The sequence below is a fragment of the Leptospira kirschneri serovar Cynopteri str. 3522 CT genome (assembly GCF_000243695.2).
Lineage (GTDB): Bacteria > Spirochaetota > Leptospiria > Leptospirales > Leptospiraceae > Leptospira > Leptospira kirschneri.
In genome coordinates this window covers 1-93,723 of sequence record NZ_AHMN02000017.1, presented here as the reverse complement: position 1 = coordinate 93,723, position 93,723 = coordinate 1, and the positions used below count along the sequence as shown (strand labels likewise).

General features: G+C 36.8%; 71 protein-coding genes, 1 tRNA gene and 6 pseudogenes. 25 read left to right on the top strand and 53 right to left on the bottom strand.

What is annotated here, in order from left to right:
• Nucleotides 1–292 precede the first annotated feature (292 nt).
• Nucleotides 293–737 (top strand): annotated as a pseudogene (locus tag LEP1GSC049_RS2000000229310) (transposase); the annotation flags it as partial.
• Nucleotides 738–742: 5 nt separating this feature from the next.
• Here the strand turns inward: LEP1GSC049_RS2000000229310 and LEP1GSC049_RS209445 are convergent.
• Nucleotides 743–1,759, bottom strand: coding sequence for a CapA family protein (locus LEP1GSC049_RS209445; RefSeq protein WP_004768393.1), 1,017 nt, complete (start codon nucleotides 1,757–1,759; stop codon nucleotides 743–745).
• Nucleotides 1,760–1,845: 86 nt separating this feature from the next.
• Between LEP1GSC049_RS209445 and LEP1GSC049_RS209450 the strand changes: the two genes are divergently transcribed.
• The 4 genes and pseudogenes from LEP1GSC049_RS209450 to LEP1GSC049_RS209460 all read left to right on the top strand — a co-directional run bounded on the left by LEP1GSC049_RS209450 (nucleotide 1,846) and on the right by LEP1GSC049_RS209460 (nucleotide 7,638).
• The gene (locus tag LEP1GSC049_RS209450; protein WP_016561133.1) at nucleotides 1,846–2,703 is read left to right on the top strand and encodes a class I SAM-dependent methyltransferase; all 858 of its coding nucleotides are present in this window, start codon (nucleotides 1,846–1,848) and stop codon (nucleotides 2,701–2,703) included.
• Between the two features lie 999 nt (nucleotides 2,704–3,702).
• Nucleotides 3,703–5,091, top strand: a pseudogene (locus LEP1GSC049_RS02000000224895) (sensor histidine kinase).
• Complete coding sequence (locus tag LEP1GSC049_RS209455; protein ID WP_004750597.1) at nucleotides 5,084–5,539, top strand: response regulator; 456 nt, start codon at nucleotides 5,084–5,086, stop codon at nucleotides 5,537–5,539. The pseudogene LEP1GSC049_RS02000000224895 and the gene LEP1GSC049_RS209455 overlap by 8 nt, the downstream one beginning before the upstream one ends.
• 239 nt (nucleotides 5,540–5,778) lie before the next feature.
• On the top strand, nucleotides 5,779–7,638 hold the full coding sequence (locus LEP1GSC049_RS209460) for an esterase/lipase family protein (protein ID WP_004750418.1): 1,860 nt from the start codon (nucleotides 5,779–5,781) through the stop codon (nucleotides 7,636–7,638).
• Between the two features lie 334 nt (nucleotides 7,639–7,972).
• Here LEP1GSC049_RS209460 and LEP1GSC049_RS209465 read toward each other — a convergent pair whose 3' ends face one another.
• Nucleotides 7,973–8,680: a lysophospholipid acyltransferase family protein gene (locus tag LEP1GSC049_RS209465; protein WP_004759237.1), complete on the bottom strand. Its 708-nt coding sequence runs from the start codon at nucleotides 8,678–8,680 to the stop codon at nucleotides 7,973–7,975.
• A 109-nt stretch (nucleotides 8,681–8,789) separates the two neighbouring features.
• Nucleotides 8,790–9,005, bottom strand: a pseudogene (locus LEP1GSC049_RS2000000228370) (hypothetical protein).
• Nucleotides 9,006–9,261: 256 nt separating this feature from the next.
• On the opposite strand from LEP1GSC049_RS2000000228370, the gene LEP1GSC049_RS209470 reads away from it, so the two are divergent.
• The gene (locus LEP1GSC049_RS209470) at nucleotides 9,262–10,128 is read left to right on the top strand and encodes a bile acid:sodium symporter family protein (protein WP_016748060.1); all 867 of its coding nucleotides are present in this window, start codon (nucleotides 9,262–9,264) and stop codon (nucleotides 10,126–10,128) included.
• A 276-nt stretch (nucleotides 10,129–10,404) separates the two neighbouring features.
• Entirely contained in the window at nucleotides 10,405–11,334 is a 930-nt protein-coding gene (locus LEP1GSC049_RS209475) for a DMT family transporter (protein ID WP_004750587.1), read from the top strand.
• Nucleotides 11,335–11,887: 553 nt separating this feature from the next.
• Here the strand turns inward: LEP1GSC049_RS209475 and LEP1GSC049_RS209480 are convergent.
• Genes LEP1GSC049_RS209480 through LEP1GSC049_RS209500 form a run of 5 tightly spaced genes read right to left on the bottom strand, consistent with a single transcriptional unit; the run spans nucleotide 11,888 to nucleotide 17,155 of the window.
• Nucleotides 11,888–12,955 (bottom strand): AI-2E family transporter, encoded by a 1,068-nt coding sequence (locus LEP1GSC049_RS209480; RefSeq protein ID WP_004750791.1) that lies wholly within the window; start codon nucleotides 12,953–12,955, stop codon nucleotides 11,888–11,890.
• Nucleotides 12,948–13,475, bottom strand: coding sequence for a cyclic nucleotide-binding domain-containing protein (locus tag LEP1GSC049_RS209485; protein ID WP_004750390.1), 528 nt, complete (start codon nucleotides 13,473–13,475; stop codon nucleotides 12,948–12,950). Before LEP1GSC049_RS209485 ends, LEP1GSC049_RS209480 begins: the two co-directional genes overlap by 8 nt.
• A 4-nt stretch (nucleotides 13,476–13,479) precedes the next feature.
• Nucleotides 13,480–14,028, bottom strand: a complete 549-nt coding sequence (locus LEP1GSC049_RS209490) for a lipoprotein signal peptidase (RefSeq protein WP_004750393.1) — start codon at nucleotides 14,026–14,028, stop codon at nucleotides 13,480–13,482.
• Complete coding sequence (locus LEP1GSC049_RS209495; protein WP_004750360.1) at nucleotides 14,025–15,737, bottom strand: ABC1 kinase family protein; 1,713 nt, start codon at nucleotides 15,735–15,737, stop codon at nucleotides 14,025–14,027. Before LEP1GSC049_RS209495 ends, LEP1GSC049_RS209490 begins: the two co-directional genes overlap by 4 nt.
• Before the next feature lie 11 nt (nucleotides 15,738–15,748).
• A complete protein-coding gene (locus LEP1GSC049_RS209500; protein ID WP_004760914.1) occupies nucleotides 15,749–17,155 on the bottom strand; it encodes a Gfo/Idh/MocA family protein in 1,407 nt (468 codons plus the stop codon).
• Nucleotides 17,156–17,249: 94 nt separating this feature from the next.
• Between LEP1GSC049_RS209500 and LEP1GSC049_RS2000000229170 the strand changes: the two are divergent.
• A pseudogene (locus tag LEP1GSC049_RS2000000229170) lies at nucleotides 17,250–17,484 on the top strand (hypothetical protein).
• A gap of 488 nt (nucleotides 17,485–17,972) precedes the next feature.
• Here the strand turns inward: LEP1GSC049_RS2000000229170 and LEP1GSC049_RS209505 are convergent.
• The gene (locus LEP1GSC049_RS209505; protein WP_004768499.1) at nucleotides 17,973–19,457 is read right to left on the bottom strand and encodes an amidase; all 1,485 of its coding nucleotides are present in this window, start codon (nucleotides 19,455–19,457) and stop codon (nucleotides 17,973–17,975) included.
• A gap of 153 nt (nucleotides 19,458–19,610) precedes the next feature.
• Between LEP1GSC049_RS209505 and LEP1GSC049_RS209510 the strand changes: the two genes are divergently transcribed.
• Nucleotides 19,611–20,573, top strand: coding sequence for an ankyrin repeat domain-containing protein (locus LEP1GSC049_RS209510; protein ID WP_004750343.1), 963 nt, complete (start codon nucleotides 19,611–19,613; stop codon nucleotides 20,571–20,573).
• Nucleotides 20,574–21,636: 1,063 nt separating this feature from the next.
• Here LEP1GSC049_RS209510 and LEP1GSC049_RS209515 read toward each other — a convergent pair.
• Nucleotides 21,637–22,356 (bottom strand): carbon-nitrogen hydrolase family protein, encoded by a 720-nt coding sequence (locus LEP1GSC049_RS209515; RefSeq protein WP_004760878.1) that lies wholly within the window; start codon nucleotides 22,354–22,356, stop codon nucleotides 21,637–21,639.
• Nucleotides 22,357–22,371: 15 nt separating this feature from the next.
• Nucleotides 22,372–24,210, bottom strand: coding sequence for a hypothetical protein (locus tag LEP1GSC049_RS209520; RefSeq protein ID WP_004750401.1), 1,839 nt, complete (start codon nucleotides 24,208–24,210; stop codon nucleotides 22,372–22,374).
• Nucleotides 24,211–24,322: 112 nt separating this feature from the next.
• Between LEP1GSC049_RS209520 and LEP1GSC049_RS01925 the strand changes: the two genes are divergently transcribed.
• Both LEP1GSC049_RS01925 and LEP1GSC049_RS209525 read left to right on the top strand, forming a co-directional pair.
• Entirely contained in the window at nucleotides 24,323–24,691 is a 369-nt protein-coding gene (locus LEP1GSC049_RS01925) for an STAS domain-containing protein (protein WP_004750765.1), read from the top strand.
• Entirely contained in the window at nucleotides 24,688–25,428 is a 741-nt protein-coding gene (locus LEP1GSC049_RS209525; protein ID WP_004750429.1) for an LA_1326/LA_4305 family lipoprotein, read from the top strand. Before LEP1GSC049_RS01925 ends, LEP1GSC049_RS209525 begins: the two co-directional genes overlap by 4 nt.
• A 657-nt stretch (nucleotides 25,429–26,085) precedes the next feature.
• On the opposite strand, the gene ileS is transcribed toward LEP1GSC049_RS209525, so the two are convergent.
• The 4 genes from ileS to LEP1GSC049_RS209545 form a co-directional block, all read right to left on the bottom strand.
• Nucleotides 26,086–28,830 carry an isoleucine--tRNA ligase gene (gene ileS / locus LEP1GSC049_RS209530; RefSeq protein WP_004750666.1) on the bottom strand — a complete coding sequence of 915 codons (2,745 nt, stop codon included), beginning with the start codon at nucleotides 28,828–28,830 and terminating at the stop codon, nucleotides 26,086–26,088.
• A gap of 7 nt (nucleotides 28,831–28,837) precedes the next feature.
• On the bottom strand, nucleotides 28,838–29,491 hold the full coding sequence (locus LEP1GSC049_RS209535) for a leucine-rich repeat domain-containing protein (RefSeq protein ID WP_004759233.1): 654 nt from the start codon (nucleotides 29,489–29,491) through the stop codon (nucleotides 28,838–28,840).
• A gap of 15 nt (nucleotides 29,492–29,506) precedes the next feature.
• Complete coding sequence (purL, locus tag LEP1GSC049_RS209540; RefSeq protein ID WP_004763472.1) at nucleotides 29,507–31,744, bottom strand: phosphoribosylformylglycinamidine synthase subunit PurL; 2,238 nt, start codon at nucleotides 31,742–31,744, stop codon at nucleotides 29,507–29,509.
• A 776-nt stretch (nucleotides 31,745–32,520) separates the two neighbouring features.
• Entirely contained in the window at nucleotides 32,521–33,897 is a 1,377-nt protein-coding gene (locus tag LEP1GSC049_RS209545) for a protein-disulfide reductase DsbD family protein (protein ID WP_004768437.1), read from the bottom strand.
• A gap of 872 nt (nucleotides 33,898–34,769) precedes the next feature.
• Between LEP1GSC049_RS209545 and LEP1GSC049_RS209550 the strand changes: the two genes are divergently transcribed.
• A complete protein-coding gene (locus tag LEP1GSC049_RS209550; protein WP_004750352.1) occupies nucleotides 34,770–35,489 on the top strand; it encodes a hypothetical protein in 720 nt (239 codons plus the stop codon).
• Between the two features lie 282 nt (nucleotides 35,490–35,771).
• Here LEP1GSC049_RS209550 and glnA read toward each other — a convergent pair whose 3' ends face one another.
• A complete protein-coding gene (glnA, locus tag LEP1GSC049_RS209555) occupies nucleotides 35,772–37,193 on the bottom strand; it encodes a type I glutamate--ammonia ligase (RefSeq protein WP_004760800.1) in 1,422 nt (473 codons plus the stop codon).
• A 325-nt stretch (nucleotides 37,194–37,518) separates the two neighbouring features.
• Here glnA and LEP1GSC049_RS209560 point away from each other — a divergent pair, with 325 nt between their 5' ends.
• The 4 genes from LEP1GSC049_RS209560 (at nucleotide 37,519) to LEP1GSC049_RS209575 (ending at nucleotide 40,242) form a co-directional block, all read left to right on the top strand.
• Nucleotides 37,519–38,811, top strand: a complete 1,293-nt coding sequence (locus LEP1GSC049_RS209560) for a hypothetical protein (protein WP_004759252.1) — start codon at nucleotides 37,519–37,521, stop codon at nucleotides 38,809–38,811.
• Between the two features lie 60 nt (nucleotides 38,812–38,871).
• Nucleotides 38,872–38,945 (top strand) — tRNA-Met (locus tag LEP1GSC049_RS209565).
• 16 nt (nucleotides 38,946–38,961) lie between these two features.
• A complete protein-coding gene (locus tag LEP1GSC049_RS209570; protein WP_016748069.1) occupies nucleotides 38,962–39,255 on the top strand; it encodes a Cys-rich protein in 294 nt (97 codons plus the stop codon).
• A gap of 456 nt (nucleotides 39,256–39,711) precedes the next feature.
• Complete coding sequence (locus LEP1GSC049_RS209575) at nucleotides 39,712–40,242, top strand: DUF1564 domain-containing protein (protein WP_016561136.1); 531 nt, start codon at nucleotides 39,712–39,714, stop codon at nucleotides 40,240–40,242.
• 120 nt (nucleotides 40,243–40,362) lie between these two features.
• On the opposite strand, the gene LEP1GSC049_RS209580 is transcribed toward LEP1GSC049_RS209575, so the two are convergent.
• Nucleotides 40,363–43,137 carry a chromosome segregation SMC family protein gene (locus LEP1GSC049_RS209580; protein ID WP_004750379.1) on the bottom strand — a complete coding sequence of 925 codons (2,775 nt, stop codon included), beginning with the start codon at nucleotides 43,135–43,137 and terminating at the stop codon, nucleotides 40,363–40,365.
• A gap of 90 nt (nucleotides 43,138–43,227) precedes the next feature.
• On the opposite strand from LEP1GSC049_RS209580, the gene LEP1GSC049_RS209585 reads away from it, so the two are divergent.
• Nucleotides 43,228–45,057 carry a motility associated factor glycosyltransferase family protein gene (locus LEP1GSC049_RS209585; RefSeq protein WP_004750276.1) on the top strand — a complete coding sequence of 610 codons (1,830 nt, stop codon included), beginning with the start codon at nucleotides 43,228–43,230 and terminating at the stop codon, nucleotides 45,055–45,057.
• Between the two features lie 40 nt (nucleotides 45,058–45,097).
• Here the strand turns inward: LEP1GSC049_RS209585 and LEP1GSC049_RS209590 are convergent, their stop codons facing one another.
• From LEP1GSC049_RS209590 to LEP1GSC049_RS209620, 7 genes are all read right to left on the bottom strand, one after another.
• A complete protein-coding gene (locus LEP1GSC049_RS209590; protein ID WP_004750351.1) occupies nucleotides 45,098–45,307 on the bottom strand; it encodes a hypothetical protein in 210 nt (69 codons plus the stop codon).
• Nucleotides 45,308–46,013: 706 nt separating this feature from the next.
• Complete coding sequence (locus LEP1GSC049_RS209595) at nucleotides 46,014–46,226, bottom strand: hypothetical protein (RefSeq protein ID WP_004750864.1); 213 nt, start codon at nucleotides 46,224–46,226, stop codon at nucleotides 46,014–46,016.
• Between the two features lie 88 nt (nucleotides 46,227–46,314).
• Complete coding sequence (locus LEP1GSC049_RS209600) at nucleotides 46,315–47,115, bottom strand: hypothetical protein (RefSeq protein ID WP_004750847.1); 801 nt, start codon at nucleotides 47,113–47,115, stop codon at nucleotides 46,315–46,317.
• Nucleotides 47,090–47,740 carry a glycerol-3-phosphate 1-O-acyltransferase PlsY gene (plsY, locus tag LEP1GSC049_RS209605; protein WP_004759316.1) on the bottom strand — a complete coding sequence of 217 codons (651 nt, stop codon included), beginning with the start codon at nucleotides 47,738–47,740 and terminating at the stop codon, nucleotides 47,090–47,092. Before plsY ends, LEP1GSC049_RS209600 begins: the two co-directional genes overlap by 26 nt.
• Nucleotides 47,737–49,200 (bottom strand): ribosome biogenesis GTPase Der, encoded by a 1,464-nt coding sequence (gene der, locus LEP1GSC049_RS209610; RefSeq protein ID WP_004750291.1) that lies wholly within the window; start codon nucleotides 49,198–49,200, stop codon nucleotides 47,737–47,739. Before der ends, plsY begins: the two co-directional genes overlap by 4 nt.
• Before the next feature lie 24 nt (nucleotides 49,201–49,224).
• Nucleotides 49,225–49,707, bottom strand: a complete 483-nt coding sequence (smpB, locus tag LEP1GSC049_RS209615) for an SsrA-binding protein (protein ID WP_004750678.1) — start codon at nucleotides 49,705–49,707, stop codon at nucleotides 49,225–49,227.
• A 529-nt stretch (nucleotides 49,708–50,236) separates the two neighbouring features.
• Nucleotides 50,237–53,269, bottom strand: a complete 3,033-nt coding sequence (locus tag LEP1GSC049_RS209620; protein ID WP_004777409.1) for an AAA family ATPase — start codon at nucleotides 53,267–53,269, stop codon at nucleotides 50,237–50,239.
• Nucleotides 53,270–53,818: 549 nt separating this feature from the next.
• Between LEP1GSC049_RS209620 and LEP1GSC049_RS209625 the strand changes: the two genes are divergently transcribed.
• Both LEP1GSC049_RS209625 and LEP1GSC049_RS209630 read left to right on the top strand, forming a co-directional pair.
• Nucleotides 53,819–54,919, top strand: a complete 1,101-nt coding sequence (locus LEP1GSC049_RS209625; protein ID WP_004750451.1) for a pyridoxal phosphate-dependent aminotransferase — start codon at nucleotides 53,819–53,821, stop codon at nucleotides 54,917–54,919.
• Entirely contained in the window at nucleotides 54,903–55,754 is an 852-nt protein-coding gene (locus tag LEP1GSC049_RS209630; protein ID WP_004782920.1) for an A24 family peptidase, read from the top strand. The genes LEP1GSC049_RS209625 and LEP1GSC049_RS209630 overlap by 17 nt, the downstream gene beginning before the upstream one ends.
• A gap of 288 nt (nucleotides 55,755–56,042) precedes the next feature.
• Here the strand turns inward: LEP1GSC049_RS209630 and LEP1GSC049_RS209635 are convergent, their stop codons facing one another.
• The 5 genes from LEP1GSC049_RS209635 to LEP1GSC049_RS209655 form a co-directional block, all read right to left on the bottom strand.
• A complete protein-coding gene (locus LEP1GSC049_RS209635) occupies nucleotides 56,043–57,260 on the bottom strand; it encodes a hypothetical protein (RefSeq protein WP_004759223.1) in 1,218 nt (405 codons plus the stop codon).
• Nucleotides 57,261–57,322: 62 nt separating this feature from the next.
• A complete protein-coding gene (locus LEP1GSC049_RS209640) occupies nucleotides 57,323–58,039 on the bottom strand; it encodes an ABC transporter ATP-binding protein (protein WP_004759288.1) in 717 nt (238 codons plus the stop codon).
• Between the two features lies 1 nt (nucleotide 58,040).
• Nucleotides 58,041–59,279 carry an FtsX-like permease family protein gene (locus tag LEP1GSC049_RS209645; protein WP_004750773.1) on the bottom strand — a complete coding sequence of 413 codons (1,239 nt, stop codon included), beginning with the start codon at nucleotides 59,277–59,279 and terminating at the stop codon, nucleotides 58,041–58,043.
• Nucleotides 59,279–60,094, bottom strand: a complete 816-nt coding sequence (locus LEP1GSC049_RS209650; protein WP_016561127.1) for an RND family efflux transporter — start codon at nucleotides 60,092–60,094, stop codon at nucleotides 59,279–59,281. Before LEP1GSC049_RS209650 ends, LEP1GSC049_RS209645 begins: the two co-directional genes overlap by 1 nt.
• A 30-nt stretch (nucleotides 60,095–60,124) precedes the next feature.
• Nucleotides 60,125–60,880, bottom strand: a complete 756-nt coding sequence (locus tag LEP1GSC049_RS209655) for a TetR/AcrR family transcriptional regulator (protein WP_004771083.1) — start codon at nucleotides 60,878–60,880, stop codon at nucleotides 60,125–60,127.
• Between the two features lie 885 nt (nucleotides 60,881–61,765).
• Here LEP1GSC049_RS209655 and LEP1GSC049_RS209660 point away from each other — a divergent pair.
• The gene (locus tag LEP1GSC049_RS209660) at nucleotides 61,766–63,754 is read left to right on the top strand and encodes an LTA synthase family protein (RefSeq protein ID WP_004750296.1); all 1,989 of its coding nucleotides are present in this window, start codon (nucleotides 61,766–61,768) and stop codon (nucleotides 63,752–63,754) included.
• A 286-nt stretch (nucleotides 63,755–64,040) separates the two neighbouring features.
• Entirely contained in the window at nucleotides 64,041–64,169 is a 129-nt protein-coding gene (locus tag LEP1GSC049_RS2000000228970; protein WP_016748073.1) for a hypothetical protein, read from the top strand.
• 419 nt (nucleotides 64,170–64,588) lie between these two features.
• Here LEP1GSC049_RS2000000228970 and LEP1GSC049_RS02070 read toward each other — a convergent pair.
• Nucleotides 64,589–66,503 (bottom strand): annotated as a pseudogene (locus LEP1GSC049_RS02070) (phosphoethanolamine transferase family protein).
• Between the two features lie 591 nt (nucleotides 66,504–67,094).
• Here LEP1GSC049_RS02070 and LEP1GSC049_RS209665 point away from each other — a divergent pair.
• Both LEP1GSC049_RS209665 and LEP1GSC049_RS209670 read left to right on the top strand, forming a co-directional pair.
• Nucleotides 67,095–67,595 carry a hypothetical protein gene (locus tag LEP1GSC049_RS209665; protein WP_001007332.1) on the top strand — a complete coding sequence of 167 codons (501 nt, stop codon included), beginning with the start codon at nucleotides 67,095–67,097 and terminating at the stop codon, nucleotides 67,593–67,595.
• A 1,523-nt stretch (nucleotides 67,596–69,118) separates the two neighbouring features.
• Complete coding sequence (locus tag LEP1GSC049_RS209670) at nucleotides 69,119–69,565, top strand: transcriptional regulator (RefSeq protein ID WP_001284494.1); 447 nt, start codon at nucleotides 69,119–69,121, stop codon at nucleotides 69,563–69,565.
• Between the two features lie 1,020 nt (nucleotides 69,566–70,585).
• On the opposite strand, the pseudogene plsX reads toward LEP1GSC049_RS209670, so the two are convergent.
• The 22 genes and pseudogenes from plsX to thrS form a co-directional block, all read right to left on the bottom strand.
• A pseudogene (gene plsX, locus LEP1GSC049_RS02000000224890) lies at nucleotides 70,586–71,591 on the bottom strand (phosphate acyltransferase PlsX).
• A gap of 5 nt (nucleotides 71,592–71,596) precedes the next feature.
• Nucleotides 71,597–71,797 carry a 50S ribosomal protein L32 gene (rpmF, locus tag LEP1GSC049_RS209675; RefSeq protein ID WP_000290471.1) on the bottom strand — a complete coding sequence of 67 codons (201 nt, stop codon included), beginning with the start codon at nucleotides 71,795–71,797 and terminating at the stop codon, nucleotides 71,597–71,599.
• 315 nt (nucleotides 71,798–72,112) lie between these two features.
• Complete coding sequence (gene hisG, locus LEP1GSC049_RS209680; protein ID WP_004750672.1) at nucleotides 72,113–72,730, bottom strand: ATP phosphoribosyltransferase; 618 nt, start codon at nucleotides 72,728–72,730, stop codon at nucleotides 72,113–72,115.
• Nucleotides 72,730–73,473, bottom strand: a complete 744-nt coding sequence (locus LEP1GSC049_RS209685) for a tetratricopeptide repeat protein (RefSeq protein WP_004750312.1) — start codon at nucleotides 73,471–73,473, stop codon at nucleotides 72,730–72,732. Before LEP1GSC049_RS209685 ends, hisG begins: the two co-directional genes overlap by 1 nt.
• A 24-nt stretch (nucleotides 73,474–73,497) precedes the next feature.
• Nucleotides 73,498–75,180 carry a 30S ribosomal protein S1 gene (locus LEP1GSC049_RS209690; protein ID WP_004750419.1) on the bottom strand — a complete coding sequence of 561 codons (1,683 nt, stop codon included), beginning with the start codon at nucleotides 75,178–75,180 and terminating at the stop codon, nucleotides 73,498–73,500.
• A 52-nt stretch (nucleotides 75,181–75,232) separates the two neighbouring features.
• Nucleotides 75,233–75,922, bottom strand: coding sequence for a (d)CMP kinase (gene cmk / locus LEP1GSC049_RS209695; protein WP_016561129.1), 690 nt, complete (start codon nucleotides 75,920–75,922; stop codon nucleotides 75,233–75,235).
• A complete protein-coding gene (gene aroA, locus LEP1GSC049_RS209700; protein WP_004750859.1) occupies nucleotides 75,915–77,237 on the bottom strand; it encodes a 3-phosphoshikimate 1-carboxyvinyltransferase in 1,323 nt (440 codons plus the stop codon). The genes cmk and aroA overlap by 8 nt, the downstream gene beginning before the upstream one ends.
• Complete coding sequence (locus LEP1GSC049_RS209705) at nucleotides 77,218–78,135, bottom strand: prephenate dehydrogenase (RefSeq protein WP_004759301.1); 918 nt, start codon at nucleotides 78,133–78,135, stop codon at nucleotides 77,218–77,220. The genes aroA and LEP1GSC049_RS209705 overlap by 20 nt, the downstream gene beginning before the upstream one ends.
• Nucleotides 78,132–79,223 (bottom strand): prephenate dehydratase, encoded by a 1,092-nt coding sequence (gene pheA, locus LEP1GSC049_RS209710; RefSeq protein ID WP_004750488.1) that lies wholly within the window; start codon nucleotides 79,221–79,223, stop codon nucleotides 78,132–78,134. Before pheA ends, LEP1GSC049_RS209705 begins: the two co-directional genes overlap by 4 nt.
• Nucleotides 79,216–79,779 (bottom strand): SMC-Scp complex subunit ScpB, encoded by a 564-nt coding sequence (gene scpB, locus LEP1GSC049_RS209715; protein WP_000439025.1) that lies wholly within the window; start codon nucleotides 79,777–79,779, stop codon nucleotides 79,216–79,218. Before scpB ends, pheA begins: the two co-directional genes overlap by 8 nt.
• Nucleotides 79,746–80,531 carry a segregation and condensation protein A gene (locus LEP1GSC049_RS209720; protein WP_004750746.1) on the bottom strand — a complete coding sequence of 262 codons (786 nt, stop codon included), beginning with the start codon at nucleotides 80,529–80,531 and terminating at the stop codon, nucleotides 79,746–79,748. Before LEP1GSC049_RS209720 ends, scpB begins: the two co-directional genes overlap by 34 nt.
• Before the next feature lie 17 nt (nucleotides 80,532–80,548).
• Entirely contained in the window at nucleotides 80,549–80,911 is a 363-nt protein-coding gene (locus LEP1GSC049_RS209725) for a response regulator (RefSeq protein WP_000101123.1), read from the bottom strand.
• A 1-nt stretch (nucleotide 80,912) separates the two neighbouring features.
• Entirely contained in the window at nucleotides 80,913–81,986 is a 1,074-nt protein-coding gene (locus LEP1GSC049_RS209730; RefSeq protein WP_004750354.1) for a protein-glutamate methylesterase/protein-glutamine glutaminase, read from the bottom strand.
• A 5-nt stretch (nucleotides 81,987–81,991) separates the two neighbouring features.
• A complete protein-coding gene (locus LEP1GSC049_RS209735; protein WP_004750384.1) occupies nucleotides 81,992–85,198 on the bottom strand; it encodes a chemotaxis protein CheW in 3,207 nt (1,068 codons plus the stop codon).
• On the bottom strand, nucleotides 85,198–85,692 hold the full coding sequence (locus LEP1GSC049_RS209740; RefSeq protein ID WP_004750640.1) for a chemotaxis protein CheW: 495 nt from the start codon (nucleotides 85,690–85,692) through the stop codon (nucleotides 85,198–85,200). Before LEP1GSC049_RS209740 ends, LEP1GSC049_RS209735 begins: the two co-directional genes overlap by 1 nt.
• A 582-nt stretch (nucleotides 85,693–86,274) precedes the next feature.
• Nucleotides 86,275–86,805 (bottom strand): 5-formyltetrahydrofolate cyclo-ligase, encoded by a 531-nt coding sequence (locus tag LEP1GSC049_RS209745; protein ID WP_004750777.1) that lies wholly within the window; start codon nucleotides 86,803–86,805, stop codon nucleotides 86,275–86,277.
• A 29-nt stretch (nucleotides 86,806–86,834) separates the two neighbouring features.
• Nucleotides 86,835–87,152 carry a cell division protein ZapA gene (locus LEP1GSC049_RS209750; RefSeq protein ID WP_004759274.1) on the bottom strand — a complete coding sequence of 106 codons (318 nt, stop codon included), beginning with the start codon at nucleotides 87,150–87,152 and terminating at the stop codon, nucleotides 86,835–86,837.
• A gap of 7 nt (nucleotides 87,153–87,159) precedes the next feature.
• The gene (locus tag LEP1GSC049_RS209755) at nucleotides 87,160–87,798 is read right to left on the bottom strand and encodes a hypothetical protein (protein ID WP_016561126.1); all 639 of its coding nucleotides are present in this window, start codon (nucleotides 87,796–87,798) and stop codon (nucleotides 87,160–87,162) included.
• Between the two features lie 87 nt (nucleotides 87,799–87,885).
• Nucleotides 87,886–88,239, bottom strand: coding sequence for a 50S ribosomal protein L20 (gene rplT, locus LEP1GSC049_RS209760; protein WP_001136836.1), 354 nt, complete (start codon nucleotides 88,237–88,239; stop codon nucleotides 87,886–87,888).
• Entirely contained in the window at nucleotides 88,239–88,442 is a 204-nt protein-coding gene (gene rpmI / locus LEP1GSC049_RS209765) for a 50S ribosomal protein L35 (protein ID WP_001125262.1), read from the bottom strand. The genes rplT and rpmI overlap by 1 nt, the downstream gene beginning before the upstream one ends.
• A 23-nt stretch (nucleotides 88,443–88,465) precedes the next feature.
• Entirely contained in the window at nucleotides 88,466–89,005 is a 540-nt protein-coding gene (gene infC / locus LEP1GSC049_RS209770) for a translation initiation factor IF-3 (RefSeq protein ID WP_004750325.1), read from the bottom strand.
• Between the two features lie 846 nt (nucleotides 89,006–89,851).
• A complete protein-coding gene (gene thrS, locus LEP1GSC049_RS209775) occupies nucleotides 89,852–91,768 on the bottom strand; it encodes a threonine--tRNA ligase (protein WP_004750284.1) in 1,917 nt (638 codons plus the stop codon).
• 251 nt (nucleotides 91,769–92,019) lie between these two features.
• Here thrS and carA point away from each other — a divergent pair, with 251 nt between their 5' ends.
• Both carA and LEP1GSC049_RS209785 read left to right on the top strand, forming a co-directional pair.
• On the top strand, nucleotides 92,020–93,108 hold the full coding sequence (gene carA / locus LEP1GSC049_RS209780) for a glutamine-hydrolyzing carbamoyl-phosphate synthase small subunit (protein WP_004763416.1): 1,089 nt from the start codon (nucleotides 92,020–92,022) through the stop codon (nucleotides 93,106–93,108).
• Between the two features lie 5 nt (nucleotides 93,109–93,113).
• The gene (locus LEP1GSC049_RS209785) at nucleotides 93,114–93,302 is read left to right on the top strand and encodes a hypothetical protein (RefSeq protein WP_004750330.1); all 189 of its coding nucleotides are present in this window, start codon (nucleotides 93,114–93,116) and stop codon (nucleotides 93,300–93,302) included.
• Between the two features lie 270 nt (nucleotides 93,303–93,572).
• On the opposite strand, the gene LEP1GSC049_RS209790 is transcribed toward LEP1GSC049_RS209785, so the two are convergent.
• Nucleotides 93,573–93,723: transposase (locus LEP1GSC049_RS209790; protein WP_016561130.1), on the bottom strand; the 151-nt coding region annotated here is incomplete at its 5' end.

Below are 93,723 nucleotides of genomic sequence, written 5' to 3'. Positions count from 1 at the left end.
AAAATCGAATATGTTTTTTCACGTCTTTGATTCTTATTTAAATTCATGTTATAACTAAGAATGCGTTTATTTATGCTTCGTTTGGTCTTTGTCTATTTTTTTGGTTTTGTATTCTTTAGTGTTAATCTAATATTTTAAGGATGGGTTATACTGAGGGTTATGTTTTGCAAAACCAGGACTATTGAATGAAGAAATTTTATCACATTCAATGTTCCCATGACCTAACCCCAAAAATTAGAACCAGTTAGAATGTTTGAAATCCTCTTTGATGTATAATAAATTTGGAGGAAGCATGAAGAAACGATTTAGTGAAGAACAGATTCACAAGGTATTGAAGGAATCGGAGTCAGGGGAATCGACTACAGAAGTTTGTCGTAAGTATGGAATTAGCGGAAATACGATTTACCGATGACGTATGAAATACGGCGGAATGGAACTGAGCGATTTAAAACGAATGAAGGCCTTGGAAGAAGAGAACAGTAGTTGAAAAAGACTCTATGCAGAGTTGGCTTTGGAAAACGAAGCGATCAAGATGTTACTTGAAAAAAGTGGTAAGCCGGGAACAGAAACAGGAAGCGATAGTGCTCAGCAAGCCAACACTTGGAGAACGAAAATTCTGTCGCATCCTGAAAGTATCTCGAACCGGCTTTCGAAACAGATTAGAATACGTTGATAAAGATAAGGATCTTAAAGAGCGCATTCGAGAATTGGCATATAAGCATAAAAGAGCAGGTTTCTGTTCTCAAAAAGTTCCGTCATCTGCAATCTTTGGTCCCTTGCCCGGAAAATCTTCTTTAGTGAGTTTTCTCATCAAATCGATCGTTTTCTTTTCCGGATCGTATTCTGGAATCGAAGCAGAATCCAGTTGTAAAGGTATGATCTTTCCTTTTACGAACTTTCCTTGGGAATCTACTTCCACTTCAAGAACCAAAGAATAACCCACGATCCCTCTCGAAGACAAGGCTCTATAACCCATAAAGTTTCCAAGTGAATAAGCGATCAATCTTCCCTTATATAATTCCATCGCACGCACTAAATGAGGACCGTGACCAATCACTAAGTCGGCTCCTGCGTCTATCAGTGAATGGCTGAATTCAACTAAGTTTCCTCTATATTCTCCGTAAAAACGTTCCATCTGATTTTTTACGTGAAGAGCCGGTCCACCTTCCGCACCTCCATGAAAGGATATAAAAACGAGTTGCGCCTTTTTCTTCGCTTCTTTTACCAGCGCCACTCCTTCTCCGATCTCATTTACGTTGTTATGCGATTTTAAATGCGAAAACCCAATCCAGGCCACGGAAATATCTTTCACGTTCATATACGTGATCATTCCCTTCTTTCCGGTATAACGAATTCCTACATCCGAAAGATTTTTCTGAGTGTCTAAAAACCCTTGTTCGTGAAAATCCAAAGAATGATTATTAGCAATACTTAAAATATCAAATCCTACTTCCTTTAAAATCTTAGCGTAGGCGGGAGGTGTCCTAAATGCAAAAATCATTTTTCTAGAAGTGTCTTTAGAAGTGTTCGGATAATTGGTAAGGGTACTTTCAAAATTTCCGAAAAGTAGATCCGCACCCTTTAAATAACTCTCTACCTTTCCGAATAAAAACGTTCTAGGATCTTGTATATTCAAAGGTTGTGGAAAATTCGTTCCGGGAACCATGTCGCCCACTGCTTTGATCTTAATCGTCTTGGAGTCACCTAAAAGCCCAAATGAAAAAAGAAATAAAACGGATAAAATGAATATTTGTCTCATGTCATTTCATGAGTTTCAATCCGAACCCGATCGTAAAGCAGAATTTCTATCAAAAGAATTCTAACCCGACCCGATAGAATAATAGAATGGAAATAATCCCTTGCAACACTTGCGGCTCTTCGGAATTCAAACTTCTCTTTTCCAAATCCAATCATAAAAACGAACTCTTTCATATAGTTCAATGTATACGTTGTTCTCTCGTTCAAGTTAGTCCTCAACCTTCTCCGATAGAAGTGGCTTCTTATTACTCGGAAGAATATTTTTTAAAAAGAAGTGATAGAGGTTACGATAATTATTTTTCGGAAGGAATCAGAGACGAAATTTCCAGAGTGTTCGGACTCAACTTAAAGGATCTGGATTTTCAAACTTGGGAAAAATCCCTACCTTCCGCCAAACGCTGTTTAGACGTAGGTTGTGCCGCCGGTTATTTTGTAGACTATATGCAAAGTAGAGGATGGGATTCCTACGGAATAGACATCGCCCAAGCTCCCGTAAAATTTGCTCAAGATAAACTCAAACTCAAAGTAGAACAAGTAGATTTTTTAGAATGGAAGTCGACGGATCCGTTCGACTTAATTACACTTTGGGCTTCGATCGAACATCTTCACAAACCGAAAGAAACATTAGAAAAAATTTATACACATCTTAAACCGGGAGGTAGAGTAATCCTTTCCACTTGTAGATGGGGAATTTTAGCGAAACAACAAGGACCATCCTGGAGGTATCTAAACGTACCTGAACATCTATACTACTATTCTCTTCCTGGAATTGTAAAACTCTGTCGTTCTCTCGGTTTTGAAAAGAAAAAACACGTCACTTACGGCAGCGGACTTACCGCCAAAAAGAACCCTTCTTTACTTTATAAAACCTTAAAGTATCTTGCAGATCCTACAGTAAAATTTTTGGACCAAGGTGATATGATGGCCCTTTGTTTTGCTAAATAACTTGGGTTCACCGTAAGAAAACCGGGACCAGGCTATTTAGCTCTGGTCAATAAATTACATGCAGAAAATTTTATATAGAATTTAAGTTAAATAACTTGAATATTGAAAAACAAATTAAAAACGTTTTTTGTTTTTAAAGATAGAAAAGACTGCGCCCCAAGTTATATAATGAAATTTTACATTGAAACGACGTTTTTACGATAAAAATCAACAGTACTCAATTTTATAGAGATTACTGATAACTATATAATAAAATACCTAATATTTTATATAGAATCAGCGTTTTATGATAGAATTAACAGTACTCAATTTTATAGAGATTAGTAGAACAAACCCTAACACAAAAAACGAGACGCTTGAATGATCAGCTTGATCTTTCTGATCGAATAGAATTCTAATTTTAAGAAGATTTTGATTTTTTAAAAAAGGCGAAATAATTCAAAGCGAACACAAATCAAATTCACAGATCCGTCTTTAAAAAAGAAAATCAAACCAGCATAACTTCACTTTTTACAAACATTCTATAAATTTTAATGAAGCCATAAAAAATTCTGAATTCAAGCGGATATAAAAGAAATTTTTTCCAGATAAAGTTTCGTCCAATTATTTCAGAAAAATTTAAAGTGTAAACTTTCAAAAACTACAATAGATCAAAAATGACCGCTTTTGATTTTTCCATAGAGGAAAATTTAAATCTTAGAACAAACCGTAAATTTTAGTCTTAACAATTAACAAGTATACAGACGCGGTTTTACGGCTCGTTTATTGAAAAAATTTGGGCTTCAAAATCAATAGAATTTTTTCTTATAATTCCCTATTTTTAAGAAAAAAAGATTCAAAAAAAGGAAAGTAATTTTAAGTATATCAAGAAATTGGAATCCAATTTTTCACACAGAAAAGAATAGATGCGGATCGGCGTGTTTTATAAACTCGTATTACAAGGGTTTAGTTTTCCTTGAATAAAAAGATTTCCAATACTAGACATTTGAGGTATTTCCTTTGAAAAATAAAATTGAAAAGAATATCGTCTATGGATTAATCGTAATTCTTTTTCTAAACCTCATCATGACAGGATCTGCATATTATACTCTACAACAATCCTTGGAACTTAGAAAATGGGAAACGCATACTCAAGAAGTTCTTTTAAACTTGGAAGAAACACTTTCTTCATTCAGAGAAACTCATTCCGTCTTAAGGGCTTATATTTTATATCGAGATAAGGAATTAATAGATTCTTATTTCAAAAACAAAAGGATAGTTTTAGAAAAGATTCAAGAACTGAAGGAAAAAACAACCGATAACCCGGTAGAACAAAAACGACTTTCGAACATAGAATCCAATTTGAAAGAAAAGTTTTCTTATATGGAAGACATACTTTTAATCAAAAAATATAAATCACTTCAGGATTACGTTGAATTATATCGTTCTCCTAATGGATTTACTTTATCGGAAAAAATAAAGTTCCTACTTCAGGAAATCAAAGACGAAGAACTTAGACTTCTAAATATACGAAAACACAATTCTAAAATCAACATGACCATATCCGTTACTCTTCTTTTTTCCGGAATTGTATTAAATCTTTCCTTCATTCTTCTGCAGAACTGGCTCATCTACCAAGAAAGTCAACGTAGGTTAAAAACGGAAAAAATATTAGAAAAATCCAATGAAAACCTCAAACTCTATTCAGAACAATTAGAAAGATCTAATAGAGATTTAGAAGCCTTTTCCTATTCGGTTTCCCATGATCTTCGTTCTCCCATTCGAGGAATATTAGGATTTTATAAAATACTTCTCTAAGATCACGAAACGGAATTAGGAGAAGACAGTCGTAGAATCGTAAACATCATCATTCGAAACTCAGAAAACATGGGGAAACTCATAGACGATCTTTTGGAATATTCAAGACTGGGAAGAAGAGAACCAATTTTCTCCGTCGTAAATATGAAAGTTTTGGTGGAAAAAGTGATCGAAGAAGTCTCGAACTATTATCCGAACATAAATGCAGAAATTTCAGTGGCAGAACTTCCTTACGCAAATGCAGACACAAATCTTCTCAAACAACTTTTATTCAATCTAATTTCCAACGCTTTTAAATATTCACAAAAAAAAGAAATTCCTAAAATTGAAATCGGATCGTATCAAAACGGAGAAGAAACCGTTTTCTTTGTTAAAGACAACGGGGCCGGATTCGATATGAAGTATCAACATAAATTATTCAACATATTTCAAAGGTTACATCACACGGATCAATTCGAAGGAACCGGAGTCGGACTTGCCATCGTCAAAAGGGTGATAGAAAGACACAACGGTAGGGTTTGGGGAAAAGGCAACCTAAACGAAGGCGCTTGTTTTTATTTTACGTTAGGAGTAAATGATAGAAATGTATAATCTTCAGGACGAATTGATAGAAATCCTATATGCAGAAGACAACCCTCAAGATTCCGAATTGACTCTAAGAAGTTTAAAAAAACATAATCTTACAAATCAAGTCAAACACGTCCGGGACGGAGAAGAGGCTTTAGAATATTTATACGCAACTGGACGTTACGCAGATCGGGATAAAACACGAGTTCCCTCCCTCATTCTTTTGGATTTAAAAATGCCTAAAGTGGATGGGATCGAAGTATTAAGAAGAGTAAGAAACGAAGAAAATACCAAGATGCTTCCGGTAGTGATACTCACTTCTTCCGCCGAAGAAAAGGATATTATAGAAAGTTATAAACTAGGGGTAAATAGCTACGTAGTTAAACCGTTTGAATTCGACAAATTCGGAGAAGTAGCCAGTGAAATCGGATTTTACTGGATCTTAATAAACCAAAGTGTAAGCCGCATTTGAATCGTTCGATCCTAAATATCAAAATCAATTAATTGTATATTGAATTAAAGTTTTTGGAAAAGGTTTTATGTACTATATATTATAAAATTTAAATATTCTAAAATACCTTTCTTGTTTTGAGAACTCTGTAAGTCAAAACGTAATTCAAAAATGGACTGTCTAAATTCTCAAAACACTTATTTCCCATCTCTTTTTGCTTGTCAATTCGCACAAATCGATCGAAATCTGTTTTTCAAACGATGAAATTTTATTTTTGGCTTCTCCCCATACTGGTTTCCGTTCTAAGATGCGCCACTTATTCCACGTCTAGTTATTCTCAATTCGAACAAGAAAAACTCGTAAATCTGAGCGGTGTTTCTTCCGATAAACTCAGTCTTTTGACCACACGATATTTAAAAAGTAACGATCTATACGATAAATTCGAAGAATCTCCGTTAGTTGTCATCTACGACTTGGATTATGAATTGATGGCGAACAAATCCAGAAATCTCGCTTACTATCTTTCTGAACTCTGTTATTTTACAGGAAATTCACTGGATATGGAGGACCCGCAGTTCGCAAAGATGTATGCTTCCGCTTTGGTCTATTCATATACCTATCTGTTCGATAAAAAGGCAACTCCCCCACCTGATCCTTTTTCCGCAGAATTTAGATTTGCCTTATTTACATACAACCGTTCTTTAGCTCAACTCGTTCGATTCGCCAAAAGAAATCGTAAACTAACTAACGTCACTGATCTAAGTCTTCCTCTAATTCGAGGGACCTTACAGATGTTAGGTGCAGAAGTGGAAACCGCTTGGAGACCTCAAAATTTTCTGCAAATAGAAGTAGCCTACGACTATCGAGTCAAGGGATTTTCCAATCATATCAGCAAATATGGAATTGGAACTCCCGTAATCCTCAACCGTAAGTTTCCGGAACACGAATCTCAAGAAAGAACCAAATACGAATTTATCAATGGAGTAGGACAGGCTTATCCGGCCACTGCCTTTGTAAGTTTAGAAGAATCGTATCTTGAAAATAAGGATCTCCTAAACTTACCAGCAAAAATTCACGTCTATGATCCAGTTTTTCGAGATCGAATCACGTTAGACGGAATCAGTCTTCCAATGGAAAGTGATACTACAACTCCTCTCGCTTATATGCTGAAGATAGCACAACAAAGAGACAGTTTATTAGCCATTTTTGATGGAGAGACGAGTATGTCCAGAAAGGGACTTTATCTAGTATATCCTTATCACAAGGATAAGATACCGGTTATATTTATTCACGGCCTTGCTTCTTCTCCTTTCATCTGGTTTCCTATGATCAACGAACTTCTTTCCGATCCGGAAATTAAAGCAAAATATCAATTCTGGGTCTATTGGTATCCTACAGTAAATCCGATCCCTCTGAACGCGGCGGACTTTAGAGATACGTTATATGATTTGAGAAAAATCTACGATCCTAAAAACGAACATAAAAGTTTCGATCAGACCGTTTTGATAGGCCATAGTATGGGTGGATTGATCGCAAAACTCGCGGTAACAAGGAGTAATAAAGAACAATGGTTGAGTGCGGCAGAAATTCCGGATTCAATATTCGATACAATGAGCGAAGAAATCAAAAATGAAATTAGAAGACTTTTCGATTTTGAACCGATCCCGTTTGTAAAAAGAGCGATCTTTATAGCGACTCCGCATAAGGGTTCTAACTTAGCAGAAGGAATTTTAGGCTCCATCGCTAGATTTCTTTTTATCATCCCCAAAGAAGTAACTAAAAGATTCGAGGAAGGTTATAAGTATTTAAGCGCAGACTACAAGAAAAAAGATATAGTCCCTAAAGTGTACGGAGTCGACGGACTGGCTCCTAAAAGTCTTTTTATGAAAGTAACCGGCCATTATAAACCGGAAGTAAAATTTCATTCTATCATAGGAAATTCCAAACTAGTAGACTTGGATTGGATCAGCGACACGGTCGTATCGTATGAAAGTTCCCATTTAGAAAATCCAGAATCGGAAATGTTGATTCAATCCGAACATTCCGTCCAGACCCACCTGCCCACTTTTTTAGAAGTAAAAAGGATTCTAAAAGAACACGTTTTAATACCGGAACATTAAAAAAGTAGAATTTATGGGAACTACTATCGACATTAAGAACTACTCGAAAGTTCGCAAATTGCCAAATACAACCTAATTTAGGAACTACTACATTTTATTAAAAATTTCTAAAGAAGTATCGCCTAAAATACTTTGGGTTTTGAGGCAAGCTCTTAATGAAAAAAGGAAGAAAATTAATTTTTCAATAACTCAAATCCATTTATTTGATCTTATGATTTAAAAATGTTATTGTAACTCTTACAATTATTTGTAATGGATTCCAAAATACATTAAAATATAAATCCACAAAAAAACTCAGACAGAATAAAAAATTAAACATTCATTATTTAGAATATTATTTTTTCCTTAATTCTTCCGCCTTGTCTATACTTTTCTGACGGTTTTCCAACATGGCCTTTTCCACCATCAATCTGGCTTCTTCAAAACCTTTTTCGTCTAAATTTCTAGGAATATAAATCGGTTCTCCGTAAGACACAACAAAAGTAGTAAACGGCTTCGGAATCCTATGTTTATCCCAGGATCTTTCGGCAATCCATTGACGAGTACATTCGTAATGAAATGAAACGATAGGGACTTGAGAAACCTGAGCCGCAGCAATCAAACCAGGCTGCACTACAAGCGCGGGGCCTCTAGGGCCATCGGGAGTAATCGCCGCAGGAAATTTTTTTTTAAGATGAACGATCAGTGCCTTTAAAGCCTTAGGACCTCCTTTGGAAGAACTTCCTCGAATACTATAGTTACCAAATCTATGAACGACTTGATTGATGAAGTCTCCGTCTTTGGATTCCGAAATAAGAATCGCCATCCTCTCATTTCGATTTAGATAAGGAGAATATAAAACATTCGTATGCCAACCAGAAAGTATGTAAGGCTTTTTTTCTTTGCGGATTTTACGAATGCTTTCGTCTCCAATATTGATTCTACGAGAAGTCAACCCGATCAATCTTTGTAAATTGACCACAAGAAACGGAATCAACCAAATTAAGAACCTTCTTTTAAAAGATTGTTTTTCGTCTTTATGAGAGTCAGAATTTTCTTCCATGCTAAACACGAGGGTTTTTAAATTCGAAAATTCATCATCTCTTTTTCAAAGTCGAATTCAGGATAAAATTTCAAAAATATACCACACATCTAAAAATAATCACTATCACTCAGAACTGAACTTGAATCGAATCCAATAGATTACACTTCAATAATAGAGTTATTAAAAGTGCGAGGTTTCAATCGAACGTTTCCGAAAAACAAGATGGAAGATTCATTTTTAAACAACTCTAATTCTGTAAATTTAGTGTAGTAAAAATTGGGCGAATCCGGCGATGCCGGACCGCGCTTTTTGCTCCAATTCCTTCGGAATTTTTCAAACTCAATGCTGCTCTCTACGGATCGCAGCATAATAATCGCTTTCGCATTAGATTACTCCGAACTCGTGTTAATCAACTCTTGATCACAATATTTATGAGTACTCAATTTTAAAGAGATCCATAAAACCATAACATCCGTTTTTTAAATCTGGCTTTGAAAAAGACTTTTATAGAATCATAATAATCGAAAGAATTCAAAAATTCTGTAGACTTAACATCAGAATTAGATTACAAAGTTTGAAACAAAAATAGGTCGTAAACAATGGAATCCAATTTGCTAACAACAGTATTTCTTCCTATCGCGTTAGGTATCATCATGCTCGGAATGGGTATGAGTCTTACGGTAGAAGACTTCAAAAGAATTTTTGTACTTCCTAAAGCTGTTATCACCGGGCTCATTTTACAGCTATTCCTTTTGCCATTGACTGGATGGTTGATCGCGAACGTCTTTAAACTTCCGAGTGAACTATCAGTAGGGCTTATGCTACTTGCAATTTGTCCCGGAGGAGCCACTTCCAACCTGATCACCCACTTAGCCAAAGGAGACGTGGCACTTTCTATAACGTTAACCGCGATCACTAGTTGTATCACGGTTCTTTCGATTCCGTTTCTACTCAATCTATCCATGCACCATTTTTTAGGGTCTGGACAAATGATCGAACTAGATATTCCTCAAACTATATTACAAATTTTTATGATTACCGTGTTACCTGTATCAATCGGAATGATTTTAAACTCTAAAAAACCAGAACTCTCCCGTAAGTTCGAAAAGACCGTAAAAGTTCTTTCTGGAATTTTTTTAGTACTGATCATCTTAGGTGCAATCGTTCGTGAAAGACAAAACATAATTCCCTATTTTATCCAAGTTGGTCCGGCTTCTTTAGCTTTGAATCTGATTACAATGTTCTTAGGTTATCTGGGAGCAACACTAATGAAAGTCACTCATCCACAAAGAACTTCGATTACAATAGAAGTGGGAATTCAAAACGGAACCTTAGGAATCACAATCGCAAGTGCAATATTGAACAACCCTACAATGGCGGTTCCGTCCGCGATTTACAGCTTGATCATGTTCGCCACGGGAGCGATTTTTTCCGTTTGGACAAATAAAAGTTCCAATCCAACATAAAACCTCTGTTGGTCTTTAAGGATCTCTATAAAATTCATGGGTTTAATTTTATAGAGATCCACGACACAAGTGATATCATTCATTTTAACTAATCACTATAAACTGAGTACCGTTAATTTTATCGCAAAAAGTGTAAAATATTGGGTATTTTATTATATAACCCCGAATAAGTGACTACCCTTTACGAATACAAAAAGTAAAAAAAGCGGAGACCGATTTTTTCGTTCAATAGACAAATCAATAAAAATCTTTCTAAAAAGTCCTCAAGAACCAGAGATGGATTTTATGGAAGTCTCTGAATCCAAATGGAAGCCATTTTTAGGAACCTGTATTGTACTAACGGGTGCGATTTTTTTTTCCGCAAAAGCGATCTTTGTTAAATTGGTCTATCGATACGATATTGATTCTATTACCGCGCTTACATTGAGAATGTTATTTGCGATTCCTTTTTTTGCCTGGATCGCCTTTCGTTCTAAAAACACAAAAACCTCTGTAGATCTCACAAAAAAAGATTGGGGATTGATTTTCATTTTAGGTTTTTTAGGATTTTATCTAGCGAGTCTATTTGACTTTATAGGTTTGGAATATATCTCCGCTGGTTTGGAAAGACTTACGTTATTTGTATATCCCACGATCGTTTTGATCATCGGTTCTTTTTTATTCAAAAGAAAAATCAAAAAAGCAGAAGTGTTCGCGATCTTTCTCACGTATTCTGGAATCTTAGTCGCATTTATAGGAGACATTCAAACCGAAGGACCAAATGCCACCAAGGGAGTTTTGTTTGTACTTGCATCTGCAATTTCTTATTCTTTATATTTAGTAGGAAGCGAATCTTTGATTCCAAAACTAGGTTCGGTTCGATTTACCTCCTATCTCATGCTTATTTCCGGTTTGATTGTAGTGATCCATTTTTTTATTGTTCGCAATCCAACAAATCTAATTCAACCGCCTAACATCTACTTATATGGATTAGCTCTGGGAATTTTAACTACTGTAATTCCTGCTTATCTGACTACGGAAGGAATTAGAATGATAGGCTCAGGACGAGCGGCGATCATAGGTTCAACAGGACCAATTTCTACAATTTTACTCGCGTGGATTTTTTTAGAAGAACCAATCACTTCTTCCGGAATCGCAGGTACAATTTTAGTTCTAACTGGAGTTCTTTGGATCGGTAGAAAAAAAACGGACTTGAAAAACAGTTAAATTTGTTGATCATCTAAAAATTAAGGCCAACCGCTTAACGCGCGTTAAGTTCAAAAGTTCCATCATTCATTTTTTATGAAGTTGGAATCTGAACGATTCCTAAATTGTGGAAACTACTGCAAGTTACGATTTTACTCAGAACTAGATAATAAAGTATCAATTCAATAGTTTACACATCAATAATATAAATCCAACGTAAGAAAATCGGGGTGAATCCGGCGTCACGACCGCGCTTTCAGCTCCAGTTAATAAATTGTATAAAAGAAACAGAATACAATATCTTGTCTTTAGTTATAATTTATTAGAGTTGTTGAAAAATTAATTTTCTTCCGTTTTTCATTAAGAGCTGGTCCAAAATTCTAAACACCGACCTGCAGAGCGACCATAGAAGCGATGCATTGAGTTTAGGGAGATATTGCTTGAGTTTTTCGAAATGTAGGAACTCATACGAAATTTTGAATATAGGTTGTGATGATTTTTGCGAGAACTCCGACAATTTATCATAAATTTCTAAAGAATGTCAGTTTATATATTTGTAAATTTTGGGACAAACTCAAAGTAAATTATGATCTTTCATAGAGCTGTATAAGGTTTGAATTGTAACTTTTAAAATCGCCGCGATCGGAACCGCAATCAACATTCCTACAAGTCCTAAAGCCGCACCGCCCACTGTAACCGCGCCAACTACCACAATCGGATGTAGAGAAACAGAACCAGAAATTACGATCGGTTGAATCAGAAAATTATCTATCATCTGCGCGATCGCTACCACGATCAAAATCGAAGTCAAAAGTTCCGTAGTTCCGTCCCCACCGATCACAAGAGCAAAAAACAAAGGAGGAATCGCGCCCATAATCGGACCAAGATAGGGAACCGAATTAGCAACTCCTAAAAACAAACCAAATATATAAAAATAAGGAAGTCCTATAAAATAAAATCCAATACCGGAAACCACACAAATGATCGCGCCTTGAATCATTAAACTTTTGAGATAATTTGTAAGTTGTTCGTTGATCTTATACGTAACCATCAAAGTCATTTCAAAATAACGATTCGGAATCAAAGAAATTAAACTTTTATACATTCCGTTTCCGTTGAGTAAAAACAAAAAAGCAAACAAAGGTGTAATGATCAAATAACCGATCAAAGTCGGAATATAAGATACAAATGCCTTCACTTGTTCATGCATCAGTTCCGCGATTTTTTTAATGAGTTCGTCCGGACGAATCGTTTCGTTCCAACTTGATGGAAACTCGTTAAACTGCAAATTGACGGTTACGGTTAAATACTTGAACTTAGCATCGTCCAGATCCTGTTTCCAATTTTTCAAAAGAGGATTTAAAGTAGAAACGATCGGAGGAGCAATCGAATTGATGAAAAAATAAATCGGAACACTAATTGCGAACATTAAAATCGCAATGGAAAGAATCCTAGGAACTCCTAAACTTTCCAAGTTATTGATCGTTCCGTTAAAGGCATAAAAAATAAGAAGGGCCATTACAATCGGAATCGCAAGTAAATGAAGCCCCCAAAGAAAAACAACGATCGTAAAAACAACGATCAGAAAAAAACTAGTTCGAATAAAATATTCGGAAAGTTCCCTTCTTTCCCCTTCACGCATTCTTTTGTTTTCCTCGGAAGTATGCCTTTTCCAAAAGTCCGTTGGTTCTATGTAATCTTTCCACGATCACGGTCGATAAACTCATCAAAATCTCGATTCCGATCCTAGGTTTTGTTTCTATAATTTCTTTAAGATCCGGTTGAAAAAATCCAAGCAGAGTCGTCTTTTCAAGAGCGATCGCACTGGCAGTTCTTCTTTCTTCCGTAAAAAGAGAAAGTTCTCCAAAAAACGCGTGTCTATCTAAATGAGCAAGATCCAATTCGATTCCATCTCGAACGGAACGAATCACTACCGAACCTTCATAAACTAAATAAAAACCGGCTCCTACTTCCCCCTGTCTAAACACGGTTTCTCCTTCTTGATATTCTCGAACGTGAATCATCCTGGCGATTTCGATTAAGGTTCTTTTTTTCATCCTTCCGAAAACGGAAGTTTCCCTTAAAAATCGAATGATCTCCTGATTACTCGCTTCTTTACGAAGGAATAATTTTTTCCAGATGGGAAGATCAAGAGCCTTCAAAAAATTATTTCCCCTCTTCTAGTTTCATCGTAAAAATCAAAATCGTAAGACCAATCGTGACACAAGAATCGGCTACGTTAAACGCAGGCCATCTAGAAAACAAAAGAAAATCCGGCCAATCAAAATCCAAAAAGTCTACGACTCCTATGTATTCTCCCATGTTGGGTTGAAAACCGAAACGAAATCCTGTTCCCGGGATTTTTACGAAAAATTTATCCAGGAAATTTCCAAACGCTCCTGCCATCACTAAGTTCCATCCCCAGGGATTTCCTAAATCGTGATTTTTCCATCTATAACCGATCAGAAACACGATCGCAATTCCGGTAGCGATCAAAGAAGGAATCGCGTTGTCCTGAAACGCACCGAACACAAAACCGGTGTTAAACGTAAGAGTCATTCTAAAAAAACTTCCGAGTATTTCCAGATAACGATGAGGTTGAAAGTAAAGAATGACTAAAAACTTAGTCACAAGATCCAATACGATTCCTAAAAAAATAACTCCCAAGTAGATAGGGCGATAGACGTCTAAAAATCTTTTTTCAAAATATTTCACAAAGAGGTTCCTTTCTTTTTAAGTTTATTTTTCCAAAATGAATAGATAAGTATAAATCCAAAAATCACAGAAGACGTAAAAAATCCCCAACTTTGAATTTCCATTCCTTTTTCGAGATAGTCATTTCCAAAATGAATTCCTGCAATCAAGAATCCGGAATATAAAATCTGATGTCCCAGAATGTACATCTTCCGAGTGTGTCTTTCGACTTCCCGGAGTTGAATCCCCTGTTTTCCTCGATTGATGTTCTGGAGTACTTTATAAAATTCTCCCGGAATGGAAAGTGTATTACCTAAAAGATTTTTATCTTCGTTTAACAAAAGAAACTCCAGTCCGCCTTCTTTTCCGGAGGCGACGGTCCGGAACGGTTTTTCTCCGTAGTCTAAAACGGTTCTATAAGGATCCAAAATCGAAGTAATCCCTACCAATAAACCCAGGACACGTTCTAAGAAAATGAAATTTTCTGGAATCTGAATCATTCTAAAAATTTCTTTCAAACTAGAATTGATCTCTTTTAAAAAAAGTCGATCTTCTCGAGTGTGAATTTGACCCAGAGAAAGATTTCGAAAGTAATCCGTATCCGCTATAAATCTTCCCAATTTCTCCAAAGAATAACGAACCACTTCTTCTAATTTATCTCTATCCGCAGAAGCAGACAAGGCCCCCATTTCTTCCAAACCGTCCACTACCCCCCAGTAATCTTTGGCAATCGCGCATAGAAAGATTTTTTTAAGTGCATACACTCCTCCAGAATTGATCTCGCCCACAGCTCCGAAATCTAAAAAACAAAGTTTCTCTTCCGGTGTGTAGATTAGATTTCCAGGATGAGGATCCGCATGATAAAAACGATATTGAAAGATCATCAAAACATAAGCGCGGACTAAAAGTTCCACTGGTCTAGACTTTGCCTGACCTTTCAATACCGGGATCGCTCTTGTGATCTTGACTCCTTCTATAAATTCAGTCACTAGAACACTTTTTCCAGAAAATTGACGAATGACTTTTGGAAAGATATAATCCGGCTCTTCTACAAAAAATTGTCTCATCCTATCATAAGAATCCGCTTCCAGTTTCAGATCCGTTTCTCTTGTAACCAGACGAGTAATCTCATCGTGAATTTTCTTATATTCGAAATGAAATAGATAACGATTGATTCTTTTTAAAAAAGAACGAATGTTTTTGAGATCGTTTGCGATCAACGTTTCAATTCCTGGATACAAAACTTTAACCGCAACTTTTTGACCTCCGATCGAGGCCACGTGAACCTGAGCCGTGGAAGCGCTTGCTTCCGGAACGTTGGAGATATCCGGAAAAACTTTCATGATTTCTTTTCCAAACTCGGACCGAAACCTTTCTTCTATTTCCGAAAACGGATGAGGTGGAACCCTGTCTTGAAGATCCTGCAAAGATTCCGTAAACGAATCCGGAAAAATATGAGAAAGGTTCCCTAAGTATTGACCGAGTTTGATATAAACCCCGCCCATAGATAAAAAGAAATTACGACAATCTTCGCCTAACGTTCTAAAAAATCTTTCGTGAGCGCCCGTATCTCTATAAGAAGGAAAAAAAAATTTTCCTAATTTAAAAAACCAGAATATACTCCAAATTTTTTTCCAGACAAAAGAATTAGCGTTCCAAAATCTCCAGGAACTACTGTGTAACTTATAGGATAGAGTTTCCTGAGGTTCGCTTGTTCCGGTTACGAGCATGGATGAAACTTCTAAACCTCTAGAATTCTTTTTTCGGCTTTTCTCCGTATCGTATCCAACAGTGTGAGAATTTGAAGATTCTCTTCTATATCTCCTGTAATCGAAGAAGGTTTTCCAGACAAATACCGGAAAATAGAATCGTATAAATTAAGAAACGGATTTGAGCCTGCGGAAGATTTTTCGGAAATTGAAACCGGAGTCAAACTTTTAAATCCTTTGTATTTTCGGGAAGGTTTGGATTTCCAAAAACGAACCTCGTCATTCCCAACTAAAAAACGGGCGTTCTCTGTTTGAATATCCAGCTCGAATTGAAAATAATTTCTCATTCCTCCCGCTTCTAAAAATACGGTCTCTCCCTGGGGATAAGTCATAAACGCTAAAGCTTGCTCTTCTACGGTAGAATGAGGATAAGATCTTAAAACAGAAACAACTCGATCCGGCATTCCCAGATACCAAATCAAAAGATCCACCGCATGAGTTCCGTCATGAAAAAGAGGACCGGTCTTATCTAAAATCGCACGGCCTGGATCTCTAGCGGAAGTAAGAACAGAGGCGCGTATGGTTCTTACCGGACCGAACGTTTTTTCTTGGATCCATTTACGAACCTGGATATAAAGCGGATGATACCTTCTTTCATGATTTACCCATAGACTCGTTTTTGTTTTTTTACAAAGTTTTGCAAGTTTGCGCGCAAGAGGAAGAGAATGACAAACCGGTTTTTCCACCAACAAACGCCTGAATCCAAAATCGATCGCCGTCTTTGTAAGTTCGTAGTGTGTTTCAGAAGGTGTAGCGATGATAACAAGACAGGAAGTAAGTTCGAATGATTTCTTATTCTTGAGAAATAAGTTTTTTATAAATTCATTGTTGTTTTGAAAGTAGTCTTTCGTAATCGGAACTTGTTTTTGTAATCCTTTCTCTTGGAAAGTTTCCATTTTTTTCGGTTCCGATACATCTACGTTCTTTTGGATACGCGCACTATTTTGGTAATTCGGTCGATTTGTTAAATCCCTATCTTTTTTTTTACGAGACGAATGAACAAAGTTTGTATTTTTAAAATCGGCGACTGGAACTTCCCAGTCTGTTTGACTGACAAATTTTATGTTCTTTCGATTCGATTCTAAATTTTTATATCTCTCCTGAGATATAAAAGAAAAATCTTTTCTATTTAGATTAAAAAGAAAACTCTCAGCCCAACTTTTAAAATCGGGAAAACATGCTTCTTTTGGAATATTCCAATCTTTGCAAAAAGTATTTCTTCTTTCTTCCGAAGGATCGATCGCTCCTATCAGAAAGAATTTTTTTCTTCCCCAAGTGGAAAAAATTGCACCCGCGTGTGTGCAGGGATGATTTCTGAAAGAATCCTTTTCTAAAAGAGATGCAATTCTTCCAAGACCTATGAGTAAAACTGGAATCATAAGTTGAACAAAACATTTCGTGGATTCGATCCGGAATCAAGAGTTATTTTGACTTGATCAGACTATATTTTAAAGCGATTTTTTGGATCATGCTTTGAAGACCGGAACACAGAATGATTTTGATCTGACTGAAATCATCAATGGAGAAAGAACACGTAACTACAGTCCTATTGGCACCTTCATCAAAAACTTGTTGCAAAACTTTTTCTCATAATTCAAAAATATTTGGAAAAACATCCGGTCAGAGAAACGATCTGATTTCCCATGGACGTAATTTTAGAAGAAGGATTCAATCGGATCACTCAAAAAAATCAATCGTTCAAGATTAGATCAGTATGTTCCCGGATATAGTGGTTGAAATCGTTTCTAAAAGAACCGTTACATAAGATACTGTAGAAAAAAAGCAATCTATGAAAAATTCCAAATCCCGAACTCTGGCTCGTATTTACAGAATTACAATATATTGAAATATCTTTTTGCGAGAATGAACGCTACTATCTTCATTCTTCTACGGATCTTTCTCCATCCAGAGCAGAATCCAAATTTTTAAAAGATCGATTCCTTATCCTGGATGTTCTATTTCCAAATGAAGCTTTATATAAAATTGAGATCAAAACAAAATGTGGGAACTATTACAAATCGTAATTTTACAGTGAAACTTCTAAAATGTGGGAACTATTACAGCGAACTCACGTTAAAACAATCCCAACTTTTAGAATCCATTCCATTTTTGTAATGATCCTAAAATGGCATTTCCAATAAAACAGGAATATACATTCTTTCTAAAAACGAAAACCTATAATCATTTTCTTATCATTCATTTATGATTCGACCAAGGAACCGCTTTTTCCAATTGAGAACCGAGACGAAATAAAATATCTTCTCTTCTTCTAGCCGCAGTAAATAGAAGACCTAAGGGAAGTCGATCACTCGTCTGACTCAGAGGAATTGAAACAGAAGGTTGACCTGTAAGATTAGCGAGTTGAGTAAATGGAGTTCTAGAAAGACTTTTTTCCACGAGTTCATCCACAAGCCCGGAAATAAGTAAAGTTTTTCCTAAACCAAGATGACCAACTATTTGCATCGCTATCTTTTCGCCTAACTTAGGTTCTAATTCACCTATTTTAGAAGGAGGCATGGCAGTCGTAGGAGTTAAATAAACGTCGTAGGTTTCGTGAAAGGTTTCCATTACAAGAGCGGCCTTATCCCATTCTTGTAAATTAAGAACAAACTCACCCGCAGAAATAGTTCTACCTAAAAGACCTAAAATCCAAGTAACAGGTTCAACGTCTCTCATTCTAACCTTACGTCCGAGTATCGTTTCTAAGTTCTTTAACTGGGCAGCAACTTCACCGAAATACATCATGATAAAAGATCTTCCGATCGCCTTACCGTCGATAGGTGCGTCTTTTTCTTCTACCTTATGACCGAGAGAATGCAGTAGTTTTGCTGTTTGAATGACGGATTCCACACAATCCGGATGTACCTCGGTTCCGATCGGAGATTGAGTGGAAAAAGCGATCCTGAGTTTGCCAGTAGATTTTTTAGTCTCAGAAAGATAATTCGTTCTCGGTTCCTCAAAAGAAAAAGCTCCCGACTTTTCAATTCCGCATAACGCATCTAAAAAAGCCGCGCTATCTCTCACGGATCTAGAAAGGACATGATCCACGGAAGCACCCTGCCAAAATCTACCAAAATTAGGACCTACCGGAGTTCTTCCTCGAGTAGGTTTCAAACCGAACAAACCACAGTAACCAGCGGGAATTCGGATCGATCCCCCACCGTCAGAAGCGGTTGCAACCGGAACCATTCCGGAAGCGACCGCAGCCGCAGATCCGCCGGAAGAACCACCCGGAGTTCTTTCTAGGTTCCAAGGATTTCGGGTCGGACCGTATAACTTAGGTTCTGTGATTCCCATAAGAGCAAATTCGGGAACGTTCGTTTGTCCTAAAAAAATAGTTCCTGTTTTACGAAGCCTTTTTACAAATTCAGAATCATCGGGCGAAATATAATTTCGAAACGCTTTAGAACCGCAGGTCAAAGGAGCGCCTCTAATTGCGTGAACCATATCTTTTACAAGAATCGGAACTCCTTTAAAAAGACCGTCCGGAAGTTTAGACTTTGAAATTTTTTTTGCTTCTTCGTAAAAACGGGTAATTACTGCATTGAGTCCGGGATTTATGGTTTCAATTCTTTGGATGGCAGATTCGACTAGTTCAATGGGATGAACTGATTTTTTTCGGACCAAAGCAGCCAGTCCCATAGCGTCGTAATATGTATATTCCGGAATAGGTTGAGACATAGGAAAACTCCGAATACGATTTAGGAACCTTAAAAAGAAAAGAGGGTCAAGATAAAAAGGAAGTTTTTAAGATTCCTGTAAAAAAGAAGTTCCCAAAATGTGGATATACACGTCGCAAAAAATTCGATTTAATTGTTATACGAGTATCTTACGATGACTTCCAAAATTCATAACATTCCCTACTTTTTTTTAATGGTTCCGTTTTTTCTATTGGCTGATCCAATTTTGGATAACGAATTTCTAAGATCCGTTCAAGAAGGAGATCCTAAAAAAACACAACTTTTAATCCAAGCGGGAGCATCCGTAGACGCAACCGATTCCAGAGGAAAAACGGCTCTGATGCTTGCAGATCACAGACCGGAAGTCGCCGAGGTTCTCATACGCGCCGGAGCAAACGTAAACGCACAGGATAAGGATGGAAATTCCGTATTAATGGAAAGTTTATCCGGGCTTTTGGACGTAAAAGTATTAGATATAGACGATCTCGCCGTTCCCAAACGATTGATCGAATCCGGGGCCAAGTTGGAATACATTTCTAAAATTAGCGAGAACAAGACAGTTTCCGTATCAATTCTAAATGTGGCCATTCGTCGTGGGAATTTAGTATTGGTACAGTTTTTAGTGGATAATCACGCGGACGTAAACTTTGACAAAGGAAATCCGGAAGAATTCCCGCTCTTTCTTGCATGTGGAGCCGGTTCTTCTACTGCTAATTTTGCAATCGTAGAATTTCTTCTGAAAAACAACGCGAAACCAGATTACACAAGTCGTCTTCATGAAAAAAATCAAGACGGTAAACAAGTCCAAGTGGGAGTAGACAACGCTCTTCATTTTCTCTCAGAAGAATCCAATATAGACCCAAGAATTCCGGAACTTCTGATAAAAAGTGGAACAAATTTAAATCATAGAAATGCGGAAGGGATCACTCCTTTATTAAAGTCCATACTAAAAAAGAGAATCTCCCTATCCGAAAAATTACTCGAACTCGGAGCCGATCCGAACATTGCGGACATACAAGGAAGAACTCCATTGGAAGAAGTAAGAAAACAAAAATTGACGGACTTAGAAAGTTTGATTCTGAAAAAAATTGGAATAAACGAGAAAATTTCTCAATAATAGTTTTTAAGAGTGATTTCCATAAAATCCTAATATAATTTAACGTAAGTTCGTCGTAAAAAATGAGAAAGAATTTTCTAAAAGTATGAGTTCCTACATTTTGTGAAATGAAAGTATCTCCCTTTATTGGCATCTAGAAAGTTTTAGGACAGCTCTTGATAAGGATTTTTTAAAACATATTCCAAAATGAAAAACCCACTCTAAAACTCCTAAAATGTAGGAACTATTACATTTTATAAAAAATTTATTCTGACTTTTTAAACAGAACAAATACAGATTATTTTAAAGTTTCAATGCTTAGATTCTTAACGTTCAGTTTCAAAATTTTTGATTTTATATTCATATATTCCCATTGAACCGTAAATCCTTTCTCATAGCTACCTAAGTAACGCGAGTTCGACATAAGAAAACTGTGGCGATCCGGCTTGCCACAGGCAGCCGGTTAGGCTCTTTAGTTCTGGTCAATAAATTGCATGCAGGAAACATAATACAACAATCGTCTTTAGATTCAATTTCAAACGCGACCTGCAGAGCGATGCATTGAGTTTGAGGAGAGCGTTTTGCTTTAGTTCTTTAACGCGATCCATAGAGAGCCGTTCTGCTTTAGTTTTCCCGCATCGATCCCTTTCGCGTTAGGCCAAACTCACGTTAAGTAGTCTGCAACGCCACAATGCCATTGGAATTCATATGATGAACCGTCTCATCATAGTTTATAATTTCTAAACCGTTGTAAAGTTGCATAAGATTGTCTACTTTTCCATTCAAATAAAAATTTACAAACTTAGATCTGTTTACAACGCCCAAGTCAAGAATCGGATTTCTACTTTGATTCGAAATCTTCACTTTAAATTCGATAGAAGTTTGGTTTGAATTAATTTATCCTTAAAAAAAGATACAGAGTTTTCAACGGAAATTGAATTATCCATTGTAGAACAAGATACGTTCAAAATCATAAATAAAACCCAAAGACAATCAATTCGATAAAAGATTCGCATTTAACCTTCTTTATCACTTGTCCAACAACAAAAGAATCTATAATCTTATATTTAGATATTATAAAAATCTAAAATAACCCGTTAACGCCGTTAATCATTACGGTTTTGATAACTTCTTTGTCTTTTTCAGACTCGGCCACCTTCCAATTAATACCGGAAGAAGTGGACAAAAGGCTTCTACCAACACAACTACGACCGAGAGCCGAACCCACTCCGCCAATTCTAGCGATAAAAATATCATATTCGGAAGAAAGTCTAACGTAACGTTCCAAATCCTGAGCGTGAGTAGAATCGGCTTCTAAAGTAAAATCTATGTGAAAAAGTAAATTTACGTTTTGAGATTTTAATTCTTTCAAACGGTCCATATTCTGGATTTCTTTTCCGGCCACGATCCCAAAACGAAAACCTCCCATAATAAAAATCGTTTCTGAGTCTCCGACAGAAGCAGAATTTTCTTCCGGAAAAAATTCCCTTTTATCGTACCAGTCCACGATCATTAAGTCTTGAACAATCGGAATACCGATCCTCAGTATTCCGGAAGAATCCTTCCTAAACATGGAACCGCCGATAATTATACCTTTATAATATTCAGAAATTTGCAATATTTCGTCTGATAGAATCTTGGATTTATCAAAAAGATTTTCGGGAGAAGAATATAAATCGTAAAACGGAAAAAATTCTGGTAAAAGTAAAAAGTCAGACTTTTCCTTAGAAAGTTTCGACTTCTGTTCGTTCGAAACAGGACGGTTGATATGTTTTTGAAAAAGTGTGACCTTTGCGGACGCCAAAATAAAATCTGCCTTTTAATCTTCTAAAATAGAAGGGTCAATACCTAAAGAATCCGAATCTAGTTTTTCGGCAATTCCCATCGACTCGGCCCCATCCCCAGCTGCAGGAACTCCTAAGTCCGATTCTCCAGAAGAAGGTTGCTCCGTTTTAATTCCAAATTCCTTTTCCATCTCTTCCGGAGAAAGCTCAGTCACGCCTCCAAACAAGTCTCCGTTTTCAAGACGACCAGCAAACGCAATTGCAAAACAATACGATTCCATGATACACTGTTTGATCGGTTTTTTATTCAACCTTCTCTTAGCTTCCATCATGTCCAAGGTTATAATATCTTCCATGTTGGTTACGATTTCTTTTTTGGATTTCATATCCGCGATGAGTTTTTCCAAAATTTCCGCTGTCTTTTCCACAAACTCTTTAACGGTAACTCGAACATTTCTAGACTGTTGACTTCTTTTTGTCTCTAAGGCAGTGGTTTTTTTAGAGGCCTCGATATAATTGGCCCCTGGATTCTTAAGGTGATTCTTTAGTTCTTTATAATATTGATCATAAATCCGGAACTGTTCGATAGAAGCTCTTGTAGTTTCGTAGTGATCGATCATTTTCTCTCTATAATCCACCTTGGCTCCGTTTACGATCGTAGGTTTTATATCTATCTTTTTAGTGGTCATCACAAAAGAATATTCTGTGTCGAACTCTTTAAAAAAGAGCCAGGTTAAAAACGCTTTATCTGCGGAAGGAATTACTTCGTATTCCCCTCTTGGATCGTGTTTTTTACGAAGCTGATCTAGGGGAAGCATTCTCATCAGTTTCAAACCATATTTGAGTTCTTTACTGAGAGAATCTTCCGGATTGTTTTCCTCTTTTTTTTCTTCTACGGGAGCATTTTCTTCCGGAGTAGCACCTCCAGAAATTTCATCTAATTCTTCTCCTTGTTGTCTATGACCCGGTTTTTCTTCGGGAAGAATTCCCAAGACCGCTTCCATCGAATTACTTAAGAGAGGAATATTTTTATTTTCGTTTCTAAGAACCACCAGATAAAATTTTTCGAATAGAGTTCCAAATAGATAATCGAACTCTTGAAGAGCACGTTTTTTCTTAGTATTATAAATGGTGGTAGGTTTTCCTTCTAGTTTTTCTAGAGCGGAATATCCTAGATTGATGGCCTTAACATAACTTCCTTGAAACGGATAAACATAGTATAATTTTCTAAAAATGGAATACAATGGATCTCTGACTCTAGAAATCGCAACGGGCAGATCCGGAGCAGCGTTATGCGGTTCTATTATTTGATTTACTTCTTCATTATCGTAAATCTTATGCATTCTTCCTAAAAGTTCGATATAAATCGGATTTTGAGCGTCTAGTTCTTTAGCGATTTTACCAGCATAAGCAGGATTTCCAAGTATATCGTTTCCTACAAAGTTCAATTCTAAAAGGGATTTTTTACCGGAAAGATTAAACTCGGATAAAAAAGAAGGTAATAAATCGGAAGAAGAAAATCCCGTAACTCTACCCATCCAACATTTCAATCGAACAGAAAGACGATTGATAAAATTTCCCATTTCGTCTTCGATCGCCTTTCTGTCTTTAGGATTTGGACCTTTAGAAACCGATCCACCTCTTGCCGAAGAGGCACCGGAACGAGTAGATCCAGAACCTTTTCCACCTGCTTGACTTCTCTGACCTTGTCGAATGTTAGGTTGCCTACCGGACGCAGATTCTTCTTTTTTAGGATCCTTTTCATTGATAACTTTTCCACCGGCAGATTGGAATTTATTAAACATTTCTTTTCTGGCTTTATCATCCAGATTGTTAACACCGATAGAACGTTTTGTTTTATCAAACTCTGCCATATTCAATCCTTGCGTCTTAGTTCAAATTTACAGTTCTAAGAAATAAATCAAGAAAGTTACTACTTCATTTTACTTCTTGACAGACCTTTCTTCCAGGTGTTTTTTCGATCTGATGCTAATCCGAAGCGAGATACGAGAGAATCATATCGTTCTTACGGTTCTTGAAGATATTCTCATGGATAACTCTAGGGATTTTCATTCTGAATTTGAAGAATCTATGAAAACCGGAAATCCCGAAATCATCAGCTTTTTTTTAGGAAAGGTTAAATTCATAGACTCCTCAGGGATTGGTATCATTATTAAAGTAAGAAATCAAGTCCGTGAAAAAAACGGAATCGTTAACATTTTCGGTCTGAATAAGTCCCTAAATTCGGTGTTTCGGTTATCTGGTTTAGATAAAATCGTGAACCTTTATACCAGCGAAGAGTTTCTAAGTAAGTATCCTATTTTTCAAGAGTTTATAGATCAAAATTCCAAATGAAACATACATTCAAATTTTCCTTTTTAATTTTTATCTTTTGGTTCGTTCAGTGTTCTTGGGTTCAGGAAAGGAATTCTTTTTTTTGGCCAACCAATCGAAATTTAATTTATAACTCCGAGGAGGTAGCTTACTTTCACATTTCACCTTCCAAAGTAGAATTGTTCGAAACCCTAATCGCACCTGGGCCTTTCACCCATCCTACTCAACTCACTCCCGAACAATGGAAAGATCTTTTAGGAAATCTAAAGTATATTAAAAAATCCTCACTTGGTTTTTTTACCGATTACACTTTTTCGGACGGAGAATTAGAAGTCATCGCAAAAGATTTACCCTATGTTTTAAAATCTCTACCGGAAAATAAAATACTCGTATTGATTTCAAAATACGACGACGTTCAATCCGTCATATCCTTAGAAGAAAGAACCACCGCTCTCATTTGGGGAGAAAAAGACAAGATCAACCTAGTCTTTGGTAAAATCAAAAGAGAAATCGTAGATAAATCAGTCGGCTTGGACTTTGCACTTTGGACCGATATAAAAGCAATCAGTCTCGCTCACATATCCGATGGTACTGAGATAGCGGACAACGGAACCGTACAATTTCAAACGGTTCGAAATATTCCGAATCGGAAATGGGTAATTTTTAATTCGGAACAACTGGATCAATATAAGTTTAAACCTAGAAAAAGAAACGAAATCCGTAAACTTACGGATGAAAACGACCGCCCAGGTGGTTGATTTTTGTTAAACGACATCGATTTTTAAATTCTTTAGAAAACCATACAATAGAGTTTAGATTTCTTAAAATTTTGTTCTTTTATTGAGATTTATTTCAAAATTCATCATATTCTATTTTATAGAAATCCGTTAGAACAAAGTAGCGTTTAATTTAAATTCAAATGAGAAAGTTTCTTCTACAGAATCTAAAAAAATAGTGATCCAATCAAATTTTTATAGTAAATCTTCGTTTTACGGATGACTTTTACAAAAATGAAATAATTTATTTTTATATAAATTCTGTTTATTATGGCTTTTAACTCTAGGTTTAAGAATCATAATTTAACGTAAGTGATTCGTTTTATAAAAACTTAATTTTCCCATAAAAAATAAATGTTTAAAAATTTGTAATGCAATTTAATCTGTGGGCTCTACCATAAAAAAACATCTAAACTTGTAAGAATTCCCACAGTTTCAAGATCAACCTGTAAAATCGTAATCTGCGGTAGTTTCCACAATTAGAATTATGCCTAGTTTAAAACACTGAAGATAGAATTATAAACCATATCTTACAAAACATAATACAATTTTAATGTATTTCAAAATGTTACCAACGGATATGTCTTTCAAAGAAAAGCAATATCTGTTTCTACCGCCTGTTCCTGAATGTGTAGAGATTTAACCTATAACAGACTTACAACGACCGCAGAGATCCCCTTCTTTAGAAAGTTCCTCCGTGTGTCTCCAACAACGGGGACATTCTACTTGAACCGGCTTTAAAACTTTTACGGAAAATTTTTCGTTTTCATAAAAGGATAAAACATCCAAACCAGGGTTTTTCTCGTGAACTTGAGAAACTACAAAAAGAATTTCTAATGTTTCTTTTGGCAAGATTCTAGTTAAGTTCGTTCCGTTCTTAGAAACGATTTCCAAACCGGCTTCAAGAGACTTACCCAACTTATTTTCTTGTCTTGCAATTTCTAGAGCTTTCTGAACAACTTCTCTCGCTTGTAACACAGATTCGAACTTATCTTCTAAGTTCTGATTCTTCCAAAATTTTAAATCGGGAAAATTCTGTAAAAATACGGAATCTTTTTTTCCATTGGAAGCCCATACTTCTTCGGCGGTAAAACTGAGAATCGGCGCCGTAATAATACATAAGGTTTCTAGAATATACTGAAGTGCCGTTGCAGAAGATCTTCTAGTTTTGGAATTTCTATCGTCGCAGTACATTCTATCTCGGATCATATCAAAATAATCCTGGGATAAAGTTACCGTACAAAATAAAATCAACTTCTGATAAATCTGATGAAATTGATAAACTTCGTAACTCGCAACCGCGTCTTCCACAAATTGAGATAGTTTAGAAAGATAAAATCGATCCAATTCTTCCAATTCTTCAAAAGGAAGATTTTGTTCTGAAGTATGACCGTCCAAATTTCCCAAAAGATAACGAAACGTATTTCGAATCTTACGATACTGCTCGGAGACGATTTTTAAAGATTCTTTACCTACTTTAATATCGTCTCTGAAATCTAAGGAACTGATCCACAAACGAAGAATATCTGCTCCATAAATTTGAATGACGTCCGTAGTAGGATCGATTCCGTTTCCGAGAGACTTAGACATGGGATGACCTTTTTCGTCCAAAACGTAACCGTGAGTCAAAACTGTCTTATACGGAGGAATTCCTCTAAGAGCCATAGAAGGCCAAAGGGAAGACTGAAACCAACCCCTATGTTGATCCGAACCTTCGAAATATAGATCCGCGGGAGGTTCGTTTTTACGTTCACCTAACACCGCAAAGCTGGAAACACCCGAATCGAACCAAACGTCTAAAATATCGTTTCCTTTTTTAAAGGAACCACTTCCACATTTTCCGCATTTGGTTCCAGGAGGAAGAAGATCCGCTGCCTTTTCGGAATACCAGATTTCGATTCCTTTTTCTCGCACCATCTTTGTAAAGAATTGGATCGAGACATCATTGATATGAGTCTGCCCACAAGATTCACAAGTGAACGCCGGAATCGGAACTCCCCAATTTCTTTGACGAGACAAACACCAATCGGGTCTTGTTTCCACCATAGAACGAATCCGAGTGATTCCCCAAGAAGGAATCCATTGAACGCCGTCTATCGCAGATAGTGATTTTTCGCGCAACTCGTTAAAATCTATTTTGAAAAACCATTGAGGGGTAGCACGGAAGATCAGAGGTTTTTTACTTCTCCAACTATGAGGATAAGAATGTTCAAACTCGCTATGATGTAGAAGTAAACCCTTGTCTTTTAAAAGTTGAATGATCTCCGGATTTGCATCGAAAACTTTTTTTCCCTGCATCAAAGGAAATTCGTCTGTATATCTTCCGTAATCGTCCACAGGAGAAAACGGCTCCAGTCCAGCAGCCAAACCTACTTTGTAGTCATCTTGACCATGTCCTGGAGCAGTATGAACACAACCAGTTCCAGCGTCCAGAGTTACGTGATCTCCAAATAAAGAGATGGAAATACGATCCATAAAAGGATGTTGAAATTTAAGAACGGAAAGTTCATCCGAAGAAATCGACTTTACCTTGTTAAGCGAAACTCCGGTTGCGGAGGTTACACTTTCCGCAAGACCATCCGCAAGAATGAGTTCCTCTCCGGACTCCGTTTTAAAAAAAGAATATTCAATTTTTCTGTTAAAGCAAATTCCAAGATTTGCAGGAAGTGTCCAAGGAGTTGTGGTCCAGATCAGACAGAATTTTTTTTGTTCCCCTACAATCGGAAATTTTACGTAGATAGAGGGAGAAACGTGAGGATAATATTCTATTTCCGCCTCCGCGTGAGCGGTAGCTAAATCGATCGACCAATAGACAGGTTTTTTACCTCGATAGACGTAACCTTTCTGAAAAAGTTCTCCAAATACCTCTACGATTTTCGCCTCAAAATCGGGGGACATCGTTTTATAAATTCTATCTTCTTCCCAAAAACATAAAAATCGACTTAGATCCTCTCCTTGTTTTCCTACAAATTCTTCCGCATAATTCCTACAAAGTCGTCTCAATTCTTCGGGTCCGGTTTCACGCGCCTTCTTACCTAAATTTTTTAAAACCTGAACCTCGATCGGAAGACCGTGACAGTCCCAACCAGGAATCATGTCTGCATAAAAACCAGCTAACGATTTGGATTTAACGATAATGTCTTTCACGATCTTATTGAGTGAGTGTCCAAGGTGAAAATTTCCGTTCGCATACGGTGGACCATCGTGAAGAACAAATTCTTTTTTCCCCTTTCTTTGCTCTTTCATTTTACGGAAGATTTGTCCCGACTTCCAAGATTGTATTTGAGCCGGTTCTCTTTTGGCCAGATCTGCTTTCATTGGAAATTCGGTTTTTGGAAGAAGAACTGTGGAAGAATAAGGATTTTCTTTTTGGGTTTCGCTCATAATTGTATCAATAGTCTATCTTTGTATTTGGGAGAATCGCCTGTAGTTTGTCGGCATCCTCTCCCTTTAATGAAGTTTTTTTAATATTCAATCTTTTTAAACGATTCAGATTTTTCAGCTTGTTATAGTTGGAAGGAAGCGTTTTGATCCCGGAGTTCAAATTTAGATCCAATTCCTCCAAACTAGAAAGAGAAGCCAAAATTTCGACATCCGTTTCGGTCAACGTAAGTTTATTCTGATCCAAATATAAGATTTTGATCAAAGGTAGAAACAAAAGTTCCGAAGGCAGAAAAGCAAAATCGTTATTTCCCACAAGCAACACTTTCAAATTCTTTAATTTAGAAAAAGAAGATGGAATCGTAGCCAAATCGTTTCCGAAAAGATTGATTTGTTCCAGATTTTTACAGGTTCCGATCCAATCGGGAAGAGAATTCAAACTGTTCAAACGTAAATCCAGCTGAGTCAAATTCGGGAAGGAGCAAATTCCTTCTGGAATCGAAGTTAACTTTTGCATTCCTAAATCTAAAATTTGAACCGATTCCGATTTTCTTTTTGCTTCTTCTAGAATTTCTACCGCATTTTTTTTACAATCGATCCCAAAAATCGAAATCCAAAAAAAGAAATAGATCCTAAAGATTTTTTTTAAAAATAGGAAATTCATTGGTTTAACCCTTTTTTATAATGCGAAAACCGCCTCTAAACCTTTTTCATAAGATTCGCTCAATTCTTGGATAGAAATTTTAATCTCGGCGTCTTTAATTTCTAAAACTCCGGAAGAATTTGTTTTTCCTATCGGATAAAACTTTAATCCGCAAGCTTCGGTCTGTCTACGAATCTCCTCTTTCGATAGCGATTCAAATCCTATCAAAACCGTCGTCGAACTTTCTCCGAAAAGGGTCAAATCCAATCGATTCCGTCTAAGAGCCGTTAGGTCAGATTCGATTCCTAGGCCCGAAAAAAGGACCGTTTTAGAAAGTGCTACCGCAATTCCTCCCAAAGAAAGATCTCTCGCGGATTTTAAAATTCCATTTTCATTCAAGGAAAGCACTAGTTTACAAAGTTCTAATTCTTCTTTGATATCCAACTCGGGAATACTTCCGTTGACTTGACCGTGGATTTTTTTTAAGTATTCACTTCCTCCTAAAGAAGGGCGAAAATTCCCCAGAACCGCAAGCTCAATCCCGACTTCTTTCGGAAAATTGAATATAACTTTTTTCTTATCTTGTAAAATTCCCACCATACCAATGGTAGGAGTTGGAAAAATCGGACCTTCCGGAGATTCGTTGTAAAAAGATACGTTGCCTCCCGTCACAGGAAGTCCCAGAAAACGGCAAGCGTCCCCCATTCCTCGAATACATTCAGAAAACATATAATAATTTTCTGGAATATAAGGATTTGCGAAATTAAGATTATTGGTCACTCCGTAAGGAGTTGCACCGGTCACATACACGTTTCGAGCCGCCTCACATACCGCAAACTCAGCGCCTTTATAAGGATCCAAATACGTATATCTAGAATTACAATCGGTTGCGGTCGCAAGCGCCTTATTTGTATCCGGAATAGCAGAAAGTCCTCCGTCCAAACCGGGACCGATGAGTTTTACTAAACCGACTTCGCTATCGTATTGTTCCGTGATCGGTTTCCTGGAACACACGTTCCAAGAGGAAAGGATTTTGAGTAATATTTCTTTTGAATTTGCACCCTTGGTCGCGTCGGAAATCCCATCCGGTTTCCAAGTTTTGACCATATCTAAATAAGAAGGACGTTTAGTTTCTCTTTCGTAACGTGGAGCTCCGCCACCTAACACAAGTGATTCGGCGGGAATTTTAGCTTTTAGTTCTCCGCCCATATAAACTTCGATCATTCCGTCCGCTGTAACTTCTCCGATCTTGACCGCGTTTAAATTCCATTTTTCGAATATAGATACGAGTTCCGTTTCTTTTCCTTTTTTTGGTACAACCAACATTCTTTCTTGAGATTCGGATAACATCGCTTCGTATGCATTCATTCCGGTTTCTCTAAAGGGGACTAGATCTAGATCGATCCTCATTCCGGTTTTTCCTTTGGCACTCATTTCGGAAGTGGCACAAGAAATTCCGGCGGCACCCATGTCTTGGATTCCTACAAGAAGTCCTTTTTGAATCGCTTCTAAACTTGCCTCCATCAATAGTTTTTCCATAAATGGATCACCTACTTGCACCGCAGATCGTTTGGATTCGGATTCTTTAGAAAGATCCTTGGATGCAAAAGAAGCTCCGTGAATTCCATCTCTTCCGGTAGTAGCTCCTACGATGTAAACAGAGTTACCAACTTGCCCACCTGTGGTCGCACTCGCCATCTGATCGTGACGCACAATCCCAACGGTCATTGCGTTTACGAGTGGATTTTTGGAAAAACATTCATCTATAAAGAGTTCTCCTCCCGACACTGCGATTCCAAGTGAATTTCCATAGTCTCCGATTCCTTTTACCGCACGGGAAAGTAGATATTTATTTCTAGGTTCATCTGGATTTCCAAAACGAAGTGAATTTAGAGATACAATCGGACGAGCACCCATCGTAAAAATATCCCTCATAATTCCACCTACACCGGTCGCTGCTCCTTGATACGGTTCTACAGCCGTAGGATGATTATGACTTTCTATTTTGAAAACCACTGCTAAACCGTCGCCTATATCCATCGCCCCAGCGTTTTCTTCTCCTGCTTTTGCAAGTAATTTATCCGAGGTTGTCGGAAGAGTTTTTAATTTTAGAATCGAGTTTTTATAAGAGCAATGTTCCGACCACATAGCGGAAAAAATTCCTAGTTCGGTAGAATTTGGAACTCTTTCTAAAATTTCCTGAATCTTTTGAAATTCTTCTTTGGTAAGCCCGTGATCCAGGGCGTCTTCTAAGGAAACGGCATCTTTTTCCATCGTTTGTCAGTATTTTTTCTAAGTCGCACTCTGAAAATCAAATATTCCGTAAAATTCGGGCGTAGTTACGACCAAATTTTAGTTCGTGGTTTTGCGAAGTATCAGAATACTATCGTGAACTTGTTTTAAAAGTTAGAATGTGGGATCTACCACAAAAAGCCCAAAATCTGAGTTAGGCGTAAATTTTTGAGAACTTCTATATCCTTGATAAAATTGCTCGTTCATTTTTGGTATTATTTTCATACGTCCGAGTAGTAAAATGAGAACAAGTCTGTTAAATTCTGAACTTGTAAGAGTTCCCACAGTTTAAAAAACAAAGCGTCTTTTATCAAAAAACGACTGTAAATCTATGTAACGTAAATTAGATCCATTGATTGAAACAAAAATCTTCCAGATTTTTAGAATTTAACTTTTTCAACCAGATCCATTTCGTCGGAACAAGTTAAAAATAAAACACTTTAAAGAATCGTCATAAATCTAAATAACACGAGTTCAGTATAACCAATGCGTAAAACGATTATTATGCGCGATCCATAGAGAGCAGCACCTGAGTTTACTAATCCCCCACTATGGAATTTTCAACAACCCTATTATTTATAGTTTATTCAAAACTATATAAAAAAATACTAATGTTTATACTCAAACAAGCTTTTACGACAAAAATCCGTGGTATTCTATATTACATAAGTTTTAATCAATAAAATCAACTTACTACACAAAATCGCAGTTATACGATCTTCACTAAATTAAAAATTCACTGTTATAAATTTGGACCTTTAAAGTTGTTTTAAGATTTGAATCATAGTAGAAGTGTCTTGATAATCCGTGTTTTTATATAAAAGATTTCCATCGGCGTCTAAGATCACAAAAAACGGGAGGCCTATTTTTAATTCCTCAAAACGAGAATCGTTTGCATACATTTCAAAAATAGGATCTTGGTCTTTGATTTTTAAAAGAACAGCACCTTGCAAAGCATCGTTCAAAGCGGAATCGTTTTGAGTAAGTTCCTCAAACGTTTTACAGTTTGTACACCAATCAGCATAAAAATCAATGAACACTTTTTTTCCAGTCTCTGTTCCTTCCGCATAAGCTTTAGAAGGAATTCGATGCCAAGAAAGATTTCCTTTCGTTTCCATTTCTATCACGGAAGTGGAATTAACTCTTCCCAGACTATATGTCAGTAAAACTACAAGTCCTACAGCGGACAATACGACCCCTCCTAAAAAGAGAGTTTTCTTCATTTTCACATAACGATTCCACTCATTTGGAAGAAGAAAATAGAGACAAAAAAGTAAAAACAAAATTCCAAACGCAGCCAAAGGAATGGAAGAATCCGGAATTCCCCAACCAGAAAGAGATTTTTGAAAATACGTATAAGAAAAGTATAATACGAATATTCCTAAAATCCATTGAACCCAACGCATCCATTTTCCTGATTTTGGCAGACTCAAACCAAAAACGCCTATCATTAAAAAAGGAAAACCTAAGCCGATTCCAAACAAAAACATCTTAAAAGAAGCAAGAAACACGGAACCGATCGATATTATACCAACCCCCGCGGTGATCTGCAAAAGAATCGCTACCACAACCGGTCCCACACAAGGAGAAGAAAGAAGTCCCGCTCCCATCCCTAGTAAAAATGTTCCACCACAACCTTGTCCCGTCTTTACTTCTTTAGATCTAAAAAAAGGAAGATGAATCAGATCCAATGATCCCAGTGCCAATAAAAAAATCAAAATGGAAAGCCCTAGATTCACGATAGGATAACGTAGAATAACGTTAAACGCTCCTCCACTAAAACCTGCAATCAACCCGAAACAAGAATAAGTTGCAACCAAACCAAGATAATAAATCGCAGGGTGAAGAATTTTTGGAGAACCCTCTCCTCTGGCTCTTACGATTCCCACTGTAATCGGATACAAAGGATAAACACAAGGCAATAGGCTTGCCAAAATTCCACCCATCACCAGAATCCATCCGGTTGTTGGGCCTTCGCCGGAAATACCTTCTACAACCGTTTTTCTCAGAGACTCGGAAACGGCCTCTGCAGAAATAGGAAAAATACATCCAAATACACTGATGTTTAAAATCAAAAAACGGATTAGAAAATTCTTATATATTAAAATTTTAGACAACACGAATGAAAAGACCAAAAAGAAATCTGGTTCCGAGAACTATGCTTCAATTAAAAAACCTGAGGTCAACCTCATTCCCATCAAAGTAATTTCCGAACTCGTAGTTTAGACTTGGAGCCATTTCAAAAAATTCTTTTTTTAGTCGGAGAACCCAATGATCTATAACCTCAAGTATCAAAGTACATCTTGGAAAATATTAGGAACAAAATGAAATAAAATCGTAAATTTAGAGTTTTCTAGTAAATATCTTAAGTCGCAGTAGTTCCCACAGATGACCGTCTTATGTCCGATTTTTAGATACGATCCGATGTTACTACGAACGCATAAAAAAACGGCGCTGAAAATGAACGGTGGATGTTTGGAAAAATCTAGAAGTTCTTATAAATTGCATCGATCCTGATATTTACTACAAATTCGGACTAAGAAATCCGTTTTATATTAGGTCAATTTTTTCGTAAAAAAATAGATGTGGGAACTCTCACAAATTGTGGATTTACCAGTTAAACTTTGAAAATTGGGAACTACTACAAAAAGAATCATCGTTCAATCAGATTGTTACACAAAACCGCTGTTTTACGGCCATCATCAAAATTTAAATCCTACTTAACGTGAGTTCGGCCGGAGAAAAAATTTTCCAAAAGTATGAGTTCCTACAATTATTTGTAAAATCGTGGTTTGCAGCAGTTACTACATCATTTTACAAACAAACCTAAGTTTTATGTGAGTTCCCACTCGATGATCGTAAGGTTCAGATTCCAACTTTTTTTCAGAATCATGGTTTTCTTACGCCCTTGTTTACGTTAATTTCAGGAAATTCAACTCAAAAACTCTTTTGTTTTCTAAGATTCCATTCTCACCTAAAAATCGAAATTTGCCGAAAATTATTTTGAATGCGCGTGGGAATAATCAAATCAATCTATTGTATTTTATTTGGAATACTTTTGAGCGCTCCGATTTCGCCAGAAATAGACTTAGATTACAACTACGAGTACGAGAAAAACGGTCCTTATACTAAATTCTCCGATTGGGTACCTTATAAACTTCATAAATGGGAACCAAAATTTTTAGAAGACTATTACCAACTCTATGGTCTCAAACTTCACTACGGTGAAAACGAACTTAGAAGGAACATCTACTTTTTAAAGACAGGACTTAAGAAACGGTTCAGACATCCTAAAAACGCTCTTTGTCCCGTTAAAGACGAAGACGAATATTATAAATATCGCAACCTTCTTTTTATGCACATGAATCTTCAGATTATGCGTTCTTATATGAGGATCGCCTCTCAATTTGATAAGCGACATTTATATTTTTATAATCTAGATTTCGCATACGACTTAAACCGTTCTTTCGAAGTGGCCGACGGTTTTTATAAAGAGGCAATTCCCTATTGGAAAGAAGCTCAAAAATACGCCGATCGTTCTTCTGAAATCGATTCCGATCTGGATTTAGGAACAATAGAAACGGAACGTTATGAAATCATTACAGGCAAATTGGATTTCGGAACGATCATCGAGGACCATCTTTCCCGTTTGGAGAAAAAAAGAAAAACCGTCCAAGAATATTTAGCCCAACACCCAGACGCCAACAAACCTCTTCTAGAACAGTAAGACGAAACCTTGTCGTAACTCCGACGATTTTTTAGTGAAACGCTCGACCCTGACGAGTGAGGCACTGAGTTCGGGCCCTTGTGGGAAGTTTTCGGAAATTTTCACCTAACATAAAATTAACATTTTGTAAAGTAAAATCCCCATAAACAATCTTGTCGTAACTCCGACAAAACCCTAACACATAAAAAAAGCCCGAGAAGACTCGGGCTTTTAAAGTTCCATTTCGATTCGAAAATTTCCAAGAACACTTCCCAAAAAGGAGCGCCTAAAAATTGACTTGAATCAGCAGGAATAAGTAGTCAAAAATTCGAACGGATGAGGTCTACCTTCCCAAGGCCAAATTTCCGTTTCAAACTTATACGCTTTATAAGTCTGAATGAACTCTTCCGTAAACACGTCACCTTTTTTCAGAAACTCTTTATCAAGAAGCATATGTTCCACAGACTCTCTAAGAGTATGAGGCATTTGCTGAATTCCTTTTTCACGGATTTCATCCAGAGAAAGTTCAAAAAGATCTTCCTCACGAGGAGGTCCCGGATCGATTTTCTTTTGAACCCCGTCTATACCCGCCATAAGCATCGCCGCAAAAGCAAGATAAGGATTGGCGGAAGAATCAGGAAAACGGAATTCAACTCTTCTCGCCTTGTCTCCGTTTACGAAAGGAATTCTACAAGAAGCAGAACGGTTCTGAGCCGAATAGGCTAAAATAGAAGGTGCTTCAAAACCAGGAAGAAGTCTCTTATAAGAATTTGTAGAAGCATTTGTAAACGCAGCGCAAGACTTAGCGTGAGAAAGAACCCCACCGATATAATGCATAGCAGTATCGCTTAAATTTTGATAACCTTTACCTGCAAAAAGATTCACACCGTTTTTCCAAATGGATTGGTGACAGTGCATACCGTTACCATTGTCTCCATAAAGAGGCTTTGGCATAAAAGTAGCCGTTTTACCGTATTTATGAGCGACCATCTTTACGACGTATTTTAACTTTTGAACGTTATCCGCCGCTTCAATCAAAGTGCCAAACTTGACACCAATTTCACCCTGACCTTGAGCGACTTCGTGGTGAACTACGAAAGTTTCCATGCCGATCTGGTGAAGAGTTTTCACAATGTCCGCTCTCAAATCCACTTGGGAATCAACTGGAGCTACCGGAAAATAGCCTCCCTTAGTACCAGGGCGGTGACCGGTATTTGTAGAACCAGGAAAATCAGTATGAGAATTCCAAATCCCTTCAGAAGAATCGATCTCATAATATTGAACGTTGATCGCGTCTCTTACTTTGATATTATCAAAGATAAAAAATTCATTTTCAGGTCCGAAATAAGCGGTATCTGCAAGACCAGAAGATTCAAGATATTTGAGGGCTTTTTTTGCGATAGATCTAGGACATTTTTCGTAAAGTGCACCTTTATAAATATCGAATACGTCACAGAAAACTACAAGTGTAGAATCGGCAGTAAAAGGATCTAAAAAGATCGCACTTGTATCCGGAATCAATTGCATATCGGATCTATCGATCGGTTGCCAAGCTGGAATGGAACTTCCGTCAAACGGTAAGCCTTTGAAAGAATCTTCGTTAATGGAACCGGCGTGATATGATACGTGGTGCCAAGCTCCTTTGATATCCGTAAAACGGAAATCATAGAATAGAACGTTATTCGCCTTTGCATAGGCAATAACTTCACTAGGTGTTCTGGACATTCTGTTCTCCTAATTGTTTTCGATTATAATCATGAATCTCTAATTCAAACGTAGAGTCGTTTACATTTTTTGTGCAAATATTGTACCAATGAATTGAAATTCGATGTTTTTCAAGAAAAAGAGAGAAGCTCTCTTTTTACTCTGTTTCAAGATCGAATTCGGAATCAAAGTAAAATTCCTTGAAAGACAGGCAAGCTCTAAAATACACTACGGTTGCAGATTTTATCGTTTTTACAGTTCCATTGGCAACTAGCACAAATTTCGTACAGCACCCGTACCGATAATTTACATTCTGCATAAATATTATTCAGTGTTTGAGAAACTCATGAGACAAATTCATCTTCTAACCGAAACGGAATTCAAACAAAGATTCGATCGAGAAACACTCGAATCTTTGTTTGAAAATTCTCATCCATCCGCTTTGAAAGAATTTTCGATCCAATTAAAAATCTGGGCCCAAGAAAAAAATGCAAAATACTGGATCGAATTCCCGGATTCTATTTTTGATAAGATACAACTTCGGAAGTCCGAAAAGACGTCTTTTCGTTCTATCTCTCGACTTGGAGAAATCACATCCAAGTTTCCATCTAAAATTTTTCCAGCGTATGTTTGGGGGGAATCGTTTCACTTTCCATTTATTTCGAACGAACCCACAGTAGTTTCTAAAATCGCAAAAATAGAAGATACAATAGAACAAATTTGCAAAAGAAAAAATCAAAAAATAAGAAACACTTCCATATTCAAACTTGAATTTCAAATTTTATCCGAGGATATTTTAGATCTGGAAAAGATATTAGAATCTCCGATCCCAGAAAATTTTACGGAAAAGATATTAGAAAAACAAGAAGGACTTTTTTTAATTACTCCTAAATTAAACGGAGTTCAAAGTCTTTTTGCAATTTATCTATTCTCCAACGTTTCCGAAAAAATTAAATTCAATTTTTCTAAACTAATTATCGATCTTTCCGAAAGTAGGGAAATTCTACCGACTTTACTCTACCGTTCCGGCGCGATCATTTCTGCAATAGATTTTGAAAACTCTCCTAGTTTTATCAAAGACGAAAACGGAAATTTTTCCTCTTTAGAAATTTCCGTTCCGCCTTGGTTGAGCCCCTCATTTTTATTTTTGGTTTTAGATTCCATTTTTTTAGATGTCCGTGAAAATTTAGATCTGGATCTAAAAATTCCTACCTCCTTTCCTAGTTTCCAAAGAAACGAATCTTGGAGAGAACTCACCGAACATAGATTCGCCTCTCGAATTTCTAGACACGTAGGAGAAGAAGAATCCTTTTTTCATTCTATTCTTCAAAATGAATATGATATGGCTAAAAACGTTCTTCTTTCTATTTTAGAAAACAAAAAGAAAGAATTAGAAGAGTTAGAAATTCCGGAACTCTTGAATCGTTTGAAGTCAGTTCAAGAGTTACTAACGATTCCTTTAGATGAAAACGTTCAAAAAGACTGGAAGTTGATTCAAACCGAAATTTCAAATTCACTTTTGGAAAAATGGAAAGAAAAGAAAGAATTAGAAAATCAAAAAATAGTAGAGGTTTTTTCGGTCTCCGCTTGGAAAATTCTGTTTGAAATTTGGAAATCTCAGGTCGGAAGGAAACCTTGACAATGCAATTCCCTCGAAAAAAATAGCACTGGAACCGATTGAATCGGGTCCCAACAAAGCGGCGACGTAGCTCAGCTGGTTAGAGCAACGGAATCATAATCCGCAGGTCCGGGGTTCGAATCCCTGCGTCGCTAATCGTTTCAAAGGAGAATGACGTTGAAACATTTCTTTCTATTGATTCTTTCTTTTCTAATTTTAGCAGGTTCTTCTCTATCTGCTCAATCCGCGTCTTGTAATGAAGTTTGCGGTTTTTATTCTGGCTGTGTGGATCAAAACGCGCCTAGAAAACTCAGCGCCGAAGAAAAAAACAAAGTAAAAACCGGTTGCCTCAATTCGTGTAAAAAACACAGCGCCGCCGTTATAGCTTGTTTTGAGAATCATAAGAGTCAGTGTAAACCGTTTAACGAGTGTATCGTAAGCACTTACAACACGAATAAAAAATAAACACTACACAAAACTTCTAGAATATAAGAAGTTTTTAATTTTTCTGAAAAGAGCGGAATTTTCCGCTCTTTTTTTATTCTGGCTCAGAACGATATAATAAAGCATCTAATAGTTTATACTTTAATAATAGAATTGTTGAAAATTCTGTAGTGGGATTAGCAAAACTGCTTCAGTGCAATAGAAAGCAGATGGAGGATTCATTTTTCAACAACTCTAATGTGAATCCGGCTGCCACAGCATTGTCGGACGGGGCTTCTTTAGCTTTTGGTCAATAAATTGCATACCGGAAGTATTATACAATATATCTAAAACGTACTCATAGTGGAGTTGTTGCACCTGAGTTTTTTATTCGCCCAGATTTTCAACCACCAAACTCACGTTAAAATATTTTGTTTTCTTTTAAATTTTTTTTCTATAAATCGCTCCGTTTAGAAAGGTCGAAGAACCGTTTCTGGTATGGATATTCTTTTATTAGATGACGGTCAAAAAATTGAGTCTGCTTTGGTAGAAAATGCTGTTGGTACGGATTCTCTTTTGGTGCCGAATGATTATTGGAATCGTTTGAACTCGCAAGAAAGAAAAGCCCTTCGGGGCAAACTTCCCATTTTATTGAGAAAATATTCTAAACAGATCGCCTCGATGAAACGTCTTCATTACAAGGCGGGTAAAATCAAATACAATCGGGGCGTTGGTAAGATGAAGAAGTTTAGCATTCGGGTTCATACCGGGGTTTGGTCGACCTTGGGTGTGTTGGCTGCGGCTCATGGGGTTTCGAGGTGTTATCTTTTTAATTATATGCTCTGGTTGGAGGAGCTTGGTGGGAAGGAGGATTTTTTTGTGAAAACTTTGAACCAAGGAGTTCCTAGTTTTCACTGGACTTACAAAATGATTTGGAAGATTGACAGGAGACAAAATCTCATTTCGAGAGAACTAAAACTCGAACCAAACCCAATGACAAATAGATACCCATACTATTTAACTTCATAAGTTCCGTATAACAAGTATTACACGCAGAAATCACGTTATCTAAAAATTAGCCTGAATTTTTTTGCGATGTTCTAGCATAAACTTATACAAACAAACGATCCCAAAAAATAAAAACGAACTCTAAACCACCGCTTCCGTTACCTTCTCTGCAATGGAAGAAGCCTCGTCCAACTTTAAAGAAAGAATTCTAGAAATCCCCGGCTCTTCATTTGTAACCCCAAAAAGAGAATTGGCTCTGTTGATCGTAGACTGAGCGTGAGTGATGACTATAAACTGAGACTTGTCTTTGAACTTATCCAAGATCTGACAAAATCTAAGTTTATTCGCTTCGTCTAACGCAGCATCTATCTCATCCAGAAAACAAAATGGAGAAGGTTTGACCATATAAATCGCAAAAAGTAATGCGATCGCTGTCATTGATTTTTCACCACCTGATAAAAGTCTTAGATTTTGAACGTGTTTTCCGGGAGGTTCGGCCATAATTTCAATTCCAGCATTGAGGCTATCTTCGTTTTCAGTCAGTTCTAAGATCGCCCGTCCTCCGTTGAAAAGTGTGGAAAATGTTTCCTGAAAATTTTCCCGGATCTTTTCAAACGTCTCACGGAATAATTTTTCCGATTCTTCGTTAATTCTCCCAAGAACCTCTTCTACGTCTGCTTTGGATTTTTCTATATCTTCTTTTTGCACACGATGGTGTTCGTAGATTTCTTTTACACTTCTATACTCTTCGATAGAAAGAGGATTGATCGAACCAAGCATTTGAATGTCGGATTTTAATTTTTTTAGTTTTACTTCTTCTTTTGTTCTTTCCAAATTTCGATTTTGAAATTCGGAAACGAGTTCCTGTTCAGAAATAGAATAATCGTTATAAAGTTCTTCGGTAAAAGAATCGATCTGTACCTTTAAACCGGAAACGGTTCTTTCTTTTTCTGTTAAGACCGGGATCAGATTTTTAAAATCGTCCTGATTTTTTTGTATGTCGTGTTTCAGATTTTGAATCTCTTTCAAAATATTTCTAAGAGATTCTTTTTCGGACTCCAAAGCACGACTCATATCTAAAAATTCATTGTAGCTAGATTCGATCTGTTGTTCTAATTCGGAAACTTCCTTTTCAAATTCTTGTTTTTTAGAAATCACATTCTGGATAGAATCCTTTGCATTTTGAATTCTTTTTTCGATCTCCTCTTTTCTAAGTTGAATCGATTTACAAATTTCTAATCTAGAATTTTTTTCGGAACTAAGCTCTAAAACTTTTTTTTCTAGAAATACAGTTTGTTCCTTATTGGCTTCTAAACTTTCCCTCAAGGATTCTATTTTTAAACCGGAATCTTTGATACTTCTAGTCAGATTTTCGTTTTCTAAAATCAAATCTTCGATCTGTTGATCTAAAGTTTCCTTTCTGGATAAAAATCCGTCCCGATCAAAAAGAATGTTTCGAATCATATCTTCTAAATGAACAAACTCTTCTAGTTTAGATTGAACTTCACCTAATTGTAAGGTTTCTAGAAAGATGGCTATCTTGGATTTTTCGGAAAATTCTAAATTCCTTTTCAACTCTTCTAGTTGAACGGAATATTCTGATATTTTAGAAAGTAAGAATTCTTTTAATTCTTTTCTTCTATTTTCCGTATCGATGGCTTCTTTCTTTCTAGATTCAAGTTGGCTAATGAGTTCAAAAATGACTTCTTTGAGTTTTTCACGAAGTTCATTGTGAGACTTATCGTTGGTTGCGATCCTAGATTCTTTTTCAAGAACGGAAAGATTTTCGTCCTCGATTTGTTTTTCAAGTCCGGATTTAGAATCTTTTAGTTTTTGAATCTCTTCTTGAAGGAGTTCTATTTCTCCTTCCAATTCGAAACATTCTTTTTGAATTCTTTCCAAATCGATGACGAGTAAACTCAATGAAGATTCTTCTCCGTTCAAGGTCTCCGTCATCTCCGAGATTCTTTCTTCGTATTCTAAAATGATCTGTTTATTTTTTTCTATTTTCTCTTTTTGGATTTTTGTTTGAGACAGATGATCGTATAACTTTTTATCGATTTCGGAAACCCTCTTTTCAATTTCCGATTTATCTTTTTCTAATATTTCAATTCTACCGGTTTCTTCCCCGATTGTATCTAATAAAATTTGATTTTTATCTTTGATCCCCTGAAGTTCCTCTTCAGAAGCTTTTAACTTTTTGGTAAGAGTGGAAAATTTCAGATAACGTATTATTTTATCCGTTTCGTCTAACTCGGATTTCAGTTTAAAATAAGCTTCCGCTTTCTCCGCTTGTTTTTCTTTGATTTCCATTTCTTTTTTCATGGAACCCATGATGTCTTGAATACGGAGTAAATTCTGTTTTGTGTCTTCTAAACGTTTAAGCGCTTCTTGACGTTCTACCTTGAATCTGGAAATTCCAGCGGCTTCTTCAAAAATCAGTCTTCTTTCTTCCGGTTTAGAATGTAAAATCCGATCCACTTTACCTTGTTCCATGATCGAATAAGAAGACTTACCGATCCCGGTATCCATCAGAAGTTTTTCTACGTCCTTTCTTTGAACGCGAGAATCGTTGATACAATATTCGTTGTTTCCATCCATGTAAAGACGACGAGTCATCTTTACCGTCGGATAATCCATTTTGATGAGTTTGGAAGAATTATCGAAGATAACGGATACCTCCGCATAACCCGCCGGTTTACGCGCTTCGGAACCGTGAAAAATCACGTCGTCCATTTTGTCTCCGCGAAGTCCTTTGGCTGACTTTTCTCCAAAGACCCATTTTACAGCGTCTACGATATTCGACTTACCACTTCCGTTCGGACCTACGACCGCCGTAAATCCTGGATCGAGTAAAATTTCGGTTTCGTCCGCGAACGTTTTGAATCCAACAATATTCAGACTTTTTAAATACATAGTTTTTATGTTTTTTCATTTCCGGATGTTCCGGAAAATGTTTCCAATTGACCAGATTTGGGCAGGGAATAGAATGCACCCTGGATTATTATGTCTCACAATCTTTCTGAAAAGACAAGAGAAATATTCGGGAAAAAGCCGTACTTATCCCTCTATTTCCAGAGACCTGTAGATCCGGGTCGTAACTTCGACCTCAAACCAGCTAAAAATCCAGAAGAATGGTTTTTAGAATTCAACGGACGCGCTCTTTCCAGCACGATCGCGCCTCGAACCCAAGCACAAAGAATTCTACAAACCCAGAAAATTTCTTCTACGGATCTAGTCGTGCTAATTGGTCTAGGAAATCCACATCTCATTTTTGAAGTTCATAAAAGTCTGGAACCGGGACAGGTTCTTCTTCTCGTGGACGAATATCCGGAACTTATCTTTCCTCTTTGGGATGGAATTTTAGAACCAGTGATGGATGTTCCAGGCAGACATTTGTTTTTAGGTAACTCTGCTTTAAATCTTCTTTGGAATTATTTAGAATCACTTCCGGTGGAACGAGTTTCCGGAATTCGGGTTTTTAGAAATACGGCAAGCACTGCACTCAACGAAACGTATTACAGCGATTTAGAAATTAAAATTCGTAAAATTCTTTCTTCTAAAATGAGCGACCTTTTGACTAAGTTCGAGTTTGAAAGAATCTGGGTTCGGAATACTTTTGTTAACACCGCAAATTTTCCGGATTCTAAAAATCCAAGAACTAGGATCGAGTCATTAAAAGGAAAATTTTTAAATACTCCTGCGATGTTAGTTTCTGCGGGCCCTTCTCTGAGAAGTCAGTGTGAATGGATTTCTAAAGTGAGAGACAAGGTTTTTTTATTTTCCTGTGACACTTCCTTTAAAGCCCTTCTGAAATTCGGTATTGTTCCAGACGGCGTGATCACTTTGGACGCACAGACCCATTCTTTCTTTCATTTTATGGGAGCGGAATCGTCTAACGTGCCTTTGTTTGCCGACTTGGTAAGTTCCCCTTCCATTTTGAGATCTCAAAAATTTACTAAAATTGTACATTCCTTAACCGCCAAATACGTCGTAGACGCAAGCGGTGAACTAAAACGGGAAGTAACTGCTGGTTCTAAAACTGCGGAAAAACTTTTAGGTCCGATCGGAGACATCCAATCCGGCGGAAGTGTGGCCACCACTGCATTTGATCTTTTACGAAACCTTGGATGTAAACCTATCTTTTTAGTGGGCCAAGACCTCGCTTATTCTGGAAGAGAAATTCATTCTACCGGTACTCATCATAACGAAAAATGGCTCACTTTAATTCGAAGAACACAAAGTTTAGAAAAAATCAACGAAATGATCATTCGAAAAAGAGACACTCGTTTTGTTCGGTCCGCAAATGGTGATTTAGTTTTAACCGATTACGTTTTAGATCTTTATAGACATTGGTTTGAAGAATCGTTTCGATCCTTGGACTTTTCCGTCTACAACGTGAATTCTCGCGGTGCCCAAATTGCAAACTGCGAAAACGTTTCTTTGGAAGAAGCAGATCGGATTCTTTCTTCGTTTCCAAATCATAATTTCTTTTGGAAAGAATGGATTCCCTGGAGCGACTACAATTCTCCCGAAATCAGTTTAAAGACCGCAGAAGACTTTCGTTCTAATCTTTTGATAAAAATCCAAAACATTTTGGAAGAATTTTCCGATCCTTCTATTCGAGAAATTTCCTACGATTCAGTTCTTTCTAAATTTAGAACTGCTATCGACAACTGGGAAGATCTTAATTTTTTAATCCGCAAAACCGAAATCTACATCTTACGCCATAAGAACACATTAGACGAAACTAGAAAGAAAAACTTATTTTTAGGTGCCGTTCTAAAGGAATTCTCCAGCCTAAAACGAAAACTTTTATCCGGAATCCGTTCTTAAAAAATTTATATTAGTAAAATATAATTAACTTAAATCCTTTTTATAGTTTAATTTTTCTGCAAAAAATGAAGCCTATTTCTATACTAACGTGAGCAGGACGTAAGGAACCTATGATTCTGAAAAAAGTTGAAATCTTAATTTTATAGATCGATTCTTTAAATGTGGGAACTACTGCAAAACTTCGTTCGGAAAGATATAATTTAAAATCGCAAAAAAGATAAAAAGAGACGTAATCTGTGGGAACTACCACATTTGATTTAAAAATCTATGATAATTTTTTTCAGGCTTTGGAGCGAATTCTAAAATAAAAGTGAGTTACTACTCATAACTAATAAAAGCTAATATTTTGCATGGAATCAGTGTTTTGTGATAGAATTAACAGTACTCAATTTTATAGAGATGAGTAAAAGCTATCTCAAAAATACTTTATCTTTGTTTAAAATGCCGATAATCCTAAGATATTTTTGAGATGGTTTTAGTACAATTATCAGATATTGTAATTTAAAGATGAGCTGTTAAAGACAATAAATTTTTTGAACTTGTGAGAGTTCCCACATTTTAGAAATAAGTCTGTTAAATCTCGAACTTGTAAGAGTTCCTACAGTTTAAAATCCTGTGTCATTGCTTGGCAAATTCGATAAGGAAAATGACTACTGTCTCTTCCGCTTTATTGTTTTGAATAAAGTCGCGATAAAAATTTAAGATACTCAATTTTATAAGGATCAGTGGTAACAAAAGACTAAGGATGAATTTATAAAAACTATATAAAATAGTTTTTTCATTTTTATGATACGCCAAACAAAAATTTAATGCAAAAATTTAACTGGAAGAAGATTTTTTTGGACAATATTGAGCCACTATTGTCTTTAGAACCTAATCACTATAAATATAAGATTATTTTGTTTTTGTTATAAATCTAGTGGCAAATTTTCTTTAACGATTGGATTTGAAAAAAATCAGGCGTTTAAATCGATCAAATAACCACGGCGAACCGCCTGATCATCCGTATTGACTCCTACCTTCGCAATATTTCTTGCTCCCGAGTTTACGCTTTCCAACTCGGCAAGTGGATGTAAACGATCCGGCATATTTCGAATTGTAAATTCAGACTTTGAAAATTGTCTGGCCCCGGTAGAACTCTGAAGTGCGAAGTTAATTTCTTTGAGCATGACTGCGAATTTCCTTTTTATTCAACTGAATACTAAATTTAAAACCTTGTAAAGCAAAATTGAATATTCTCCGAATTCAAATCCATTTCTAAAGTCCGTCAAAATTGAAATTTTCCGGAATCACCATCTCGCCCATTTCTTCTTCGTCTATTTCCATTCTATCGAAACGACCATGACGCCCTTCTCGAGCGTGTTTTTTCTGAATGATAGGTTCTTCCGATTCAGTTACAAAAGTTTGTTTTTGTTTAGAATCCGATTCGTCGTCTTCTTTTACGTCCGTCAAAAGCGAAAAACCTTTTGGTTCTCTTACAAACTCCGGAAAATATTCGTAAAATAATTTCGCAGATACGACCCTAAAACTTGCAGGATACGCGTTCTTATAAGAACTAGAAAGTTCAACATCGGGCAACTGCTGAAATCCTACCCTATCTTCAAAATCGTTAAATTCTTGTTTGGTGAAGACTGGCATCCTTTCCGTAATTAAATCCTTAAGTATGATCCAATCTAACTTAAATCTCATCCTATATCCTTGAAACGCGGAAGATCTTTGAATCAAATTGACCAATCGTTTAAGAGGATAATCTCTTTGTGCATAGGGCCTAAGATAAACGAGTAAATATCTCTGAGAAAATCCAAGAGGTTCCCAAATTCTATCCGGATAAGGTTTTCCTTCCTCCGATTTTAGATCGTCCAAGATGGATTGTAGTTCCGGGACTACTTCGGCTCGATCGGAATAAAATTCCTGCTTTTCTACCTCTCCAAATTCTCCGTAGTAAAGCCATTTGTATAAATCAGCGATTTCAAATGCGGGATGATATTCAAGATACTGTTCTAAAAATCCTATCTTTTCTTCTCTAGTTTTGTTATCGTCGATTTCTCTCTGAATCACCGTCTTGTTCCTCACCTTTGACCGCGAACAGTTCTGATCTGTTTAAGATCCGAATGATATTTTCTCTATGAGTCAGCATGATCCCTAAAGAGATAAACACCATAGTTCCCAAAACCCAATACGAAACTTCTTCATGTAAGAGTAGGATCGTGTAAAAAGCATAAACAAGTGGAAGAGTAATGGAAGCAAAAATTGATCCTAAGGATACAAATTTAAAAAATTTATATACTACCCAAAAAACCAAAACGGCTCCTAAACAAGCAATTGGAGTCAGGACTAAAAAAACTCCGAACGTAGTTGCAACACCTTTGCCTCCCCTAAATCCTAAAAAAGGAGAAAACATATGTCCTAATACGGCACAAACCCCGCAGAACAATTGAAACGGAATCCCTCCTTCCGGAACGTAAACACCCGAAAGATATACCGGAAGCATTCCTTTTGTTATATCCAAAGCTAAAACTACAAAACCGAACTTCCATCCGATCAGACGACCTACGTTAGTCGCTCCTATATTCTTACTTCCTAATTTGCGAATATCCACTCCGGCAAACCGAAGTGCAATCCAATATCCAAAAGGAATCGAACCAGAAATAAAACTAAACAATGCAAAAATTGGAAAATTCATTTTCGATCCGATCGAAACTCCAATCGAACCGGAATTCCTTGAAGGTCGTAGGTTTCCGTGAGTTTCTTTTTCAGAAAAGTAACTAAATTCGATTTAAAGTATTCTACGTGATTTACAAACAAAATGAGATGAAAGGGAGAAGTGGACACTTGTGTACAATAAAGCATCTTAGGAGGTTGATGTGCAGAAAAAGATCTTCCCGCAAGTCCCATCCAGTTTTTTAGATTTTTATTAAGTTCGGAAGTACTTACTTTTCTGTTCGATCTGGAAGCCAAATCGAACGCAAGATCCAAAAGTTTATGAACCCTGAGCCTTTCGGTCGCGCTGATTGTAAGAATGGGCACTTCGTTTAATAACGGAAAACGACTGTATAGTTTTTCCTTATATTCTTTAAAAGTTTTATCGGTTTTATCTTTGATCGAATCCCATTTGTTGACCGCAAGCAAAAATGGTTTTCCTTTTTCTTGAAGGAGTGAGGTGATCTTTTTATCAAAATCCCCAAACCCTTTTTTTGCGTCCAAAAGATGAATTACCAAATCGCTAGATTCTATCACCTTGATAGTTCTTTGATAGGAATAAAACTCTAGGGCTTCCGCGGTTTTACTTTGTTTTCGAATTCCAGCTGTATCCGTCAGAAGCAAACGTCTATCACCAAATTCTAATAGAGTATCTACGGAATCACGGGTAGTTCCCGCTACGTCACTTACCACAGCACGCTCATAACCACAAATAGCGTTTAAAAGACTGGATTTTCCAGAATTGGGTTTTCCAATAATCGCAAGTCTAAATTCATAATCCTCTTCCGCCAACGGAAGAGGTTGTGCGCCTTTTTTTTTGGAAGATGAAATTTTTTCGATCCATACTTTTCCCGGTTTTTCATTTAAGAAAAACTTAATTTTCTCAAGTAGAAGACCTAAATTTTTTCTTCCAATCGCAGAAATCGGCAATACTTCCGAAAGTCCCATCCTATAAAATTCTTCCAGATCGAACTCATCTAGTTCCTTGTCCGCTTTGTTGACACAATAGATGATCGGTTTGCCAGCCACACTATCTTCTCTTCTTAAATAATTGAGAAGGCCGTGGTCCGCCGTAGTAATCAAATTTTTATCCAGTAAAAATACGATCACATCCGATTCCCTCAATTGTCTATAAGCAGCTTCTAATATAGTTTGAGAAAGCGAATCGGGATTTTCTATGTCAAGCCCGGGAGTATCACAAAGATAAAAATCCAGATCCTTGTCTTCTTGATAAATTCTTGCGGAAAGAACGTCACGTGTCACACCTGGATAGTCTTCCGTAATCGCCAGTTTTTTCTTTAAGAGAGAATTGAATAATGTAGACTTACCTACGTTTTGTCTTCCAACGATCGATACGACCGGTATTTTTTCTCCCGGTTTTTTATAGGGAGCTTTTACAGTTAAAACTTCTTCGGAGATTTCTTTTTTTACGGCTTTAGCCATTTTGATCCTAATTTTTGCGGCCGTTCATTGATAACGATTGGATGATTTTAGCGCTCGCGCGATTTCTTGTTGTGCGTCTTTTTTTTGTAAATCGTCCCGTTTATCATGTAACTTTTTAGGTTTACCTACTGCAATTTCCACTTTGACTCTCAGATTATTTTTAAAATAAACTTTAGTAGCAACTAAAACCAAACCCTTCTCCTTTACTTGACGTTCTAACTTTTCGATTTCCTTCTTATGTAGTAAAAGCTTTCTAGGTCTGATTTCGGGATGATTTGCATATCCTCCGTTTTTATACGGAGCAATGGAAAAATTTTCTAAAAACACTTCCCCATTTTTGACCTTTGCAAATGCGTCCGTTAGATTTCCTTTTTTATCACGTAGACTTTTAACTTCAGATCCGGACAATACGATTCCCGCTTCGATAAATGAAATTAATTCGAAGTTGAATTTCGCCTTTTTATTAACTAGCGGGGAATGCCCAGATTCTTCTTTTTTCTTTGCCATATTTTTTATGAAACCGGCGGTTTAATTTATATCAATTTAGGAAAGAAATTCTTTCCTAAATACCGTTATGCAGCCTTTATAAAAACTCTTAAAAAATTAAAGTCCTTTTTTAGTTCGCCGTTCTTTACCTTGAAACAATTTTGGTTGATTCGATTTCTTTGCTTCCGGTCCTTATTTCAAACCATTTTGACTCTTCGTTAATAAAACCTTATCGTGGGAGTTCCCACAATCGCATCCTTTTTTTACGTCTACAAACGGCAATTTCTGTAGAAAATGTGGGAACTCACATATTTTGGAAAAGATCCAAAATCTTAGGACAAACTTTGAGTTCTTTCTAAATTTATTAAACCCAAAGTAACCAATTTTTACGACTGTGCCCACGATAACTTCCCCATAATCTTCAATACTTTTAAGTTAAATTGAGAATACTCTTTGTCTGAATCTATGTCTCAAATCTTCAAAATATATCCAAGCATCACTCGTTTACAACTGTGTTTTTGTTTCGTCTCTTTACCTTAGAGCTCTTAGCTCAATTCCTCATACTATGATGAGTCAGAATCAATCTGCCTAGCTCCGTTCCAATCAGATTTGGCATATTGTAAAAATTATCCGAAGTAATCTGGACGGAATCCTGAAATAAATGTTCCGCAATGTATCTTCTTCCGAGCCCTACTCCTAAAAATACGTAGTTTCGATTTTGGTTTTTTAGAATTTCTGCATGTAGTTTACGATTGTCCCTGGAATTGATTTCATCGGCAACTTCCGCCTTACCTCTTTGTCCTCTAAAATCGGAAATCATCACCACAATTTTAGTTTGTGCTTCCGGAGAAAAATACGATTCCACTTTTTCAAGAAGTTGATATTCCTCCACCGAATCTCCCTGCCAGTCGGTTCTCAGATAATTGAACATCTCTTCTTCCTTAGTTTCGTCGTAAACTTCGTCTAAACGTTTAATTGGAATTAGATCGATCCTATCTTTTTTATTATTTCGATCCGAATACGCATGGATCGAAAAATCAACTTCATGTTCGGCTAAAATATAAGCCGAAGAAAGCATCGCTGAAATTACCGCGACCGCATATTCAAAGTTAAAGATTCTTCTAGACTTAGAAACAAGAAACGCAACTTCCACACCTTTTAGTTTTTCTTCGTTCTTGTCTATGATCGTACGATCAAATACTTTTGAATCCCCTCTTCCGGATAAAAAGGAAATATATTTCCTAGTATCGATTCGATTTCCTTCGTTTCGATACATTCTAGTAATATCTATTTCCGGATCAAAAAGTCTATCTAAGTTGAGTTCTATTTCTTCGAGACTTTGCCCAAATACTTCTTTAAACTCTTTTAAAGAAACTTGAATTGTGTATTCCCAAAGTATTTTACGTTTGGCAAGAAATTGTTTATAAAGTTCTTCCGTGCGATAACCCCAGGCTCCTCCTCCACCCGCAGGCTCCCCCTGCCCTTGATTACCTCGAGTATCCTGACCATACCAGGCATCGGCTCCTTCCTTAGTTTGTCCCCCAGTTTCAGGAGTATCTATCTCGATTCCTCTTTTAAGAGGATTACCCGAGTTGAGAAGTTTTGCCTTTCCGGTTAAGGCTTCTCTTTTATGAAGTTCCGGATCCCACCAACGTTTTTTTTCAATGTCTGTGGCCGTTGTCAGAGTTTTTTTTTTCTTATCCTCAAGAACCTTGAAGAAATCGGATTCTATTTCGATCCCAGAAATTTGGAAATCCAGAATTTTTTCGAGTTCCATTCTTTCCTTTGGATCTGCGATCTGATTTGTATAAGCGATCTTTCCGCCTCGAACCGCGGTTTCTTTTAGACCAGTCTCTCCGCCTTTCTCTTCCGCATAACGTAGAATATGGTCTTTCCAAAAAAGAAGATTAGAAAGTCCGAATAGATACGGTAATAAATTAGCAGAACCGATCGTTCTTTTTTTAGCGAGATCTCGTATCTTCATGTGAAAATTCACCATCTTCAAGATCAAACTATTACCTGGAAGATAAAATGATAGTATTTCGGTTAACGTATTTTCATCTTCAAGATCCGGAAACAATACGCTCGTAAAACGGTTTCTAAACGCTCTGGAAATGGTAGGGTTGGATTTAGATTTTCGGAAAAGTTTAAGAGCGAAAATTCTGGAACTTTCCGTCAGTTGAACAGGCTCGCTGTTCCCACTTTCCGGAGGAAGAGTAAGAGAACGAGCGTCGTCAGTCAACATATTCAATTTTTCTACTAGTTCCGCGCCGGCCGCTTCTAAATTGGAGATGAGTATATTTCCACCTTCCCGAATTCCACGAGTAAGCGGGCCGTCCACCCAATCCACTTTGGAACCGTCAATAGGTTTCAAGGCTCCTATGATGTCAGAAGTATGAATTCCTTTACAAAGACTTACCGTTTCCAACGGCAATCCAGAAATTTCGGTAAACAGAGGAAGAAGAATCTGTGGATCCTGCTCTTCCGAATATTCGATCAATACGTTTTCTTGAAATTGAACTGCAGTAAAAATTTTCTCGGAAAACTCCCTGAGTTTTAAAGGAAGTGGAACTTCGTTTAACAATTTTTTTGCCTTATTTTCATCGGCGACAGGAATCATTTTATCGTTACAATAGAAAAATCCTTTATGAACTTGAAAACTAGGCTCTGGAAATTCTGGAACCGTTTTTAAACCGGATTCGCCTAACAACAATTCAATTTGAAATTCCCTATCTTCCTTTTTACGAAACGGCTCCACGTAAAAATTCCAGAATTCCCTAAATTGAAGTTCGCTTGTGTCCGCTTTTAAACCGATCAGACGATTACAAAGTTTTTTTAAATTTCGAATATTAAAATGATATTTTTCAAGATCACCTTTTCCGAGTTTGCCGGTCACTACCCTATTTTCCGTTTCCAATGAAATTCTAATACAAGATCGAAGTAAAGATTCACTTAGAGCCGGATACAATTTTTTCAAGATAAATAGAATTTCATCGGGAGTATGAGGATCTATAAAAACAACCGAGAAAAAACGAGTAATGTCAAACGGAAGAGGTTTTCTTCCTTCAAAACCTTCCGATGGATTTTGTGTTCCTATAAAATTAAAACCTTCCCCACAGTGAATTTTAGAACCGTCTCCTTCGATTAACTCTAAATAGGCGGACTCATAAACCGTAGAAAATCGTTTGATGATATGAGGAGGACAAAGATTCATTTCGTCGGCTACAAAACTATAACCAGAACGGATCGCAGAGGTAAGAGGTCCGTCCGACCAGACAAACCCTCTCCCATCCATCAAAATTCGATACGAACCGATCAGATCTTCCGGAAGAGTGTCTTCGTTAAAACTAAATCTTGCAGTCTGATGTTTTCTTTTGTGGTTAATGTAATAGATGAGTGCGTTTTTTCCGACTCCCGCGTCTCCTACGAGTAGGATCGGCTTCCCTTCCAGCAAAGGATAAAGAATATTAGATAGATTACGAACGGTAGAATCGGTCTCGACTAGATCCGATCCGAGACTAGTTACTTTGATTCCGGATTTTGAAACCGGAATATTCAGTCCGGCAATTTTTACGGTTTCCATAACTCAAGTATTCTCCTACAGGAGTCTCTGGCAACCGGAATTCTTAGTAATTAAAAATTCAAATCTAATGAACAGATGAGAAAGTTATGCTCTATTATCATATTCCGTTAAACAATCCAAAGAGGAAATCTAAAATCCATACTCTATAAAAAGACTTTTCTCAAAAATATTTTCAAAAAATACTCTATGATTTTTTAAATAAAAATTTAGTATTTTTAAAACAATTTTTAATTGTCGATCTTTAGAAATCACAAACAATAAAAATACATTCTAATTTTATGATATACTACTCGTTTCTATAAAATCGAGTACCCATGTAATACAATTTGATTATAAAAAACAAAACTAAGTTTTAAATCAAAGTTTTATTTTATGATTTGCGAAAGTGTATCTATAAATATTTTTATAAATTCGAGTTCAATCTAGACTTCTGCAAAAATCCAAAATGGAATCAACTCTCAAAAAGTACATCGTTAAAGTAGAGTTAGATCTCTAATTTTATATAAAACATTGACTACTAAACCTATCTTCTGCTATCAAGTTATTCGTATGTTAGAATATGTTTTAGCCAATCGTATCCAAGGTTTAGATACTTCCGCAATTCGCAAAGCTTTTGAACTTGCTGGAACGCTGAAAAATCCGATCAACCTTTCCATCGGACAACCCCATTTTCCCTGTCCTTCGAATATTATAGAAGCCGGATCTAAAGCTTTGAAAGAAGGTAAAACCGCCTACACTCTTACCGGAGGAATTCCTGAATTAAAAAGTGCACTTTCTGAAAAATACAAAAATGAAAACGGAATTTCCTACGCAAAACCAGAAAGGATTTTAGTCACATCTGGAATCAGTTCTGCATTTCTTCTTTTATTCAACGCTTTGTTAAACGAAGGTGACGAATGTTTGGTAGTAACTCCTCACTTTTTGATGTATCCGGCCTACATTAAAATTTACGGAGGTAAGATGAATTCGATTCACGAGTCCTTCGAACCGGAAGAGTTAAAGGAATTTGTAAATAAAAAACTTAAGATCATTATCTATTCTTCTCCTTCTAATCCTACTGGAAAAATTCTTTCTAAAAAACAACTGGAAGCTCTCGCTGAACTTGCCGAAAAAACGGGAGCTTATCTGATTTCGGATGAGATCTACGAAAAATTCGACTACGATAAAAAATTTATTTCGGTTGGTTCTTTTTATGAAAAGACGATCACACTTTCAGGTTTTTCTAAAACATATAGTATGACCGGACTTCGTCTAGCATCCATACTGGCTCCAGAACCTATTACAAAAACCTTAACTACTTTACAACAATATACTCTTGTATGCGCTCCTTCTGTAACTCAATGGATGGGTATCGAAGCACTTAAAACCGATATGAGTTCTTACATTACAGATTACAAAGAAAAAAGAGACTTTGTTTTTGAATCTTTGAAAGGTCATTACGAAATTACAAAAAGTGAAGGCGCATTCTACTTTTTCATTAAAATCAAAGAAAAGGACGAAGACTTTATCCTAAAAGCGGTTAAAGAGAAAGAATTGATTTTAGTTCCTGGATATATTTTCACCAGTTCTAAAAATTACATCCGAATCAGTTTTGCATCCGAATGGGAAAATCTAAAACGGGGAATCTCGGCGCTTGTTGATCTCGCCTGATTCTTTTTCCTTTTGGGTAATCCTCTGTTTCGGAAGTTTAGGAGCGGCTTCCCTAGGAAGTTTTTATGTTACTTTAGGTTTTAGAATATTAGAAACCTATTATGGAAAAGTAAGGAAGTTATTTTCACCTTTCGAAAAATGGAAGTACATCCTCACCAGACCAAGTTCCTGCGACCACTGTGGTAAAAAAATACGTTATCCGGAGCTGTTTCCAATAATCGGTTTTTTTATCTCCAAAGGTATATGCAAGTATTGTAATAAAAAAATTTACGTTTTGTTTCCTTTGATCGAATTTTTATTCGTTTGTATTTTTGTTTTTTGTTTTATCATAACAAAAAATGTTCCATTTAGTTTTACATTTCTTTTTTTATGTGGGCATCTTCTGATCTCTTGTTTGACGGATGCGTTCCATTTTTCCTTAGATTATGAAAATCTTCCCTGGATTTTATGTTTTGGAGTCATCTCCATTTTTCTTTTGGACGGTAAACTTCCGGGCCTAAACGATTTATTTGTGTTAGGTGGTTTTTTTGTCACGTTTTTGATTTTATTTTTTTTCTTTCCAGGAGGGATTGGATTCGGGGACGTTTTATTTGCACCCGTTTACGCATTTCTTGCAGGCCATCCTTGGTGGATGTTTTTTTTAAACGCTTCTTATATTCCTGCCGTCTTGTTCACAATCATTCTCAGAGAAAGAGGGAAAAGTATCCGTAAAACTCCGATTCCGATGGGATTGTATTTTGGAATAGGATTGTTTTTTACTTTTTTGAGTAGAGTTTTTTTTGAATCTGATCTGGCCCCGTTTACCTTATTTTCAGAATATTCAAATCCTGATTGATCTTTTACTCAAATTTACATTAAAAATACATAATATTTTGTTCCAAAATAAAAATAGGATTTTGTGCCCAATATTTATGGCGCTCAATTTTATAGAGCCCGGTAGTATATAAAATTTTTATTACAAAAACACATTCTGATTTTTTTTGGATAACTTGATAGTATCATCTACGTTAGCAAAACGGAATTATCCGTTCATTTAAAATGGATAAGAAACAAAAGAAAATTGATTTTCAACAACTATAATATTCATTTACTTAGAAATTCTTTTTATAATAAATCAAGGCCTTCAAAAATAAACGACCCTAAGATCCAAACCGCCATGAGTTACATGAATCGTATCCGTCTTAATTCCTATATTGCGAATCAGGACGGACCAACAATCCTCATTCGGACAAAGTATCAAACCGCTCAGTTCACAGGGAAGTTTCCACCAATGTTTGAGCCTTTCTCCCAATTTTTTATAAAATCCAATCGAATAACCTTTTTCTAATCTAAGTCCATACGGAGGATTCAACAACATCCAGACTCGTCTACATCTTCCGGAAGCGTTCCAAATATCTTCGGCAGAAAAGCTAAAAAAGTCACCTTTATCCTGGATAAAACGAAAAGAACCAGAAAATCCTAAGTTATTTAAAAAATCTTGATATAGGTTTATTCTATTTTTAGAATATTCAAAAATTTCATCTTCCAGCTCGTTCCACCAGATTCCGATCGGATTTTCCAAAGAATTCTTTAGAGTTTTCTTTTTTAAAAAATCCCAGGTCGCGCTTGGAAATTCTTCCATATCCTGAAATAAATAACTTCTAACATAATGAGTAAAACTAATTCCTAAAATAGAATCCACAGCCTCACGAACAAAAGTCCCAGTTCCGGCAAACGGAACAAAAATCCCATTCGGATCTGGAAGAATAGAATGCATTTTTTGTATTATAAATCTGGCAAGATCTTCCCGAATCGGAGCCGATTTAGAAAGAGGTATAAAATTTCCCCTTTGATTGAGAGGTTCTCCCGAAAGGCTTAGATTCAAAACGATTTCGTCTTCTACAAGAAGAGCGCTGAGTTCAGTCGTTTTGATTCCGGAAGACAATGGAATACTTGATTCCCAAAACGTCTGTAAATCGCTAGAAGTACATTTGTTTTGCCCTTTGACTTGTGAACGAAATCGAAGCCCCCACTCTTTTGGAAGAATATTCGATTTTCTTAAAGCATCCTCAAACCCTTCAAAGGTAAAAGATCTTTTAAACGGAAACATTCCCAAATTCAATCTAAAATCTCTCACCCAAGGAATTCTCACTAAAAGTTCAAGCGCTTGTCTGAAGTTGGCGTTTTCGAGCAAAATTTTTCCGTGTTGAGTTTTCAAAAACGGAATCTGAGTTTTTGGAAGATAAGAATTGGAAATAATTTTTTTAGAGATTCGATCGGTTTCTTTGAAAGATCCGGTCGGAAGTATATATTCCCACCTTCTGGGCAAACCCGCTTTAAACTTTGGAAAATTCCAACGCATAAAACATAGAATCAAAAGTTAGACTTAGAAAGCCTATCTGAAAATTTTTTCCACTTCAGGATTCAATGCACCGTTTTCGTACTTTTTTTGATCGTTTCAAACTCTTTTAATGAAACAACCCTTCCGTCCACAAGATGAATTTGTCTTTTGGTTTTAGAGGCAAAGTCGGGATCATGAGTTACTACAAGGATGGTGGTTTTGGTTTCCCGATTTACCTTTTCCAGAATATTCATAACTACTTTTGTATTTGCAGAATCCAAGGCGCCGGTTGGTTCATCCGCAAAAATATATTTAGGATTCATCACAAGCGCGCGCGCAATTGCCACTCTCTGCGCCTGACCTCCAGACAGACGATTGATCCTATAATTCATCCGATCTTTTAAATCAAATTCTTCTAAAAGATGTTCCGCATAACTCTGATATTCTTTTAAAAGTCCCGCTTTTCTTGCAGGCATCAATACGTTTTCGATCGCAGTAAATTCAGGTAATAGATAATGAAATTGGAATATAAAACCCATTCTTTTATTTCTAAACTCGTGGATCTCCTCTTCATTCATTCTATAAATATTTTTTCCGTCTATTTTGATCATTCCGGAACTAGGAGGATCTAAAGAACTGATCATATACAATAGAGTACTTTTTCCGGAACCGGATTTTCCAGTAAGAGAAACGTAATCTCCGTCCTCTATATCAAGTGTAACACCTTTGATAATTTCGGAATTACCGAAAGTTTTTCTAAGATCGCTTACAGAAATTCCGGAATCATTTACGGCTTGCATCTTATTCTCCACGTATGATTTCAATTGGAGAAAGTTTTCCGGCGGATCTTGCTGGAATCCAACTCGCAATCAAAGTAGCGGTCATAGATTGTATAAACGCCTGTATATAAATCGCCGGAGCAAAAGAAATCACCATATTTCCGGCACCTGCCGAAAAAAGAGGATTTGTAAAAGGAAGGGATTCGATTCTTAAACAGACTAAAAAACCTAACAACAATCCGATCAAACCGCCTGAAATTCCAAGTATCAATCCCTGTAAAAGAAAAATAGTCAAAACTTCGTTCGGCCTATAACCTATAGAACGGAGGATCGCTATTTCCCTTTTCTTCTGATTGATAATTACATTCAAAATATTATATATTCCAAATCCAGCAACCGTCAAAATCGCTGCGGTCATGGAATAACGGATCGCATCCTGTAGTTTAAAAATCGCAAAAAAATTGGAGTTCGCTTCTTCCCAACTTAGAATTTTATCATCGCTGATACTTTTCCATTCTCCCGCCTTCTGGAGAGAACGGTTTACGTCTTTGAGACGAACGGCTATATCTGTGATCATTCCTGACTGTGCCGTCAAAAGTTGAACTTCGGATAACAGCCCGTAGGCGATTCCATCGTCCAAAGCCTTATTTCCAGAACGAAAAATTCCAGAAATCCGAAACGGAGTTTTTTCCTGCAATCCCGAAGTCAACCAGATTGTTTTATTCAATCCAAGTCCGAGAAGTTTTGCAAGCCCATCTCCTAAAACGATTCTATTTCCCGCCGAAAGAGATTCTACACTTCCCTCGGTGATATAATCTGCAAGAGGAGTAATCAAAGTTTGTCTGGATGGAATGATTCCTATAATTTTTCCCGCTTCTTGATTGGAACCGGAAAAAAGAAAAATTCTTCCGCTCACTTGTGGAGAATACGCCTCCACTTCTTTATCTTGTTCCAATCTTTCATACCAGAGACTTGCGTTGTTTAAATGGTTAGAACCTCGTTTTCCAGAAGGAGGAGAGATCCAAAATACGTTTTCTCCTGGAAATAAATCATCCATAGAGTTGGGTTGAATAATTTCCTGTCTGGAACTGATCCGAATGTGACAGTCTGAATTGATCAACTGATCGACTAGATAACCTCTAAATCCTAAAAGAACTCCGGATATGATGATAAAAGCCGCTGTTCCCAAAACGATTCCGGAGAGTGTTGTCAGAGTTTGTTTTCCTCTGACTAACATTTGTCTGATCGCTATAAACCACATTACGGGACCTCCGAAAGTTTATCCCCAACTTGTATGTCTCCGTCTTTTACCTCTACAAACTGTTCCGATTTTAATCCCGGTTTAAAGGAAACCGAAATGGATTTACCATTTCTGAATATTATAACTTTCTGTTTCTTTTCGTATTTTCTAGGAATCAGAACCACATTTTCTTTTTTGCCGATTTCTATCGCAACGTCTGCGGTCATTCCAGGCAGAACTCCTTCGGGGAAATGAGCCACTTCGATCCTTGCAAAAAATTGTCCCGCGTGGGAAAAAGTTCCTCGAACCCTTCCTTGAATTATCTCGTTCGGCTTTCCTTCAAAACGAATCAACGCGTTTTGATCTTTACGAATCGAAAGAAGAATTTGTTCGTCAAGAGCAACGATTAGATATTTAGAACCAATTCCTAAAACTTCAATCGCTAGAAAATTTTGAAACGCGACTTCTCCTTCGTGATAACCGACCTCGGAAACGATTCCATGAATCGGAGAACGAACGATCGTAGCCCCTTCTAACTGAAGTAACCCCTGGCCCGAAACAACTTCATCTCCTTCTAAAACAAATACCTTTGTAATTTTAGTAGGAACTCCGACTCTAAATCGAAACGTATCCAAAGAATGAGCGGTTCCGAGTCCGTAGGCTTTTTCCGTAATCGGACCGATAACCGCCACATCCTCTACTTTCTTTTTGTCTTTCATGGATAAAAATAAAAACAAAATTAAAAACGGAATTAGAGGCAAAAGAATCCGAAACACAAGACGTAGAGATCTATAGACTGCAAACCAATATTTTACTTTATTGATGAAAACATTCATAAAAACTCCTGATCAAAATCGATTGCGATTTTAAGATCTCTTCTTTTTCTTTTTCACCTTTGTCGCAGTTTTACGAACGGTTTGTTTTTTCTTAGGCTGGGGTTTTAAGACCGGAGCTTCTTGTATTTTAGGGGCCAGTCCTCTTGCAATAAACTCGATCGTTTTTTTTAATTCTGCTTCTTGGTCCCAACCGTCTTCTGGTTTAGGTGGATAAAAAATTTCTGTAAGTAAAACAAATCCCGCAAGATTGACCGCAACCAAACGAAATGCACTATTGATCGGAATTTCTTTGGAGATCATTCCTGCGTCTTGAAATTTTTTTAGATGTTCTTGAATCAAAGGAGCCAATCTTTGTCTAAAGACTCGTTCTAAAAGACTTCGAACTTCCAGAGTGACAAAGGCTTCTTGAAGAATAATTCGCATCAGATTTTTATTACTCCGAACAAAACCGATTCTCTCTTCAAAGACGGCTGTTAAAAATTGTTCGAGAGAAGTGAACTTCTGTGAAAAGACCATTGTCTGTAGTCTTCTGAGAGTAAGAGGTGCAAAAAACTTTTCTAAAATAGGGGAAACCAATCTTAAAAGAAGTTCCTTTTTACTCTTAAAGTGTTTAAAAATCAGTCCTTCCGCGACGCCTGCCTTTTTAGAAATTTCTATCGTGGTCGCTGCGGAAAAACCTTTTTGGGCGAAAATTTCAATCGCCGCCAAAAAGATTTTCTTTTGTCCTTCGGGCCAGTTTGAATCCAGCTCGATACTTTCATGCATTTCTTGATTTGGTGAGTCCATGGTGAGTGATCACTCACTTATAATTTTGCACAAGTAAATTTGTCAAGATTCAAATTTTTTAAATTTTTAGACAACGGGAACCGGTCACGAACAAGAAAGGTATTATTTTTACATTATTGAATTTTTGAAAAACAGATCACTTTTAAACCCAACCAGTTTTACAGCCAACAATAAAATCTCAAATAACAATCGGATCAAAAATCCTCAGAAAACCTTTTAGTTGGATATGACAAACTCATTTAAATCATACGATTCATAATACAATACTCTCAGAATTTAAACTACTGATTGCAAAATCTAAGTTTCGCTTTTACTTTGTATTGAAAATTTTCAATCTTTCTTAAATCTACCTAAACCTTACGTGGTTCCTCATAGTAAGGAACCAATGATTCTGAAAAAAGCTGAAATCTGAACTTTACAGATTGATTCTTTCAATGTGGGAACTAACACAATTTATAAAATAGAAGCTTATAACAATTAAATCTTCGTTATTCAAGTGTGGGAACTCTCACAAACCACGATTTTACGAACCAATTCTAAAATTGTAGGAACTACTACTTTTAGAAAATTCTTTTTTATTTTCTTACGCCCTGCTCACGTTATTGAATAGTTTACACTTTAATCCTGTGAATTTAGAGAAAGAAAACCGGGGCAAATAAAAACTCAAGTGCAACGAACTCCCTGAATCCGATCCTTAGATAAACATTAAGTGCTCAATTTTATAGAGATCAGTAATAGAAACATTCATTTAGATCTTAGAGTTTTGCTTCTGTGATAACCTAATTTTTAATTATTTTTGACTTGAGCCTTCGGCTTTATTTCAGCCTAGTATAGTTTTTGAGAATTTAAATTTTCAATTCCTATCCTATTTAAAAAAGAGTTAGAATGTTTCAACGTTTACCATCCCGCTTTAAACTTATCTTAGGTTATGTTCTCTACTTCGCACTTATACTTCTAGTTTATAAGATCGCGTTTCTTTCGGTCTACTCTTATAGACTTCAAGGAGTTCCTTTCCAAGAATTGACATACGCGTTTCTATTAGGTTTTCGTTTTGATCTAGTAGTAATCGGAATGACACTCGGATTATTTGCATTTCTCTCCGTATTACCTTATTTCAATCGATTTAAGTTGTACCGTTTTTTCTGGGGATACACACCTCTACTTTTAGGGATTTGGATGATAGCGCATCTGATAGCAGACATCATCTATTTTGAAAACGCAAATAAACATATAGGTTATGAAGGATTTGTATTTCTAGGAAAAGATTTAGGTGTGATTCTTAAATCCGCATTAGAACAAAATACGATCACTTTTATAATAGGAGTTATATTTCTACTCATCTTTCTTCCATTATCTACTTGGTTATTTCTCAAATACAATCCGTACCGTTATCAAAAGGAATCCTGGAAATCCACAACCGTTCAAATTGTACTCGTATCAATCATAACGATCATTGCAATTCGAGGAGGAATCCAAGAATCACCCATAAGAGCGACTAACGCTATCGTTTCCGGAAACAATTTTGTGAACAACATCGCATTAAACGGCGTTTTTACTTCCATCATGGATTTAAAAAGCCAGTCCATTCCTAAATTCCTCAAGTTGGAAACGCAAGAGGCGATTGCAATTGTACGAAAAGAAACCGCCTACGCGGGCGCAGAATTCATCAGCGATAAATATCCGATTTTACGAGTTCAAAAAGAAACCAATCCAGGAACACCACCTAACGTAGTATTGATTATGTTGGAAAACTGGACCGGAAAATTCATCAATCCCATTTCGAACGGACTTGTGGAAGGAAAAGAGATCACTCCGTATTTCAACCAACTTTTAAAAAAAGGAAGATTTTATAATCGTTTTATCGCTTCGGGAGGAAGAACGACTAACGGAATGATGTCGATACTCACCGGAATTCCGGATCGACCAGGGTTGACCGTAGTAAGAACACATCAAGTTCTAGGAAATTTTTCCGGAATCGGAAACATATTCAAAAGAATGGGTTACGACACGTATTTTGTGACGGGGGGCGATTTGAGTTTTGATAATAAAAGCACCCTAATGCCTCATTGGGGTTTTGATACAGTACTCGGAGAAAAAGAAATCACAAAATTAGGAAGATTTAAACTAGGAGCGTGGGGATACGACGACGCAGATGTATTACAATTATTGCATGAACGGATTTCCACCTCTAAAAAACCCATCTTAGGTTTGGCTCTAACACTAACCACTCATTATCCTTATAGAACCCCTTCGGAAAAATTCAGAATTTTTGGTCCTTCTACAAGAGACTACGATTTCTTAAACGTCTACAACTACGCAGATTGGGCCGTTCACAACTTTATCACTCAGGCGGAAAAATCCGGATATTTCAAAAACACAATTTTCGTTTTTGTGGCAGATCATACTCATCATAGATATTTAGATTACTATGAAGATAGAAACGTACCTTTTTTAATATACGCTCCCGGAAAAGTGGAACCAGCGTTAGACGAAACTATAGCTTCCCAATTGGATATTATCCCTACAGTTTTAGGACTTGTAGGAAAAAAAGCCTACTTTTCCGCAATGGGTAGAAACCTATTGGCCCCGGAAAGAACTAGGACCGCCTACTTCGCATACGGAAACTTATTTGGGTGGATAGAAAGGGAACTTTTTTACTTAAGATTTTTTGACGGAGAAGAAGACCTTTCCTACAACATCAATCCGCCACGCGAAAAAAATAACTTCTGTGGCAAAGACCCTTTCGTATGCGAAGAAATGAGTAAAAAAGCAAAAGCCTACTTAAACCTGAGCTACGAATTATTAAATCGAAATATAGTTTTCCCTTCGGAAATGGAACTACAAAAAATAATATCTACAAATACGAGACCGTAAGCAAAATCGATCGATTTATAAAATTCATTCTGTATTAACCGACGAAAATAGAGACGTTCTCGTTTTGAAAATACGGATTTGGTTTGATAAATTAACGTGAATTTGAAGTAAAAAAACGAGAAAGAATTTTTTAAAAGTATGAGTTCCCACAATTTTCAAAGTTCAACTGGTAAATCCTTGATTTGTGAGAGTTCCCACAGTTAAAATCGATTCGTTTAGATGTGGAGTAATGTGGGAACTACTATGAAATATCGTCTTCCGTCAGATTCCCGCACAAAATCTGCGTTTGGCAGCCACTACAAAAAAACAGAATATACAAACTACAAAATTCTTTTCTCCGAAAGCCGCCGCACAAAGTTCCGGACAGCCTACTTGGATTTATACAGGTAGATCAAAACCTTTTGCACAAAAATAAATCTATATACATATTTAAAACAAATATAAATACGTATATTCCACGAAATCACTTAGTATATCAAGTTTTTAAAATACAATATTTTTTGAATGTTTCTAAAAGAAAAACAGTCATAAGTTCTCTATATATTTAAAAGCATATTAGAGTTGTTGAAAAATTCTATAGCGAGGTTTAGCAAAACTGTCTCAATTACACATTTCAATACAACGGAAATTCATTTTTCAAAAACTCTATTACTGATCCCTATAAAAATAAGTACCGTTAATTCTATCACAAAACGCTGATTCCATATAAAATATTAGGTACTTTATTATATAGTTATCAGCAATATTGTATTTTATTTTATTTTACAAGATATGAATTTACAATTCCATCTTCCACAAGAATGGGCAGCGCAACCTATGATTCGTTTTCAATTTTTAGAGTTTAATTCCGGAAGCAGAATACAAATCGTGACAAAGACTACACTCGTCCAACTGTTTACGAATTTCTCTCCTTTTTTCTAAATTCAGAACGGGCCAGAGATTTTCTTTCTCATAAGGATCCATTTGAATATCGTAGGCTTCTTCGTCAGGAGGAAACGAATTAAGACGAAGCATATAGTGTAAGTTTCCTTTGATATAACTCATCCCAACCCGATAAAGAGAAGTTTCATTGTTATTTGCGATAAAAATACGACGATCCTCAGTCAGATCGGAAAAAAGAGAACGTCCCTCCAAATTTGGAAAGATACCCCTTTACATCCGGTTGATTGGAAACACCTAACAATTCTGCAACGGTTGGAATTAAATCCGCATTGGAAACGTTCTTATTCATATTCTTTTTTAAACGATCACCGAAGTGGTTCTTTAAAGAGTTAGGCACGAAAAAAAACATAGGAATCGCTAAAGTTTCGATATGATTACTTTCTATATGACCAATATAATCGTGTTCAAAAAGAGCTTCCCCGTGATCCGAAGTAAAAATTACAAGAGTATTTTCCATCAAGTTTTCTTCATTCAAAAAATTGAATATTTCTTTCAAAAGAAAATCTAGATAACGAACAGAATTATCATAGGGAGCCTGTGTATCCTTACCAATCGGAAAATGAACGAACTCTTCCGGAACGATATACGGAAAGTGATTTGTATTTAAATGTAAAACTCCAGCAAATCTGGAATCTTTATTTTTAAGAGACTTAACGTGATTTTGAAATTCGGCGATCGTTTTACGATCATCGATTCCAATATCATTAAAAACTCTAAGCCCGCTGATTTCTTTATTCCATAAAAAATCGATTCCAGCGTTTCTAAAAAAACCTGAAAAATTATTCCAACGAAAACTATGACTCGAAATATAAAACGTAGAAAGACTAGCAGCTTTACCGTATTCCCAAAACAAAGGAAAACTATGAGTCATAGAAATGGGTTGGATCGGAGAAACACCGGACAACAAACTCGGAACGGAAATTAAAGTAGAACTCGAATTCGAAAAAGCTTTTTGAAAAACCACAACAGAACCTTTCGAAACGTTTCGAGTCCAATGATTTAAAAACGGAGTAGTATCTTTATGATAACCGTAAAGAGTCATACTCTTTCTACGAAGACTTTCACTTAAAACGATCAAAACATTTTTCCGAAAAGGAACCGATCCCCTTTTCAAATTAGGTCTATTTCTAGACTGTAGTCCCGCAGAACCGAGTCGATCCCCGGTGATTAAGTTGTATAAATTTCGATTGATAAATGAAATCGAATTCACATCCGAAACATAAATTTGATCATTAAAACGGGTATTGTTATGAAAAAAAGCCGTGAGAACAAGAACCCCAAAAACCAAACTGAAATAAATACTTTTTGCAAATCGAACCGGTTTAAAATTTTGTGAAGCAATTCTTAAACTCACTGACAACAAAATCAAAAGAAAGAAGAAAACGATCCAAACCCAAGCCGTAAGCCCGGCGCTGAGAAGCGTCCAGCTATTAAATGGTTCTTGAAAGATATACGAAAAAACAAAAAAATTCGGCATGATTCCAGTATATATAAAATAACCGTAAGAACCAATCATACAAACCGAATAACATAAAGAAGAGAATATTAAAAGAATCCAATATACCTTTTTGTTCGAAATAGAATCCAGTAGAGAAAGAGAAAAAAGAAGCAGAAAATAGATCAAAATCGAATCAAGAAAAGAAAGAAGATAATAATACAACTGCAAAGTTTCCATGTGACTCAGGATCTTCCAACGCAGTCCTATATCTAAAAATAGAATCAAAGACGGCACAAAAAAAAGAGAGAAAAATCTAAATCCGGAATTGGAAACGAAAGAATTTAAGTTTTGTCGAAAGAAAAAAACCAAAAAAACGCTCCGTTTTTGCTAGAAATAAATAGAATTTTGCCTCGTTGAGAGGATTTAATTTTTCATTCAGATCATAAATCGAAAGGAAAGAAAATCTCCATGGTAAGCAACAACTTACATGTTTATTAAAAAAATGTATTAGAAATCAAGTTTTTTTCGAAAGGAATTTAGAAAAATCCATTTTTGATCCGTAGAAATCGAGTATTTTGAAAACGATTTAAAGAAATCTGATATTCTAAAACCAGATTTAGAATCTCCAACGCTTAAAATTGATTCTATTCAAAACGAATAGAGTTGTTGAAAATTCCATAGTTCAATTAACAAAACTGCTTCAATCGACCATTTCCATGAAATAGAAGCGGATTAAGAATTAATTTTTCAACAACTCTAATATAATAAAGTATCGGAATTCCGCCTCTAAAGCAGGGATTCAATTCAAAATTTATGGTATTCTATTTCTACAAGATTAGTAAGCGGGAAAAATATCCAAAACTACATTCTAATTTTAACTTTGGGTAGGTCTAAAAAACTTATATCATCCAAATAGAAACAAGAATAATCAAGATTCACACGATTCATAGAGAAATAGATTTGGCAATTCAAGCCTTACTTACTGAAATGGGAATTGTAATGAATATTGAACTCACTCGGGACCAATACCAAGCTCTATTAAAATCTCTAGCGATCACAAGATTTTTATATCATTCCATTCTGGATGAAGAGGAACCTGCCGCGGATAGATTAGACTCTTACGATACATTCGAAGATATGGAACAGCAAATTTTATCTTATGCAAAAGCAGTAGAAGCTTCTCATCTAGTAGCATATGATAAGGAAGAAGAGCTTCATTATCTTACCAGAGAATTCGAAGAAAAGACGGATATTTCTGATCTCATCACAGAATATCAGGATAGTATCTTTTGGGATGAACTCATTCAAAGGCTCGCCGCAAGAGACTTTTTACGAATCTACGACGAATCCGAAATCAAAGGAATGGCGATCGAGGAAAGAATCGAAAAAGAAGCCCCTTTCATTTCAAAGTATGAGGAAATTTTTACAGAATCTGGAATCGAAAATCTAGAAATTAAATGAAAAATTAGTTCTCAAATCCAGATCGTTTTCAAAAAAGAATCTTTGATCGATCCCTATCCTTAAATTTTTATCGTAAAATCCTATTCCAAAACAAAACATTAGGTATTCTATTATATAGTTACTAGTAATCAAAACGTAAAGAAATTACTACTTTAAACTTTTTTAAAGCCCTATGTCTAGTCATTCTCACGTATCTTTTCAATTTGAATTAAAATATGATAAACACTAAGATCTATTTAACGTGAGCAGAATCAGAACCTGGTCGAACTTGCCGAACCGAGTTCTTTAACTCTGATCAATAAATTGCATACAGGAAACATAATACAATAATTGTCTTTAGTTTTAATATAAAACGCGATTCGTAAAGAGCGTTTTGCTGAGTTTCAAACGCGATTCGTAAAGAGCGTTTTGCTGAGTTTCAAACGCGATTCGTAGAGAGCGTTCTACTGATTTCCTCTCGTATCGATCTCTTTCGAGTTAACTCACGTTTATTTATGAAGATGATTCAAATTTAATTTTCTAGTTTTTAAAGACTAAAAAATAAGGAGTTCCCACATTCATTTTTACTTTTTCGCCGTAAAAACTAGACTCTAAGAAACAGATTTCTACTGGTTTACTTCAACCTTTCTAAATCATTACTACTCGGACGCATGAAAATAATACAATTCTGAACCTGTTTCAAAACTTAAAATGTGGGATCTCACACAAAAACCAATAATTTTAGGTTAGATATAATTTTTTGAGAATTTCTACGTCTTTGTAAAAGCGCCCATTCATTTTCTGATACTATTTTCATACGCCCGAGTAACAAAACATAGCAACGTTTTTTCAGGTTCAAAAGGTTCTTATAAAATACTTAGGGAATCAAAATCGATTTGAATACCAAACATTACAATAACTGCACAAATCAAAACCTATAATATTTGATATTTATAATCCTTATTTACCTAGAAACATCATATCTAAAATCGACTATAAATTTCCATTTTATCGTTTTGTTATCAAATCTTTTGAAAATAGAACTAAATCATAGAAATAAGAATAGATCACGAAAAAAAGAACGGTTTCGTTTGTTATATTTTTTCATTGTTGGTTGATTTAACTTTTTATTTTTAAAATTTAGAAACGATCTCTTTAGATCTCTTTAGTATTTCTATTCGTTTAATTTATAGATTCATTTTTTAAAAAAACTAACATTTTGTCTAAAAAAAGACGTTTCTTTGAATATATTATGTTGGAGGAATTACGGCTATCGTCTGAATTCACACCTAACCTCATTTATAAAAAGGAAAACAACGCTTAGTTAGGTGAAAGATTTGTATACGTATTCACTTTATTCTGTGATTGAACTACTATCAGATACTAAAATTCGAAGATGTTAGAACTTACTGAAATTTTCCAAAAAATGCATATTTCTAACGACCAAATTCATTTTTAAGGTTGTAATAAAAAGGGCGTTCATTACATATTTTAGTAAATTTATAAAAAAGGATCTCTATTTAAAAATTGAGTCAACGTTGAGTATGGCAAATAAAATTATCACAATCCCTTTGGAAAATATAGATTTTTCTTCTCCGGGAAAACGACTTCGTTATGCTATAAAAAATATATTAGCGATGAATGATGAAGATTTTGCAACTTCGATCGGCAAATCTCAAAATTACATCAGTTACATTTGTAACGATAAACGTCCCTTATTGGATAAACTTGCGGCTGATATTGAAACTACACACGGTATTTCGGGTCTATGGCTGATCAAAGGACAAGGAAGTCCCGAAGTGAATTCTTCCCTAAACGAAAATTCGGGCACTGTTAAAAAAATGAAAAAAAGGGATTATCTTTGGAATAAAATATCCAACGATAAAGCGGAAGATATTTTAATTTCTTTCTATGATGATATTCCAAATGAAACCCGTAGTCTAATTTATCAAATGATCGTTGCGGTTTCCAAAAATAGTCGATATAGCTAAGATCTTTTTTGAATTAAGAAGATAAATTATAATCCGAAAACGTATGTCGTATACATTTTACTTGAAAAACCTTCTACAGTATTCTACAAGTTATAACTTTGTATTAAAAATTTATTCATCTTTAGATTTAAGCCGGGAGAATAATAAGCAACTAATCCAGAAGAAATTACTTTTTTCCAAAAATTATTTTTAAACTTCTCAACTAAATGCGGCTGATCTTTAGGAATATTCCTATAAAGTTCTAATAAAAAAGCAATTCTATCACGCTAAAATCTAGGATCCTTGTTATCGAATTTTCTTCGAAAAACGGATGATCTAATAAAATCGTAAATTTTTTCTCTATCGAAACATACAGAACTTTTTTAAAAATCGAAGGATCGTACATGACAATTTCAGTAGAAAAGCAAGGTTTCCAGACCTATCATAACGTAAGTTTGGTATAAAACTCCATGATTCTGAAAAAAGTTGGAATCTGAACTTTATAGATCGATGTGGGAACTACTACAAAATTTCGTTCGGAAAAGTATGATTTAAAATCGCAGAAAAGATAAAAAGAGACGTAATCTACCACAATTTACAAAATAGAAGTTTATAACTGTCGTATTCAGATGTGGGAACTCTCACAAATCGCGATTTTTACGAACCAATTCTAAAATTGTAGGAACTACTGTTCTCAAGCCGAACTACCTTATTATAGAATTGTTTTTCTAAAACTGGATCTTTTCAAAATTTGTTATAAAACATATTTAAAATTTCGAATCGATTAGATTGTAATTTTACATTTGATTCAACACTGTAAAAAAAGTGTCGGCAAATATTCTAATTTTATTCCAAGAATAAACCCGTTTCCATTCGTATACCATCCAATATCCGATTTTTTTAAATCAGCTTCGATATGCACACGTTCGTAAGGAAAAAAACCTCTTTTTGTAATTGTTAGATTTTTTCCAAAGCCACGACGTCCAAAGACTCCAAAAGTTTTTGCAACACAATTGGATCTTTGATTCTTCTCTTACGAAATCAAATATTATACTTTTTGAGATCAGCAGCAATTCGATCGTTGATCTGATGTTGTGCACATTCAACCGCAACCCGAATCGCACTCTGAACCGCAAGCGCATTGGACGAACCGTGTCCGATCAGACAAATTCCGTCTACTCCTAATAAAAGCGCACCGCCGTATTCGGCGTAATCCAAACGTTTTTTAATAGCGCCTAACGTAGGTTTTAAAAGTAAGGCTCCGGTTTGTGCAAGACTAGATTGTTTAATACCTTCGCGTAAAACGTTAAAGATAGATTTAGAAAGACCTTCGGTTGCCTTCAAAACTATATTTCCAATAAAACCATCGCAAACTACTACATCCACGTCCTTGCCGCTTCCGTATAGATCTCTTCCTTCCACGTTGCCCACAAAGTTGATAGGAAGTTTTTTGATCATTTCAAAAGCTTTTAAGGAAACCGTATTTCCCTTTTTATCTTCTTCTCCATTAGAAAGAATACCGACCTTTGGATTCAAAATATTGAATATTAGCTTTGAATAAATTTCGCCCATCACTGCGAACTGCGCCAAGTAATCGGGTTTACAATCTACATTTGCGCCCGCATCCACAAGCAACATGGGTGGACCGTTTTCCTGAGGAATTGGAGCCGCAATCGGAGGACGCAGAACTCCCGGAATTCTTCCTAAATATAAAAGAGCAGAAGCCATCGTAGCTCCCGTATTTCCGGGAGAAAACATTCCGACACAGGTCTTATCTGCTACAATTTGTGTGGCTTGAACAACGGAAGAATCCTGAAGAGTACGCGGCAATAGAAGGAGAATCATTCATGTCGATGATCTCCGAAGCGTGTTGGATTCTTATTTTATTTGTATCGTATTCGAATTTGAGGAGTATTTCCCCGATTTCTTCTTCTTTGCCGACTAAGACTACATTGGCCCCGTCTTGGTTTACGGCATTTACGGCACCTTCAATGATTTTTTCCGGCCCGTAATCGCCGCTCATTACATCGACGGCGACCCACATCATAGAAATTAATTTTCTTCTTTAGGCTTCTTAACTTTCGGTTCTAAAACAATTCCAGTTTTATAAAATCCGCAAGTAGGACAAATTCTGTGTGGAAGTCTATACGAATTACAATTGGGACAAGGCACCAAATTCGGTTTCCCGATGGCATGATGAGCACGTTTTGTTCTAACTTTTGATTTCGATTTTCGTCTTTTAGGAACTGCCATTACTTTCCTCTTGGGAAATTGAATTGTTAGACTATCCTTTTTAGAGGTCTGTAATCCTCAACAATTATTTCGATTCAATACGAATAAGAATCTCTTTTGGAAGCAAAAATGGACCACTCCAAAAACACAGACATTTATAGATTACTGCAAAAACGATCAGAATACCTCTGGAACAGTATCCAAGAACACGATGGTAGCACTTGAGTAGAAAAATTCGTTAGGTCTTCACTTCATTCATAGAAGTTAAAGTATTTGTTAAATTTCTACGGATTGTTTTGAACAACTCAAACAAACACTTCTTATGGATTCCGCGTTTTAGATTTTAGAAAGAGAATCCATAAATTCAACCGCTTCTTTTCGTTTCCCGTAAAGAGAAGAGCGATTAAAAACAAGACGAGCAGAAGATTCTAAAATTATGTCCAGCTCTTTGAGTCCGTTTGCCTTGAGTGTTCCTCCAGTAGAAACTAAATCTACGATACAATCAGAAAGACCAACAAGAGGAGCGAGTTCTATACTTCCATAGAGTTTAAAAATTTCACAGGAAAGTCCTTTCAGAAAGAAAAACTCCCTCGCTAAATTTGGATATTTAGTGGCCACTCGAATCTTACGATGATGCGCTTCTAAAGTAAAACCACTCGGGGCCGCAAGAGAAAGCCTACACTTTCCAATTTTTAAATCCAGAGGTGTCGCTAAATCATAACCCCCTTCTTTTAAAACGTCCCATCCACTGATTCCCGCATCCGCTGCACATTGTTCCACATATGTAGCAACATCTTGAGAACGTACAAGTAAAATTCGAACTTTTCCCTTTGGATCGTTGTAGATCAGTTCTTTAGAATTAGGATCGGGTTTAGAAGAAAGCCAACCTTTAGAGATCATCAGATCGATGCTCTCTTCGGCCAATCTTCCCTTAGGCAAAGCCAGAGTTAACATCAACCCTTCTGGTTGAGTTGTATCAGTAGAAACGTAGCGTATTGTTTTACGGTATTATAATCCGTAGCAGGAGTTTTAATTTCCTGATCCAAAACCTTTTTAAGAGATTCGACCGCTTCTGTCTTTTTACCGTTCTTTGCTTGAAGTCTGCCAGTTTGATACAAACTCCAAGCTAAAAAACCGTTGGCTTCTCTTGTATTTGTAAGAAGATTTGCGGAAACGCTAAAGTCTGTTTCGGCTAACGCTAAATTTCCTTCTCTTTCTCGGAGATTACCCGCAAGATAAAAATAATACGCCTTTACTTCCGTGGGCTCTTCGATTTTTTTACCGGCCCATTCTAATTTATCTGCGGCTTTTTGAAATTCTCCGTTGCGGGAATATAAATCAGAAAGAGTTTTTGCAAGTCTAAGTTCTAATTTTTTAGAAGAATACTGAGTGGAAATTTCTTCGTAGGCCTTGATCTTTTCTTTCAAATCAACTACTGGATTGGAGCGGAATTTTTTCTCCAGAACCTCCAGCGCGATGGTTCCTTTTTCAAATTGAGAATCCTGATATTGAACATAGATGACTACGGCAAGAATAACGATTAGAACCACCCCGGCGCCAATCAATACCTCTTTGATCCGAAAAGAAATCGCTCTGAAAAATTTAGTCAGAGCCAGTTCCATTTTACTTCCTTGAAAATCTGCGTATGGATCGAATTTTACTTCTTTAGCTGTCTGACCGATCTCGTACCGTTTCATATCAATCCTTCATTCTAAGATTTTTTATCTGAGAGAAGTATTTAAGAAACTTCCTAAACTTTCTCGAGAAGGTGTATCCGAAGTTTTCAGATATTTAGACATTTCCTCTCTTTCCAAAGCCTTGTCAAAATCCTTAATGGAAAGCGAAATCTTTTTGTTTTTCACATCCACCTTAATCACTGCAGTTTTTACAATTTCATCTGATTTGTATAACTCTGCGAGATTAACTTCTTTTCCATTTGGCACTTCGGAAATATGCACCAATCCTTCGATTCCTGGAGCTACTTCCACAAAAATACCAAATTCCTTAATGGACTTTACTTTTCCTTCTACGATCGTACCAACAGGGTGTTCATTCCTAAAAACTTCATACGGATTTTCCATCAACTGTTTAAGGCCACAAGAAATTCTCTGAGCATCCAAGTTGACGTCTAAAATCATGTATCTTACAGTATCACCTTTTTTAAGTTGAGAAGTAGGATTAGATACCTTTTCGTCCCAGGTAATATCGCTAATGTGTATTAAGCCTTCAATTCCGTTCTCCACTTCCACAAAGGCGCCGTATTTAGTGATACCGGTAATTACACCTTCTAAAACATTTCCTCTACGGATTTCAGGACCAAGCTGATCCCAAGGATTCGGCTGTAGTTGTTTCAGTCCTAAAGAAAGTCTTCTGTTTTTGAAATCTATATCTAAAACCAGAGCCTCTACTTCTTGACCTTTTTTTAATATATCTTTCGGTTGTGGTGGTTTTTTAGACCAAGCAAGTTCAGAAGTATGAATCAAACCTTCCAAACCTTCTTTCAATTCTACAAACGCTCCGAACTTAGTGAGAGAAGTTACGGTTCCTCGGATCACCATTTCTTTTTCTAAAGAACGTTCCGCCCAAACCCAAGGATCTTCGTAGAGTTGTTTTAAACCTAACGCGAGTTTGTTGTTTTCTTTGTCGAGTTCAAGAATTACAAGTTCTACTTCTTGACCGATCTGAAAGTATTGTTTAAAAGGAGCGTATTTTTTATAAGAAATATCTCTTTGACGAAGAAGTCCGGTAACACCGTCTACTTCACAAAAAACTCCAAAAGAAGCAATTTTACTTACGATCGCTTTTACTTTATCCCCTACTTTCAGTTTTAAAAGAAGAGCGTCCCATTTTTCTTCGTTCACTTCATCTAAAAGTTTTTTTCTGGAAACAACTCCCGAACGAGTGCGATCGTTGAGTTCTATAATCTTAAATTCAAGTTCTTTGTTTTTGAAGGTTTCCCCTTCTTTAAATTTATAACTGAGTTGAGAAGCCGGAAGAAAAAGTTCCACACCTTCCACGTTTACGATATAACCTTTACCTTTGATTTCGTTTATTAAACGACCGGTAACTTGATAACCGTTTTTAAAAGCTTCTTTTACAATTTCCCAACCTTTTCTTTGATCGGCTTCTTTTTTAGAAAGAATACAACCAGAATCCTGAGATTCTTTTCTTTTCACAATTGCAGAAACGTAATTTCCTCTTTCCGGGGCTTCGTCGAAATCTCCCCTTGGAATACGACCTTCTTGTTTAAGCCCTTCTATCGCCACATAAACGTAGTCGTTGTCTACGGAGACGATTTTTCCTTCAACGACTTGATCTTTCCGGAGTTCCGGTTCCTCGTGTATTGATTGTTCCCACTGTTTGAATACTTCTGCAAAAGTGGACTTCTCTTCCTTGTTTGTCATGGGGCGTAGGCTACTCGGCTAATGGTATTGGATCCGTCTGGAAAATTAGGGGTCATTGATCCAGAATTTCGAGGATCTTGCTGATTACACTATTTTTAGAGAGAATATCGGTGTCAATTAGGATTGCATCCTTTGCTTGATAAAGAGGAGCAATTTCTCGTTCCATATCCGATTTATCTCTTGAGATAATCTCTTTTTCAATCTCATTCCGATCGGCGAAGATTCCCTGTTCTTGCAATTGTAAAAATCTACGTTCCGCTCTTACTTTCGAAGAAGCGGTCAGATAAAATTTAAATTTTGCATCTGGAAACACTTCGGTTCCAATATCTCTCCCGTCCATAATCAATTTATGAAGTTTTGCGAGGGAATGCAGTTTTTTATTTACGAAGTCTCTGTAAATTCTGCGGTTTGCTATATGTTTGATTTCTCTTGTAATTTCCGGAGTTCGTATTGCCAAAGAAACGTCTTCTCCACACAGTAAAATTCGATTCTCATTTCCGGCCGAAAACTCGCATACAATTCGAATTTCCGCCAAACTGCGTTCCGCTTCCGATGTTTTTACCCAATCCTCAAAACGACTGTTAGGTGAAGTTTGATGTAACCGAAAAAGATACAAGGTCAAGGCTCTGTAAAAAGCCCCCGTATCTAAATAATTAAATCCTATTTTTTCGGCGATTTGTCTTGCTACCGTACTTTTGCCAGAACCAGCCGGACCGTCTAAAGCGATTACGTTTTCATTCATTGATACAACTCTCGAGTAACTTTTCAAACCCAGGAAAAGAAGTTTCGATCCAAGAAGTTTCGTCGATTTGGAGATCTAAACCAGAAAGCGCTTTAAAAATCAAAAAACTCATTGCAATTCTATGATCCATATACGATCGAATCGGAACTTTTTTTACAGTGGAAAGTCGAGTCCATACTTCCGAAGATTTTTTAGAAGTTCCGTCAAACGAATATCCGTCCGTATATTCTTCTACTTCGATACCGAGCTCACGAAAATTGGAAACCATCGTATGAATTCGATCGGATTCTTTCGCCCTGAGTTCTTCCGCGTGACGGATTTCAAAACCACCTTCCGCAAAAAGTCCCGCTACGGAAAGAATCGGTATTTCATCTATAATGGAAGGAATTAAGGATTCCGGAATATTCGATTTTTGTAAATTAGAAGGATATGTTTTTAAATCTCCCACAGGTTCGCCACATTCTATACGTTGATTCTGAATTTCTATTTTTGCCCCCATAGATTGGAGCGCCGTTAAAATCCCTGTTCTAGCAGGATTGAGTCCTATGTTTTTAATGAGCAAATTCCCTTCTTTTGCCAAAACTCCGAGCACAAGAAAAAAAGCCGCCGAGGAAATATCACCCGGCACCTTAAATTCTCCACCGTTCAAAACGTAGGGAGGTTTGATTTTAAAATGAAAGGGGGAAATTTGTTCTATCTTGTTTCCTAAAAAACGAAACATATTTTCGGTGTGATCTCTGGATAATATATTTTCCGAATATTCCAAATCTGTTTCAGACGAAATCGCAGCCAACATCAGACAGGATTTGATTTGTGCGCTTGCGATCGGACTTTCGTAACGAAATCCTTTTAATTTTTTTCCTTCGATTTTTAAAGGAGCGGTTTCTTTTTCTCCAAGTCCTACGATCGAAGCCCCCATCGAACTTAAGGGTTTTATAATTCTTCCCATAGGACGTTTTTTTAAGGAATTGTCTCCGGTTAAAGTAGCGTTTAAACCTGGTAGTCCGCAGATAAGTCCCGCGGACAATCTAATTCCGGTACCCGCGTTTCCGAAATCCAAATCAGCGTTAGGCGAAATAAGTCGGTTTTTTCCGGGACTTTCAAATTCGTATTCTCCCGGTTTGATCTTTTGAACTTTTAATCCTAGTTTGGCGAATGCAGACATCGTGTTCAAAGGATCTTCGGCTTCTAAAAATCCGGTCACTTTGGATTTACCTTTGGAAAGTGCCGCAAACAAAACGGAACGGTGAGAAAGTGATTTATCTCCCGGAACTTCTATTTCTCTGGATTTGAGTTTAGTTTTTTTTGGAATCATCCTGGTTCTTCAAAATAAAATCCCTGGATCTACGAGAAATTTCCATAAATCGTTCCCATTCTTTCGGATCCAGAGTATTTTTCGGATTCAATTTTTCTAATATAATATCAAGTCGATCCCTAAAATCGGATAACGAACGGAAAATTTCGTCCTGATTAGAATCAAAAATAGCGGCCCACATCTTTGGGTTGGAACCTGCAATTCGAGTCATATCTCGAAACCCTCCTCCGTTCAAAGGGATCGGAGAAAGATCCGTATAACGTTTTACCGTTTTTTGATTGGCTGCCCAGTCCGCCATAATCGAGGAAAGTATATGAGGAGAATGTGATAGATACGATAGAATAGAATCGTGTTCCTCCGCAGAAATTTCTATCGTTGTAGTCCCGACAAATCTCCAAAAGTTTTTCAAACGATCCTGAACTCCCGGTTTTGCGTTTTTAGGAGAAGTTAAAATACAAAGTCTCCCTTCGTATAACGAAGAGTTTGCGAATTCGAGCCCGGATTCCTCGGAACCGCACATCGGATGAGAAGAAATATAATTGTGTTCGAACGGAAAACGGGTTTCCACAGCACGGATGATTTCTTTTTTAGTGGAGCCTAAATCAGTGATAATTCCAGAAAAATCGGTAGGTAACTCGGAAATTAATTTTACCGTAAGATCTACTGGAATTCCAAATATAATAAAATCGTAATCCTTCCAACTTCGAGTGGAACTAAATTCTTCCGAGGTTAAAATTTGATCCGCAGATTTTAAGGATTGTCCTTTTGTTTTACTTTTGGCAGAACCTACAACTCCAGTAATAGGTGCGGAAACTCCCTTTTTTTTAAGAGCCAAAGAAAGTGAAGCACCCATCAGCCCCAATCCGTAAATTAAAATATTAGAAAATTCTAATTTCACAGGCTTTGCGGAGACATCGGATAAGAGCCGAGCACTCTCAGAAAAATAGTATTTTCTTTCAGACCGGCGAGAACGTTTTGGATCGATGGATCTTTTTGATGACCGTAAAAGTCTATAAAGAAGTTATATTCCCAGGAATTTCTTCTAGTGGGTCTGGATTCTATCTTACTCAAATTGAGTTGATGATCGAAAAAAGGTTTTAGCACTCGATAAAGCGCGCCTGGTTTATCGGGGCAAGAAAAAACGATCGAAGTTTTATCGTTCCCCGTAGGAGGACATTGATTTTTGCCTATGATCAAAAAGCGGGTAGTATTGTCGGGAAGATCTTCAATGGATTCACGAATCAGACTGAGCCCATAAATTTCTGCAGCGATGGAAGAAGCAACCGCGGCACAGGCGTCTTTTTTTTCCGCTACGATCTGAGCCGCTTTTGCGGTAGAAGAAGTTTCTACAATTTCTACGTGAGGAAGATTGGCGGCGATCCAGTTTTTACACTGAGAATTGGCGATTTTGATTCCGTATAACGTTTTGATTTTGGAAAGATCGTGTTCGAACCCGAGAAGACTGATATTGATTCTTAAATAGTGTTCCGAGTAAATGAGAAGATCCGAAACTAAAAATTGATCCAGAGTAGAATTGACCAAACCTTCGCTGGAATTTTCCACAGGCACAACCCCGTAATCGATTTTATCGGTTTCTACGGCGCGGAAAACGTCCGGAATCGAATTGAATTCCAAAGCGTTAATGGAGGCTCCAAAACGAGAACGAACTGCTTGATTGGAAAAGGAGCCCGCAGGTCCTAAATAACCTACTTCTAATCCTTTTTCTACGGAAATAGAACCGGACATGATTTCACGGTATATTGCAAGTAACACTTTGTCTGAAAGTGGGCCGGAACTAAAAGACTTTATCTTTTCGTAAACTTCCTTTTCTCTATCTGGTCGGAAGACCGGCTCGTTTCTTTCTCTTTTGATTTCTCCGATCTTAGAAGCAAACTCTGCGCGAGTTTGAATAGACTTTACGATTTCTCGATCCAAAGAATCAATCTGATCTCTAAAGATTTTTAACTGTTGATCTAAATCACTCATCTTCGAGCAAATCGTCCAAATTTTCGAATTTCAATTCTTTTACTTCCACAGGAGCGGGAAGATCCGATAGTTTATTCAATCCGAAATGAATCAAGAACTCTTTCGTAGTTCCATACAAGGCGGGTCTTCCGGGAACTTCTTTGTTTCCGACCGGTTTGATCAACTTTTTAGAAATAAGAGACGTAACCATAGCCCGGGAAGAAACTCCTCGTATCTCGTCTATTTCTGGGAGTGTAATCGGTTGTTTGTAAGCGATGATAGCAAGTGTGTCTAAACTAGATTTAGAAAGTTGTTCTCTTCTTTTTTCTTTAAAAATATTTCCGAGTAGTTCCGCAAAACCTTCGTTAGTTACAAATTGATAAGCTCCGGCGATTTCTTTCAGTAAAAATCCACCGTTTTTTTCGGAATAATCCAATACGAGTTCATCTAAAATTTCACGAGCTTCCGTTTTTTCGATTTCCGCAGATTTGGCGATGCTCGCCAATTTTAAGGGTTCACCGGAAACGAATAGTAAAGCCTCGATCAATCCCTTGATTGCTGTTCTGTCCCGTTCCAATGTCCCTCTACCAGAAATAAACGGATCTCTCCAAACAGTTTGTGTTGTTTGGCGCGTAAAATCCTCTGCTTACTTAGTTCCAGCAATGCCAGAAAAGTGGCAACGATTTCTGCTTTTTCTGGTCGTTCTCGTTCGAATAATTCCGGAAAAGAGACTTCTTTTTTTTCCCGAAGAGTGGAAAGTATTTTTTCCATTTTCTCTTCTACGGTAAAACGATGAGGCGCGGTGAGTAATGTAGGAATTTCCGCTTCAACCGATTGAGATTCTAAAATTTCATGAAACGCAGAAATCAGATCTAAAAGAGAAACATCCAGCCAATTGTCTTCCTCATCCAAGGTAACGTTAGATTCTCTTCTAAAAACTCCTGTTTGGGTCTGATCCATTTCCGAAAGTTTTTTGGCCGTAAGTTGAAACTTTTTATGTTCTAAAAGTTTTTCTACAAGTTCAGGAGGAAGTGGGGGTTCATAATCCTCTTCCTCAAATCCTGGATCTGGTAATAAAGCTTTGGATTTTAGATAAATTAGATTGGCGGCCATTAAGGCGTATTCTGCGCTGAGTTCTAAAGAGAGAGTTTCTGAAATTCTGAGAAAACTTAAAAAATCCCGGGTGATGCGAGAGAGAGAAACATCAAAGATGTCCACCTTGTAACTTTCAATCAAACTCCAAAGGACGGATAAAGGGCCTTCTGATAAACCGCCTTCCGAATTATTCCATTGAACTACAAAGGACTTACCGGCTTCTTCATTCTCCATTCAAAAGAAATCTACCTTTACGAATTGAGCGCCTTGTCTGCAGCTTGTTGCAATCTTTCTGGAGAAAAAGGTTTTACTACGAAATCCTTAACACCCATTTTGATCGCTTTTGCGAGTAGATCTTCTTGACCAAGCGCAGTTACCATGATGATTTTAGCCTTCGAGTCCATTTTAAAAATTTCCTGAGCAGCTTCGATCCCATCCTTTTCTCTCATGGTAATATCCATAGTGACCAGATCCGGTTTTAGAGTTTTATATTGTTCTACAGCAATATTTCCGTTTTCTGCTTCTCCCACGATTTCGTGACCGGTTTGAGTCAGTGCATCTTTTACCATGGTTCTCATAAATTTTGCGTCATCCACAACGAGAATTCTGGCCATATTAAATTCCTCTCTCTTTCAAAATGATTTGGATCCTATTGATGATTTCTGTAACAGGCTCAATATATTCGACGCCTCCCATCTCCACGGCTTGACGATTCATCCCATAAATAACAGAGGTCTGTTCGTCTTGTGCAATCGTAGAGCCGCCTACTTCTCTGACTCTTACGATGGCCGCAGAACCGTCTTTGCCCATCCCAGTCATAATCACGCCTATAATTCCGCTTTTATATTCTTCAATCGCACTGTTTAGAAGAACTTCGATGGAAGGTCTGTGTCCATTTACAGGGGCTTCCCTGTTCAGGGCAATCCATTTCCTCCCTCCTTTGGATTGAATGGAAAGATGTGCGTCACCCGGAGCCACATAACCGGTGTTCGGTTCTATCGGCTCACCGTCCTCTGCTTCTTTTACTTTGATCTTTGCGTGATCGTTCAGTCGAGTTGCAAACGCTTTTGTAAAACCTGCGGGCATATGTTGAACGACTAAAATCGGTAAAGAAATATCCGCTGGAATTCTGGAAAATACTTCTTGAAGCGCTCTAGGTCCTCCAGTGGAAGTACCGATACAAATCGCCTGGATCGGAGATTTTTTTAAATGTGCTCCAGCCGGGACCTTGGAATAAGCCGGAGCCTTATTCAAAAGATTTTGGGAAGGGATCCGTACTTTACTTTCAAAGTAAGCTAAAATTTTAGATTTTAAAATGTTACCAATTTCTTCCGGATCAAATTGAAACACACTAGAAGGTTTGGGTACGAAATCGATGGCTCCATATTCCAGAGCTTTGAAAGTTGCTTCGGCTCCGTTCTGAGTCAAAACGGAAAGCATAATGACAGGAATTCCTAATTTCTTTTTTTGAAGTTCATGAAGTGCTGTAAGGCCATCCATAACCGGCATTTCCACATCGAGTATAATCACATCCGGATTCATCTTTTGAGCCAGATCGATACAATCCATTCCGGTTTTGCCGGTTGCGACAACATGGATCTTAGAATCTTTTTGGATCTGATCAGAAATGATATTTCTGACTAATAAAGAATCATCTATAATAACCGCACGAACCGGATTCGGAATCATCGGAATTAAAACCTCGGGATCAACTGGAGCAGTTCGTCAAAATCCGGAAGGAATAATAACACACCTAATAGATCGTTCCCCTCGTGGTTGAATTCGGTAAGCATACTTAAAAACTTGGTCCGTTCCGGTTTGACTACGTCCAAGACTTGCATAAAAGTTCCTTCCAAAAATTCCGGAACAGAAGGTGTAACGCTAGCCTTCGCCTTATTCGATATAGAGTTCATCACGGAAGAACAAACTATATTTGAAATTTCACTTAACACGGATTTGGCGTCTTCGGTCAATTTTTCCCCCGGAGAAGTTTCGGAACCCAAAAGTTCTTTGGCAAGATTTGCGGCGTTTTCGCGGGAGAACATCATTAAAAGATTTCCGTTCAGATCCCCGTTCATTCGGATCCTTAAACCGTAAAAATGATTTTCCGAAAAACGAATCTCTTCCGCGAGACCATCTCTATCGTTCATAATAATTTCCGGAATGAATAGATCGATGTTCTTTTTCAAAAGTTGAGAAAGAACCATACCGGCGTTCATCATACCGGTATTGACTACGTTCTCCAATTTTTTGAGTTCTTCTTTGGATAAGGCGCCTTTAAAATCTTTAGAAGAAGTCACGGACATAGTCCTTTCTTTCTTTTGAGTTAAAAAACTTTCTATAATTGCCTTCGCCCGTTTTTGCTCTTCTTCACTCGCACTCTGATCCAATGCAATTTCTGTAATATGAGAACGATATTCTTCTTCTGAAGAAACGAACGGTTTTTTAGGATCTTCGGAAGAGTACGAAGTAATCGTAGGTGGCATTTGCGGATCTTGAGTTTCGGATTCAACTGGAAGAGGAAGTTGTTTTTCTGGAGAGGCTTTCATTTCGACGCTAAGAGCCACAGCGGCGGCTAGTTCTTGTTCTCTGAAAACCTCTTCTTTTTCTGCAACGATCCGTTTTAGATCACGAGACTTTTCAGTCTTTTTCTTCTTCAGACGTTCTCTATTTGTGATGTCGTGTAACTTGTGATTGTAAACGTTTGTAGGATTTGTAGTTTTTTGAATATAACGTTCTTCTTCTCTTTCAGCAGAATGAATCGAACCGATTCTTCTCATCGTTTCCAGATGATAGTGAACCACTGTGTCCACGTCCTCCAACTCGGAAGCAATTTCTACAATTCCAGGAATATCCAAAACCATGATGATGGTTCCGTCTCCCATAATGGAAGCCCCGGTAAGACCCCTGATATTTCTGAAATTTTTTTCCAAAGACTTGATCACCGTCTCGTGTTTACCTACAAGTTCATCCACCATAAATCCAATCTTACGGCCTTTGTACTGAACGATGACGACCGGAAATTCTTCCCGATCCGTTTTATCCTGAAGACCTATGATCCGATTGAGTCTATAAATCGGAAGAACTTCGCCACGCAGATTGATGATTTCGTTTCCTTCGAGAGTTGTAATCTGATCGTTGTGAATTTTAATTGTCTCATTGACTTCGGAAAGAGGAAAGGCATATACTTCTTCTTCCATAAGAACCAGAATAGAAGGAATGATCGCAAGAGCTTGCGGAAAAGAAAGTACAAAAGAAGTTCCTTGTCCTTGAGTACTATTAATGATGATCTTTCCTTTAAATTCCTGGATAAGATTGTTCACTACGTTCATCCCAACGCCGCGGCCAGAAATATCTGTGATTTTTTCCGCAGTGGAAAATCCAGCTTGAAAGATAAATTGAAAGATTTCCTGTTCAGAAAGATTGGAAGCCTCTGTTGGATTTACGAGTCCCTTTTCAATCGCCTTAGAGAGAATTTTTTCCGAGTCAAGACCACGTCCGTCGTCTCGGATTTCCACCATAATATTACTTCCGCCCTGATAAGAATTCAGTTCCAAAGTTCCGATTTCCGGTTTTCCGGCGCTCAATCTTTCCGCAGGAGTTTCAATTCCGTGATCCACGGAATTACGAATGAGATGAAGTAGAGGTTCGCCTAACGCGTCTATGACTTTTTTATCGAGTTCGGTGGATTCTCCCGAAAGAACTAAATTTACTTTTTTGCCGGTTTCTAAAGAAAGATCTCTTACAAGTCTGGAGAATCTTCTAAACACAGTGGAAATTTGAACCATCCGTATATTCATAATTCCGGATTGAAGTTCTTTAGAAATACGATTGATCAGATCGATTCTGGATTTGAGATCGTTGAATAGTTGATCTTCTCCAAAAATACGAATCAGGTCGTCATAGATTCTTTGAAAACCGGAATTTGTGATGATGAGTTCTCCCACGTTGTTCATTAACTGGTCTAGTTTATCGGAAGATACTTTAATACTTTTTAATGTAACCTTAGACTCCGAAGCGGCCATGTCGTCTTCGATCTTAAAATTTGCGGCGGCCACTTCTTGAACAACCGGAACGTATTCTTGTACGTCCAAAAATTCCACCATATCCACGTTAGTCGCAGTTCTGATTTGTTCTAAAGATTCGGAAGAGAGAAATAAAAATACAACGGAAGAAACATCCGCTCCTTTTTCCAATTCTTCTAAATCTGGAATAGATTTATAAACAACTCCTAAATTTTTCAGGTTCTGTAAGATTAAAGAAAAACGAAGTCCTTTCATCGGAGAATCTTTTCCAAGAGTTACCGAAACTTTCCAACACTTACCGGATTTACGAATTTCTTCCTCTAACTCCTTCACTTCTTCCGCTTCGAGACGAATTTCCAATCCGGCGTAAGCAGTCGCACTCGCAACTTCCGTAGATTTAATTACAGAAGGAGCCGCCTGACTTGAAATTTCGGCGGGTTTAGATACAGCAGCCGATTGTGTAGAAGTAGATGGAGCCACCGCAACACCCGGATCTTTTTCGTAAGAATCCAGTTTTTGAATCATTTCCGAAAAAGGGGTATCAATCTTTTTGCCTTGGCTTACGTTAGCGATAACATATTTGATCAGGTCAAAACATTGGAATAGAAGATTGACTAGAGGAAGATTAACGTCTAGTTTACCGTCCCGGATCAACTGAAGAAGATTCTCCATTTTATGAGCAAGATCCGAAAGATTGTATAAACCAACAAAGGCTGCTGAACTTTTTAAGGAATGTGCCGCGCGAAAAATATCGTTGATGATAGAAAGATTTTTATGATCCGCTTCTAACTTAAGTAAATTTGCATTTAGTTCCTCGATTTGATCTTCCGATTCCTCTAAAAATAATTCAGTATATTCCCCTAAAATTCCGGCCATTAGATAACCTCCTGTTCAAAGTTGATCAGGACGGATAAATTTAAATTGAGTATCAACGTTTCGTCCGCCTGGCTGACAGATTCTATCAAAGAACTATAATTGAGAGAAAGATCATCCGTAGCTTTACTAACTTTGTCGAATTGAATTTTTACCACTTGTCTTACCGTATCGACTAGAATCCCGGCGCGTTTATCCTCGTGAACCACTACTATAATTCGAGTAGAAGGCATAATGTCGCTATAGCCGATTCCGAAAACCTGCTTTAAATCTAAGATCGGAATGATCTCCCCCCTAAGATTAATCACGCCTAAAATATAATCGTCTCCGTTTGGAATTCTAGTGATCGGAACCGGTTTCAGAATTTCGTGGATTTTCAGAATATCGATTCCAAAAATCTCCTCTTCTACGTTGAAAGTCAGATATTCCTTTTGAGATTCTGTAGTTTTATCCGCTTCTAAGGATTCAAGGTATTGTCTATTATCGAATGAGGCCATAATGTTACCTAGCGGTTCTCCATAAAAATCCAGAATCAATCTATAAAACGGATCGTAATCTGTTTTTCAAGAACAATCGAAAGAAAGAGTTACTAAACCTAAAAATTCTTACACTTTTCCAAAAGCGAAACTCTTTTTTCCAATAGAACTTGAGTTATACACCCAATCTTTAACATAACCCGAAAATCGATCTTATGTCCAACGATTCTAAAAACTTTAACGGATGTTCATAAAATCTGTCGTTAACACTCAAACTTAAGAGATATTATAAGGTGTAAATCTTCGGGAATCATACTTTCACGTTTTTAGTTCATCCTAAAGATTTATCAAAAAGAAGCAATCTTTAAGACGAAGAAATCCGACTCAACCAAAGTAAACATCAGATTTCATCCTACTATTTTTTTAATCTTAAAAAAGAATAAACCAAAGAAAGCAAATCGTAAAATTCCAAAAATGAAAAGATATACTACCCAGGAATCTTTCGAGCACATTCTCGGTCAAATTCAACTTCAGTTTTACACTCTACTGACATTTTGTTACTGAACTGCCGCAGATATAAATAGACAAGATTTTAGCGTTTTTTCAGACGATTTGATAAATTTTTTTCTCTGTAACTACCGTACCAACTTTTATGTCATGATCTTCCTTTGCAAAACTTGCCGGAAAAAGTTCTTCATAAGTAAGTCCGATCAATTTTGTAGAATCCATTTCGGAAAGGGTTCTATCATAAAAACCTCCACCACGTCCTAAACGATAACCAAACTGATCATAACCTAAGGCAGGTACTACGATCCATTCTGCGTCTTGAAAATTCAGAATTTTGGTTCCTTTAGGTTCTAAAATTCCAAAGGGACCGCTTTCCCAGGCTTCAGGAAGAATAAACTCCAATTTTTCATCTTGGATCTTTGGGAAATAAATTTCCTTCCCAGAATGATTCCAACCTAAAACTTCTGGGGCCACCTTTACTTCCCATTTATCAGGAGAGTAAGCTATGATCTTTCGAGCATCGAATGTAATTTCTTTTAAAAATCCGAGAATGGCGAGGTCTTTTTTTTCCCTTTCTTCTAATAGGGTCAGTAAAGTTCGAAGTGCGTTTCTAGACTGAAGTTTCAAAGAGGATTACTTTTTAAACAAAAGGAAAATCAAAGATCTCCAATGATTCCTTCTTCTAACATCATAATGAGTTTACGGGTTTTTTCTTCTATTTCTATCTCTCCGATTTTAGTAGAAACAGAAGCAGGTTCATCTCCAATTTCTTTTGCTTGGTGCAATTCATCTGCAAAATTGAGTGCAGCTAAAATAGCAAGTTTCTGTTTAGAAGCTCCAGGCATTCCCGCACCTAATTCTCTGAGTTTACGGTCTACCTCTTCCGATAGAGAATAAATATAATCTTCTTCGGCTTCGCTGAGGATCGTATATTCCTCTCCTAGGATTCTGACTTTTACCCTACGGAGATCCATTACAAACTCAAGCTTTAGGATCATCCTCGATGATTAGAAAATCATCGTCTTCATCTGCGTCAAATACGCTGATTGAATCTTCATCATCCTCGATAATGATGTCGTCATCTTCATCCAAGGCCAATTCAGATCCCTCATCATCGGAAATTTCAAGTATCTCGTCGTCTTTTTCAGGCACTTCTGTGATAAGGGAAATATCATCATCGTCTTCATCGAGAAGAATGATTTCATCGTCTTCGCCAAATTCGTCTTCAGCGGAAGTTGTTTCTTTCACGACATTGGAAGAAGCAGCCGCCGTAGTTGCGGCAGCAGAAGCAGCAGAGCTATACTGTGGCTGTGGCGTCTGTGAACTTGTAGCTGCAGGCAAGGAATCCAATCTTCCAAGGAGTTGATTGATTTTTCCTTCTAATTTTCGTTCTCTTTCTTTGAGATCGTTCAACTCGTTTGTAGTTTTTTGTAATTGTTCTCTAAGAGAGGAAAGTTCTTTTTCTTTCTCCTCCATTGCCAGTTTCATCTGGTCGTTTTCCGCTCGGAGAGTTTCGTTTTCGGATTCTAGTCGACCATTTTCAGCGCGAAGATCAGCGATGAGTTCGAGGGCTTTTACGACCTTGCTTTCTAATTCTTCAATGGTCTCCATAGTAAGCATAACCTGATTCTCCCTTAAAAAACATTCTCTGAAAACGAAAAAAGGCCCTGTAAATTACAGAGCCGTCGATTTTAGTAAAGCTGATTGTTATCCAGCTACTTTAATTTTTTCAACTAAGGAATTAAATACTTCTCTATCGTTGAAAGCCAGCTCTGCCAAAGACTTACGATCCATATGAATTCCCAATTTCTTAAGGGAATTCATAAATACAGAATAAGACAAACCATTTTCTCTTGCAGCGGCATTAATTCTGATGATCCAAAGTTTACGAAAATCTCTTTTTTTTGCTCTGCGATCTCTATAGGCCCACTGACCCGCCTTCATCACAGCGCTTTTAGCCGTTCTATAAAGTTTAGAACGAGCTCCGCGGAATCCTTTTGCGTCTTTTAAGATTCTTTTTCTTCTATTTTTGTGGATGGTTCCATTGACCGCTCTAGGCATTATCTCACTCCATAAGGCATTAATCTGACGATAGATTTCCAGTCAGAATTATGAACCAAAGTCAAACCACGAAGACGTCTTCTTCTTTTAGGTCCTTTTTTGGTCAAGATGTGACGGGTATTCATACTTTTGCGTTTAATTTTGTTGTTTTTTGTGAACTTGAAACGCTTTGCAGCGGCTCTGTTCGTTTTCAACTTTGGCATCTTGGGTTCCTTTTTTTCGGAAATTATTTCGGATTAATAATTACTACGATTTGTTTTCCGTCCTGAATCGGATCCCTTTCGGCGGTTCCGTGTTCTTTCAGGTCTTCTATCATTCTATAAACTACTTTCATTCCGAGGTCAGAATGCATCATTTCTCTACCTCGAAACCGGAGACTGATTTTTACCTTGTCTCCTTTTCCCAGAAACTCCTGCGCGTGTTTCTTTTTGATTTCGTAATCATGGCTTTCAATTCGAGGACGAATCTTAATTTCTTTTACATTGATTACGTGTTGTTTTTTCTTTGCCTCTTTACTTTTTTTAAGTAACTCGAATTTATACTTTCCGTAGTCTATAATCTTACAAACGTGAAGTTCTTGATCCGCTGATACTTCTACTAGATCTAAATTTTCCTCTTTTGCTTTTCTGAGTGCTTCTTCAAAAGATACGATCGCCACGCCGTCATCCGACACTAAGCGAACTCTGGAAACGCCTGTTATTTTCTCATTGACTCTATGATTAAAAAGCTTATCAGTTGCTGACTTTTGACTCGGTTTCCTCTGCATTCATTCTCCGGCTAGATTTCCAAGATTTTATCCTTAAGGGCGTTTTCAAGCGATTTTTGACTCCATTTCGGTGAAAGGAAGCTTTATTGCAAGTCGATTTTACGTTACTACTTTAGTGAATGAACTTATTGAATTTTCTAAAGTACACAAAATCCGACGTATAGTCGAAAGTTGAATAGAAATTGATTTGGCCGTTGTTACGACCACTAGAATTTAACGTGAGTTCTGGAGAAATCCATGATTCATTTTTTAAAAAAATTGGGATTGGAACCTTGTAAATCATTCTTAAAATGTGGGAACTACCACAAAATCACGATTTTACGAACAAATTCTAAAATTTGTAGGAACTACTACTTTTAGAAAATTCTTTCTTATTTTCTTACGCCCTGCTCACGTTAGAATTGAGTTAATGGGATTTTTATGAAATAGATTTTTGTGATGACTGCAAAACGAAGATTTATGTAAAAATTTGCTTGGGCGAGTTTTCTTTTTGGATTTTATAGAGATTTTCTAAATGTTTTCATTTCTAAACGTTCAATTTTATATTTTGAAAAACTCCCCACTTAAAAAAATAGGCGAATACAATTATTTTCTAATTTCGCTTATGTTTGATCTATGAAATTCATTTTTATAATACTTAACTTTTGAAAACGTAGGAACTCTCACAAAATTTTAAGATTTCACTGTTCAACTTTGAAAATGTGGGAACTCTTACATTCATATTTACGAAAAAATTTTAATCAAAAAAAATCGTTTGTTTTTGAGAATTGGGACAAAATTTGAAGGAGTTCTCAAATTTCCCAAAAGATTCCGACAATACAATTTGCCAGAAAACCCAACTTTATTTTAGTTCGCTTTAATTTCCTCTTGAAGATTCGAAATAAAACCCGTCCGGGTCAAAGTTTTGGTATCTTCTTGACCTCGCATTCTCACTGCGAGTGTATTTGATTCCATTTCCTTTTCTCCCAATATCAAAATATAATTCGCTTTTTTTAATATAGAATCCCTGATTTTTGCACCTATCTTTTCGTTTCGAGTATCCAGTTCCACTCTAAAGCCGGAGTCGACTAACTCTCGATAGACGCTTTTAGCGTAATCGGTTACTTTTTCGGTTACGGTCAAAATTCGGATCTGATTCGGAGAAATCCAAAGTGGAAATTTTCCTTCATAGTGTTCAATTAAAATTCCTATAAATCTTTCCAAAGAACCGTAGATAGCGCGATGAATCATCACCGGTCTTTTTTTCTGACCATTATTATCCGTATAATCTAAATCAAAACGTTCCGGCATAGAAAAATCCACTTGAATGGTTCCACACTGCCAAAGCCTTCCAATTGAATCCTTAATGTTGAACTCTATCTTCGGTCCGTAGAACGCCCCTTCCCCTTCTTTGATTCCGTATGGAATCCCCTTTTTTTCCAAAGATTGTTTTAAGCTACTCGTAGCAAACTCCCAGTCTTCGTCTTTTCCTTGCGATTTTTCTGGACGGGTCGCTATAAAAGTTTTAAATTCGGAGAATCCAAATTTCTTATATACCGTAAACGTAAAGTCTATGATGTCCATCACCTCGGATTCCAAATAATCCAAAGGAGCGTAGATATGAGAATCGTCTTGAGTAAACGCCCTCACTCTAAAAAGTCCGTGTAACACTCCGTGTAATTCGTGGCGATGTACACTTCCAAATTCTGCAAATCGAAGCGGAAGTTCACGATACGAATGCAGATGATGTTTATAAATCAAAGAACATCCCGGACAGTTCATCGGTTTGAGTGCGTAATCTTCTTCGTCTATGTCCGTAAAATACATGTTCTCGTGGAAGTTATCCCAGTGACCGGACTTTTTCCAAAGTTCGGAAGAAAGTACCGCAGGAGTTTTGATTTCCTGATAACCCCTTTTGTTACATTCGGATCGAAGATACTCCGCGAGTGAATTCCAAAGAATTGTTCCTTTAGGATGCCAAAAAGGAAATCCTGGACCTTCCTTTTGAAAGGAGAATAGATCCATGTCTTTTCCGATCTTTCTATGATCTCTTTTTTTAGCTTCCTCAATTTGAAAAAGATATTGATCCAATTCTTTTTTTGTCGGAAACGCAACTCCATAAATACGGGTAAGCATCGAGTTGTTTTTGTCCGCCTTCCAATACGCACCCGAAACTGCAGTTAGTTTAAAAGATTTTAATATTCCAGAATTAGGAACGTGAGGCCCACGACAGAGATCGAACCATTCTCCCATTCCATAGATGGAAACTTCCTCGCTTGGTATTCCGTCTATAATTTCTATTTTATATTTTTCTCCTAGTTTTTGAAAGGTTTCTATCGCCTGTTTTTTAGAGACTACTTTTCTCCAAACCGGATGATCGGCCTTTACGATCTTCTCCATCTCAGCTTCGATTTTAGGAAAATCTTCTGGAGTAACGATCGTTCCTTGAAAGTCTATGTCGTAATAAAAAAATCCGGGACCGTTATCGATGACAGGACCTACGGTGAGATTTGCATTCTTATATAAATTCTGAACCGCCATTCCGAGTAAATGCGCCGCGGAATGTTGAAACGTTTCCCAACCTATTTTTTCGGAATAGGTCAATACTTCTATGTTCGAGTTTTTCTCCACAGTCCTGGACAAATCTAAAACTTCTTCACCATTCAAACGCACTGCAAGTGCTTTGGTTTTTAAAAAAGGTAATTCTTTTTCGATAAAGTCACGATAAGTGAAACCGGATGCGACTTCTTTAATTGATTTATCCGGTAGAGTCAGTTGATACATATTCGACTTATCCTAAGATTCTATTTTTTCCTATCTGAAAGAATTGGGCCATAAAACCAAAATTTCACGCCGCAGATTATAGAACCTTCGATTCTCGAAAACGACTATCAAATTCAGGTTCTAATTCTATTTTTTCAGGTCGGGTTTTTACTCTCCATTCACAAAAATCGTAGGTATTTTTCAACCGATTTGTAGGAACCCAAGAAAAACCTGTGTTGACTATACTCACTACCTCATCGAGTTTGTAATTGATGAAAGCGTTCTTAGTTCTTGATAACGGAACAATCTTCGAAGGTGAGTCCTTCGGCTACGAAACTGAATCCGTTGGTGAAATTGTTTTTAATACTTCTATGGCGGGTTATCAAGAGATTCTAACGGATCCTTCTTACTGTAATCAGATCATTACACTGACTTATCCTATGATCGGGAACTACGGAATTCATCCTGATAATATGGAATCTTCTAAAATTCAAGCGAGCGGTCTGATCGTTAAAGAATACGTGGATCTACCTTCTAATTTTAAATCCGAAAAAACGTTATCTCAGTTTCTAAAAGAATATAAAATTCCAGCCATCCAGGGAATAGACACTCGTAAACTGACTCGATATATCCGTACAAACGGTTCTCCTAACGGTGGGATTTTTGTGGCTCCGAAATATTCCCCTTCTTTTTTAGAAAAGGTAAAATCGTTTCCTGGAATTATCAACGCAGATCTGGCTAAGGTAGTAACTACTTCTACTAAATATATCTTTGGAACTCATACCGGTAAAAAATTCAAACTCGCAGTTTATGACTATGGTGTAAAAACAAACATACTACGCCTTTTAGACGCGAACGGTTTTGCGGTAACGGTTTATCCCGCAAAAACTTCCGCAGAAGAGATTATGAAAGAAGGAACCGACGCGTTTTTCCTTTCGAACGGCCCCGGAGATCCCGCTCCTTTAGATTACGCGATTTCCTCAACTCAAAAGATTATGGAAAAAGGATACCCACTTTTTGGAATCTGTCTGGGTCATCAAATCATCGGACTTTCTTTAGGAAAAAAAACGGAAAAGATGAAATTCGGTCATAGAGGTGGAAACCAACCGGTCAAAAATCTTGAGACCGGTCAGGTAGAAATTACTTCGCAAAATCACGGTTTTGCGGTAATAGACGACCAGAAATCGGATGAACCTATTTCCTTTCTGAATCTGAACGATCACACTGTAGAAGGAATTTTAAAATCCGGTTATCCTTTATTGACCGTTCAGTATCATCCAGAAAGTGCTCCTGGTCCAAACGATTCGCGGTATCTATTTCAAAAATTTTATGAGCTGGTAGAAAAAACAAAAAGAGGTTAAAACTTATGACAGAATTTTCGCAACTCCCCGACAGAATTTTAGGACTTCCCGTTGGTAAAGATTTTTCAATCGAAGCCTTAGTCAAAGACGTTTGGAACCCGGAAACGGACGATTTATTCCCTCCAAAAAATTTTTTAGGCATCGGTTACGGTTTGAATTTCTACGCGATTGCTAGAAAGACCGGACTGCTTTAAGCAACAAAAAAACATCGAGTTTGTCGGAGTTCCGACAAGCTTTGTGGAAGGAAATTGTTCTTGAGAAAATTATGTTTTTCTGATAGAGAAAAGTCTTCCGAATTTCTCCACCTGAATTGCGACCCATGGGAAGCAATTCATTGAGTTACCCCCACCCAAGAGTCTGTTGAAAAAGAAAACCAGAAAATCCCTCTTATGGTTTCACCCTAGATCACATTAGGTTCTTTTTTATTTTTGAGAAATGTAGTAAAACGTCCTTCAGTCGAAAATTCAGACGTATCGAAAACCGCAGAGCTTGGCAATATTGTGAGCGGAACATCTTTCCGACCATTCGAGAGAAACCTTTTCAATCCCTTTTGTAAAAAATAGATTTCCGCCGCGAGAACCTTTGATGGCTCCGAAAACTCCTTCAATCGAAGGA

Excerpts from the sequence above, each read along its gene's own strand:
- LEP1GSC049_RS209445 (WP_004768393.1), bottom strand. The coding sequence starts at position 1,759 with ATGAGACAAATATTCATTTTATCCGTTTTATTTCTTTTTTCATTTGGG.
- LEP1GSC049_RS209450 (WP_016561133.1), top strand. The coding sequence starts at position 1,846 with ATGGAAATAATCCCTTGCAACACTTGCGGCTCTTCGGAATTCAAACTT.
- LEP1GSC049_RS209455 (WP_004750597.1), top strand. The coding sequence starts at position 5,084 with ATGTATAATCTTCAGGACGAATTGATAGAAATCCTATATGCAGAAGAC.
- LEP1GSC049_RS209460 (WP_004750418.1), top strand. The coding sequence starts at position 5,779 with ATGAAATTTTATTTTTGGCTTCTCCCCATACTGGTTTCCGTTCTAAGA.
- LEP1GSC049_RS209465 (WP_004759237.1), bottom strand. The coding sequence starts at position 8,680 with ATGGAAGAAAATTCTGACTCTCATAAAGACGAAAAACAATCTTTTAAA.
- LEP1GSC049_RS209470 (WP_016748060.1), top strand. The coding sequence starts at position 9,262 with ATGGAATCCAATTTGCTAACAACAGTATTTCTTCCTATCGCGTTAGGT.
- LEP1GSC049_RS209475 (WP_004750587.1), top strand. The coding sequence starts at position 10,405 with ATGGATTTTATGGAAGTCTCTGAATCCAAATGGAAGCCATTTTTAGGA.
- LEP1GSC049_RS209480 (WP_004750791.1), bottom strand. The coding sequence starts at position 12,955 with ATGCGTGAAGGGGAAAGAAGGGAACTTTCCGAATATTTTATTCGAACT.
- LEP1GSC049_RS209495 (WP_004750360.1), bottom strand. The coding sequence starts at position 15,737 with ATGCTCGTAACCGGAACAAGCGAACCTCAGGAAACTCTATCCTATAAG.
- LEP1GSC049_RS209500 (WP_004760914.1), bottom strand. The coding sequence starts at position 17,155 with ATGATTCCAGTTTTACTCATAGGTCTTGGAAGAATTGCATCTCTTTTA.
- LEP1GSC049_RS209505 (WP_004768499.1), bottom strand. The coding sequence starts at position 19,457 with ATGTCTCAACCTATTCCGGAATATACATATTACGACGCTATGGGACTG.
- LEP1GSC049_RS209510 (WP_004750343.1), top strand. The coding sequence starts at position 19,611 with ATGACTTCCAAAATTCATAACATTCCCTACTTTTTTTTAATGGTTCCG.
- LEP1GSC049_RS209520 (WP_004750401.1), bottom strand. The coding sequence starts at position 24,210 with ATGGCAGAGTTTGATAAAACAAAACGTTCTATCGGTGTTAACAATCTG.
- LEP1GSC049_RS01925 (WP_004750765.1), top strand. The coding sequence starts at position 24,323 with ATGCTAATCCGAAGCGAGATACGAGAGAATCATATCGTTCTTACGGTT.
- LEP1GSC049_RS209525 (WP_004750429.1), top strand. The coding sequence starts at position 24,688 with ATGAAACATACATTCAAATTTTCCTTTTTAATTTTTATCTTTTGGTTC.
- ileS (WP_004750666.1), bottom strand. The coding sequence starts at position 28,830 with ATGAGCGAAACCCAAAAAGAAAATCCTTATTCTTCCACAGTTCTTCTT.
- LEP1GSC049_RS209535 (WP_004759233.1), bottom strand. The coding sequence starts at position 29,491 with ATGAATTTCCTATTTTTAAAAAAAATCTTTAGGATCTATTTCTTTTTT.
- purL (WP_004763472.1), bottom strand. The coding sequence starts at position 31,744 with ATGGAAAAAGATGCCGTTTCCTTAGAAGACGCCCTGGATCACGGGCTT.
- LEP1GSC049_RS209550 (WP_004750352.1), top strand. The coding sequence starts at position 34,770 with ATGCGCGTGGGAATAATCAAATCAATCTATTGTATTTTATTTGGAATA.
- glnA (WP_004760800.1), bottom strand. The coding sequence starts at position 37,193 with ATGTCCAGAACACCTAGTGAAGTTATTGCCTATGCAAAGGCGAATAAC.
- LEP1GSC049_RS209560 (WP_004759252.1), top strand. The coding sequence starts at position 37,519 with ATGAGACAAATTCATCTTCTAACCGAAACGGAATTCAAACAAAGATTC.
- LEP1GSC049_RS209570 (WP_016748069.1), top strand. The coding sequence starts at position 38,962 with ATGACGTTGAAACATTTCTTTCTATTGATTCTTTCTTTTCTAATTTTA.
- LEP1GSC049_RS209575 (WP_016561136.1), top strand. The coding sequence starts at position 39,712 with ATGGATATTCTTTTATTAGATGACGGTCAAAAAATTGAGTCTGCTTTG.
- LEP1GSC049_RS209580 (WP_004750379.1), bottom strand. The coding sequence starts at position 43,137 with ATGTATTTAAAAAGTCTGAATATTGTTGGATTCAAAACGTTCGCGGAC.
- LEP1GSC049_RS209585 (WP_004750276.1), top strand. The coding sequence starts at position 43,228 with ATGTCTCACAATCTTTCTGAAAAGACAAGAGAAATATTCGGGAAAAAG.
- LEP1GSC049_RS209595 (WP_004750864.1), bottom strand. The coding sequence starts at position 46,226 with ATGCTCAAAGAAATTAACTTCGCACTTCAGAGTTCTACCGGGGCCAGA.
- plsY (WP_004759316.1), bottom strand. The coding sequence starts at position 47,740 with ATGAATTTTCCAATTTTTGCATTGTTTAGTTTTATTTCTGGTTCGATT.
- der (WP_004750291.1), bottom strand. The coding sequence starts at position 49,200 with ATGGCTAAAGCCGTAAAAAAAGAAATCTCCGAAGAAGTTTTAACTGTA.
- smpB (WP_004750678.1), bottom strand. The coding sequence starts at position 49,707 with ATGGCAAAGAAAAAAGAAGAATCTGGGCATTCCCCGCTAGTTAATAAA.
- LEP1GSC049_RS209620 (WP_004777409.1), bottom strand. The coding sequence starts at position 53,269 with ATGGAAACCGTAAAAATTGCCGGACTGAATATTCCGGTTTCAAAATCC.
- LEP1GSC049_RS209625 (WP_004750451.1), top strand. The coding sequence starts at position 53,819 with ATGTTAGAATATGTTTTAGCCAATCGTATCCAAGGTTTAGATACTTCC.
- LEP1GSC049_RS209635 (WP_004759223.1), bottom strand. The coding sequence starts at position 57,260 with ATGCGTTGGAATTTTCCAAAGTTTAAAGCGGGTTTGCCCAGAAGGTGG.
- LEP1GSC049_RS209640 (WP_004759288.1), bottom strand. The coding sequence starts at position 58,039 with ATGCAAGCCGTAAATGATTCCGGAATTTCTGTAAGCGATCTTAGAAAA.
- LEP1GSC049_RS209645 (WP_004750773.1), bottom strand. The coding sequence starts at position 59,279 with ATGTGGTTTATAGCGATCAGACAAATGTTAGTCAGAGGAAAACAAACT.
- LEP1GSC049_RS209650 (WP_016561127.1), bottom strand. The coding sequence starts at position 60,094 with ATGAATGTTTTCATCAATAAAGTAAAATATTGGTTTGCAGTCTATAGA.
- LEP1GSC049_RS209655 (WP_004771083.1), bottom strand. The coding sequence starts at position 60,880 with ATGGACTCACCAAATCAAGAAATGCATGAAAGTATCGAGCTGGATTCA.
- LEP1GSC049_RS209660 (WP_004750296.1), top strand. The coding sequence starts at position 61,766 with ATGTTTCAACGTTTACCATCCCGCTTTAAACTTATCTTAGGTTATGTT.
- LEP1GSC049_RS209670 (WP_001284494.1), top strand. The coding sequence starts at position 69,119 with ATGGCAAATAAAATTATCACAATCCCTTTGGAAAATATAGATTTTTCT.
- rpmF (WP_000290471.1), bottom strand. The coding sequence starts at position 71,797 with ATGGCAGTTCCTAAAAGACGAAAATCGAAATCAAAAGTTAGAACAAAA.
- hisG (WP_004750672.1), bottom strand. The coding sequence starts at position 72,730 with ATGTTAACTCTGGCTTTGCCTAAGGGAAGATTGGCCGAAGAGAGCATC.
- LEP1GSC049_RS209685 (WP_004750312.1), bottom strand. The coding sequence starts at position 73,473 with ATGAAACGGTACGAGATCGGTCAGACAGCTAAAGAAGTAAAATTCGAT.
- LEP1GSC049_RS209690 (WP_004750419.1), bottom strand. The coding sequence starts at position 75,180 with ATGACAAACAAGGAAGAGAAGTCCACTTTTGCAGAAGTATTCAAACAG.
- cmk (WP_016561129.1), bottom strand. The coding sequence starts at position 75,922 with ATGAATGAAAACGTAATCGCTTTAGACGGTCCGGCTGGTTCTGGCAAA.
- aroA (WP_004750859.1), bottom strand. The coding sequence starts at position 77,237 with ATGATTCCAAAAAAAACTAAACTCAAATCCAGAGAAATAGAAGTTCCG.
- pheA (WP_004750488.1), bottom strand. The coding sequence starts at position 79,223 with ATGAGTGATTTAGATCAACAGTTAAAAATCTTTAGAGATCAGATTGAT.
- LEP1GSC049_RS209720 (WP_004750746.1), bottom strand. The coding sequence starts at position 80,531 with ATGGAGAATGAAGAAGCCGGTAAGTCCTTTGTAGTTCAATGGAATAAT.
- LEP1GSC049_RS209725 (WP_000101123.1), bottom strand. The coding sequence starts at position 80,911 with ATGGCCAGAATTCTCGTTGTGGATGACGCAAAATTTATGAGAACCATG.
- LEP1GSC049_RS209730 (WP_004750354.1), bottom strand. The coding sequence starts at position 81,986 with ATGATTCCGAATCCGGTTCGTGCGGTTATTATAGATGATTCTTTATTA.
- LEP1GSC049_RS209735 (WP_004750384.1), bottom strand. The coding sequence starts at position 85,198 with ATGGCCGGAATTTTAGGGGAATATACTGAATTATTTTTAGAGGAATCG.
- LEP1GSC049_RS209740 (WP_004750640.1), bottom strand. The coding sequence starts at position 85,692 with ATGGCCTCATTCGATAATAGACAATACCTTGAATCCTTAGAAGCGGAT.
- LEP1GSC049_RS209750 (WP_004759274.1), bottom strand. The coding sequence starts at position 87,152 with ATGGATCTCCGTAGGGTAAAAGTCAGAATCCTAGGAGAGGAATATACG.
- LEP1GSC049_RS209755 (WP_016561126.1), bottom strand. The coding sequence starts at position 87,798 with ATGCTTACTATGGAGACCATTGAAGAATTAGAAAGCAAGGTCGTAAAA.
- rplT (WP_001136836.1), bottom strand. The coding sequence starts at position 88,239 with ATGCCTAGAGCGGTCAATGGAACCATCCACAAAAATAGAAGAAAAAGA.
- rpmI (WP_001125262.1), bottom strand. The coding sequence starts at position 88,442 with ATGCCAAAGTTGAAAACGAACAGAGCCGCTGCAAAGCGTTTCAAGTTC.
- infC (WP_004750325.1), bottom strand. The coding sequence starts at position 89,005 with ATGCAGAGGAAACCGAGTCAAAAGTCAGCAACTGATAAGCTTTTTAAT.
- thrS (WP_004750284.1), bottom strand. The coding sequence starts at position 91,768 with ATGTATCAACTGACTCTACCGGATAAATCAATTAAAGAAGTCGCATCC.
- carA (WP_004763416.1), top strand. The coding sequence starts at position 92,020 with ATGAAAGCGTTCTTAGTTCTTGATAACGGAACAATCTTCGAAGGTGAG.
- LEP1GSC049_RS209785 (WP_004750330.1), top strand. The coding sequence starts at position 93,114 with ATGACAGAATTTTCGCAACTCCCCGACAGAATTTTAGGACTTCCCGTT.